Origin of the sequence: Bacillus sp. RZ2MS9 (genome assembly GCF_001816185.2) — a bacterium.
GTDB lineage: Bacteria > Bacillota > Bacilli > Bacillales > Bacillaceae_G > Bacillus_A > Bacillus_A cereus.
On the sequence record NZ_CP049978.1, the window covers coordinates 1,098,530 to 1,213,872 of the forward strand.

Here is a 115,343-nt window from a genome sequence, read left to right on the forward strand (position 1 = left end):
TAATTCAATCTACTGCGCAAATGGGAGTCCTTACATTGTATTTCGGAGTACCTATTATTTTAGGTGGCTGTCTACTTGGTGAGCTATTGTTTAGAGGTATCATTTTACGATTTAAACTAAGCTATATTATATCTTTATTATTATATCTATTTTTAGCTTTTAGTATTGTTTTCGTAACGGTAGGCATTCCAACTACATATGAAGATTCTAATACATTTTTCATGGGGATAACTATGATTTGTGCTGTTACATTCTTTGTGGGTCGGAATATATGGGAAAACAAGTTAATAATGGAGTGACAAAATGAAATACACCTGTCCATGTTGCGGATATAAAGTTTCACTTTATTGGATCAGTTAGAAAACCGACTAGTGAAGATGTGAAGGATGCTAGTTGGCAGCGAATTTGTTAAGTAGAATGTTATTACTCAATTTAATGGGAGTAATAACATTTTTTATTTAGTACTGAAAGAATTAATGCTGTCTTAAAGTAATAAGAAGGAATAAATCGGTAAATTTTATTAATGGATATATTTTCAATAAATACAAAAGTATAGATGTATAGTCAGCTTTGTGTATTTAATGTTATCATATTGAATGATATGGAAATTTTTAATAGAATAAGTAACTAAAAATTCAAAGGTAATGAAGCTTTTGTTGTATAAAGAAAATACTTAGTAGTAATCAACAATATTAAAAATAAGATTCGTATTTATATAAATTTAGTAGAAATGGGGTTTTAAAAAGGAATGAGTATAAGCATAACGCGGCAAAAGATTTTGACGGCCGCTTCTCAAATTGTACAATGTAAAGGGGTTGCTAAATTAACCTTGGAAGCAGTGGCAAAAGAGGCGGGTTTAAGCAAAGGTGGATTATTGTATCACTTTTCAAATAAAGAAGCTTTAATAGAAGGTATGATAGTCCGAGGGGTAGAGGATTATGAAGGGGCCATTTACAATAAAGTAGCGGAAGACTCAGAGAGGAAAGGGAGATGGGTTCGCTCTTTTGTAGAGGAAAGATTAAGTAATGAGAGAAGAACAGAAGAGTTGTCTAGCAGTATGATGGCAGCACTCATGTTAAAACCTGAATTACTTGAGCCATTACAACAATCATTTCAGCAACTGCAAAAAAATATAGAAAATGATGAGATAGATTCAGTTTGTGCAACAATTATTAGATTAGCAGCAGATGGATTATGGTATTCGGAATATTTAGGGGTTGGAAGACTAAGCCCCGAGTTAAGAGAAAAAGTAATTCAAGCTCTTATTAGTAATTCATATAAATAGAATATGCGAACTATATAATTTTAAAATAATTCACCATTGCTTCTTTAATGTAGTGGTGAATTATTTTTTTTATTAGAAAAATAGAACAATTTTATAGAGTATTGAATTATAACCGTCCAGACGGTATAGTAATATTTGGTTTAAGAGGAAAATGAAACAAAAAAAGAATAAAAGATATTTTTAGCACACTATTCGAAAGGATAGGCCGCAAAGCTTAGAGTCTACGGTAATACATATTGGTTACTAAGATCGTCTGGTTGCACATTTTTGATGCAACCGGACGATCTTTTTTTGTTATATAAATATAAAAATTTAGGAGGGAACTATGCAAATGAAAAGTACTAAAAGACATATTTCAATGGTTTCATTAGTTTTTCTAGTATTATTTTCAGTGCTGAATGTGTGGGCTCCAGTTATTCAAGCTGCTGTGATGAAAAGTCCAGTGGACGAAATTAATATTTCCCGTACTGATGGCACGACATCTGAACCATATCAAGCCTCAGATGGTATGAAAGTAGAAGTGAAGTGGTCAGCTAAAGAAAAAATAAAAAGTGGAGATCAATTCACAATTGATATGCCAAAAGAGTTTCGAAAAGACCTTATGAATATGAGTTTTCCTTTAAAAGATGCTGAAGGAAAAACAGTTGGTACATGTGAGATGAAAAAGGGTCTATTAACGTGTACTATGGGTGATTACGTAGAAGGAAAGAACAACATTAAAGGTTCTTTATTCGTAGAATTCTACTTTGGTCTAGAAGCATATGATGGTGTTAAAGAAATTCCATTAGAATTTAACGTTGATGGTCAAATCGTAAATAAAGAAGTAAATGTAAGTAATACGACAGAGAGACCGAAGCCACAACCCAATACGGAAAATCTATTGAAATGGGGTTCTTATAATCAAGAAGATCCGTCTATTGCTGATTGGCTTGTATATGTAAATGCAACTGGAACAGAAATGCAAGATCTTAAATTAACAGATACATTAGGACCTGGGCATGAGTTAATTACAGACAGCGTAGTATTAGAAGAGGCTGTATTTGAAGATGGTTATGCACCAACAAATATTAAGCCAGCAAATTTATCTAACATTAAAATAAATGCAACAAAGACTGGATTTACAATTGAATTTCCAGACAGTTCAAAAGGCTATATTTTAAGATATAAAACAAAGGTTACAAATCCTGCTGCAAAACCTCATAAAAATACTGTGAAATTAGAAGGTAAAAATATTAAAACTGAAGAAAAAGTAGGACAAGTATTTGTGAGTGGTGGGGGAGGATCCGGTTCAGGTGACAATAATCCACCTAGCATTGAAAAAAATATAGTTGATGAGAATGGCAAGCTTGTAGAGAATGAGCAGCTAACACAAATGGATCAAGTTATTCAATACCAAGTTGGTACACATATACCGAACGATCCTCCTAAATACACATCTATGGTAATTAGTGATGATTTAGAAGATGTTTTAGAAGTATTAGAGGCAAAAGTGTATGATAAAAATGGCCAAGATATTACTTCTAAAGGGACGTTAAATATAGATAAACAAAGAAGTGAAGTAACATTTACGTTTGGTGAGAATTTTGATTATAAGTCATATGAAGACCAGATAATTAATCTTAGTATCAAGGCGAAAATTAAAAATAATGCAGACTTATCTTCTTACGTAGATAAGAAGATTCCTAATAAAGCGGAATTACATTTTGATGATAAAACATTAACATCAAAAGAAGTAACTATTACACCGCCTGAAGCTCCAAAAGATGGTACAGTATCGCTTCATAAAATAGATTCTGAGAATCCGAACAAAGGGTTAAAAGGTGCCGAATTTGAAGTTCGAAATAGTGCAAATGAAGTTGTTGCAAAACTGACAACGGACGAAAAAGGTTTTTCAGTACCTCAAACTTTAGCTCCTGGGACGTATAAAGTTTATGAAACAGTAGCACCAGAAGGATATCAAAAATTAACAAGCCCAGTAGAGGTTACACTTCAAGCTGGAGAAACAAAAACAATTGAAATTAAAAATACTGTGCAAAAGGGTCAAATTGAAATAAAGAAAATTGATTCGGAAAATGGTGAAAAACCATTAGCAAATGCAGAGTTTGATATAGTAAAAGACGGTGTAGTAGTCGAACATATTGTTACAGATAAAGATGGTAAGGCAATCTCTAAACCGTTAGCACTAGGAAAATATATTTTAAAAGAAACGAAAGCGCCTGAAGGCTACCAATTAAAAGAAACAGAGTTCGAAGTAAGTGTAACAGGGGACGGCATATTCCCAATACAAGTGGAAAATGCAATGGTAGACAAAGGTAATATAGAAATCACAAAAGTGGACAAAGAAAACGGGGCAGTATTAGCGGGTGTCGAATTTGAAGTCCAAGATGAGAAAGATGGAGTAGTAAGAAAAGTAGTAACAGATAAAGATGGAAAAGCAAACGTTTCAGATCTATCAGTAGGAAAGTACAAATTAGTAGAGACGAAAAGCTTACCAGGTTATAAAAAGCTAACAGAACCAGTACCATTTGAAATTACAAAAGGTATGACAAAAGCTGTATCGATAAAAGTAGAAAATGAGCAGTTAGACAAAGGCTCAGTAGAAATTACAAAAATAGATAAAGATAGCCAAAAAGTATTAGAAGGCGTAGTCTTCGAAGTGCAAGATGAGCAAGGCAAATTAGTAACTGAAGTAAAAACAGATAAAGATGGTAAAGCAAAAATCTCTGATTTATCAGTAGGGAAGTACAAATTAGTAGAGACGAAAAGTTTACCAGGCTACAAAAAGCTAACAGATTCAGTATCATTCGAAATTACAAAAGGTATGACAACAGTCCTATCGTTAAAAGTAGAAAATGAACAGTTAGATAAAGGTTCAGTAGAAATTACAAAAATAGATAAAGACAGCAAAAAAGCATTAAAAGGCGTAGTTTTTGAAGTGCAAGATGAAGCTGGAACAGTAGTAAAGGAAGTAAAAACAGATAAAGATGGTAAAGCAAAAATCTCAGATCTATCAGTAGGAAAGTACAAATTAGTAGAGAAAGAAAGTTTACCAGGCTATAAGAAACTAACAGATCCAGTATCATTTGAAATCAAAAAAGGCATGACCGAAGTTCTATCATTAAAAATAGAAAATGAAATGGTAGATACGGGAAATATAGAGATAACAAAGATAGATAAAGATAATAAAGCACCGTTAGCGGGAGTAACATTCATCGTCCAAGATGAAAAGGGTAATGAAGTTACAAAAGTAACGACAGATAAAGATGGAAAAGCAAATGTTTCAGATTTACTTGTAGGAAAGTATGAATTAGTAGAGGTAGAAAGTTTACCTGGTTATAAAAAATTAGAAAAACCAATATCATTTGAAATCAAAAAAGGCATGACTGAAGTCCTATCATTAAAAGTAGAAAATGAAATGGTGGATACAGGGAATGTCGAGATAACAAAAATAGATAAAGATAGTAAAGCACCATTAGAAAATGTTGTATTTGAAGTACGTGATTTAAAAGGAAAAATAGTTGCGAAAGTAACAACGGATAAAGAAGGAAAAGCAAACGTTTCAGATTTATCTATCGGGAAGTATGAGTTGGTAGAAGTAGAAACACCGGCAGGATACAAACCACTAGAAAAGCCAATTTCATTTGAAATTGAAAAGGGGAGAGTAACAGCGCTAAAGCTAACAGTAGAAAATGAATTAGTGGATACAGGAAATGTAGAAATTACAAAAGTAGATAAAGAAAATAAAGATGCTTTAGCTGATGCAGTCTTTGAAATTCAAGATGAAGCAGGGCAAGTAGTCGCTAAAATAACGACAGATAAAAAAGGACAAGTACAAGTTACTAATTTATCAGTCGGCACATACAAGTTAGTAGAAGTAAAAGCACCAAAAGGATATAAACAATTAGTAGATCCGATTACTTTCCAAATTGAAAAAGGCATGACAAAATCTCTTGCTTTAACAGTAGAAAACGAAATGTTAGACAAGGGAAATGTAGAAATCACAAAAGTAGATAAAGAGAGTCAAAAAGTATTAGAAGGCGTAGTCTTCGAAGTACAAGACGTACAAGGCAAAGTAGTAACAGAAGTAACGACAGATAAAGAAGGGAAAGCAAAAATCTCAGACTTATCTGTAGGAAAGTACAAATTAGTAGAGAAAAAAAGCTTACCAGGTTACAAAAAACTAACAGAGCCAGTATCATTCGAAATCAAAAAAGGTATGACAGAAGTCTTATCATTAAAAGTAGAGAATGAACAGTTAGACAAAGGCTCAGTAGAGATTACAAAAGTAGATAAAGATAGTCAAAAAGCATTAGCAGGTGTAGTCTTCGAAGTACAAGATGAAAAAGGCAAAGTAGTAACAAAAGTAACGACAGATAAAGAAGGAAAAGCAAAGATTGCTGATTTATCAGTAGGAAAATATAAGCTAGTAGAGGTAGAGAGCTTACCAGGATATAAAAAACTAGCGAAACCAGTATCATTTGAAATCAAAAAAGGTATGACAGAAGTCTTATCACTAAAAGTAGAGAATGAACTAGTAGACAAAGGCTCAGTAGAAATCACAAAAGTAGATAAAGATAGTCAAAAAGTATTAGAAGACGTAGTCTTCGAAGTACAAGACGAACAAGGAAAAGTAGTAACGGAAGTAAAGACAGATAAAAATGGTAAAGCAAAAATCTCAGACTTATCTGTAGGAAAGTACAAATTAGTAGAGAAAGAAAGCTTACCAGGCTACAAACAATTAACAGAACCAGTACCGTTTGAAATTAAAAAGGGTATGACAGAAGTTCTATCATTAAAAATAGAAAATGAAATGGTAGATACGGGAAATGTAGAAATTACAAAAATAGATAAAGATAATAAGGCACCGTTAGCAGGTGTAGTCTTTGAAGTTCAAGACGACAAAGGCAAGGGAGTAACGAAAGTAACGACAGATAAAGCTGGAAAAGCAACAGTTGCAGATTTATCAGTAGGAAAGTACAAGTTAGTAGAAGTAGAGAGTTTACCAGGCTACAAAAAATTAGAAAAGCCTGTACTATTTGAAATTACAAAAGGTATGACAAAATCTTTAGCGTTCACTGTAGAAAATGAAATGGTAGATACGGGGAATGTAGAAATCACAAAAATAGATAAAGACAGTAAAGCACCATTAGAAAATGTTGTATTTGAAGTACGTGACTCAAAAGGCAAAGTAGTTGCGAAAGTAACAACGGATAAAGAAGGAAAAGCAGACATTTCAGATTTATCTATTGGAAAGTATGAGTTAGTAGAAGTAGAAACACCAGCAGGCTACAAACCACTAGAAAAGCCAGTTTCATTCGAAATTACAAAAGGTATGACGAAAGTCTTATCATTGCAAGTAGAGAATGAACAGTTAGACAAAGGTTCAGTGGAGATTACAAAAATGGCCGCTGAAAGCAAGGAAGTCTTATCAGGAGCTGTGTTTGAGGTTCATGATGAAAAGGGAAAAGTAGTAGTGAAAGTAACAACAGATAAAGATGGAAAGGCAAAAATCACAGATCTATCTGTAGGTAACTACACACTAGTAGAAGTAGAAGCACCAAAAGGATATGAAAAATTAACTAATCCAATTCCATTTGAAATTACAAATGGAATGATAAATGCAGTTCAATTAGAAGTATTAAACAAATTGAATCATTTAGCGCCACCAGGCCCAGAAACACCAGATCCAGAAAAACCTGGAACACCAGATCCAGAAAAACCTGGAACACCAAATCCAGAAAAGCCTGGAACACCAGATCCAGAAAAGCCTGGAACACCAGATCCAGAAAAGCCTGGAACACCGAATCCAGAGAAACTTGAAAAAGAATTACCGAAGACAGGGCAGAAAATGCCTGTGGAACCATATATGGGAGCACTTCTTGTAATGATGAGTTTTGGATTACTAATATTAGGTAGAAAACAGCAGAGATAATAAAGGTGAAAAGGTATCCTCAAAGTAATTGAGGATACCTTTTTTATGTCAAATAAAAAAGTATTTAGCAAAAGAACTCGATACAAATAAAAACAAAAAGGAATACAAAGTTTGCCCTATTTTCTTAATGTGACTATATCAAAAAAGTTAGCTATATATATTTAATGTGAAAGTAAAAGATTAAAGGTCTTCGTAATGTTTGGATGAAAAAAGAGTTATCTTTGTAATTAATTTGAGTACTTTAGGAAAGAAGTCTATTTCCTAAAGTACTCAAAGGATGATAGTCCAATAACAGGTGGGAGATGAAAATCGTTTTAGCACTGTAGTAGCACCTTAAAATGTAGATAAGGGAAAATAATGTAAAAAAACTATTGTATGTTCAAAATTCTTATGTTACATTTATATTACAGTAATGTTACAAACGGTAACTTATGTTACGGTTTGTTTTCTTTTTTCTTTCGTTATGTTACAAAATGAGGTTCGTATCAATCAACCGAGAATATGTAAAGTTAAAAAAATAGCAACCTAAAAATAGTTTTTCTATGTGTATAAGAGTGTGTGTAGTAAAGAGCCTGGTGAGAGATTTACGCACATTATTAAAACTCCTTTCTGTCTTAAAAGAAGAAGAAAACCAACTATTTAGGAGTTTTAAGTAATGATAGTAAATGAAATATAATTCCTTTCCCACACACAACGTAGTACATATTTACTTTCAGTCTAATTACTACACAGACTTTTATACATATGCTGTTATTATTTTAGGGATATATAGGAGGAGAGAAAATGAAAAAGTTATTAATGGTAATTGGACTTACGTTTTTAATGTTAGCTGGATGTAGTAATGGTAATTTTGAAAAAGCAATGGATGAAGGAAAGACCGCGTTAACGAATAAAGAATATAAAAATGCCTTATCATCATTTGAACAAGCGCTAGATGAGAAAAAAGATGATTCAGATGCAAAAGTTCTTGTAGAACAAACGAAAGCAATGATTGAAGCTGTGAAGTTAAAAGAAGAAACAAAGATAGAAGAATCAATCAAGTCATTTGAAAAAGTAGAGAACATGAAGAATGGAAATACTACGCTTATAAAACAAGCGAAGGAAGAACGGACAGCATTACTAGCCATCTTAGAACAAAAAAAGAAGTATAGCGAGCAACTGACGAAAAGTGAAGAGTTAATAAGTAAGAAAAATTATGCAGAAGCAAGAGAGATATTAAATAAGCTAGTTGCAGAAACAAAAGATAACAAGAAACTTGAAGAATATAATAAAAAAGCGGTAGGATTAGTTACTAAAATTAATGAAGAAGAAAAAAATGCAAAAAGTGAATCACCAACGAAGGCACAAAAAACCACTGCAGTAACGACTCAAAAGGTAGCAACAGAAAAGAATCAAAAAGCAGAGACAGAAAAAAATCAAAAGCTAGCGACTGAAAAGAATCAGAAGGTAGAGGCAGAAAAAAATCAAAAAACTGAGACAGAAAAGAATCAGAAGGTAGAGGCAGAAAAAAATCAAAAAACTGAGACAGAAAAAAAACAAAATGCATTTACTTTTGAGAAAGCTAAAGAATATATTAAAAATGAATATAAAGAAGACTATGATTACACGCTAGAGAATACGCAAGTGGAGAATGGAAAGAAATATTATCAAATTAGAGTGCGTACGACATATAAAATAGAAGGCGCAGCTGGACCAGGATTTACTGGAGTATTCAAAGTATTCGAAGATGGTACAATTATTGAACTGCACTAATTGATGGAAAAGGTATCCTCAAAGTATTTGAGGATACCCTTTTTAGCATAAAAAAAAGCATCTAGCAAAAGTACTAGATGCAAATAAAAACACAAGGGAAGACAAAGTTCTTCCCTTTTCCCGTATGTAATTATATCAAAAAATTTATAAAAAACTAGCTATATTTAAAATATAATTTTTAAAAAAGTTATATACATAAATAATTGCAATACGCGCAGTTTTATCTTTCTGAAAAATCTATTTCTTTATTTTTGAATATTAAGACTAATGTTGATAAATCTTCAGATAATTAGAAAAAATACCCGAAAGGATATATAATGTTGCTTAATAAATAATTTTAATGAATTACGTATATTTCATTTGGTGTATTAATTGAATATCATAATTTTTAATTTTATTAAGCAAGAATCTCGGTTACTTATTGCATTTCTAACATAGGGTGAGATAGAAAAATACAATAGTGTGGAGGTTTTTATAATGACGTTTGTTCTTAGTAAAATGAGTGGCTTTAGCATAGAAGAAAAGGTACATGAATTTGAATCTAAAGGATTCCTTGAGATTTCAAATGAAATCTTTTTACAAGAGGAAGAGAATCATCGTCTATTAACACAAGCACAGTTAGATTATTATAATTTGGAAGATGATGCATACGGTGAATGTCGTGCTAGATCTTATTCAAGGTATATAAAGTATGTTGATTCACCAGATTATATTTTAGATAATAGTAATGATTACTTCCAATCTAAAGAATATAACTATGACGATGGCGGGAAAGTTAGACAGTTCAATAGCATAAATGATAGCTTTTTATGTAATCCTTTAATTCAAAATATCGTGCGCTTCGATACTGAATTTGCATTTAAAACAAATATAATAGATACAAGTAAAGACTTAATTATAGGTTTACATCAAGTAAGATATAAAGCTACTAAAGAAAGACCATCTTTTAGTTCACCTATTTGGTTACATAAAGATGATGAACCAGTAGTGTTTTTACACCTTATGAATTTAAGTAATACAGCTATTGGTGGAGATAATTTAATAGCTAATTCTCCTCGGGAAATTAATCAGTTTATAAGTTTGAAGGAGCCTTTAGAAACTTTAGTATTTGGACAAAAGGTCTTCCATGCCGTAACGCCACTTGGAACAGAATGTAGTACGGAGGCTTTTCGTGATATTTTATTAGTAACATTTTCTTATAAGGAGACAAAATGAGAGAGAATAAAATAATTATGATTTCTGGAGCCAATAGCGGTATAGGTCATGCTTGTATAAAATACTTTTTAGAAAAATCATTTCATGTAATAGCGCTTGATATTAATAATAATAATTTAATAGATTATATGAAAACAGATATGCCTTTGAAAGTAGTGCAAATTGATTTAAGTAATAGCGAAGCGATTCATAATCTTTTTACTCAATTAGATTTAGAAAAGCTTTCTCCTGATATATTAATAAATGCAGCTGGTATTCGAGAGATAACACCTGTTTTACATTTATCCGATGATATGTTTAAAAAAGTAATTGATGTAAATTTAGTAGCCCCATTTATCCTTTCTAGGGAAGTAGCTAAGCGATGGTGTGAATCGAAAATAAAAGGTTGTATTGTGAATATAGCATCGGTTTCTGGATTAATGGCTGAACCAGAGCGAGCTGCTTATGTTGCATCAAAGCATGCTTTAATCGGATTGACTAAACAGATGGCTATGGAATTTGGAAAGCAAAATATAAGGGTGAATAGCATTTCTCCCGGTGTTATTAGAACTGAACTTACAGAAGGATACTTTAGTAATACAGCCTTGATGTCTATGATAAAAAGTAATCAATCTTTAGATACTTGGGGGTTGCCGCAGGATATTGTTTCATGTATTGAGTACTTGATTTCTGATCAGGCCCGCTTTATTACTGGTTCTAATTTTGTAATTGATGGTGGTTGGACTGCTGGGAAAAATTTATAATTGAGTGTTTTTGAGGAAAAGCACCTGTCCTTTTTTAGGCTGGTGTTTTTCTCACTATAAACCGAGTTTTTATTGGAGGGGGATTAATTTGCTTCAAAAAAGTTTTAAGCAAGAGAAAACGGTACCGGCTTTAAAGATGATAGCATCAATGGTTATCTTTGGATCAGTTGGATTTTTTTCAGTTCAAACAAACTTACCTTCGTTTGAATTAGTGTTTGTAAGGTGTATTTTTGCGACAATATTTTTAAGTGTATGCTGGTTGCTTACAGGGCAATATAAACAAGATAAATGGGAACGAAAAGAAGTTATTCAAGTTTTAATATGTGGCTTTTTCTTAGTATTTAATTGGGTTTTCTTATTTAAAGCCTTTGAAAATATGTCAGTTACAATTGCTATCTCGGTTTATCATCTTGCACCAGTAATTGTACTGTTAATTGGAAGTATCGTCTTTAAAGAAAAATTAACATTCATATCTATCATTTCAATAATTGTGTGTTTTGCAGGAGCTTTATTAATTGCTGGTATCGATGGAAGTTTCTCTGTCGGTTCATTAATGTCTTCAGGTATGATATGGGGATTTCTAGCAGCTCTCTTTTATGCATTTACAACTTTATTTGGTAAAGGGATTAACAAAATGAGTGCGTATGCAATGACATTTTTACAAACATTCTTGGGGATATTTCTTTTAATACCATTTATAGATTTAGATGCTTTTAGTGGCCTCACTCAAAGTAATTGGACATATATTATAGCTACTGGTTTTATTCACACAGGGATAGTATATTATCTGTTTTTTGATAGTTTACGCTATTTATCTACAAAAACAATCTCAATATTAGTTTTTTTGGATCCGGCAGTGGCAATATTATTAGATACTGTACTTACTGGATTCCGTCCAACTTTAATGCAAATAACAGGAATTCTTTTTATTTTTATTGGTATGACTTTAACGTTAAAAAAATCTAAAGATAAAAAACTGAGCCAAAAAGAAAAGCGAATTGAAAGCGATGCTAGTATATCTCAACAATAATGAAATATATTGTGTATAAAACGATAAACCTTACATGAATCATGTAAGGTTTATTTTAGTTCAATATAATTCATATTTATAATACATAATTTTCAACACTGAGGTGTGTGTTTCTTTAATATGCTTTTGATTCATATATTTTTATTTGACTATAAATTTACAAAAATGTATATGAAATCTTATTTTTTGATAATATATAAGTAATAAATTTATAGAATTGGAGTGATGAGATGCAGCCGTTAGAAAGGGAGATTCATTCTAATATGCTGAAAGTGTGGCGAATTCACGCTTTAATTGGGACGGCAGTTATACTAACAGTCGTAATTGCGTATTTCTTTTTTATGATTAACTTTAACTGGTGGGGCTGGTTGTTTGGACTATTAGTAACAGGAGCTATTACATTTATTCCACTTGATTATTTTGTGTTTCCAAATTTACGTCAGCGCTATTATAGTTACAGATTAAATGAAGAAGAGATTGAGATTCAAAAGGGAATGTTCGTTGTAAAACGCGTACTTATTCCGATGATCCGTGTGCAGCACGTAACGATTGAGCAAGGGCCGATCATGAGAAAGTATAATTTAGCAGAATTACACATTTCAACAGCCGCAACTTCTCATAGTATTCCAGGTTTAACGAAAGAAGAAGCAGAACAGCTAAAAAGACAAATTGGAGAACTTGCGAAAGTGAGTGATAAGGATGTATAAGAGGCAACATCCGATTACGATATTGTTAGGTATTAGAGTTGCGAGTTTGTTGCCACTTATTATTCTTGTTTTATTTAAACCTGATGAACAAGTGGAACCTTGGTATTTATTTTATCTTTTCCTTCTGGTTGTTTTATTCATCATGGCTATTTTTTCAGCAATTAAATGGTATTTTAAAGTGTACTGGATTGAGAATAATATTTTACATATAAAGCACGGTGTTTTTGTAAAGAAGGAAAGTTATTTAAATAAAGAACGTGTGCAAAATGTTAGTACGTCTTCTAATGTCATTTATCAGATGCTTGGGCTTATGAAGTTAAATATAGAAGTAGCGGGTGGTGGTAGTGAACCAGAAGTGATGTTGGCTGGTATTAAAGAAGACGAGGCAAAACATTTAATCTCTTTATTACATAAGAAAGAAACTACTGTAAAAGAAGAAATAGAAGAGGAAGAAAGCAAGACGGTTTATCAGTTAACAGCGAAAGAGGTTTTAGCAGCAGCGATTACATCTGGTCGGTTCGGACTAGTGTTTTCTGGACTGGTACTTCTTTACACAAAGTTTGATTTTGTTCTTCCTGAAGGATTCACAAGTAAAGTAGAAGCGTATGTGATGGGAAACGGTGTTTATAAACTAATTGTAATAGCATTAATTTTAATGGCAATTTCATGGATTATTTCCACGGCTGGATATGTGTTGAAATATGCAAACTTTAAAATTGAGCGAAAAGGGGAAGAAATTCGTATCGTTCAAGGGTTATTTGAAAAGAAAGAGTTTGTCTTAAAATTGCACCGAATTCAAGCGATTACTGTAAAAGAATGTATGCTTCGCCAGCCATTTGGTTATTGCGCTGTTGAAGTGGAAGCAATTCACAGTATTGGAGCAGCAAGTAATGAAGTGATGCTGCATCCTTTTATGAAGAAAAAAGATGTACAGCACCTGCTCACATATTTAGAGTTACCTTATGAAATTGAAGCGGAGATCGCTCACTTACCAAAAACAGCGTTGCGTCGTTATTTCATTATGGGCTGGTTAATAAGTATCATACTCACAGTTCTAATTGTTAGCGTAAGTATATATTTAAAACAATATATTGCGTTATTTTTTATTTTACCGTTATTTATCGTGTTTTCGTTACTTGCGTATGCTAGATATAAAAGTGGCGGTTATGAATTAAGAGAAAATCAACTAACGGTTGTATATCGTAATTTTTCGAAATATACAGGAATAATGCGAAGAAGACATGTTCAAGCAGTAGGTTATAATCAATCGTATTTTCAAAGAAAGGATGAATTATGTACAACTCTTGTAGCGGTAGCTGGGCGGGGTTATGAAGTAAAGCATATGAGAAAAAAAGATTCACTTCGTATATATAATTGGTACAAAGAAAAAGGAAACACCGGTGTGTAATGGTGTTTCCTTTTTGTCATTAAATTGATATCTTTAGTCGAATCGTTGATATATTTCAAGATATGATAGATATATTCGGAAAATCGTTGATATATTTCAAGATGTGATAGATATATTCGGAAAATCGTTGATATATTTCAAGATGTGATAGATATATTCGGAAAATCGTTAATATAATTTCACGTACTGCTAGTGTTGTATTAATTTTTAATTAAACTAACACATCAAAAGTAGTCACAAAAGAAGGGCGAGAGAAAATACTCTTTTGCTGTTCCGCATGTGGATGCGCTTGAGCCTGAGGTTTTCCTTCTACTTGCGTGGGACGTTTTTTATGAGCGTTTTCGAATGAACGTGATTCTGTCCAGTCTTTAAAGTTTTGCTCTGTTTCCCACATCGTTAAGATGACATATGTATCGTTACTTAATGGGCGTAGAACACGGATCGCTTGGAATCCTGGTTCGTTTTCGATAAGGCCTGCGCGGTTTTTAAAGCGGTTTTCAAATACAGGGCGACCTTCGTCTGTTACAGAAATGTTGTTACAAACGATATAGCCAGGTTGTCCTTTGAATTCGCCGACAGCATCTAGTACGTCATACTGAAGTGAACCTTCTACAGATTCTTCTGTATTTTCTTTATAAAACATATTTTTTTCATCATTTTTTGCAGTGAAATGTGCTTGTTCTAGAGGTGTTTCGTATGAAATAATAGCCTTCATTTTAATGCCCCCTTACTAGTTTGTTTCTATTATATCAACTCTCTTAAAAAACTTCGAAGATTATATACATAAAGATACTTCTTTTTCAAATAATAAATGTACCATCATTTGGAAAGAAGGACGATGTATGAAGAAAGTAAAGTGGACTTTATTAGGCGGCGTCGCAACGTTCGTAGTAGCGATTGTACTCTATAAACTTATCGTGTTAGCTGGTGGCTATATGATGGATGAAAAGCAGCTCGTTTTCCACTCTTCATCACGTATCGTTGACCAGAAAGGGAAAGAAATTACGAAATTATACGTAGAAAATAGAGACCTCGTACCGATCGAGCAAATTCCGAAGTATGTGCAGCAGGCGTTTGTTGCGGTGGAAGATTCTCGTTTTTATGAGCATCAAGGGATTGATTATCCGTCTATATTCCGTGCTCTTTATAAAGATACGTTAGCTAGAGAGAAGGTAGAGGGTGGTAGTACCATTACGCAGCAACTCGCTAAAAACGTCTTTTTAACTCGTGAAAAAACATTTACGCGCAAATTGAAGGAAGTCGCAATTTCTCTTCAATTAGAGCAAAAATATACGAAGCAACAAATTCTTGAAATGTATATGAATCATATTTATTTTGGTCATGGGGCTTACGGTATTCAAGCGGCAGCAAAGTTGTATTTTAATAAAAATGTTGAGGATTTAACAGTAGAGGAAGGGGCAATGCTTGCAGGCCTTCCGAAGTCACCAAACGGATATTCACCGTACTATTCTGCAGAGAAGAGTAAGGAACGCCGCGATCTAGTATTGTCACTTATGCATAAACAAGGCTATTTGACTGCAGAAGAAAGCGTTCGTTATCAAGGGAAGACAATTGCTCTATATAAAAATTTAGATGAGAATGAGCTTGCATATATGCCGTATATTGATATGGTCATAGATGAAGCCGCTCGTTTATACGGGTTGTCTCATCAAGAAGTACTTCGCGGAGGATATACGTTTGTCGTACCTATGGATGAAAAGATTCAAAAGGTAGCATATAACCAGTTTCAAGATGCAAGGAATTTTCCTGGGAAAGAAGAAGGGGCGCAAGGTGCTTTCTTATTAATGGATAATCGTACGGGAGGGATTAAAGCGGCGATTGGGGGAAGAAAGTACGTCCCGAGAGGATTTAATCGTGTTTTTGCCAAAAGGCAGCCCGGATCTGTTTTAAAACCACTTATCGTTTATGCACCAGCACTAGAAACGAAAAAGTATAATCCGTATTCTTTATTAACAAATGAAAGAAATTCTTTTGAAGGGTATGAACCTCGAAATTATAATCATGAGTATTCAAAAGAAATGACGATGTATGATGCGATTTTAGAGTCGGCAAACGTACCGGCAGTTTCTTTATTAAATGAGTTAGGGGTAGAAGAAGGAAAGCAATATTTAGAAAAAGGAAATGTCCATATTGCAGATGCTGGTTTAAGTACAGCGCTTGGGGGACTAAAAAATGGCGTTTCAACATTTGATCTTGTAAAAATGTATCGTTCATTTTTAGCAAATGGAAATATTATTGAGCCGCACGTTATTGATAAAGTATTAAATAGACACGGTGCAGTCATTGGGGAATCTCCAAAAGTAGAGACGAAAATCTTCTCGAAGCAGACAGCATGGTATATGACGAAAATGTTAGAAGGAGTTGTGAAGGAAGGAACAGCGAGAGCTGGTGTATATAACGGTGCGTTAGCTGGAAAAACGGGTACAACTTCATTGCCAAATGACGATAAGGGAGCAAGAGATATGTGGTTCGTCGGCTATACACCTAACTTAGTAGGCGCTGTTTGGATTGGTTATGACCGTACGGATAAGGAGCATCAGTTGCAAGGAGAAAGTGCATCTGCGACAAAATTGTTTAAGAAAATTTTAACGAAGGCTAATGTAGAACATAAAGAGAAGTTTATGAAGCCTGAAGGTGTGGAAACAATCGGCGCTCCGATTCGACTGCGCAAAATTGAAGATGTAAAAATGAAACTATCATTTAGCCCTTTCGGTTTATTTAAAGCAAAATTAAGTTGGAAACCACTTCCAGATAACAGAATTATGTACCGAATTTATAGAGTGGAGAACGGAATTCATACACATGTTAGCACTGTAAATGGTGCTGGGGAATATGAGGAAAAGTTCGTTAACATATTTTCAAAACCGAGCTTTTACGTTGTACCATATAATACACAAACGAATCGTGAAGGAGAAAAGTCAAAAGTAGCTAAACCATAGTTTTTCTCTGTGTTATAATAAGAATGTTGTGAAAATAGTAAGCGTTTTTACGAATGTTTGTGTCAATTTAATGAACAACGTACATAATATTATGCATTTTGTTTTTACAAGCTGTATAGTAAAAAAAGATAAATATCGAACGTATTCGAAGCATTGGTAAGGAAGGGAGCAAGGGTCTTGGTAAGAACTATAAATGAGACATTTTTAAAAGCATGTAGGGGGGAACGTACCGATTATGTACCAGCATGGTATATGCGTCAAGCAGGTCGTTCACAGCCGGAATATAGAAAGATTAAAGAAAAGTATTCTTTATTTGAAATTACACATAATCCAGAGTTATGTGCTTACGTTACAAAATTGCCGGTTGATCAATATAACGTAGACGCAGCAATTCTTTATAAAGATATTATGTCACCACTACCTGCAATTGGTGTGGATGTAGAAATTAAATCAGGTATTGGCCCAGTTATTGATAATCCAATCCGTTCTTTACAAGACGTAGAAAAACTAGGGGAAATCAATCCAGAAGATGACGTACCGTACATACTAGATACAATTCGTTTATTAACGACAGAAATGTTAGACGTACCGTTAATCGGTTTTTCAGGAGCTCCATTTACATTAGCGAGCTATATGATTGAAGGCGGTCCATCTCGTAACTACCATAATACGAAAGCGTTCATGTATGCAGAGCCAAAAGCTTGGTTTGCTTTAATGGATAAACTAGCAGATATGGTTATTACATATTTAAAAGCGCAAATAAACGCAGGAGCAAAAGCAGTTCAAATTTTCGATTCTTGGGTTGGAACAGTAAATGTAGCAGATTATCGCGTATTTATTAAACCAGCAATGGAGCGTATTTTTGCAGAAGTTCGTAAGATGGGTGTACCGATGATTATGCACGGCGTAGGAGCTGCACACTTAGTGAATGAGTGGCACGACTTACCGCTTGATGTAGTCGGCTTAGACTGGCGCTTACCGATTGAAGAAGCACGTGCACGTGGCGTTCATAAGGCGGTACAAGGTAATATGGACCCTTCATTCTTACTTGCACCATGGTCTGTTATTGAAGAACATGTAAAAGGTATTTTAGATCAAGGGATGAAACAGCCGGGTTACATCTTTAACTTAGGTCACGGTGTATTCCCAGAAGTAAATCCGGATACATTAAAACGTTTAACTACATTTATTCATGAATACTCTAAAGGGCAGTTAGCGAAGTAAAGGAGAATTGCTGTATGAAAAAGAAAATTGGTTTGCTTGTAATGGCATACGGAACGCCATATAAAGAAGAAGATATTGAACGTTACTATACACATATTCGCAGAGGAAGAAAGCCAAGTCCTGAAATGCTGGAAGATTTAACAGAGCGTTACCGTGCAATTGGTGGTATTTCTCCTTTAGCTACTATTACATTAGAGCAAGCTAAGAAGTTAGAACAGCGTTTAAATGAAGTACAAGATGAAGTAGAGTACCATATGTATCTTGGCTTAAAACATATTGAACCGTTTATTGAAGATGCGGTGAAAGATATGCATAACGACGGAATACAAGATGCAATCGCACTTGTTCTTGCACCTCACTATTCTACGTTTAGCGTGAAATCATACGTTGGACGAGCACAAGAAGAAGCTGAGAAACTTGGAAACTTAACAATTCACGGCATTGATAGCTGGTATAAAGAGCCAAAATTCATCCAGTACTGGGTTGATGCAGTGAAAGGCATATATAACGGTATGTCAGATGCAGAGCGTGAAAAAGCAGTATTAATCGTATCTGCACATAGCTTACCAGAGAAAATTATTGCAATGGGCGATCCATATCCAGATCAATTAAATGAAACAGCGGATTATATCGCGCGCGGAGCTGAAGTAGCAAACTATGCAGTAGGCTGGCAAAGTGCAGGAAACACACCAGATCCTTGGATTGGTCCAGATGTACAAGATTTAACGAGAGAACTAAATGAAAAGCACGGTTATACTTCATTCGTATATGCACCAGTTGGATTTGTTGCGGAACATTTAGAAGTTTTATATGACAACGACTTTGAGTGTAAAGTTGTAACGGATGAAATTGGTGCGAAATATTATCGTCCAGAAATGCCAAATGCATCGGACGCATTTATTGATTGTTTAACAGATGTTGTATTAAAGAAAAAAGAATCTGTACTGTAAGAAGAAAGGGGGAGCCTGCTTGAGGAAAAAAGTTGTGATCGTCGGCGGAGGTATTACTGGATTAACAGCAATGTATAACTTACAAAAAAATATTCATGAAAAAAACTTGCCGATTGATACATTACTTATAGAAGCATCGGGTAAACTTGGCGGAAAAATTCAAACCGTTCGAAAAGATGGGTTTACAATTGAGCGCGGACCGGATTCTTTCTTAGCACGAAAAGAAAGTGCAGCTAGATTAGTGAAAGAATTGGGTCTCGGCGATGAACTTGTAAATAATCAAGCTGGTCAATCATTTATCCTCGTAAACAATCGGTTACATAAAATGCCGACTGGATCAATGATGGGAATTCCAACGCAAATTACGCCGTTTCTATTTTCCGGGCTGTTCTCCCCAATTGGTAAACTAAGAGCTGGTTTTGATCTATTAATGCCGAGGTCAAAGCCAGTATCTGACCAATCACTCGGACAATTTTTCAGACATCGTCTTGGAAACGAAGTGGTTGAAAACTTAATAGAACCGTTACTATCGGGTATTTATGCAGGGGATATTGATCAAATGAGCTTAATGTCAACATTCCCGCAAATGTATCAGATTGAGCAGGAACATCGCAGTATTTCACTCGGTATGCGTACGCTCGCTCCGAAAGAAGAGAAAGCTGAACCGAAAAAGGGAATGTTCCAAACAGTGAAAACAGGTTTAGAATCTATCGTAAAATCTCTCGAAGTAAAGATGCATGAAGGTACGATAATAAAGGGAACTCGCATTGAAAAAGTTGCAAAACAGGGTGATGGTTATACAATTACTCTTAGTAACGGAAAAGAAATAGAAGCGGACGCCATCGTAGTGGCAACTTCGCATAAAGTATTGCCGTCCATGTTTGCTCAGTACAAGCAGTTTCGTTTCTTCCGTAATATTCCATCCACATCCGTTGCGAATGTGGCACTTGCTTTCCAAAAGTCTGCAATCCAGCGTGATATTAATGGTACAGGATTTGTCGTATCACGAAATAGCGATTACACCATTACAGCATGTACGTGGACGCATAAAAAATGGCCTCATACAACGCCAGAAGGAAAAACACTCCTTCGCTGTTACGTTGGACGTGCTGGTGATGAAGCGGTTGTAGAACAAACTGAAGAAGAACTCGTTCAGCTCGTACTAGAAGATTTACGAAAGACGATGGACATTACAGAGGATCCAGAGTTTACAATCGTAAGTCGCTGGAAAGAAGCGATGCCTCAATATACAGTAGGCCATAACGAGCGAATGAAACAGCTCACAACATTTATGGAGAAAGAGTTGCCAGGTATATACTTGGCAGGTAGCTCCTATGCTGGCGCTGGACTTCCAGACTGTATGAATCAAGGTGAGGAAGCTGCAAAGCGTGTATTATCTCATTTGGAGAAAGTAATAGATGCTGAATTAATCGCACAATAAATTATAAGAAACGCCTTCAATCATATTGAAGGCGTTTCGTTTATTATATAAAATACTTATTCGCCAATAAACATATATAAGTTATTTGGCTTTATAACAGCATCTCCTGCATAAATAACCCACTCTGTTAAGTTATCAAAATCTAAATGATAACTATTTCCTTCACTCATATCTTCTATGAAATATGGTTCATTAATGAGTATTCCTTGAATGAAATCTTCCGTAATGTTTTGCATTTCAAACCACATATGTTCACTTTTTCCTTCTTCGTAGGAGACACCAAACTTAGCAAGGAAACGAAAATCTTCATTTGATTGTTCAATGTGAAAAATGTTGCTGAAATACCCAAAAGTATTTTTCGCATTGTAAGCCATACGATCGGTTTCACTATTTGTTTTATAGAACATGAGCCCTGTAGCTTCCTCGTGTTCTTTGAAAAAACTTTCAATATATTCTTCTGAAGTATTAAATTTGAATAAGAGAACGGATGGAGATTGATGGTATTCATCTCGGGCATCCATTCCGCCTAAGAATGTATTTTGTGCATCTATTGGTTGTAGTTTCACTTCTTCATCCTCGATTGAAGATAATTGGTCCATACTCGTTTTATGCCCTATATAAGATAATCCTTTTTCCCACGGAACAGCGACTGTATGTATAGAACCTTGCTGACTATGCGCGATAACGATAGGCTCATTCATAGGGACTTGTCCATTCTCAACGGCATTATTAGCAAATGTTTGAAAGAGATCGCTAATGCCGTAGTAGGAAGAAATGCGATTTGGAATAATTAACTCTATTTCAGTTACGCCTGCTCTTAAAAGACCATGTGTATGAAACCAATATTGCGTAGGCTCACCGCCTTTATCGTCTTCATAAACGGAATGAATAACGTATAAGTCAGGAATGTCAGGTAATAATTCATTTTCAACGTGATATTCAATATAGCTTCTAGATATCACTTTCATTGCTGCACTTGAATCGATTACAAATAACAAATCTGGGGCGAGATTCCATAAGAACTGTAACTGCTGGAAAAAGCAGTCCAGTACATCGCCTACAAATAGCGTACGAGTGAAAATTTCAGTGCCGAAAGCTGCATCTTCAAAATTACGATCTACGATTGTAGCATCTTGTCTATTGTACATTTTATATCCTTCTGGATCGTTCGGTTCATCAATATGCAGTTCATACGGTATGACTGTTTCACCCATATGTAATTCAACAATAAGGCTTGTCTCATCACTATAAACAATTTTTAAATCATCAACTTTAGTAGCGATCGTTTCTAGTCGCTGTTTTAACTGCTCAATTGTAATTCTAGTTGGTATAACGGCAATCATATCTGAAAAATGACGTTCTAATGTTCCATTCATAGCTGCGCGGTATGTTTCTGTTTGCACTTCCATCCAATCACTCCTATTCAAATGAATCCATTTTACATGCCAATTAAATGTCGATATTTTCTGTTTTCTCTCTCTAACATTATAGAGTGTATTTGTAGAAGGTGTAAAATTATTATTTTGTATTATAGTTTGAAAGCTTGTAAATTAAATAAATCTTTTGTAAAATTTGTCGAAAAATAGTTCTATATAACGAATCATTTGTTATGATAGAAATGCTGAGAAAATATGAAATAGAGAGAGGAAAATGGCTGTGAAGAATTTGTTAAGTGTCTTTTTATCATTCTTGCTATTGCTTTCATTTACTGGAACTTTAGCGCAAGCAGAAGAAACTGCTTCTATGTCAGTAGAAAAAGCAATTCAAGTATTTAAGCAGCAAGGGAAAACGAAGGGGATTGTGGAAGGATATATTGTTGGATATACGCAAAGTTCTTCTAAATATACGAAGGATCCAGCTAAGTTTGATGATACAAACGTAGCAATTGCAGGTTCACCAAACGAAACGAATCCAGACAAAATCATGCCCGTTCAGTTACCGAAAGGTGATGTGAGAACGGCAGTGAATGTAAAAGATCACCCTGAAAATATCGGGAAGAAAGTTAGTTTGACTGGGACTCTTGAATTATATTTTAGTAACCCAGGTCTAAAATCAGTAACAGCTTATAAGTTTCAAGGTGAAGGACAAAACCGTGTTAGCGATGTAGTAGCTTCACCGAACGGCGGAGAAGTTGCTAAAGGAACAGCGGTAACATTAACGACGAATACAGAAGGTGCAACAATTTACTATACGTTAGATGGCTCTAATCCTACTAATAAAAGTGTTCGTTATAATGGACAAATTATAGTGAATGAAAATAGTGTAGTGAAAGCAATCGCAGAAAAAGAAGGACTTACTCCTTCAGCAATTTCGACATTTTCATTTATTATCGTAAATAATGAACAGGTTCGTATTCATGACATTCAAGGGAAATCACATATGTCTCCTTACAACGGGAAGAAAGTAAACAATGTGGAAGGCGTTGTCACAGCGCTTGATAAAAACGGCTTTTATATAGAAGATAATCAGCCAGATAATGATCCAGCTACTTCAGAAGGTATGTACGTATATAAAAAAGATGCGAATGTAGCAGTAGGAGATCTTATTCAAGTTGATGGAGTAGTAGAAGAATATGTTGGACCAGGATATGCAGAACGATTTGAAACAGACTTAACGACGACTGAAATTAAAGCGAGCCGCGTTGCTGTAATCGCAAAAGATCAATCTTTGCCAGCACCGATTGTACTTGGGGAAAACGGTGTGAAAATCCCGGATCAGATTATTGATAATGATGCATTTGGTTTATTTGATCCAAATGAAGATGCAATCGACTTCTATGAAAGTATAGAAGGTATGCGTGTTACGATGCCAACACCAAAAATTATTACACCTCAGAAAAACGGAAATTTATATGTAACAGTAAAAAATGGTGGAGATAAAATAGTAACACAATATGGCACACCTCTATTAGATGAAAATCAATTAAACCCAGAGCGCCTTTCTGTAAAAGTACCTCGCGATTATGTAGCAAAAGTAGGAGATACTTTTACTGGAGATATAACAGGGGTAGTAGGATATGATTACGGTTCTTTCCGTATTTCGCCAATAACAGAACTGCCAGCTGTAGTGGATGGTGGATTTAAGCAAGTAGGGGCAAATATTCAGCCACGTCTTGATAAGTTAACGGTTGCTACATATAACATTGAAAACTTCTCAGCGAATAAAAAAGAAACAACTGATGAAAAAGTAAAAGCGTTAGCGTATTCTATTAAATACAACTTAAAAATGCCAGATATTATCGGTGTAGAGGAAATGCAAGATAATAACGGATCAATTAATGACGGTACAACAGATGCGTCATTAAGCGCAAAACGTATCATTGATGCAGTTCTAGAAATTCGTGGACCGAAGTATGAGTATGTAGAAATCGCTCCAAACAATAATCAAGATGGAGGAGCACCAGGAGCGAATATTCGCGTCGGCTTCTTCTATAATCCATCACGCGTGAAATTAGCGACGGTACCGAAGTTACTTGATAAAAATGTTGTTCGTATTGGAGACGAAAATCCATTGTTTGAAAGTACACGTAAACCGCTAGCGGCAGAATTTACGTTCCAAGGACAAAACATTGTTGTCGTTGCAAATCACTTAAACTCAAAACTAGGAGATGCAACGCCATTTGGAAAAGTGCAGCCGCTCGTATTAAAGAGTGAAGACAAACGAATTCAGTTAGCACAAGAAGTAAATTATTTCGTGCAAGGAATTCAGAAAAAGAATACAAATGCACCAGTTGTTGTGTTAGGTGATATGAACGATTTCGAATTCTCTAAACCACTAAAAACACTAGAGGGAACAATCTTAAAAGATATGTTAAACACAGTGCCGAAAGAGAACCGCTACACGTACATTCATGAAGGAAATGCACAAGTGTTAGATCATATTTTAGTAACAAACAATATCGCACCACACACAATTGTAGACCCAGTACACTTAAACTCAAACATTATGAAAGAACACGGACGTGTAAGTGACCACGACCCAGTACTTGCTCAAATTGATTTGAAGAAGGCTTCTTAAAGTAGGGAACGCTTAGTTGACTAAGCGTTCTTTTTTTGCATCGTTATAGAATAGTATAAAGAGATGATTCCTTTTTTTGTAATCTAATGATAAAATTGATTGAATATTTAGTTTTTAATAAGGGGGACAACAATGCAGTTACAAATAAATGGAAAGGTAATGAATCAGTTTGCAATTTTTTTTAGTACGATCATCATGCTTCAGTTTGTAGCTGATATAACAGGACTTACAAGCAATCTAGATATTACGTATAACTTAATACATACAGCAGCTTCTTATATAACATTTAGTTTGGCGGTTATTTTCACTTTAATAGGTGCAAGAAGAGAATTAAGTAAATATGCAATTGTTTCATTATGTTTAGTTGTAGGTATTAAAGCGATTTACTTTGTAGCGGTCGTTATTTTATGGGGAGTGGCAGGTACGCCATAAGTGAATAGTAAATAAACCCTAATTTCCAATATAGTAAGGAAATTAGGGTTTTATTATACTTGAAACGCTTTTCTACACCGCTCTCTTTTTTGTAGTCTTCTTTTATATTTTTTTCTATCCCGCTTTACTCCTTGTATATACATAAGTAAGCTAACGAAAAGGAAGAAAGCACATTGCGTCATTAAAATATATGGTGACATGCCTTGCAATGGTTGTTTCGGATCATATAAATGAAAAGGTGCTCCGCCTATTGAAGGAAGTATTGTATTTAGCAGGACGTAAGGAATGGAGGCGGCTGCAAATGGAAAGAGAATTGCCATATAGTCTTTTTGTGACCATACAGATGCAGCAAGTCCTAAAAGGGCCATTAAACCTGCAAATAAAAAATTAATTCCGATATATACAGCAATGTAAGTGAGAGGCGCATCAAAATATAGGTTTGCGAACATTCCATCAGCATTTATGATGCCTGAACCAACCGTAGGTGTTCCGTCTGGAATGGTTAATTTGCAAAATAATAACGATAAGATGAATGGAAGTGTATAAAGAAATCCTCCGCAAAAAAACGTAACGATATATTTCGCTACTGAATAAGGAAATATAGAAATCCCCTTACTCACAAACGGTTTAAAACCATCGGACTTATCCGAATTGTAACTTGTACTAAAGGGGAAACTCGCAATAACTGGCATTAATAATAAATAAACATCCATTTCATTGTCGCGAAATCCAATCCATTTTAAATCTGTTGATATAGGACCATTTGCTGCGTTTCCTAAATAACGAATTACATAATAATAGTGATAAATGCAAATAAGAACGAATCCACTAAGCATCATAATTAAAGAAATACGACTACAAAAAGCTTGCTTTATATTTAAACGAAGTGCACGCATCATGACTGAAAAAGCCTCCACTGTTTTGATAAACTTGTCTATTTTCTATATTACTATTAATTGTAAAGATTTTCTTGTTTTTTTATTTGATTATTTGAAAAAGAGGAATTTTGTTGTTGTGAAGTAAGGTTTAGCTGAAATTAATTTTTCTAAAATATGGTTGACAATTAAGTATTACATTTGTAATCTTGATTATAGATTACAAATGTAATACTTAGGAGTGAAACAGACGATGACAAATCAATTACCTAAAATATCTGAAGCGGAATTAGAAATTATGAAAGTACTTTGGTCGAATTCTCCGCAAACAGCTAATGAAATTATAGAAGAACTGGAAGATGCAATGGACTGGAAACCGAAAACAATCCGCACATTAATTAATCGATTAGTGCAAAAGGAAGCCGTTGCTTACCATCAAGATAAAGGGCGTATGTACGCTTATTACCCGTTAGTATCACAAGATAATTATTTGCAAGTGGAAACGAAATCTTTACTAAAACGTTTTTGCGGTGCAGCGTTTAAGCCATTACTTGTTAATTTCTTAAAAGAGGAGAAATTATCTTCAGAAGATATTAATGAATTAAAACGCATTTTAGATGAGAAGACAGAGGAGAATAAGAGGAAGGATCGATAAAAATGATAAACACGCTTATAAATGTATACCTTCCTCATTTTTTTGATTGGCTTATAGAAACGTCACTTATGGCTAGCATATTAGTCGGATTTATTTTATGTATAAAAGTTCTATTTAGAAATAAATTAACCCCCCGGTGGCAATATATGCTGTGGATCGTATTAATGATAAGACTCCTTTTACCGTGGTCGCCAGATAGCTCTTATAGCATTTACTCATTACTTTCTTATAGTTCTAGCGTATCGGAAGTTATTCCAAAAAATATGCCGGCTACTGAGAATATAGTGAACATAGAAAGCGACCGAAAAGTGGAATTGGAATCAAATTCTAAAATGGTGACAAAAACTAGCGAACCGGAAGTAAAAGTCAGTTCGGAAAAACAGACTACATTTTCTTTATACAAACTTGCTTTGTATGTGTGGCTAGCTGGGGTAATCATATTAGCAGCCATCACGTTTCTTACAAATAGACGTTTATATTCTTACATAAAGAAACAACCGGATATTACGGACGAACAGGTCACTACAGTGTTTAATCGCTGTAAGCAGTCTATGAAAATGAAGAAGGCAGTTTCATTACGTCTTGCAGGAAAGATTGCAAGTCCAACGGTTTTTAGTTTCTTTCGCCCGAAAGTATTACTATCAAAAAAACATATGAAAGTATTAAATGAACAACAATTACAATATGTCTTTTACCATGAGTTAGCTCATATTAAGAGAAACGATGTAGCTGTAAATTGGATTATGTACAGTTTAATCCTATTAAATTGGTTCAATCCAATTCTTTGGTACGCCTATTTTTGTATGCGAGAAGATCAAGAATTAGCCTGTGATGCATATGCACTTACTTTTATAGATAAAGAGGAACAAATTGCATACGGTCATACAATTATTACCCTTTTAGAACACTATTCCTATCAAGTACCAAGCCTAGCAAATTTAAGTAGAAATAAACGAGCACTAAAAAGGAGAATCATTATGATTAAAAAATTCCAAAAGAAATCGTATCGTCTTTCTTTACTTGGAGTGATTGCGATAGCAGCTATAGCAGGCGGATTTTTATTAAATGCAAGGATAACCGAGGGAGATGAAAGACAGAAGGAAAAGGTTGTAGAAAATAAGCAATCTAAAGCGGCATTTGAAAAAGCGATAGAAACAGTATATGGTACACCAGAGAATGCAAGTAGAGAATGGGGTATGTCGATAAAGTCATATAAAAGAGATACAGATCTTTTGTATTTGGCAGAAAAGAATTTTACAAAAAAAGAATTTGAGCAATATGTCCAATTATTTAAAGAGGCTAGCGAAATTCAGAAACAAGCAATGGTTAAGAAAAATGTGCCTGAGAATTATGATGGAGATACAAAGGAAATTAATCTTGAACGTTTGAATAAAACTGATCAAGAAAAATTAGCTAGTATTCAGAAGAAATTAAACCCTTTTAATGATAAATTGCAGAAGTCTTTAACATATACTATAGAAGAAGCAAAAGAACATGTACCGTATCAAATTAAGGAGCCAACTTATATACCTGAAGGTTATGAATTAAAGAGAGAATGGGCTGATTCATATTTTGGAAGAGATGTAGAATTAGTTATTAAATCAGAATATACAAAAGGGAAATATGGTTTTACAATTTACCAGTCAAGGATGTATATGGATGGTAATGTTAATGGTGGTAAGGATCCACTACACTACATGATGCCTGGAGAAGAGAATCTAGAAAGTTATAGTTTAGACGGGAAAGAAATGGTATATAATAAATATTCTCAAGGAGAGAGTAAGTTAAAAGGACTCAAAATGTTTGTACCAGCACAAGGTAAGAATAGTGATTATCAAATTGTCATAGTAAATGATATTTTTACAAGAGATACAAAGATATACGAAGAGATAATTGATGATGATCTAACTAAGAAAGAGATGGAGAAAATATTACTTTCTATGTCAAAATAATAGACAGTGTTCTTAAAACTTTGGTTTTAAGAACACTGTCTATTTTATTAAGTTTCTAGTGGGATCTAGTCAGCAATTATTTACGAATATATTCTAGCTTTCCATACAAGTATACTTTTTGATAAACTATGGACAGTATGATATAACTTGACTGAAATTTTTTTATACTGGAAATAATAAAAAGAGAACTTGTATAGAATGTAAGCGTGTGGTAATATCAAAGATGTACTGATTGACTATATTATCCAATTGGTCATTTTTGGAGGTGACAATGTGGCGATAGATCGAAAACGTTCTATTATTGAAGCTGCAACAAAGTCTTTTTCAGCGTTCGGCTATAAAGCAACAACGATGGATCAAGTAGCGAAGTTAGCGAATGTAGGAAAAGGAACGATTTATACTTTTTTCAAAAATAAAGAAGAGCTATTTGGTGAAATTATTTCTAATTTAATTACAGAAATGAAGCAAGTTGCAGAAAGTGCAATTCATTCAGATGTTTCATTTTTTGAAAATGTACATAGAGCATTATATAGCATCTTGGAATTTAGAAAAGAACATCAGCTTATGATTAAATTAATTCAAGAAGAGCGCGATATGGGAACGAAAGAAGTACAAGAAGTTATGCAACAAGTTGATGTGGAAATCGTTTCTGTTATTCAATCGTATTTAAAGATTGCGATTGAAAAAGGTGAAATTAGCAAATGTGATCCAGAAATTACAGCATTTATTATGCTTCGTCTATATGTATCGCTTATTTTTGATTGGGAAAAAAATCATGAACCGCTAGAAAAAGAAAAAATTGCAGAGTTATTTGAACTTTATTTACTAAAAGGATTGTCAAACTAAGATAATCCTTTTAATTTTATAAAAAAATGACCGAATGAACAATGTGGTCATATATTTAAGTTAAGGGGGGATATAGAAAAAATATAATCATAATGAGAAAAAGTTGCATAGTAATAAATTCGGGGATAAGGCATATGTATGAACAAGTATAGCCTTTTTGTTTGGGTAAAAATGACTATATGAACATTTTGGTCATTTTATAAAAGGGGGAGAAATTATGAAAGGGAATCAGTTACTTCGGAAAGAGTTCACGGAAATTATAAAAAGTAAAAAAATATTAATTCCAATTATTGCGGTCTTATTCGTACCGATTTTATATGCAGGGATGTTTTTGTGGGCCTTTTGGGATCCGTATAAACAGTTAGATGACTTACCAGTTGCAGTAGTCAATTTAGATAAAGGCGCAGTATTTGATGGGAAACCAATTGAGGTCGGAAAAGGGCTCGTTGATAATTTAAAAGATAATAAAAGTTTTAAATGGGAGTTCGTAAGTGAAAAAGAAGCAAAGAAAGGAATGGAAGGTAGAAAGTATTACATGTTAGTGCGCATTCCAGATGACTTCTCAAGTAACGCTACAACGTTACTAAAAGACGATCCGAAGCCATTAAACTTAGAATATATTCCAAACGAAAGTTTGAACTTCTTATCCTCACAAATTGGCGGAACAGCCATTGAAAAAATTAAAGGTGAAGTAGCAAGCACGTTAACGAAAACATATGCAGAGAAAATGTTTGATTCCATTCAAGACGTCTCAAAAGGATTAGCAGATGGGGCGGAAGGAGCAAATAAACTACACGACGGATCAAGTGAGCTGCATGATGGTTCAAGTAAAGTGACGGATGGCCTTCATACACTGCAAGGGAAGTCTGGGGAGATACAGACAGGTATAGGGAAACTATTTGATGGGTCAGGGAAAGTAACAGCAGGTTTAAATACGTTAAATAGCAAAACAGGTGAAATGCAAATAGGTATTGGGAAATTAGTAGATGGGTCAGGAAAAGTAACGAACGGTTTAAATACGTTAAATAGTAAAACAAGTGAGATGCAAGCAGGTATCGGAAAATTAGTAGATGGATCAGGAAAAGTAACAGACGGTTTAAATACGTTAAATAGCAAAACGGGTGAAATGCAAAAAGGAATTGGTGAATTGCATGATGGATCTGAGAAACTGACTGGTGGCTTGAACAAACTAGTAAGTAAATCCGGCGAATTACAAACAGGAACAACTGATCTATCAAATGGTATGGAACAACTGGTTGGGGGACAAAACCAATTAGAGGTAGCTTCTCAAAAAATTGAAAAGGGTTTGCAAGATTTAAATAGTAAAGTGAAAAGTTCTGCTGCAGGTTTAGAGGAAATACAGTCGAAAGGCCCTTCTATATTGAATACAGTAAATGAGAAAATAGATGGAGCTGGGGCGAATGTAAATCAGTTAAATGAACTTACACAATCAACGGCAGGAGATGCCAAAAATGCAGAACAAGAGGTAGTGAATTTACAAAAGCAAATTGAAAGTTTACCGAAAGAATATCAAGAACAGTTACAACCATTCATAACAAGTGCTGTAAAAAGTACAGCGACAGTTCAGCAAAAAGCTGCCGGGGTAGCAGGTGGAACAAATAAATTAAATGAAGAAGTAAAACAATTAAAAGGTGAAATAAATCAAAAAACAAGTGATGCACAAAACAAACTACCGAATACAGCGAAATTGGACTCTTTAACAGAGGGTATTGAGAAATTAGCCAGTGCACAAAAAGGATTTGTTGAAAATTTCCAAGGGTTTGGTAAGAATTTAAATGTAGCAAAAGAAGGCGCAAATAAATTTAAAAATGAATCCGGTCAATTAATTGATGCGATAAATCAATTAGCAGATGGCTCGGGTAAAGTAACAGGCGGTTTAGGTGCATTATCTGCAGGAGCAAATCAAATGGCAGGTGGTGTACATCAATTAGCAGATGGCTCAAGTCAAGTAACAGGCGGCCTAGGTCAATTATCTGCAGGAGCAAACCAAATGGCAGGTGGAGTAAATCAATTAGCAGATGGCTCGAGTAAAGTAACAGGCGGTTTAGGTACATTATCTGTAGGAGCAAATCAAATGGCAGGTGGAGTAAATCAATTAGCAGACGGCTCCGGTCAAGTAACAACAGGCTTAGGCACATTATCAACTGGCTCAACCCAGCTAATCGACGGCGTAAATAAACTAGCAGATGGCTCAGGAAAAGTAACAGATGGTCTCGTAAAAGTAAACGACGGTTCAGGTGAACTTGCAGAGAAACTTGGCGAAGGGGCAGAGAAAACTGGGGAAGTAAAAGGAACGGATAAAACGTATGATATGTTTGCAAGTCCTGTAAAAGTGAAGACAGAGAAAATGGCGGAAGTTCCTAACTACGGAACTGGATTTACGCCGTATTTCTTATCACTCGGTTTATTTGTTGGGGCATTATTATTATCTATCGTATACCCATTACGTGATACAGTAGGCGTTCCAAAATCAGGATTTAGTTGGTTTATTAGTAAGTTCGGTGTTTTACTATCAGTTGGTATTATTCAAGCGATAGTAGCAGATGTTATATTACTGTTCGGATTAGGTGTAGAAGTACAAAGTATTCCATACTTCATACTCTTTAGCATCGTTACAAGTTTAGCGTTTATTGCATTAATTCAATGTTTAGTAACAGCATTTGGTGATGCGGGCCGTTTTATCGCCATCATCACATTAATTATGCAGCTTACAACAAGTGCTGGAACATTCCCGTTAGAGTTGATTCCGAAGTTTTTACAACCATTCAATGCTTGGTTACCGATGACATACTCTGTATCAGGATTGAAAGCAGTCGTATCGAGTGGAGACTTTGACTTCATGTGGAAAAACATAGGAATACTCATGATTTTTATCGTTGTATTATCATTTGGAACAATCGTTTCTTTAACTTTGATACACAAACGAAAATTTAAAAATGTGCTTGAAAATCAATCGGTTGAAGCGTAGATAAAAGCACCTTTTTGGTGCTTTTTTTATTAGTTTTGTTTTATCCCGCTTTAATGATGGGCAGTAAGACCCCACCTCAAAATTCAGCGAAAGCAAAGAAGTTAGGTGGGGATCAACTGCCCATTAAAGCCCGATTGGTGAGGGCTAATAATCAGTGGGGGATGAAGAAACCCCCACTGATTAAAGTTTCACTTCATTGGTTGAGAAAGTTCATTTGTTTTTCTGTTTTTACGGAACAAGTATATAACGATACTTATAAGAATAATTGTAGCTACAATCCAAATAAATGGACCATATTTTTCAGCAAAAGTATATAGTTTCATATTACTAGCAATTTCCTCTTTTGTTTTTCCTATTAGAATTTCAGAACCACTATACCCTTCAAGGGTATCCCCCTTTTTTATGCCAAAAATAAGAGTGTCTGATTTGTTTTCTATTCCCGTATATCGGTATCCTTTACTTTTAATTGTTAATTGAGTATCATCCTTTTTTAGTGAGTAATCTTCGATGGAAATATCTTTTCCTGACAGTGTAATTGGTTCCATCGAAAAACGAATTTCTTTTAATGCAGGAAGAACCTCATTATTTAGTAAGAGCTGCTTTGCAATATGTTGCTCTGTATCAATGTTTATCCAATTTGCTTTTCGTCGTTTATACGTATTAATTTCAAGGAGTGCGAATTCTTTATTTTGAAGTTTTTCCTCTGTAATAGGTTGCGCAGTAGTTAATGCTCCTTTTAATAAAATCACACCGTCTTTTGCAGATTGAAATGAAGAGACTTCTTTCGTTTCTTTTAATGTATTGATAGCACTTCTATAATCTTCTTTTCCTAAAAGAACAGCTCCTGTATGTACGGTTAAAATAAGATATAGAATGCTTAATACTATAATAGCTTTTTTCACTATGTACCCTCCAAAGTATGTATAAGTTAATTGTAACATAATTTACCATTTTTAATTTGTTAATTTGAATAATAGGTTGCAAATGTAAAAGTGGTAAGTCAGTTTGAAGAAAGTGTGGGTGAGAGGAGTAAAAATGAAAAGGAATTCCATAATAGGAAACCAGAAGATACAAAGAAAATAGATAGTAGAATATATACGTCTGTCGTAGTAGCTTCATTATCGAATAAGAGAGGAAGCAGTGTTGAAGCACCTATGGTGAAAAATAGCAAAAAAGATAATGAATAAGAAAAATTTATCAATTTTAGAGTGAAATATCATTTATAATCATCCTTCTCCTTAATTTCACCATATCGCATGTGCAGTTTAAACGAAAGAAAAGGATTTACAACAATTTACAGAGAAAACTAGAATAGAGGAGTTGATATGATGAAAGGAAATCTTACTTATCATTTTATCTTAAATCCGCTAATCATCTTTCTTGTTTACGCCCTTTCACCTATCTTGTTTCATAAAGAAAAATATATAAATATGAAAGATGCACTAGGAATACTTGTAGTTTACTATGTGCTTATTAGTGGGTATTACTTTATGGATGTTGTAAGTGAAAGAATGAAGAAGAATAGTAAGGACAAACAATAAAGTTTTGTTGTATAAAAATTAATGGAGGACAATAAAATGACTGAAAGTGAAATGAAATTCCGTGATACGACCATTCGTAACTTTTTCGATAAAGAGGATCGCTTAAAATCGATTCCAGGTCAAAAGAAGAAAAAACTAGTATTGTTAGAGCATTTAATTAGCAAGTTAGATGCTGGAAATCAATATACAGAAAAAGAAATTAATACATTTATAAAACAATATCATGATGATTTTTGTACAATTAGACGTGAATTTATTGTACATAGGTTTATGGATAGAGAGGATAATATGTACCGTATAAACGGGAGAGAAGTTTGGACGAAGTGGGAGGAATTAAAATAATGAATCAGCGAGGGGATCCCCGCTGATTATAAGTCTGTGCTAGTCTTGCTGTTTCTTTGTAGTAAGTCTATGAACGCTTCAACATTCGAACTTGTAATGTATCCAAGCGTTATATATTCATCTTCATAGTAAAATATTATTTTTTTGTCAAAGATTCTTCTCTTCGTTTCTATGGATAGAATTTTTTCATAATCAAATTCGGCAATGAATGTGTTTTTATATTGGCTAAAAAAGAGAAGTCTTTTATTAGTAGCAAGTAACATGCCAGGATATGGGACTTTATGCGTAATCATATAGCCAGTAAGTGAACATTTTAAAGTAGATAAAATCTTTTCTTCTTTATGTAATAGTTGTTTTGCAGCTGTTAAGATTGGATTCATTGCATACATTCCTTTTATTTTGATGTATGAATATTGTATCAAGAGTAAAAAGATTCTCAATATGCAATATTGCATATTGGACGTTTTATAGTTTTAATATTATTTTTTAAAAGAAAAAGTACGAGGTGATTCAATGATACGATTAGCAAAAGAGGCTGATGCAGAAGCAATAATGAATATTAGAAAAGAAATTATATTATCGGAAAATACTACAAAGTTTTTCATAGTATCTCCAAAGAAATTACCGAATGATATTGATGCAGAAAGAGAAAAGATACGGAAAAGTAATGAGAAAGGTAATCTTTATATTGTGTATGAAGTAGATTATAAGGTGGTAGGCTTTTTACTTTTCAACCGATATGAACTAGAACGGTTACAACACGCAGGCACAATGGGAATGGGGATTAAAGAGGCGTATTGTAATCAAGGCATCGGCACGAAATTAATTGAATTTCTTATTAGTTGGGCTAAAGGGCAGAAAGGTTTAGAGAAAATTTGCTTAGGTGTAGTTTCTGTTAATGATCGGGCAATTAAAGTGTACAAACGTATGGGTTTTGTAGAAGAAGGAAGACAACGAAAGCAAATTAAATATGAAGATGGATCATATGGAGATGATGTATTGATGGGCTTTTATATTAAATAAAGAATATATGGTATTAAGAAAAGGAATGTACATAACGTAAATTTCTAAAAGCAGTATATTGCCCATGCATTAACAGACTTTTACCTATGTATAATATTAATATAGTAAAATCATAACAACCGATATTGCAGTTTCCAATAATATACTATATAATCAATTTAAGAAAACGTTTTCATGCAAAGGGGGAGAATTTCGTGTCGACTATAGAGGACGTGGCGAAATTAGCAGGGTTATCAAGGACAACGGTTTCTAGGGTGATTAATAATCATCCATATGTTTCAGATGAGAAGAAAAAAAGGGTTCAATTAGCAATGAAGCATTTAGGCTTCGTTCCTAATTCTGCGGCGAGAAGGCTTCGTAAACAAAAAACGGAAACAATTGCGGTGCTAGTTCCAAGGATTACAAATCCTTTCTTCAGTAGATTTATTGAAGCAATCGAGATTGCTGCTTCTGAACATAAATATAAACTGATTATTTGTCAAACAAGATATTTACCGGAAAAAGAGATGGAGTATTTACAATTATTATCTACGAAACAAGTAGATGGGATTATTCTATGTTCACTAGAAAATCCGTGGGAAGATGTAGAGCCATACTTACAGCACGGTCCAATCGTGTTGTGTAATGAATATATTGAGGAAGCAAATATTCCAACAGTGAAGTTTGATCATGCGCAAGGAGCATACATAGCTGCGAAGCATGTGTTAGATCAAGGATATCGTAATCTTATTTTTTGCCGTGGTAACGAAACCAAAGTCGTTAGCCAGCAGCGAAAAATGGGCTTTTTACGTGCAATAACTGAGAAGAGCCGCCAAGTAGAAGCGATTGACTTTCTTGAAAACGCTTTCTCTTGGGAAGATGGAAAACGAATATTCCATGAAGTATTAAAGGACAAAAAAAATCCTACCGCGATTTTGGCAGGAGGCGATGAGGTAGCAGCTGGAATTATCTCAGAGGCGAAACGCCATAACTGGAGCATTCCAGATGATCTCGCTGTTATCGGTTTTGATAATCAAATATTATCGCAGATTACAGAACCAGGTATTACGACAATTGAACAGCCAATTGATGAAATGGCCAGAAAAGTTGTCGACCTGATGATGGATAAAATCCATACGAAAAATTATCGAAAAAAAGAATTGTATGAGTTTGAACTGGAGCTCTTGGTGAAAGGTTCAACGATGAAGGATAAGATGTTATTAGCCTAGTAGACTATGTCTGCTAGGTTTTTTTATGTTCAAAAACTACTATTCTTCGTGAACGCAATCATCACATTTGTTATGGTATGCTTCGTGTTGCTCATCAATTTCTTTCCCGCAGTGCGCACAAGTTTTCGTCGGTAAATTTCTGAAAAACTCCATTGGTTGATCGATCATGTCAATCCCTCCATTTCCATTTCTTACTATCATTGTATTAGTACAAAAAATAAAAGTCAACAACTGTTTTATAACAAAATTGAAAATTAATGAAAAAGTTTAGGAAATGGATTATAGTTAACAATGTAGGATGTAAGTAAAAAACTTTCTCAAGTACGGAGAAAAACTGCATTCCTACTCGGTTTTAGAAAGGATGGATACATATGAAAATGACTGTTGTCGGCTTTTGGGGCGGCTTTCCAGAAGCGGGAGAAGCAACGTCGGGGTATTTGTTTGAACACGATGGTTTTCGTTTACTTGTAGACTGTGGTAGTGGTGTACTAGCACAGCTTCAAAAATATATAACACCATCTCATATAGATGCAGTTGTACTGTCACACTATCATCACGATCATGTTGCGGACATTGGGGTATTGCAATATGCGAGATTAATTATGAGCGGGGCGAAGGGGCAACTACCGGAATTACCAATATACGGCCATACCTTTGACGAGAATGGATTCCATTCTTTAACGCATGAACCACATACGAAAGGAATCGCGTACAATCCAGAAGAAACACTTCAAGTTGGACCATTCTCGATTTCGTTCTTAAAAACTGTTCATCCTGTTACATGCTTTGCGATGCGTATTACAGCTGGAGATGATGCTGTAGTATACAGCGCTGATTCAAGTTATATTCCTGAATTCATTCCATTCACGAAAGATGCTGATCTTTTCATTTGTGAGTGTAATATGTATGCACATCAAGAGGCTGCAAAAGCAGGGCATATGAATAGTACAGAAGTAGCAAGTATTGCAAAAGATGCGAATGTAAAAGAACTTTTATTAACGCACTTACCGCATACAGGCAACCCATCTGATTTAGTAACAGAAGCAAAACAAATTTTCAGTGGCCATATTACGTTAGCGCATAGTGGTTACGTATGGAACTCATGAGGTGATACGATGTTATTTATTGATAATAAAGGGATTACAGATCCTAGAATAAACTTAGCGATTGAAGAATATTGTGTGAAGAATTTAGATATTAACGAAACATATTTACTGTTTTACATTAATGAGCCTTCGATTATCATTGGTAAAAACCAAAACACAGTAGAAGAAATTAATGCAGATTACGTAAAAGAAAAAGGTATTCATGTCGTTCGTCGTCTATCAGGCGGAGGCGCAGTATATCATGATTTAGGAAACTTAAACTTCAGTTTTATTACAAAAGATGATGGAGACAGTTTCAGCAACTTCAAAAAATTTACTGAGCCTGTAACGAAAGCGCTTAGTAAATTAGGTGTAAATGCAGAACTAAGTGGTCGTAACGACATTTTAGCTGAAGGTAGAAAAATTTCAGGTAACGCGCAGTTCTCAACGAAAGGTCGTATGTTCAGTCACGGTACGTTACTATTTGATTCTGAAATCGATCACGTCGTATCGGCATTAAAAGTAAAAATGGATAAGATTCAATCAAAAGGTATTAAATCAATCCGTAGCCGCGTTGCGAACATTACAGAGTTTCTAAACGAAGAAATGACGACAGAAGAGTTTAGACAACTTCTTCTAGAAACAATTTTTGAAGGAGAAACAGAAATCCCAACGTATGAATTAACAGAAGAGGATTGGAAAGAGATCCATAAACTTTCTGAAGAACGTTACCAAAATTGGGATTGGAACTACGGAAAATCACCGAAGTTCAACTTACAACATTCACACCGCTTCCCAGTTGGACAAGTTGACGTTCGTCTTGAAGTGAAAAAAGGAACAGTAACAGAATGTAAAATTTACGGCGACTTCTTCGGTTCACTAGATGTTCATGATATCGAAGAGCGTCTAACAGGCGTTCAATTCGATAAAGATGCATTCACTGTAGCTTTAGAAGGCGTAGATATCGCACGTTACTTCGGTAACATTACAACAGAAGATTTCTTACATTTATTCTTCTAAAAATGAGGGAGGCTGCCATCACGGGCAGCCTCTTTCTTTTTGCGTAGATTGTCAGGTTTTGTCGGTAAGTCGATATAACTGAAAAATCGCTGATATAAATTGAGTTGCGCTGATATATTTGGAAAATCGCCGATATAAATCGAGCTGCGCTGATATAACTGAAAAATCGCTCATATAATTTCATTTACCACAAAACATAAAATCACAGGACATTTGCCCCTCGTAAAGGAATATATATATTCAAAAGGAGGCTAATCGAAATGAAAAGGGTAATGTACGTTGTATTATTACTCAGCTTCGCCGTCGGAATGACAGCGTGTAACAGTGGATCGCCCTCAAGTCGTACAATTTTGTCTATCGGAAAACCGGCTGAGGATAATGTTATATATTTTACGCATACAGATAACAAACGAAAGATACATGATATACAAGACATGTTTCAAAATAAGAAGTGGAAAAGAAATGAAACATTCAGCACTGTTAATAAAACACCAGATGTCGTCTTATCAATAGATGAAGACAATATAGGGTTACCGGCATTATATGTTACCGTTTATTTTCATGAAGATGGAGCGGATGCTCTTAACTTGCACGGGGAGCATACGACATTAAATAAAGAAGAACTTGATAAACTTAGAGAAAAGATGAGTGCATATTATCCTAAAATGATTTTTGGTCTAGTGTTATAAATTACTTGTAAATAAAATCCCCTTATTTTTCCAAAGTAAACTAAGAGAAGGTGATCTGTCTATATGCAGTTAATAGAATATCACTTGCTACTTTAATTTTCTTTTAATATAATTAATTTAGAATTTTTAAATATTCTAAATTTTATAAAGGTGGGGTTTTTGTGAATCTCGTTCAATCTTTGGCTGAAACGGCAAAAAAGAAGGGGGAAAAACCGGCTTATATATTTATGGATCAGTCGGTCTCATATGACCAATTAAACAAAATGGTCACAAGGTTTTCTAGCAATTTAGCAGAAATGGGCATTGGAAAAGGGGACAATGTCGCATTAATTGTTGGGAACTCACCACATTATTTGGTCGGTTTATACGGAACAATGAAAGCCGGAGCAACTGTTATTCCAGTTAATCCAATTTATACAGCAGACGAAATGCATTATATTTTACAAAATGGAGATGTAAAAACAATCATCGTACTCGACGTCCTTCTACCTGTTATACAATCTCTTACAACAAGACTTCCTTCATTAGAAAACATCATCATATGTGAAACCTCATCAGATTTTAACCATACAGAAACCGAAAAAATGAAAACGTTTACTAGTTTTGTGGGGACTGGAGATACAACTTACGAAGGTCCTGAACTAGATGAAGAAGATGTAGCGGTTATTCTATACACATCGGGCACAACTGGAAAACCGAAAGGCGCTATGTTAACACATAAAAATTTATATAGTAATGCGAACGATGTGGCGTCGTATTTACAATATACGGCTGATGACCGCGTTGTTGCGGCACTGCCTATGTTCCATGTATTCTGTTTAACAGTTGCGGTAAATGCACCGATTGTGAACGGGGCAACGATTTTAATGTTACCGAAATTTAGTCCGAAAGAAGTATTCCGTATTTGTCGTACGTACGAACCAACGATCTTTGCTGGCGTACCGACGATGTACAATTATTTATATTTATTTGAAGAAGCAAGCGCAGAAGATGTGAAGACGCTTCGCCTTTGTATTTCCGGTGGTGCATCGATGCCTGTTGCTCTTCTGCAAAACTTTGAAAAACGTTTTAACGTTATTGTTTCAGAAGGATACGGTTTATCAGAAGCATCACCAGTTACTTGTTTCAATCCGCTAGATCGTCCTCGGAAACCAGGATCAATTGGCACAAATATTTGGCATGTAGAAAATAAAATTGTAAATGAACTTGGGGAAGAAGTACCTGTCGGCGCAGTCGGTGAATTAATTGTTCGCGGACCTAACGTTATGAAAGGATACTATAATGCACCAGAAGATACAGCTGCGACATTGAAAGACGGCTGGCTATATACAGGTGACTTGGCGAAAATGGATGAAGAAGGTTACTTCTATATCGTGGATCGTAAAAAAGATATCGTCTTAGTTGGCGGTTATAACGTATACCCTCGTGAAGTAGAAGAAGTATTATATACGCACGAATCAGTAGCGGAAGTTGTCGTAATCGGTGTTCCTGATGAAAACTTAGGAGAAGCTGTGCGAGCGTACGTCGTTTTGAAGCAAGCAAACGTAACAGAAGAAGAGCTGATGCATTACTGCACGTTACATTTAGCGAAATATAAAGTGCCGAAAAGCATTGAGTTTTTAATAGAATTACCGAAGAATACGACTGGTAAGTTGTTAAGAAGAGCATTGAGAGAGAAAGCGATGCAAGTGTAAAAATGAGGCAACCATCTTTGGAGGTGGTTGCCTCATTTTTTTTTGTATTGATTAAGCGGTGGTGCCATATATTTAAACCTGTATATGACCAACAAGGAGGGGACATACGTAGAACAGAAGAAATTAACGCTTACGTCGGGTGCAATATCTTATTTGTTAAATTATGGATGAACTCTGAAAGTGATAAGAACGGTAATTTTAATCAAAATGGAGTAGTGGACTGTGAATCAATGGCTACGGTGTTAGTAAATGCATATAAATTAGAATGGAATGAAAATAGTAAGTTACCAAAAGAATTTGCTGATTTGAAAAATCATTGGGCTCAACGTATGCCAATATTTTAGTTTAATAAGAAAATTCAAATTCCAAGTTGACACATGTGAATTACAGAATTAAAATGAAAAGAAATCGAATAGAATACATTAGAAGCTAATCAGATAAACTGAAGGCGCACAATGTTCACATTTGTGAATATATTGTGTGCCTTTTTCTATTGTATAAACTAAGGGGGCTTAACGATGAAAAAGTGGGGTAAGACAGCGTTTATGAAAAGTACAGGTGTTTTATTATCAGCAGTTGTACTTTTATCAGGGTGTGGTTCGGCAACATCCACTAGTAATTCTGAAGGAAGTGGAGATAAAAAAACAGTTGAGCTTTTAAATGTTTCTTATGATCCAACGAGGGAGTTATATCAAGATTTCAATAAAGATTTTGCGAAGTATTGGAAAGAGAAGCACGGGCAAACAGTAAATGTAAAACAATCACACGGGGGATCTGGAAGTCAAGCGCGCTCTGTTATTGATGGCTTAGAAGCAGACGTTGTTACACTAGCACTTGCTTATGATATTGATGCGATTAGTAAGAAAAAACAATTAGCAGAAGATTGGCAGAAGCGACTTGCGAATAATTCCACTCCATACACGTCAACAATTGTATTTCTTGTTCGAAAAGGAAACCCGAAAGGTATTAAAGACTGGGCTGATTTAACGAAAAAAGGTGTGTCTGTCATTACACCAAACCCAAAAACATCAGGAGGGGCACGTTGGAACTATTTAGCGGCGTGGGGATACGCACTGAAAAAATATAATAATAGTGAAGATAAGGCGAAAGAGTTTGTTAGCCAAATTTATAAAAACGTAGAAGTATTAGATTCAGGAGCGCGCGGAGCAACGACAACATTTGTTGAAAAAGGAATTGGTGACGTATTAATCGCATGGGAAAATGAAGCGTTATTATCCCAAAAAGAGCTTGGAAAAGATAAATTTGAAATTGTAACCCCTTCTATTAGTGTACTTGCAGAACCACCAGTAGCGGTTGTAGATAAAGTCGTTGATAAAAAAGGAACGAAAAAAGTAGCAGAAGGGTATCTTGAATATTTGTACTCAGAAAAAGGACAGGAAATTGCGGCAAAAAACTTTTATCGTCCGCGTAATGAAAAAGTAGCAGAAAAATATGCATCCCAATTTCCGAAAGTTCAATTATTTACTGTAGATGAACTATTTGGTGGCTGGAAAAAAGCGCAGGAGAAACACTTTAATGACGGCGGCGTATTCGATAAAATTTATCAAAAATAATGCGTACTGCTAAAGGGGGATGAGGTGAAAGAGGATGAGGAAGAAACGTGTTTTACCAGGGTTTGGATTATCGCTTGGATTTACAATGTTGTACATGAGTTTATTCGTACTTATACCACTTTCTATCGTATTTATTCAAACTTCACAGTTAGGTTGGAAGAAGTTCGCTGGGGTTATAACGAACGAGCGTGTGTTGCATTCCTATCAAGTTAGTTTTACAACTTCATTTGCAGCTGCTATTGTAAATGCCATTTTCGGTTTATTAATAGCATGGGTGCTCGTACGCTACAAATTTCCAGGAAAAAGACTATTAGATGGACTCATTGATTTACCATTTGCACTTCCGACAGCTGTAGCTGGTATTACACTTACAACGCTTTATGCGGAAAATGGATGGATTGGGAAAATATTTAGTCTGTTTCATATAAAAGTAGCTTTTACACCACTCGGAATTATCGTTGCGCTTACTTTTATCGGTTTACCATTTGTCGTTCGAATGGTGCAACCAGTGCTGCAAAATATTGATAAAGAAGTAGAAGAGGCAGCTTCGAGTTTAGGTGCATCCCGCTTACAAATATTTGTGAAAATCATTTTACCAGAAATCTTTCCCGCTCTTCTTGCCGGTTTTTCACTCGCATTTGCAAGAGCATTAGGAGAATACGGATCTGTCGTTTTCATCGCAGGTAATATGCCGATGAAAACAGAAATTGCACCACTGATGATTATGACGAAACTAGAACAATATGATTACGCGGGGGCAACAGCTGTAGCGACCGTGATGCTTATTATTTCCCTCCTTTTCCTTCTTCTTATTAATATGATTCAAAGCTGGAGTAGAAGGCATGAACTAAAAAGTGAATAGGAGGAGAGAAAATGGAACCAACATTATTAGAAAAGAAAATAGTAAAAAGCGTATCAGCTAAAAAAGAATCTAAGCTTGTACCAGGCATATTAATTACGATTACAGTTTTATTTTTATCTCTCTTTCTATTACTGCCACTCATAACTATTTTTCTAAAAGCCTTTGAAAGAGGGATGGATGTATACATTGCCGCTATTACAGATCAAGAAGCATTTTCAGCAATTAGGTTAACGCTTCTCGTTACGTTAATCGTTGTACCGCTGAATACGGTATTCGGAATCGCAGCGGCATGGCTTATTACAAAGTTTCAGTTTAAAGGAAAACAAATATTACTCTCTCTTATTGAACTGCCGTTTGCTGTGTCACCAGTTATCGCAGGATTAGTATTCGTCTTACTTTTCACACCGAGGGGTGCTCTTGGCGAATGGTTACTTGAACATGGAGTGAAAATCATTTTCTCTGTACCAGGTATTATTATCGCAACAATCTTTGTAACCTTCCCGTTCGTTGCACGTGAATTAATTCCGGTTATGCAGGCGCAAGGGAAAAGTGAAGAAGAGGCAGCTTTATCACTTGGCGCAAGTGGCTGGAAAATGTTTTGGCGCGTTACGCTTCCAAATATAAAATGGGGTCTTTTATACGGCATGATTCTATGTAATGCCCGTGCTATCGGTGAGTTTGGAGCCGTTTCTGTCGTATCAGGTCACGTGCGCGGTATTACGAACACGATGCCGCTCCATATTGAAATTTTGTACAATGAATATCAATTTTCAGCAGCATTTGCAGTAGCGACGTTAATGTCATTAATTGCAGTGTTTACACTCGTTATAAAAAACTGGATTGAATGGCGAATGGAAAAACGACAATAAGGGGGATTACGGTGAGTATTCAAATTCAAGGTGTATCAAAGCAATATGGTACATTTCAAGCACTAACAGACATTCATTTGGATATTCCAAAAGGCGAACTTGTTGCCTTATTAGGCCCGTCAGGTTCTGGGAAAACGACGTTATTACGCATTATTGCAGGATTAGAAGAAGCGGATGGAGGCTCTATTTCATTTGATGGAGAAGATTTAACAGACATTCACGTGAAAAACAGGCAAGTCGGTTTCGTCTTTCAGCACTATGCGCTCTTTAAGCATATGAATGTATTTGAGAATGTCGCTTTCGGTTTAAAAGTAAGAAAGAAAAGCTTAAGACCGTCAGCAGAAGCGATAGAAGAAAAGGTCACAGAATTATTAAAGCTCGTAAAAATGGATGGCTTTGCTAAACGTTATCCAGCGCAATTATCTGGTGGACAACGTCAACGTATTGCACTAGCCCGGGCACTTGCAGTCGAACCGAAAATTTTATTACTCGATGAACCGTTCGGTGCACTCGATGCGAAGGTGAGAAAAGAATTACGCAGATGGCTCCGAAAATTACATGACGAATTTCAAATTACGAGCGTATTCGTAACACATGATCAAGAAGAGGCGTTAGACGTTGCAGACCGCATCGTTGTAATGAATGAAGGCTGCATTGAACAAATGGGAACACCGGAAGAAGTATATGAAAACCCAGCAAGTCCGTTTGTATATGACTTTTTAGGAAATGTAAATTTATTTCACGGCCGCGTTCATAAAGGAAAGCTAAATGTAGGATCGGTCGAACTAGAAGCACCAGAGCATAAGCACGTTTCCAACGTAGACGGAATAGCCTACGTAAGGCCGCATGACTTATCAATCTCTCGTACGAAACAAAGCATAGATGCAATCCCGGCAAAAGTATCTTATTCTCACGCAGTCGGAAATATCGTATATGTAGAATTAAAACGAGACGGAACAGATGAATATTTAGAAGCAGAAATTACGAAAGAACAGTTCAAGCAGCTGAACATTCAAGCGGGTGATTTCGTATACGTACAGCCGAAAGAAGTGAAAGTGTTTATTCCGGAGGATTTTGTAATTTAAATAAAAACCGAACCACCATCTAAATGGAGGTTCGGTTTTCTTTATTTTTTCTCTACTAATTTCTTATTCTTCCAATCTAGTGTGAACAATTTATTAAATGTTTTTTGATCAACGTCTTTTACGTTGTTTCCAACCCAGTTTGCAGTTCCGAATGTGAAGCCTGGACGAAGTTGGTAGTCATCGGCGTGTTTTGTATAGGCGACTTGTAAGTTAGATTGATCTGTATTTTTTTCAGAGATAACAACAGCAATCATACCAGGAGAGAAACCGCTATTTGTTAGCGCTGGAAGTTGATCCATCGGTATTAAATTACCTTTTGCATCAGATTCATATAGGTATGTGCGAGAGTACATGAAAAGTTGGTTTCCATATAAAGAATGATAGGAGTCACGTGTGTAAATACCCCAGTTTTGATTGTTATATCCGTTAAAGAATACGTTCCATTTTACGTTTTTGTTTGTTTGGTCAATTAAATTTGTTTTATAACTAGTTTGTTTATAGCTTACAGAGTCCGACCAAGTTACTTGACCAGTTGCACCAGCTTCACCGCTAGGGCCATTAGGCGTTACAGAAGCTTTAACAGAGCCACCAAGTTGATAAGATACGCTAGATGTTACAGTCGTTTCTTCTACAGCATTTGTAGGTGCTACGTTAAAGAAACGAGCGCTGTTATCTTGAAGGTTAAATGCAACATCATATTGTGAAGGATAACGTAATGTTGCACTAGCGCCAGGGATTGGGTAGTTATCAATAGGTGCATCACTTATAGTAGGATTTGCTTTTAGAAAACTACCAGTTGTATTAATAACGGCAATCTGTTTATCAGCGCTTGGGTCATCGATAAAAGTTACCTTTAAAGACATTGTCATATTATCAGCTTGATCATTATTAAATGTATTATAGCTCGTATGTGTTTTTGCATTTTGCCCGATATCTGTTACAACTTGCGATGTTGTTTGAGCATAAGCAGCAGGTGTTGAAAGAGTTATAGTACTACTAGCAAAAACAGCGGATAATGCTAAACATTTTAAGTATGTTTTAGAACGTTTCATACAATCACTTCCTTTTATCTTTGTCGATATATGTCGTATTACATTTATATCGTAACATGAAAATAAAACGGAATGGATGGTTATGCATAATTGCATAGATGAGTTTTGGAAGATAGAGATAATAGCATTTTATCAATCCTTATTAAGAAAATTGATGCGGTTTTATTTTATCCCGCTATTTGCTGGGCAGTAAGACCCCCACCTCAAAATGCAGCGAAAGCAAAGAAGTTAGGTGGGGGATGAATAAATCCCCACTGATTAAAGTTTCATTTTATATATTCCTCCTCATCAACTCCCCAACTTGCGTCGCAACAAACGCAACATCACTATCAATTTCATCCAATACGTAAGATTCCAAAATGCCCATGACAGCTGTTCCTAAAAACTTTAAAACGATTTGTTTATCAATGTTTTTATTTACGGATGTATTTGTGTTTAATTTTTTTTCTAGTTCACCCATGATGAACGTTAGGAACTTTTTCTGAAATGATAATGTGCTGTTGCTTCTAAATAACGATGCGAAAAATGGTTTGTGTTCTTTGAAGTATTCAAACCATATGATTGTTCCTTCTATAAATTCTTTGTTTTGCTTCTCGTAGCATATTTCTTTTAATTGGTCTAAATGATCGTCCACAATTTTATCTAATAAATTGTACTTATCTAGATAGTGTAAGTAAAACGTTTTTCTTCCGATATTTGCTTTTTCGGTAATGTTTTTAACTGTAATTTCATCAAATCCATCTGTAATTAACATTTCTATAAATGCCGATTGAATGGCGTTTTGTGATTTTATAATTCTTCTATCGATTTTCTCCATATCGTGTTCCTCCGTTATTGATACACATATTTCTTTATGTGTGTATTATCACCCAAATGCGTAAATGTGGTCATTGAAACAAGGTTCTACTCATTTTATTGTAAATATACACGTGAGTAATAACTCTCGCAAGTGTAAAATTAATAATAAGATAAGGGTGGTTTTATATATGGCAGTTACGAAGGAAAATATAAGATTTTATGCAAGAGGTTTACAAGTTGCAGGTATTTTGAACATTCCTGAAGGTGCTGAGGAAAAGAAACAAAATCCATCGATTGTTTGTGTGCATCCAGGTAGTAGCTGTAAAGATCAAACAGCAGGATTGTATGCCGAGAAGTTAGCGGAACAAGGATATGTAACGCTTGCGTTTGATGCGTCATATCAAGGTGAAAGTGAAGGTACACCGAGATATATTGAAGAGCCAGCTGCGCGAGTTGAGGATATTCGCTCAGCAGTAGATTATTTAACTACTCTTCCTTATATAGATGAAGAACGTATCGGTGTGTTAGGTGTTTGTGCAGGCGGTGGTTATGCGGTAAATGCTGCGATGACAGAGCGCCGCATTAAAGCGGTTGGTACAGTTGTTGGTGCAAATATCGGTCGTTTAAATCGTGAGTCTAACCCGATTGGTGTGTTAGAGGAAATTGGTAAACAACGTACTGCTGAAGCACGCGGAGCAGAGGAAATGATTGCAAATTGGATTCCTAAAAATCAGGAAGAGTTAGTAGCAGCGGGTATGACGGATATAGATATTGTAGAAGCAGTTGAGTATTACACAACGCCGCGAGGTCAAAGTGTGAACTCGCCAAATAAGTTAAACTTTACGAGTATGGGATCGGTAATCGGTTTTGATGCGTTCCATTTAGCAGATACGTTATTAACGCAGCCGCTGCAAATTATTGTCGGCAGTAAGCAAGGTGCATTTGGTTCTTATAAAGATGGTCATGAGCTTTATGAGAAAGCAGCTTCAGAGAAAAAAGATTTACTTGTTGTGGAAGGTGTGAGTCATTACGATTTATACGATCAACCAGAACCAGTAGGAATTGCAGTTGAAAAATTAACAAGTTTTTATAAAGAGCATTTGTAAAAACAATGTTGATATAAATGGTGCCTATAGTTGTTAGATACAAGTCTAACAACTATAGGTTTTTATTATGATGAGCGAAGCGCTTAATATTTACGTTATAAGTGCATAACAAGTTATAATAGAAGAAATCAATAAGGAGGCTGGCTGTGAAGAATCTTCGTTATCTCAATATATTTACCATATTAATTATATACACACTACTTATGTTTTACATCGGCTGGAACGGATGGGTTTGGCTTCATGCGGTATTTGGCTGGGAATCTTGGGGATATTATGCTTTTATAGTTGCATTTATTTCATATGCGTACATTCTCGTGCAAGTGTTTAAGTTTTTGCCATTTCTGCGAACGATAGGTTCGATTTGGTTTGCGGTTATACAATATGCGCTTATGTTGTTGCCATTAGCTAATATTATGGTCTTTCTTTTACAGTTTTCAGTAGAGAAAGAAGCGGCAATTATTTGGACAGGGGCGGCTGTGATAGCTGCATTTATCTTTATCTTTGCGTATGGAGTATTTAATGCGTATAGTCCGGTAGTAAGAAAGTACGAGGTGCACATACCGAAAAAGGTAGAGGGGCGTAAAAGTTTACGCATTGCGATGGCTTCTGATATGCATTTCGGTAAACTGTCTGGCGTTTCGCATTTAAAAAGACTTGTTCGTCATGTAAATGAGATGGAACCTGATATTATTTTACTGCCAGGTGATATTATCGATGATCATCCAGGTGTGTTCATTCAAAAGAATATGGGACCAATCATGAAACAAATGAAAGCACCATTAGGCGTATATGGTGTTTTAGGGAACCATGAATACTACGGTAGAGCGGTTCCAGAGTTTTTACAAGAGATGGATAAGATTGATATTCGTATTCTTTTAGATGAAGTAATTACAATTGAAGATGACTTTTATCTCGTTGGAAGAAGAGATAAAACAGAGCGAGATCGTCAAAGCTTTGAACAATTAATGAGTACGGTAGATAAATCGATGCCTGTTATCGCAATGGATCACCAGCCATTTGAGTTGAAACAAGCAGCAGCGGCAGGTGTAGATTTATTATTATCCGGTCATACACACCGCGGACAAATGGCGCCCAATCATATTGTAACGAGAAGAATGTACGAGCTAGACTGGGGATACGCACAAAAAGGCGCGTTCCACGCAATTGTTTCTTCTGGATTTGGATTTTGGGGACCACCGCTTAGACTTGGAAGTAGGTCGGAGATTGTGCAGGTAGAAGTTACATTTGAATAGGGGTTATGAAATAGAGAGCTGATGGCTCTCTATTTTTTTAAATAAAAACAAATAACAATAAATATTTATGTTGGTGCTAATTTCATAAAAGAGATAAGATTATAAGACTCGATTAAAATAAAGGGGGATTGTAAGTGATCATATCAGATGTACTATACGGAGAATTTGAAGTGGATCAAGTAGTAGAAGAATTAATTTCAAGTAAGTCTATGCAAAGACTAAAGGGAATTCATCAAGCAGGCGCAAGTTACTTAATGAACGAGAAATGGAATGTAACGCGCTTTGATCATTCAGTTGGTGTTATGTTGTTAGTGAAAAAACTAGGTGGTTCAGTAGAAGAACAGATCGCTAGTTTACTGCATGACGTATCGCATACTGCTTTTTCCCACGTGATTGATTACGTTTTTCATAATGAAGATGAAAGTTATCATGAAGAGATATTTAGTTCTGTTGTGAAAAACTCAGAAATTCCAGCGATTCTTGCGAAGTATGGTTATAACTATGAAGATATTTTGTTAGATGATTCGAAATGGACGTTACTCGAAAGGTCAGCACCAGAATTATGCGCAGACAGAGTGGATTATACATTACGAGATATGTATACATATGGGTATGTTTCTTTAGAAGAAGTTCACAGTTTTTTAGAAGATGTCATCGCTGTAGATGGGAAAATGGTTGTTCAAAGTGTCGAAATGGCAGAATGGTTTACAGAAACGTATTACAAGGAAGTAATCGATTTCTTTATGGAACCAATGAATATTTACGGAAATGATATGTTAGCGAAAACGTTAAAGGTAGCTCTTCATAAAAGGATTATTCATGCAGATGATTTTCTTCTTGAAGATGAGGAGCTTATTTCGAAATTGCAGCAATGTAATGACCCCGAAGTAGAAGCTTTATTAAGCAAAGTTCATCGAAATGTAAAAGTAAAAGAAGATAGAAACGATTATGATTTACATCAGAAAAATAAAGTGCGTCTTATTGATCCGCCGTTACTTCGTGAAGGGAAAATCGTTCAGTCGTCTGTTGTGTCAGAAAACATAAGACAGATGAGTGATATTGCTTATGAAAAAGCGGTGAGAGGGATGTATGTGAAAGTGATTTCGAATTAAAAAAGAAGTAGCGCATCGTTTTTAGAGCGCTACTTCTTTTTTATTAATGATCAAACCAATTCCAAATCTCAATATCTCCAAGAGTCGCATAACGTACGTGCGGGGAGTTTTGTAATTTTAATAACTCTTTCGATGGGCCAGTAATAACAATTCCGTATACTTTTACACCGTTATCCTTTACATATTGATAACGTTTATCTAAGTTTAGTTCTTTCTCAGAAAGCGCTGCTATTTTGCTTACTGTTTTTTTATGGATAGAAAGGACGCGCATCATTTCGGTTACTTTGTCTTCTTGCGTTTTCTGCCCGTCAGTTTCATTATCGAGGAATCTTACATGTTCTGGAAATCCTATAGCTTCTCCGCCATGTAGGATATAGTCATCTACATTTTTTCTTTCTTGTCCTGTATCTAAAGCGTACCATACAGGAGTTGGAGGGAGTTTTTGTGCCTCGAATATGCTATATAAAAGCGGTTCTAATTCTTTTAAAGTGTAAGCTTTATCAAAAGAAATTGCTACTTCTGCAACGGTTCCATCATGTACTTTTGCAAGTGTATCCCATACTTTTTTTGATGAATCCTTTAAATAATCACCCTGCTTTGTTTTTGGATGAACAAAGAAGAGTTTTGGTTGATAGAACGGATTCATCCAAGTTTGCTTCGTGATATCTACAGATGATAAGAAGCTTTTTGTTTCTATTGTACCGAGGGGCATTTCTTTTTTACCGACGGTTCTTACTAAATCAAATTGGCTATTCGTACGGAAAAAAGCTTCTACACTTGTTCCGCCTCCCATAACGCGGCTATTTGGAATAGTTGCTTCAAGTGCCAGAGAAGGAACCTCTCTAATTTCTTTTAGCCTTTTATCATTATTAGCTTGAAAATAAAAGGCTGATAATACCCCGCCGATTATATAGATAACGATGCAAATTGATAATATAAAACCAAACGTTTGTAAACGATGTTTCCACTTAATTCTCCAAAAAGGAATTTTAAGATCTTTTGGAGGTAACTTTTTCTTAATTGGTTCTGTTTTTGTTAACAGCTCATCTAAGTAAGCTTCACAAGCTTCACATGACTCAATATGACTTTCTAACAGTTCTTGTTCATCATGCGTGAGCGTTCCATTTTCATACTTCTTCCATAGTTTTTTAAATTCTGCACAGCCCATCTGTATCACTCCTTTATGCTTTTTATTTCTTTTCGTCCCCTGTGTAATTCAATTTTCACTTTCGCTAATGAGAGACCAGTCATTTCTGCTATTTCCTTATAGGAGAATCCATAGTAATCTCGTAGTAGCAGGGCATTTCGTCGTTCGAGCGGAAGAGAAGATAAACTTTCTAACCAACTAGCAATCTCAAATTTTACGAAATATGCATGTTCTGTACTTGGAACGTTTGGTAAATGGAATTCTGCAACTTCTGTTGTTTTATATTTCTTTTCTTTACGATACCAATCGATAAAGGCATTGTAGGCAATTGTAAATAACCACGGCCTAATTTCTTCTCCTTTATAATAGTCAATATGGACGAGCATTCGGTAAAAGGTTTCTTGCATGAGATCTTCCGCATAGTGGGAATCTCCGGTTAGGGAGAGAAGATAGCGAAATAAATCTTGCATATGCTCGGAGTAAATGTCTTCTAATGATTGTTTGCGTTTCACTACATTTCCCTCCCTTCATACATAACAACGAAATACATATAAAAAAGTTACAATTTTTTATGGAATTATAGTAAAAAACGTCAAGAATTGGATAGGATTCTCTTTTATCATAATACATATAAGGCGGGTGAACAGAGATGGAAAGCTATGAAACACAAATTCAAAGGTCAATTGATTATATTGAGGAAGATGTAATGGAAAAACAGACGCTGCGTAATTTAGCACGTATTGCAGGTTTTTCTGAGTCGCATTTTCATCGTGTATTTCAGGCATTAGTAGGTGATACAGTAATGGAGTATGTTCGAAAGCGGAGGTTAGCCCGGGCAGCTTACCAACTTTCTCATACGGATGAAAAAGTTATTGATATCGCATTTGAGCATGGCTTTCAATCTCACGAAACGTTCACGAGAGCCTTTAAGAAATTATTTCAAATGACACCGAGTGAATATCGAAAACAAGAAATTGAAACACCGATGTATTACAGCGTGAATGTAAAGCAAAGAAAATTAAATCCGTATTTAGGAGGCATACAAATGGAATATCGTATTGTAAATAAACCAGAATTTTTAATGGCAGGTTATGAACTGAAGACGACAAGTAAAGAGGGGAAGAACCATCAAGACATCCCAGCATTTTGGCAAGAATATTTACAAAAAGATCTTGGAACAACGATTCCGAATCGTAAAGATACGAGCCAATGGGTAGAGCTTGGATTATGTACTGATTTTAATTTAGAAACAGGGGACTTCACTTATATTATTGGAATGGAAGTTACAGACTTTGAAAATGTACCAAATGAAATTGCAAAGCGTACTTTCCCTGCAGCAACATATGCAGTATTTACAACGCCGAAAGTTCCTCATAAAGAAATGGTATCGTCTATTCACCAAACTTGGAATGCAGTATTCTCAGAATGGTTTCCGCATTCAGGGTATGAACATTGCGGAGTTACAGAGTTTGAACTGTACGATGAGCGTTGCCACGAAGATAAGAGTGAGTTTGCACAAGTAGAGCTTTGGATACCGGTGAAGAAAAAATAATAAGGTAAGAGCGAATCATTGGGAGATGGTTCGCTTTTTCATAAAAGGAGAAATGGGAAAATGTTCAAAAAACTAGAATGTGTATCTATACATACGAAAGATATAGAAAGATCAGTTTCTTTCTATAAAGAAATGGGAATGAAGCAAAACTGGATGATAGAAAGAGAACTAGAAGAAGGAGCTATTTGGACGTTAATAGGATTGAAGTTTCCAGATGAAAAAAGTTCGGAGTTAGTAATAAGCAATCATCCGGATATTAATTTTATGGAAGTCGAAGTATTAGTAGAAGATGTACAACAAACGTATGAGAGTTTAAAAGATAATAAAGATGTAAAGTGGATTCGCGAACCATTTCCAACAGAATCAGGACATGTTGCAGTAATGGAAGCACCTGATGAGAATGTGTTTGTGTTAGTAGGGAAATAGCTGAAATATGGAGTGACCTTTCATAGTGAGTTATGAAGGGTTATTTTTACTTTGTATAGTAGTAGAGGAAGTAGGTTAGTATTGTCGGTTTTTGTCGGTAAGTCGATATATTTAGAAAATCGCTGATATAATTCGAGTTGCGCTGATATATTCAAAAAATCGCTGATATAATTCGAGTTGCGCCGATATATTCAAAAAATCGCCGATATAATTTCATATACCGCTAAAACACCCCAAAAAAACGATCTGCATAATTTCAATTACCGCAAAACTCTCCCAGAAAAGAAAAAAAGACGCCACATAGCGTCTTTCCTACGAACGAAACGGAAACACAAGAATAATCGTCGTTCCTTTTCCGAGTGCACTATCAACGGAAATTGTCCCGTTATGAGCATGAACGAGCTGTTTTGTAATGGCTAGGCCAAGTCCAGTTCCTATGTTGCTTTCTTCTGTGTTTGTTCCGCGGTAATATCGTTCAAATAGAAGTTCTTTCGTTTTTTCATCCATTCCTTTTCCGTCATCTGAAATGGAGAGTGTAAAGGAATTAGCGTTTTGTGATAATTTTACGATGACAGTAGTTGTTTCGTTATTATGTTTTACAGCATTTACTAGTAAGTTTTCGATAATACGCTGGAACCATTTTTCTTCAATGAAATATTGAATTTTATTTGAGCTCGGTACGAATTCAATATTTTGATTTTGAAGTGTTGGATTGTTAATAAATTGCAATAATACTTTTTGGACGAACTGATTGATTTCAACGTTTACGTGTTGGGCAGGAAGGCTGTTATTTTTTAATTGATACGTTAAGCTTAAATCATCAATTAATGTCGTCATATATTGAGATTTCTCTTTCATAACACTACCAAATTGCTGAATATCACGATCAGTCCAGTTATATTGATTCGATTCGAGTAATAATGCGTAGCCATATATAGAGCTAAGTGGTGTTTTTAAGTCGTGTGTTAGACCGGTAATCCATTCTTCTCGTGTTTGCTGGAGGACTTGCCTCATCGCATCATTTTTTTTGAGTGTAATAGAAAGGTGTTCTAGTGAACTTGTTACATCTCTAAACAAACGGAATGACCATTTTTCTTTACCAGATCGCCGGAACCTGACGGGTTTTCCTTTTTTACTAATAGGTTCTTCATACTTTCCACCAGCGATATTTTTAAGCCAGCGCATCGCATGTAATAACGGTTTCCCGAATTTATTACCGTACCAAATAGAAAGAATGACTAAATAAACAAATACGATAAGAAGGATTAATCCGCATCCGATGAGAAACTTCTTAGTAAATACATCTTCAATTTCGTCATCTGGATAGTAGTGCTCATTTTTTGCAGTTACAACGAGAAGGTTGCCACTATTTGCATCGTAAAAGCTAGACGTGTTTTCTTTATGATTCCACGGTTCTTTTTCATTAAGGGCAATTTGTATTGCTGAAAATGTTTTTTTCTTTCCAGTTGGATAGGAAAAAACCTCTTCGCCATTTTGATTAAATATTTGAAGTGTTGCTTTTTCTTTAGACAGTAACTGTTTTTCTTGATCTGTTAATGCGAACGAATCCATCGTTAAAGAGGAATGCTCCTTTTGAATTGCTGTCAGTAACGCATTGCTTTTTAACATACCACCATAAATAACAAGTGCTTTCTTTTCTTCTAATTCAATTTCCCAATATGTAAATTTATAATTGCTTTCGATATGATGCTGTATATATGCGACTAAAGATGTCTTCGTATAAGCATCCGGAACATCATTTGGTGTATTAAAGTGGTAGAGGATTTTTCCGTTTTCATCTACAACTTGGAGCCAATCATTTTTCTCCTTTATTAAATCTTGCACTTCAGATTGTAACGAAATATGCCCATCTTCTGAAGAGATGTATCTTGAAATTGTAAAACTATCAGAATCCGGAATGTTAGGTTCGTATAAAGTACTAGTAAGAAGAAAAATTAAATAAGTAAAAGCAGCAACTACAGCGATAAGTAATGTAACTAAAACAAAAACGTGTTGCATGATAAATTGAATAATAAGTCGTTTATTAAAATTCATATCGTCACCCTACTTTGTAACGAACTTATAACCAAGCCCGCGAACGGTTTTTATATATTCTGGTTTACTTGGATCATGTTCAATTTTTTCACGTAGTTTTCGAATGTGGACCATAACAGTGTTGTCATCGCCATTATAGGCAGGTGCTCCCCAAACTTTTTCATATATTTCCTCTTTCGAAAATACGTAGTTCGGATTCTCGCAAAAGAAGAGTAGTAGTTGAAAGAGTTGAGCGGAGCATTCGACAATGTGCCCATCTACTGTTAGTTCTGCAGAGTGCTGATCAATTTCAAATCTTCCAAATGAAATCGAGTGTGATTTTTGTTCGTGTGGTACGGTTTGTTTCATATGTCTCCGAAGCTGTGCTTTCATACGTGCTACTACTTCTAATGGATTAAATGGTTTCGTAATATAATCATCTGCACCGTATGAAAATCCGGATATTTTATCTAAATCAGATGCTTTTGCTGATAGGAAGAAAATTGGACAATCTGTTTGTTGGCGAATGATTGGACAAATATCAAAACCAGATTGTCCAGGAAGCATTACATCTAAAATAATTAAATCGTAATTGTTTTGCTTAGTTAGAGATAAAGCTATTTCAGCTGATGTTGCAGTTGTAATATGAGAAAAGCCTTCTTTTTCAAGAATGGTAGTTAGTAATTGTAAAATTGCTGTTTCATCATCAACGAGTAAAATATTTGCTTGGTACATAAATATCCCTCCTAATTTTCTCGAATATCATATCATCATTTTGTAACTTATGGAATTTTTAAGGAAATTTTAAGGTTTTCTTTCGCAAAAAATTAAGAATCAAATGATATGATAAAAGTAACATAGGGGAGGAGATGAGTGTGAACCCGTTTCAAGTGATGCGAGCTAGATATTTTTTAATTGTATTTGCACTATTAATTTTAATAGCGAGAAGTAGTGGCGATTTGCTAACAAGTATATTTCATATACAAAATTCTTCTTTTATAAATATCCTTATATTCTATATCCTTCCGATGGTATGGATTTCTTATGAGTATAGAAAGCACCACATTTCATTTTCATTATTTGTTAATAAAAATGAAACATTTAACTTGGTACAAGTTTTATACATTACGGTTATGTTATGCATGTTTAGTTACGGGTATCTTATTTTGTATATGTATAGTTTTGCATGGATTACACCGGACTTTATTATGAACGCCCTGCATGAACCAATTGTAGATAGTACTGGGGGATATGTATCTCAAGTCATTAGGGTCGTATTCATCGCACCAATTATCGGGGAATTTGTTTTTCGCGGATTTTTACTTCAACGTTTTGCAACAAAATGGGGAACGAGCATAGCGACCATCGTTGTAGCAATATTGTTTGCGTTGTTACATGTTGATTTCCTCGGTGCAGCCATATTCAGCATCGTATTGTCAATCGTATATATTCGTACGAAAAGTTTACTCATGCCAATTGCAATACATATGTTAAACAATGCATTTGTAATAGGTGCGTCTTTTCTAATAAGTAGAGAAAAAATTATTAGTTTTGCCGATTTCTCAAATTATACGACATTCTTTCCTGGACTTATTATTTTTATAACAGGATTAAACTTAGTACTTATCTTTTTATTTGTTAATCGCAAATATTGGAGTAAAGAAGTGCCGGTTATATATGCAGAGCAGGAAAAGAGCTTTTCAGATGTAGTCGGGAGTAAATAAGATGAAGAAGACGGTTGAAAAAATATTAAAAGACATTATAGATTCTACGTCTATTACAGATATGTGTGATAAAAGCGTTTGTCATTTGCTTCAACCTGTAGTAGATACGATTGTGTTTCCAGAGTATTACTTATTTTCTAGTACTCATTTAAAAGAAAATATTATTTCTCTTCTTATTGTGTTCGGGGTTTTACTAATATTTGGTCTAATTGTAGAAGAAATGATGAAGCGCATCTTCAAAAAGAATGAAGAGAAGTATATGTGGATTCATAAAGTATTCGAGAAAGTAATGGTGGCTTTCCTTTTGTTTTATGGTATAAAAACAATCATTTACTTTATAGCTTTGAAACATCATTAATTCGAAATTTGAAAGGGATGTATAAAATTATATGAATGAAACGATATCATCAAATAAGTTTTTTTATTTGATTTTACTTAGTCTAGTGTTAATAACGACAGTGAATGTTATTTTGCGCTGGGAGGAAGCTTATTTTTTCATGTATTTAGCGCTCCATTTGCTAGGGATTTTATGTATAAGTGGTGGAGTCGTTACTGAAAAAAAGAATGAAGAAAGCGTTAACTATATGTGTGTGATCGGTCTTGTTTTACTTTTAGCCGTACAGGGTATTATGAAATATAGTTCTTTCTCTTTACAAGATTTTAGTTTATTAATAGATGTACTTCCTTAAAGAGGCTTTTTATTTTATCTAAAAAGGAAGTAGGGTACGTGTTGGTTTGTAAGTGTACGGATTGTGAACCGAAGAAAGTGTTTAAAGATAGGTAAAACTCTTCTTATGTAGAAGAGTTTTTTTATGTAAATAAAAAGATCCAGAGCAATTCACATAATAAGCTTGTTCTAATTTAGCGTGTACGAACTTACAATAATAATAGACAGGCAGCATAGAGGAGGGAATAGCGTGAAGAAGGTTATCGGTTGGTCGCTTTTTTTGTACGTTGGATTTGCGTTACTTATATATTGGTATTTATTTGGATGGAATCATGAACTTATTCCGGACATGTATAAGGGAACGAGTGCAGATCCAGAAACGTTTATGAGTACGAGAGAGCTTACGCTAAGCCAAGATTATTCGCGCGTGAAAAATTTACTATACTTTTTAGCGACGCCTCTTGAATGGATTATTTTATTATTTGTACTTGTGCTAGGTATTTCAAGAAAGTTTGAGAAATGGTCGAAGGAAACGACTAAAATAAGTGTTTTGCAAGTTGCGATTTATTTCTTTTATTTATCATTATTGACAACAGTGCTTGCCTTACCGATGCAATGGATTGGCCGGAAAGTGTCCGTTGATTACGGCATTTCAACACAAAGTACACAAAGCTGGATAAAAGATCATGTTATCGGTTTTTGGGAAAGTTATGCGACTATGTTAATCGTAGTTACCGTTCTATTATGGCTTATCCGTAAATTTCCGAAGAGATGGTGGCTCGCAGGATGGGCGCTCTCTGTTCCATTTACAATCTTTTTAACATTCATACAGCCTGTCGTTATTGATCCACTGTATAACGACTTCTCGACGCTGAAAAATAAAGAATTAGAAACGAAAATTTTAGCGATAGCAGACAAAGCGGACATTCCTGCTAAACACGTATATGAAGTAAATATGTCAGAAAAAACGAATGCATTAAATGCTTACGTAACAGGAATTGGCCCTAACGCCCGTATTGTAATGTGGGATACAACACTTAAGCAGTTAAAAGATAAAGAGATTTTATTTATAATGGCCCATGAAATGGGGCATTATGTTATGAAACATATATATTTTGGCGTTGCAAGTTATGTATTGCTATCGTTTATAGGTATGTTTTTAATTAGTCGTATTATAAATATGTGTATTCGCAAATGGGGAGATACATTGCAAATTTCAAAAGTAGCATGTTTCTCCATTTTACCTTTATTTTTCTTAATTTCTTCTGTCCTCTCTTTTGCAGCACAACCAGCAACAAACTACGTTTCACGTATAGAAGAAAGAGCGGCAGATCAATATGCTTTAAATATGACGAAGGATGGGAAATCTGGTGTGAAAACTTTTCAATATTTATCAAAAACAAGTTTAAGCCAAGTAAATCCGCCTGCGTTAGTAAAATTTTTCTTATACACGCACCCACCAATTTTTGAAAGAATTCATACGTTTGAACAATATGAGAAACAAAGCAAAAAGGAGTAGCATGATAGCTACTTCTTTTTTTATAGAGATATAAGTTTCATATTGGGAATATTTATCATTGCTTTTTATTACGATTTTGTAAATAATAAGCTATAAAATTCTAAAAATCTATATATAAAGGAATAAAGGTGGAAAAATGTATTTTTTACAAAATTTAAAAGTGAAATATAAATTATTAGCGCTTATTTCATTAGCAGTTTTAGGTATGGTAATTATGAGCAGTGTAGCAATTAATTCTATTAATAAGATTAAGCACGATACAGAGGTTGTAGTAGATGATTATCAATATTCTGCAATTTTATTAGAAGGAATGCTTCGTACACAAAATTCATTAGAATATAACTTACTAGAATTAATTACGGCATCACAAAATGAAGTGGCAAATAAAGAGGGGATAATTGATAATATTGAAAAGGATCTTAAAAAATATGATTCTTTATTAAAAGAATATGATGATGGTTTTAATTTAAGTAAGCAAGAGGATGAACTATTTCAGAAGATGAAGAAATCTTTGCCAAGTTATAAAGATACATATAAAAAATTATTTGAAAAGGCGAAGGCAACAAATGAGCCACAAATGGTAAATGAATTTCAGAAGGAATTAAAACCGAAGGGAATAGAGTTAGCTGGTTATGCAGTGGATCTAGAATCGTATGTTTCAAATTTAGCTGACCAAGTATTTAAAGATTCTCAAAAAATGATTGATCGTTCCGTTATTACCTTTATCATTCTTGTAGTATTTACTACAATCGTTATATGTATAGTAAGTTATATTATTAGCAAGCTCATAGTTGCTCCTTTACAAACGGTTAGTCGTATGATGGAAAGAGCGAAAGAAGGAGATTTAACCGTACATGGTGATTATACTGCTAAGGATGAATTAGGTGTATTAGTAAGTAATTTTAACGAGATGATTGCAGGGCTAAGAACAAATATGCAAGAAGTAGAGAATAATATTCAGCTTTTATTCCAACATGCAGACGGAGTAGTATCTGCATCAGAAGTATCTAGTAGTGCAGCGAAGAAAATCACTATGGATATTGAAGAAGTTGCAAATGGTGCAGAGAGTCAAATGCAAGCAATGGAACAAACTGCGGGTGCGATGGAAGAGTTGACGCAAGGAATGCAGAGTATAGTCAATACATCATCCTCTGTAAATGAATTATCTGCTCAATCAGCATTAGATGCAGAGAGTGGTAACAAATTAATGAAACAAATGATTCAACAGATGGATACAATCCAAAATTCGGTACATAGCGGTGTGAAACAAGTAGAGACTATGAAAGAACAATCAGAAGAAATTGTTAAAATCATTGATGTTATGCAAGGTATTACCTCCCAGATTAACTTATTAGCATTAAACGCCGCAATTGAGGCTGCACGTGCTGGTGAAAGTGGTAGAGGATTTGCAATTGTGGCAGATGAAGTGCGGAAATTAGCAGAACAATCTAGTGATTCTGCAAAACAAATTGAGAATCTTATTACTCAAGTTATGGGAACAACGAACCATACGGTACATATGATGGGGAAAGTAGATAATGAGGTACAGGCAGGTACACAAGTAGTAATGCATACAGAAAAAGTATTTGGAACAATTACAGAAAAAGTACAGCAAGTATCTGAGCAAATTCAAACGGTATCTATGTCTACAGATGAAATTGCAGCGAGTAGTGAGGAAATCTCGGCTTCTGCAGAAGACATGGCTCAAATTTCCCAAAGATCATCTGACCGAACTGATAGGGTAAAAGAGTCTATTCAACAGCAAGAAAAATCTGTTCAAGAGATTTCGGTTTCAATTGAACATATGCATAACGCAGCAGGAAAATTAAAACAAATAGTTGCCCAATTTACTCTTCAAAAGTAGTAGCATATTTGAGTGTTAATAAATATAAAAAAATCATCCTCTTTTAAGAAAAAAGGATGATTTTTTTATCCCGTTATTTGCTGGGCAGTAAGACCCCCACCTCAAAATTCAGCGAAAGCGAGTTATCAGTGAAGGGGGATACTACCTCTGAAATATAAACCATGAATATAGTAATCTCCATTAGGCATCTCCTTTAGGTGCCAATAAAGGGAAGTTATAAAGTGAAAAGGAGTTTATAAAGAGATTGTAGAATGTTTTAGTATATAACACCTTAGATGTGACAACTTCCTTTTTGAAAAAGAAAGAAGGGGGTATAAAGCAGAAAGGTAGTGGAAATATTTCTTCTAGAAGATTTGCATTTTATCTTACATTCACAAAAAAAATAGTACTCCTGAAACAATGAAGTTCATTTTATTTGAATGAAATAGGGAGAGAGGATAATGAAGAAAAAAATATTGGGTGTAATGATGATTGCGACAATGGCAGGAGGTATATTTGCAGGGGCGAATGTGACACCTGTAAAAGCGGAAGAGTATCCACAAATGATTGTGTTTGAAGATGTTCCATACGGATTTTGGGCATATGATGCTATTATGGATTTAGCGTATCATAAAATTATATTAGGGTATGGAAACGGGAAGTATGGTGTTGGCGATCTTATAACACGTGAACAAGTAGCTGGGACTATTTACAGAACACTTGAGATAAAAGAAGAAGGGCCAGTAGCGAATCCATATAAAGATGTTTCTGATAGTACAACCACTTTTAAAAAGGAAATTTTAGCGTTAACAAAACGTGGTGTTTTTACAGGGGATGGCCAAGGGGATTTTAGGCCGAAAGCACCAATCTCTAGAGCGGAAATGGCTGTCATTTTAAAACGAGCATTTAATTTTGAAACGAAACAAAAACATACATTTAAAGATATTCCAAAAGGTCACTGGGCAGAAGATGCAATTAGTGCGTTACAATCTAATAATGTTGTGAGAGGAACTGGGAATGGCATGTATGAATTAAATCGCCCTGTACCTAGAGAACAATATGCTCAGTTTATTAATAATGCGATTATTAATTATCATTTGAAAGAGGATTGGAAGTAGAGTGAAATATGAAAGCACAAATAGAAAAATTTGTGCTTTTTTGTTTGTTTAAAAAAGAATTATTATTCGTATTTATGTATTTTTATGGTTATAAACAAGCTTTATAATCAACCCGATGAAAAAGACATGATGTGTAATATGATTCACAAAACCGTCACGAAATGTGTCGGAAAATATATTGTCACTATACCATTTATTCTGTATATTTTTAAAAAAACATATACATATTGGGGAGATAATTTGATGAGCAAAAAATTATTAAAAACAGCTACAGCATTAACAATTATGGGTGGGGTGTTATTCTCAGCAGAGAGTAATAGTGTAAAAGCGGAAAGTGCACCGTTGCAAAAAGCAAATACAATTGTATTTAAAGATGTACCAAAAGGACATTGGGCATATGAGGCAATTCATGAATTAGCGGAACAAGAAATTATTTTGGGATATGGCGATGGAATATTCGGTTTTGGGGATAATGTAACACGTGAGCAAGTTGCAGCTTTAATTTACCGTGTGTTTGATATGGAAGAACAAGATGAATATGAAAACCCATATGGAGATATCGATGAAAATTCAACAAGCTTTATCGAGGAGATATTGGCTCTAACGGAAATCGGAATTTTCCAGGGAGACGAGAATGGAAACTTTAGACCGAAGGCGACGTTAACGCGTGCGGAAATGGCACAAGTTCTTACGAATGCTTTTGACCTACAGGCAAAGGGATCTCATAACTTTAATGATGTTTCAGCAAATTCATGGGCAACGAATGCAATTAGTGCAGTACAAACAAATGGTATTACACTGGGAATCGGAGAAGGTAAATTCGGTCCGTCTATGAAGGTAACGAGAGAACAATACGCACAGTTTTTACATAGAGCAATATTGCATGATATGGAACAAGGGCAGTAATAAAGTTTAACTAGTCAAAGTGAAATTCAAAAATAATACAAAAAGGTCGTTGTTGTATAACAGCGGCCTTTTTTGTATGAAATAAAGCGCGAAAGAATGGCGTTTTGAAAAAAAGCGAAATGAATTTTCAAAAAAAACTTCCTTTTCTGAAGATTTGTTATATAATATAAAACATGAAATCAAATCTGTTATAAAACAGTTTAAGAAGGGGATGCTAATATGTCGACGCAAACTTCACGGGTTACATTGCCCGGAGAAATGTTACCAGCGTACAGCGAAATATTGACACCTGAGGTGCTTAGTTTTTTGAAGGAACTACATGAGAATTTTAATGAGCGCCGCATAGAACTTTTACAAAAACGTGTAGAAAAACAAAAGAGAATTGATGCAGGGGAGTTTCCGAAGTTTCTAGAAGAAACAAAACACATACGTGAAGCGGATTGGACAATTGCCAAGCTGCCAAAAGACTTAGAGGATCGCCGTGTAGAGATTACTGGACCGGTAGATAGAAAGATGGTCATTAACGCTTTAAATTCAGGAGCGCATCTTTTTATGGCGGATTTTGAAGATTCGAATTCACCAACTTGGGAAAATGCAGTGGAAGGTCAAATCAATTTACGAGATGCAGTAAAGGGAACGATTTCACATGAAAATGATAAAGGGAAAGAATATAGATTAAATGAGAAAACAGCTGTACTCATTGTACGTCCAAGAGGATGGCATTTAGAGGAAAAGCATATGCAAGTTGATGGGAAAAATATGTCGGGTAGCTTAGTAGACTTCGGCTTGTACTTTTTCCATAATGCGAAAGCTCTTTTAGCAAAAGGGAGCGGCCCATACTTTTACTTACCGAAAATGGAAAGTTATTTAGAAGCGAGATTATGGAATGATGTATTCGTATTTGCTCAAAAATATATCGGCATTCCAAATGGAACGATTAAAGCAACTGTGTTACTGGAAACGATTCACGCTTCGTTTGAAATGGATGAAATTTTGTATGAGCTAAAAGATCATTCTGCTGGCTTAAACTGCGGAAGATGGGATTATATTTTTAGCTTTTTAAAGAGTTTCCGTAATCATAATAAATTCTTACTACCAGATAGAGCACAAGTCACGATGACGGCGCCATTTATGCGTTCGTATTCTTTGAAAGTAATTCAAACATGTCACCGCCGTAATGCACCAGCAATTGGAGGAATGGCGGCACAAATTCCGATTAAAAATAATCCAGAAGCAAATGAAGCAGCTTTTGAAAAAGTGCGTGCTGATAAGGAACGCGAAGCTTTAGACGGTCATGACGGGACTTGGGTTGCCCACCCTGGACTTGTACCGGTTGCAATGGAAGTGTTTAATCACATTATGAAAACACCAAATCAAATTTTTAGAAAACGTGAAGAAATATGTGTAACAGAAAGCGATTTACTAGAGGTACCGGTGGGAACGATTACAGAAGAGGGCCTTCGCATGAATATTAGCGTAGGTATTCAATATATTGCATCTTGGTTAAGCGGACGGGGAGCAGCACCCATTTATAACTTAATGGAAGATGCGGCAACAGCTGAAATTTCAAGAGCACAAGTATGGCAATGGATTCGTCATGAAGGTGGAAAACTAAATGATGGTCGTAATATTACGCTTGAATTAATGGAAGAATTAAAAGAAGAAGAATTAGCAAAAATAGAAAGAGAGATTGGTAAGGAAGCCTTTAAGAAAGGGAGATTCCAAGAGGCGACAACGTTGTTTACAAATCTCGTTCGAAATGATGAATTCGTACCATTTTTAACATTACCGGGTTATGAAATTTTATAAAAAATGAAAAGGGGATGGAACAAATGAAAAACGAAAGAATCGAGAAGTTACAAGAAAGCTGGGAATTAGATGAGCGTTGGAAAGGGATCGCACGTCCATATTCGGCAGAAGATGTAATTCGCCTGCGCGGGTCAATTGATATTGAACATACGTTAGCGCGTCGTGGTGCTGAGAAGCTTTGGACATCGCTTCATACAGAAGACTATATTAACGCACTTGGCGCATTAACAGGAAACCAAGCGATGCAACAAGTAAAAGCTGGGTTAAAAGCGATTTACTTAAGTGGTTGGCAAGTAGCAGCTGATGCAAACCTTTCTGGGCATATGTATCCAGACCAAAGTTTATATCCAGCGAACAGCGTACCTGCTGTAGTAAAACGAATTAATCAAACGCTTCAACGTGCGGATCAAATTCAGCATATGGAAGGAAGCGATGATACAGACTATTTCGTACCGATTGTAGCAGATGCAGAAGCTGGATTTGGTGGGCAATTAAATGTATTCGAACTGATGAAAGGTATGATTGAAGCAGGTGCATCAGGTGTGCATTTTGAAGATCAATTATCTTCAGAGAAAAAATGTGGCCATTTAGGCGGAAAAGTACTACTACCAACGCAAACAGCAGTACGCAATTTAATTTCTGCACGCCTTGCAGCAGATGTAATGGGAGTGCCGACAATTATCGTTGCAAGAACAGATGCGGATGCAGCTGATTTAATTACGAGCGATATTGATCCTGTTGATAAAGCATTTATTACAGGAGAAAGAACACCAGAAGGGTTTTACCGTACGAATGCAGGTCTTGATCAAGCAATTGCGCGCGGTTTAGCGTATGCACCGTACGCAGACCTCGTTTGGTGTGAAACGTCAGAACCAAATTTAGAAGATGCAAAACGATTTGCGGACGCAATTCATAAGGAGCATCCAGGGAAGCTACTTGCATATAACTGCTCACCTTCATTCAACTGGAAACAAAAACTAGATGAAAAAACAATTGCAAGCTTCCAAAAGGAAATCGCATCTTACGGTTACAAGTTCCAATTCGTAACACTTGCTGGATTCCATTCATTAAATTACGGTATGTTTGAACTAGCACGTGGCTATAAAGAGCGCGGCATGGCAGCATACTCTGAACTACAACAAGCAGAATTCGCAGCTGAAAAACATGGCTACTCTGCAACACGTCATCAACGCGAAGTAGGAACAGGCTACTTTGATGAAGTGGCACAAGTGATTACAGGCGGAACTTCATCAACGACAGCGTTAAAAGGATCTACGGAAGAAGCACAGTTTACGAAATAAAAGGAAGGGGCACCTTTTTGAAAGGTGCCCCTTGTTATTTTCTAAACGATTCGAAAAGAGAGATTGAGTTGTCGGCAAAAAACGATACTAACTTTTCTTTATTACTAAATCAACTCCACTCAGCCCTATGATCACGAATAAACTTCATATCTTTCTCATAATGCTCTAGATGTCCTTCATCGATCATTCTTTGGAAATTCAAGTCGCCTTCTTGAGCTTTTCGTTTCATATATGTACATAACCCTTCTAATCGAAGCAACACCATTCCTAAGTAATCTTCATCCATATTTTTATCATAGGACTGAACGAACAAATTCACTCTCTCTTTAATACGATCTGCATGTTGCGATGAGTCATAATGAACGGCTTCACCGGATTCAGTATAATACACTCTACTTAAAGGCACACAAGTATAGAGTGTATAAGCGATATCCCATAGTCTTGGACCAGGAGCAGCAACATCGAAATCAATAATCCCTACTGGCTTCTCATTATTAAAAATAATGTTATATATGGCAAAATCATTGTGACATAAAACCTCAATGTTATTTGGAGTATGATCCATCGGTTTCCAATCAGCTAATAACGGAAAATCACTTACAGCATCATGGTAAAGGCGGAGCATCTTTGCTATTTTTTTTAATACATCATTAGATCGCATATATTCTTTTAAAGGATAATTGCCAGCTTCTCCTTCAATAAAGGATAAAATCTCTCTATCCTTTTCATCTACACCTAAAAACTTTGGAGCATAATGAAATCCTTTGTTTTCTAAATGTTGCAATAGCTTATGAATCTTTTCACTGTCTGGCTTTAACTCTCGCCGAACAGTATTTTTAGAACGATATACGCTTGAGACGTTTCCCCCTGTTAGCCTTTCTTCTTTAGCGTAGTTTGACATGTGAAAATTCCCCCTGTGATTAAAAAATCCAATTCCAAATAGTGAATAGACCAACAACGGCAGAAAAGAGAAGGGAAGCAAGCAATGCTAGACAGCCAAAAGGAACTAGCTTATCTTTCCATGTTTCTTTATACTCATAAATTAACTCCTCTGCTACTTTCTTCTGCACTGAAGATAAAGGTTGATCTTTATACAAACCTTTTATATGGTTAGAATCGCCTTTAAACTTTAAAGCACGTGCAATATGATGAGGACTATTTCCCATTGATTTTTCAAATAATAAACATGATTCATGCATAATACCTGTTTTATGCTCTTCTAGATACCAGTAACGTCCAGCCATTTCTGGATATTGTAATTTATAATAAATATCTCCGAGTTGTTTTCGAAGATGTAATTCATTTGGGTATGTAAAGATGAGGCCATGCAATCTATCTCTTGCTTTTCCAAGATTATTATTTTCAATATCCTCTTCAATTCTTTTTAATGTTTTTTTAGGAATTTTATTGGTCATAAACTCCTCCTTATTTAGAATAGAGATAATTATATTTTATAAGAAATACTAAAAATTAGAAATTCTATTTTCGAAAAAGATTGTACATTTTATTTTAATGTGCTATGATGATGTCAGTTGAATAGTTAAATTAAGCAATCCATATGTTATCAAGTGCTGAAAACGAACGAGAAAAAGTATGTGAGAACTAGTTTATGTTTCGTATTTGATAATGTGTGGATTCTTTTTTTAGACAGGAAGACTAAAAAATTTAAAATTTGTATTTTCTTAGGAGGAAATAATTATGGCAGTAACAGGACAAGTAAAATGGTTTAACAACGAAAAAGGTTTCGGTTTCATCGAAGTTCCAGGCGAAAACGACGTATTCGTACACTTCTCAGCAATCGAAACTGACGGTTTCAAATCTTTAGAAGAAGGTCAAAAAGTTAGCTTCGAAATCGAAGACGGTAACCGTGGACCTCAAGCTAAAAACGTAATCAAACTATAATTTTATAGTTGATGATGGAAAAAAGGATGGCTAATGCCATCCTTTTTTTGTTGTGGAGAAAGTTTTTTTAGAGCCTGTTTTTATATCTAAATCTCTTTTTCGATGTTACAACTGGTAAAAAATTATCTGGAATGCGTATTAGTTTCTGTAGAAGAATTAGTTCAGCAAGAGCATTTGCTGCGTATGATAGTAAATAACTATAAATTTGTATTCTCTGTTGAAATGGGGAAATCTTTTCCAGATAGACCTTGAGTAACATCTTTTTTGTTAGCGTTGTTGTTGGAATTTTGTACGTTTTGAGATGATGTTTCTAACAGTTGTTCTTGTTCCTTACTAGGGGTATTCAGAGCATCTGAGGGAATGCTATTAACCTGCTGATTTAATGGATTTTCTTTATCCATAGTATACAACTCCTTTTTAGAATTCGATAAAAAGCAATGTAATTATAAATAGCTACTTATATATATTGTGTTTTTGAATGACATTATATACAAAACTTATATTGCAAAGTTAACTAATTAACGAATTGTTAGTGATGGATAAAGATGTACAAATTTGAATTTTTTAATAAAAATTAAAAGCGGGTAACTAGTACAAATACTCTTTCTCATGTTTTATATAAGGATCATATTACAAATCAAAAAAGATGTAGAGAACCTTAGAAGAAAATATAGTTGTTTTTTTAGGGTGAAGAAGAATAAATAAAATGATACTACAAATGTAAAAAGGCATTCCATAAAGGAAGGCCTTTTATTGTTCTTGCCCTGATTTTTTCTTCTCACGTTTTTTACATTCTGGACATTTTGATTTACGAAACGGTTTGGAAAAGAATAGCAGAATGAAAAATAAACCGAATATAATACTAGCTGAGTTTTTCACGATAATGACGCTACTATTTTTCATTTGAATCGATGGTTGGATCTCTTTTTCTTCCATAGTGGCCCTCCATATATTGGATTTACATTTTAATTATAGCAAAGTTAGTTGTTGTAATGATGTGAAATGAGGAATGGATAATAAATATTTATAGGTAGTATAAATGCTGTTTTTATAACTTTAAAATTAATTAATTTCTATATTGTGATTTTATTGTTTAACAAATGTTTAATAAATGATAAAAAATTGTAAAAAAGCGAAACTTGTAAGCTATTTCCTTTTCATAGATGCTAAAATTATATATGCAGCTGCTAATATAAATGGAAAAAAGGAGATAATAGAGTATGGAAAGTAAAGTGGAACGCTATGTCGAAAATTATGTTGTAACGAAAAATACAATGGCCTTACTTCCTGTTATTCTAAGTGAAAAGAAAATTGTTACGCGAGTCGTTGAAATGAATGATTCTTTTTTCGTATTTCAAAAACCTCTAGATATTATAGAAAGAAGTTGCCGCAAGCATGGCTCTAGTTTCTTAGGTAGAAAAGAAGGAACGAAAGAGTTAACTCATATTACACATAAAGCACCGATTGCGATTAGTCCAGCAGATCAACTTTATTTTTTCCCTACCTATTCTTACTCTAGAAAAGAGTGCGCGTGGTTGTCTCATTTTTATATTGAAAGTAATAAAGAATTAGAAGATGGAAATCTTATTATTAGATTTATAAATGGCTTTGCTGTGAAATTAGAAATATCAAAAACTAGTTTTGAAAATCAACAAAATCGTACAGCGAAATTACGTACTGAATATGAAGATCGTAGGAAAAAACAAGGGAATCCTTGTTTTAAAGAGGTCGATAAAAAAGAGGAATCAACATTAAGACCCGCTTATGAGAAGGTGTATTTTGTGAAGGAAGGCGAAGTGTGAAAGGATGGGGGAATCCCCATTCTTTTTTTGTTTGTCAGTCAGTCTTTGTAGATAAGGCGATATATTAGAAAAAACGAGTTGTAATTGAGATATTTAGAAAATCACCAGTATAATTTCATTTACCGATAAAAACCGAAAAACAATCTAAATAACAAAATGAACGACACGTCCTGTCGAATATTGATAGATTATCATAGCTAAATAATGAAGGAATTCTTATGAAAGATATGGAAACTTTAATAAATACATCTCCGTATGTCGTATCTACCATTTCCTCTTTCATATAAGCAATGATACAGTAGGGATAGTATTTAGAGTAAAGGGGTAAAGTGTAGAATGGATTTTCAGACAATCAAAGAGTATTTTTCACCAGAAAATATGGATCATATTGTTGAGAGTTATAAAGCGTTCGGACCACTTCTTGGTATTGGTTTACCGATGATAGAGGCGTTGATTCCAGCATTACCGCTTATTGTATTTGTACTGGCGAATGCTGTTGCATTTGGCTTTTGGCTCGGTTTTCTTTATTCATGGCTTGGATCAGTAATGGGTGCATTACTTGTCTTTTTCATCATCCGCCATTTTGGTCGCAGTCGTTTCTTTTCGTTTGTAAATAAGCATGAGAGAGTACGAAAAGCAATGGGGTGGGTTGAAAGGAAAGGATTCGCACCGATTTTTGTTATATTTTGTTTTCCGTTTACACCGTCAGCGCTAATAAATGTTGTCGCTGGTTTATCCCGAATTAGTGTAAAACAGTTTGGTCTAGCGTTAGCATTCGGAAAACTTGTGATGATTTTTATTTTAACGTATATCGGTCATGATTTAATGTCATTTATTCATAATCCAGTGAAATCAGTTATTGTAGCGATTGGTATTTTTATTTTATGGTATGTCGGTAAGAAAATCGAAGTAAAGTTAGAACTACATTAAGAATAGTCTTCTTTGTAAAGGAAAGCTTCAGTATTAAAGGATAAGGGGAGAAGCAGATGAAGAAAACTTTGAAAAAAGAAGGCATAGAGTGGATACGAACAATTTTAATTGGTGTATTATTAGCTGTATTTTTTCGAACGTTTTTCTTTTCAACGTATGTTGTAGAGGGGAAGTCAATGATGCCGACATTGCAAGATGGCAATATGCTAGTTGTAAATAAGGTGAGTTATCAAGTTGGGGACTTGAACAGATTTGACGTTGTGGTATTTCATGCGAATAAAAAAGAGGACTATGTAAAGCGGGTTATCGGTTTACCTGGAGATCATATTGAATATAAGCAGGATAAGTTATATATAAACGGTCAATTTATTGATGAGCCGTATTTAGAGAAGTATAAGAAAGAGATAAATGGAAGGCAACTAACAGGCGACTTTACATTAGAAGAGTTAACGAAAGAAAAGCTGGTGCCACCCGGGTTTATTTTTGTAGTAGGTGATAACCGGCTCGGGAGCTGGGATAGTAGACACTTTGGCTTTGTAAAAGCTGATACAGTTGTCGGTAAAGTTGATTTGCGATATTGGCCAATTCAAGAGGTGCAAACGAATTTTTCAAAAGGTTGATATAATGAAGTAGAAGTATAGAAAAGACAAACAACTCAGTTTGTCTTTTTTTGTGTACTATAATACAATTATAGTAGCAAACTAACGTTCGTTATGTAAGTGAAAGGTGGGGTTACATGTCACTTCGATTTGTGATTGGTAGAGCGGGAAGTGGAAAAAGTACACTTTGTTTACGCGAAGTGCAAGAAGAGTTAAAACAACGCCCGAGAGGGAAAACAATATTATATCTTGTGCCAGAACAGATGACATTCCAGACGCAGCAGGCGTTAATTGGAAGTGAGGATGTAAGAGGTTCTATTCGGGCACAAGTTTTTAGTTTTTCACGATTAGCGTGGAAGGTACTACAAGAAGTTGGCGGAGCGAGTCGTCTTCATATTGATGAAGCGGGTGTACATATGTTACTCCGTAAAATTGTAGAGTCTCGTAAAGATGGATTATCGGTGTTCCAAAAAGCAGCGGAGCAAAACGGTTTCTTTGAACATCTTGGCAGTATGATTGCAGAGTTTAAACGTTACAATGTAACGCCATCTAACGTATATGAAATGTGGCAACAATTGGATGCGCATAGTAGCAGTGCCGAACAAAAGTTACTAGCGAATAAAGTGTATGATTTACAGCTATTATACGATGATTTTGAACGTGCTTTAATTGGAAAATATTTAGATTCAGAAGACTACCTGCAATTGCTAGTGGAAAAGCTTCCGCAGTCTGAATATGTAAATGGTGCGGAAATTTATATAGATGGATTTCATTCACTCTCCCCGCAAGAGTTAGAGATTGTAAGACAGCTTATGATTTGCGGAGCGAGAGTTACGATCACGTTAACGATAGATGAAAAAACGTTAGCACAGCCAGTAAATGAACTCGATTTATTTTATGAAACGACGTTAACGTATGAAAAAATCAAACAAGTAGCGCGTGAAGAGAAAATAGAAATTGAAAAAACAATTCCACTTATGGAACAGCCGCGTTTTCATTCTCCGGCATTAGCGCATTTAGAAGCTCATTATGAAGCGCGTCCGAATGAAAAATTTAACGGTGAAGCGAGTGTAACGATTAGTACAGCTGCGAATTTACGAGCAGAGGTAGAAGGTGTTGCGCGTGAAATTCGTAAACTTGTGGCGGAGGAAAACTATCGTTACCGAGATATTGCGGTTCTTCTTCGTAATGGGGAAAGTTATTACGATGTGATGCGAACGTTATTTACAGATTACAATATCCCGCACTTCATCGATGAAAAGCGCCCGATGTCACACCACCCATTAGTAGAATGTATTCGTTCTGCACTCGAGATTATTAGTGGGAATTGGCGTTATGATGCGGTGTTCCGCTGCGTGAAAACAGAGCTTTTATATCCATTAGACGTAAGAAAAGAAACGATGCGTGAAGAAATGGATGAATTTGAAAATTACTGTTTAGCGTACGGTGTACAAGGAAAGAGGTGGACTTCAGAGGATCCATGGATGTATCGCCGTTATCGTTCTCTTGATGATACGAACGGGATGATCACAGATAGTGAACGTGAAATGGAAGAGAAAATAAATAGGTTACGTGACGTTGTAAGAACACCTGTTATTCGCATGCAAAAAAGGTTAAAGCGTGCAGGAACAGTTATGCAAATGTGTGAAGCAGTTTACTTATTTCTAGAAGAGCTGGATGTTCCGAAAAAACTAGAAGAATTACGTATACGTGCAGAAGAAAGTGGAGATTTCTTATTTGCGACAGATCATGAACAAGTATGGGAAGAAGTAATGAGCCTTCTTGATACGTTTGTAGAGATGCTTGGTGAAGAGAAAATGTCTCTTTCTATGTTTACGGACGTTATGTCGACAGGTCTTGAGGCGCTTCAATTTGCTAACATTCCACCGTCATTAGACCAAGTGTTAATTGCTAATATTGATCACTCCAGGTTATCTGACGTGAAAGCAACGTTTATTATAGGTGTAAATGAGGGTGTTATTCCAGCAGCACCTATGGACGAAGGTATGCTTTCTGATGAAGAAAGAGAAGTTCTTGGTGCAGCGGGGATTGAATTAGCGCCAACGACGAGACAAACTTTGTTAGAAGAACAGTTCGTTATGTATCAAATGGTAACGAGAGCATCTGAGAAGTTATATATTTCATGCCCGCTTGCAGATGAAGAAGGAAAGACGTTACTTGCGTCTAGCTTTATTAAGAAAATAAAAAGAATGTTCCCTAATGTGAAAGATTCATTTATTACCAATGACGTAAACGATTTATCACGTTCAGAACAAATTTCATACGTAGCAACGCCAGAAGTAACGTTATCTTACGTTATGCAGCAACTACAAACGTGGAAGCGATACGGATTTGAAGGGAATTTAGACTTTTGGTGGGACGTATATAATTTCTACGTAACTTCAGATGAATGGAAACAAAAAAGTAGCCGCGTCTTATCAAGTTTATTCTATCGAAATCGTGCGAAGAAACTAAGTACAGCAGTAAGTAGAGATTTATACGGAGATATAATTAAAGGAAGCGTCTCTCGTATGGAACTATTTAACCGTTGTGCATACGCTCATTTTGCGCAGCACGGTTTATCGCTTAGAGAGCGTGATATTTTCAAGCTTGATGCGCCGGACATCGGCGAATTATTCCATGCGGCATTAAAGAAAATTGCGGACAAGCTATTGCGTGAAAACCGTACTTGGGCGGATTTATCCATAAAAGAGTGTGAGCATCTTTCTGTTTTAGTAATAGAAGAAATCGCACCGTTATTACAACGACAAATTTTATTAAGTTCAAACCGTCACTTCTATTTAAAACAAAAACTACAACAAATCATTTTCCGTACGTCAATCATTCTTCGTGAACATGCGAAGTCAAGCGGATTCGTACCAGTTGATTTAGAAGTGCCGTTCGGTATGGGTGGTACAGGATCACTTCCGCCGATGGAATTCTCATTACCAAATGGTGTGAAGATGGAAGTTGTCGGCCGTATTGACCGTGTTGATAAGGCAGAAGATGAAAACGGGACGTTCTTACGTATTATTGATTATAAATCAAGTTCAAAAGCGTTAGATTTAACGGAAGTGTATTACGGATTAGCACTTCAAATGTTAACGTATTTAGATGTTGTTACTTCGAATGCGCAGACGTGGATGAAAAAAGGTCACGCAGCATCACCAGCTGGTGTATTGTATTTCCATATTCATAACCCAATCGTTGAGATGAAAGGTGACGCATCTGAAGCTGAAATTGAAAAAGAAATTTTAAAGAAATTTAAAATGAAAGGACTCGTATTAGGAGATGCTGACGTTGTTCGTTTAATGGATAACAAACTTTCAACAGGAAGTTCAGATATTATTTCTGCTGGCCTGAAAAAAGACGGTAGCTTTAGTGCGCGTTCAAGTATTGCAAGTGAGCAAGAGTTTAACGTACTGCAAAAATATGTACACCATACGTTTGAAAATATCGGAAAAGATATTACAGAAGGTGTTATCGATATTGCTCCTTATAAAATGGGAAATAAAGCAGCATGTACGTTCTGTAACTTCAAATCTGTTTGTCAATTTGATGAGTCACTTGAAGATAATCAGTTCCGATCGTTAAAAGATATGAAAGATAGCGAAGCGATGGAGAAAATAAGAGAGGAGGTTGGCGGAGAATGATAGAAAATTGGCCTGAAAAACCAGAAGGTAGTCAATGGACAGATGACCAGTGGAAAGCTGTTGTAGCGAATGGACGTGATATTTTAGTTGCGGCAGCAGCTGGGTCAGGGAAAACAGCAGTATTAGTTGAACGTATTATTAAAAAGATTATTAATGAAGAGAATCCAGTCGATGTCGACCGCCTGCTCGTTGTAACATTTACGAATGCAGCGGCGCAAGAGATGAAAAACCGAATCGGGGAAGCGTTAGAAAAGGTATTAATTGATGAACCAGGCTCTCAACACGTAAGAAAGCAGCTGAGCCTATTAAATAAAGCTTCCATTTCAACAATTCACTCATTCTGTTTACAAGTAATTAGAGGATATTACTACATGCTTGATGTTGATCCTCGTTTCCGTATTGCTAATCAAACAGAAAATGAATTGTTAAAAGAAGAAGTGCTAGATGACATATTAGAAGAAGAGTACGGAATCGAAGATAATACAATCTTCTTTGAACTTGTTGATCGTTATACGAGTGACCGTAGTGATGATGACTTACAACGTATGATTTTAGCGCTTCATACAGAGTCAAGAGCGCATCCAAATCCGGAAAAATGGCTTGATAAATTAGTAGAAGCATATGACGTAGAAGGAAAGACAATTGAAGATTTAGTATATGCTTCTTATTTATTAGAAGATGTGAAATTCCAGCTTGAAACAGCGGAACAGCATATTCGTAAGGCAACTGAACTCGCAATGCTTCCTGACGGTCCAGCGCCTCGCATTGAAACCCTGCAAGCAGATCTAGCTTTACTTGGAACGCTATCATCAGCTGCTCATGAGTCGTGGACAAGTTTGTATGAAGCGATGCAAAATGTATCGTGGCAAACGTTAAAGCGTATTAAGAAAAGTGATTACAATGAAGATGTTGTAAAACAAGTAGACTCTCTTCGTAATAAAGCGAAAGATGAAGTGAAGAAATTACAAGAAGAGTTATTTAGCCGAAAACCTGAAAGTTTCTTACGAGATTTTCAAGATATGCACCCAGTATTAGAAAAGCTTGTTCAACTTGTAAAAGTATTTACAGAGCGTTTCCAAGCGATGAAGCGAGATAAAGGAATGGTCGATTTTACAGATTTAGAGCATTTTTGTTTACAAATTTTAAGTGAACAAAGTGAAAATGGTGAAATGAATCCGTCAGCAGTGGCGCTCCAATATCGTAATAAATTTGCTGAAGTATTAGTCGATGAATATCAAGATACGAACTTTGTACAGGAATCTATTATTAAATTCGTAACGAAAGATTCTGAGAGTGAAGGAAACTTGTTCATGGTTGGTGACGTAAAGCAGTCGATTTATCGTTTCCGACTAGCCGAACCAGGACTATTCCTAGGAAAATATAAACGCTTCACACAAGAAGGATTGGGCGGTGGAATGAAGATCGACTTAGCGAAAAACTTCCGTAGTCGTCATGAAGTGTTAGCAGGTACGAACTTTATCTTCAAACAAATTATGGGTGAAGAAGTCGGAGAAATCGACTACGATGCAGACGCTGAATTAAAGTTAGGTGCTACCTATCCAGAAGGTGAAGATGTAGCGGCAGAACTACTGTGCATTCAGCAAACGGAAGAAGAAGTAATAGACGGAGAAGAAGGTGCAGAAGTCGAAAAAGCACAGCTTGAAGCTCGTCTTATGGCGCAGCGCATTAAAGCGATGGTTGATTCAGGTTATGAAGTGTATGACCGTAAAAATGATAGTATGCGCCCAGTACAATACCGCGACTTCGTTATTTTACTTCGCTCCATGCCGTGGGCCCCGCAAATTATGGAAGAGTTAAAATTACAAGGAATTCCAGTGTACGCTGACCTTGCGACTGGTTACTTTGAAGCGACGGAAGTAAATATTATGATGAACGTATTCCGCGTTATTGATAATCCGATGCAAGATATTCCGCTTGCAGCTGTACTTCGTTCTCCAATCGTTGGATTGAGCGATGAAGAACTTGCAACGCTTCGTGCTCATGGAAAGAAAAGCTCGTTTTATGAAGTAATGAGCTCATTCTTAAAAGGGGCACCACTTGAAGAGGAGCAAGAACTTCATGATAAATTAGAGTGGTTTTATAACTTACTGCAAGGATGGCGTGAATTTGCACGTCAACAATCACTTTCTGATTTAATTTGGAAAGTGTACGGTGAGACAGGTTATTACGACTTCGTTGGCGGTTTACCAGCTGGAAAGCAAAGGCAGGCAAACTTACGCGTACTATATGACCGCGCAAGACAATACGAAGCAACATCATTTAGAGGATTATTCCGCTTCTTACGTTTTATTGAACGTATTTTAGAACGCGGTGATGACATGGGTACGGCGAGGGCCCTTGGTGAACAAGAAGACGTTGTTCGCATTATGACGATTCATAAAAGTAAAGGGTTAGAGTTCCCGGTTGTATTTGTAGCTGGACTCGGTCGTCGTTTTAATACACAAGACTTAATGAAACGTTTCTTATTGCATAAAGATTTCGGTTTCGGTTCGCAATTTATCGATCCGCGTAAACGAATTAAATATACAACATTATCACAGCTTGCGATTAAGCGTAAAATGAAAATGGAATTAATTGCGGAAGAAATGCGCGTACTATACGTAGCGTTGACGCGCGCGAAAGAGAAGTTAATTTTAATCGGAACAGTTAAGGATGCAAATAAGGAAATGGAAAAATGGCTTGATGCGAGGGAACATAGTGAATGGTTATTACCAGATCACATACGTGCCGGGGCGTCTTGTTATTTAGACTGGATTGCACCTTCATTATATAGACACCGTGATAGTGAAATGCTTCTTGAATTAGGACAAGGAAGTATTCCAGATAAAATTTACGGGTATGACACTAGCTGGAAAGTAGAAGTTGTGGACGGTAATACGCTACTTGCACCAGAGCCAGTTCAAGAAGAGAAACAAGAATTGTTAGAAGCGCTTCGTGAGAAAAAGGCTGTGCCGTTAGAAAGTGAACGAAAAGATGAAGTGTACGACAGATTAATGTGGAAGTACGGATATGAGGAAGCAACATCTCACCGTGCGAAGCAATCTGTTACAGAAATAAAGAGAAATTACCAATCAGAAGATGGTAGTGATAACGCCTTTATTAAAAAACTACGTGCACCAATTAAAACACGTCCGCGCTTTATGGAGAAAAAAGGGTTAACGTACGCAGAGCGCGGAACAGCAGTCCATGCCGTTATGCAGCATGTTGATTTGAAGAAGCCGATTACGGTTGAAGTTCTTCAAGAGCAAATTGCTGGAATGGTAAATAAGGAATTATTAACATTCGAGCAGGCGGAAGAAATAGCGATTGAAAAAGTAATTTCATTCTTTGACAGTGACTTAGGTAAAAGGGTATTAGCGGCGAAAAGTGTTGAGCGTGAAGTTCCATTTACGATGATGCTTGCAGCAGAAGAAGCATATCAAGATTGGCAAGGGAATAGCGGGGAATCGATTCTTGTCCAAGGGGTTATCGACTGCATGATTGAAGAGGAAGATGGCATTACGTTAATCGACTTCAAAACAGATACGATTGAAGGGAAATTTCCAGGCGGATTCGAACAAGCGAAACCAATTTTAGAAGATCGATATAAAGTGCAGCTTTCGTTATATGCAAAAGCACTGGAGAAAAGCTTACAACATCCTGTAAAAGAGAAATGCTTATACTTCTTTGATGGGAATCACGTTGTAAATATTGAAGAATAGAGGGGCTTGAAAATGGTAACGGAAAAAACGTTAAGAACTTGTGAACAGGGACACGAGTACTATAAAAGTAGCGATTGTCCAACTTGCCCAGTCTGTGAGAAAGAGAGAAAACCAAAAGAAGGTTTTCTCTCTCTTCTTTCAGCGCCAGCAAGAAGGGCATTAGAACACCATGGAATTCAAACTGTAGAAGAACTCTCAAAATATAGTGAAAAAGAAATATTAAAACTGCATGGTATGGGACATGCGTCTTTGCCGAAGCTTAGGAGGGCTTTGGAGGAGAGCGGGTTATCATTTAAATAAAATGAAATAGTGCCTCTTCACTACTTACTTGTTTATACCACTATTTGTGGACAGTAAAGTTCTTGCTTATTAAAATTTTATTTTAATAATTTTGAATTAGATAAAAGAAAAAAGTAGGAGAATATCTCCTACTTTTTTTACGCTGTTCCAATCTGATCTTGATCTGCCACATCAGAATCAAATGTATTCGTTGCACTAACACCGTTAAACGTATTCACGACAAACCCAACATTGGAAGCTCCAGATCCGTTATAGGCTTTCGTGTTTTCTTTCGGAGATACGTTATAAAAATCTCCTAAGTTGAAAGAGCCGTTACTGTTTTGCACGACGAGATTTCCTACAACCGAAGGCATACCATCCACCTACTTTACTAAGCTTTTTAATTACTATATGAATTATTGTGCGGAAGGTTCATCCGTAATATATTGGCGGATTTGTATAATACGAGAGTTATTAAAACCATAATCAACATTTCCAATTTGAAAGCAACCAGAATTTAAAAGTGTGCGTAATTCAACGTTATTAACTTCAATAAAAGGGCATTCATTTACAATGTTTAATTTTACATCTGTCGTTCGTTTTGGAATTGTAATGTGTTCATCTGTAAAGATTTCAAAAGCATCAAAGCGACCTTCTCCCCGTATATAAAAAGGAATTTCACGGTGGACGGCAATAGCTCTACTTTTTAATTCCATTTGGTTTGCATCTCCAACTTGAAATACAGCAGCAATCCCTAAAGAAATAATAGAAACATTTTGGACAATAGACACATGATGCAACATAATTTCTCAGTCTCCTTAACCTGGAGTAGGAGGGACATCTGTTACTAATGGTACAAATGGACCCTCTGTAACTGTTTCAAATGGTGTATCGAGAATAGAAGATAGAATGAGGAGATTTGCATCTCCAATTAAAAAGAGTGCGGACGACGATACACCGTTCATTTTAATCTGTCCGACTTTTAACTCACGGTTTACAACGTTAAGGTTCATACATACTTACTCCTTTCGGAAATTTCCCGGTATGTGCTGAATAAAGGAGAGAAAGGCTTTGTCAATATCTTGTTTCATTGCCTGAATAATGATATCACGTAAATAATCTGGATCTGTTGAAATACCTTCATATGATTGCGCTTGTGATAAATAATAAGGGAGTCGATGCTCCATCTGTTTTTTTATGTCATCCACCATCATTTGTCGATACATTTCATCAAGCGGTGTTCGCTCTTCTTGTTCAAAATGGAGAATACGATTATATGCTTCTTCATCTAAGTATCGATGCATTTCTTGGAGGATACCTTGATAAAAGTCTGGGTTTGTTTCCGTTTCAGGGTTTACCTTCAATGTTTCTGTATCCACTTGAAAATCTTCAATTTGTTGTCCTTTTGCTGAAAATGGGTTTAAACCAATATTTAAAGTACCATTTAAATTTTCGACTTTTAATTGATCGAATTTGTATTCCACTTTTCCTACAGAAGAGGAGGGGCGATTTTTTAATTCGTTAAGCTCTTCTTGGAGTTGGCGCACTTGATCTTCTAAATTCAGGATGGCTGCTTGTTGTGTTTGAAGAGCTTGTTGAAGTTGGTGTAAGTAAGTATATATATCTTGATTCATTTGTGAAACCTCCTTTTCAATAGGGAGGGTAAAAATATTCCTGCTATATATTTATGACAAGGATGTCTTAAGAAGAACTAGTTGATGGTTTGATAGAAATAATTTGTCCTTTCGCCTGTAATGGGCGAAGCGGCTCCGTAAATCCGCCCGTATTTGAAAATTTAGATAGGGCTTTAATACTTCCGGCAGTACCAATTTGGAACACAGAAGAGGTTGTAATGCTATCAATTTTAATACTGTTGATGATGATACTTTGGTTTACATAAAAATTCAATGCAATTGCCTCCTTTAAGTTGAGCCAATTATCGCTTGATCGATTACATCTGAATCGTTGACAGTCGTTGCACTTTGATAATTGTAGACAGAAACATTGTCTCCAACGTTGAAAGAGCCGGCCCCGGCGAAAGCACGTGAGTAACTAATAGGCCTAATCGCAAATACATCTCCAATATGAAAAATACCACTTGATCCAATATTGACGATACGAATATGTCCGACCATAGCTGGCATATAAAACACCCTTCGTTTTTAAAATTTTCTTTTCTACTATTGTATGGGCGTTTTCAATAAAATGTGTGTTTTTTTGAAATAAAAGACACACACACGCTATTGCGTGTGTGTGTCGAGTGTTTGATTTGGGTGAAAATCCGTATGTACATGCCAAATTACATTTAAGAGCCTGTCCAGTTCTTGGCTACAATCCACTGTTTTTTGAGAAGTCATTCCATAGCGTTCAGCAAAATAAATCATTTTTTCACGTTTTTTTTCAATCGCTTGCTCAAACATTGAAATCGGCTCCATCTCTAAATGAAATTTTTAGTATATATGTAGTACATATTATACAAAAACTCCATAAAAAAGAAATACCTTCGCTAAAAAAAGTAAAATTTCTACATTTTATGCCAAATATAAAGGCGTAACGAATAGGGTATGAGAAGAATATTGTAAAAATTAGCGTGTATGAGAAGGTTTTTTTCTTACGGATGCGAATACAATTAAAGGGCATGAGTTTTAGGATGGAGAGTGGAAATATTGCGTTTTGTAACGGCGAAGAAAGAAGAAAAGGTATTTGTAGGTATTGTGGATGAAGAAGAAAAAAAGGTATTACACTTAAGAGAAGCGCAAAGACAAAAAGGGGAAAAGGTTACAATCCCTATTACAATGTTAGAGTGTATTGAAAGAGGAACTGAATGCTTTGAGAAAGTATGTGAAATTGTAAATTGGGCAAAAGAGAACGGGGAAGCGGCGTATTATCCGTTAACAGAGGTGAAAATATTAGCACCGATTCCAAGGCCAAGAAAGAATATTTTGTGCGTTGGAAAAAACTATCGTGAGCATGCCATAGAAATGGGCGGAATAGAGTCTATTCCAGAAAATATAATGATTTTTACGAAAGCACCAACAACAGTTATTGGCATAAATGAGCAAATTAATGGTCACCCTCATGCAACGGACGAACTAGATTACGAAGGAGAATTAGCTATCATTATTGGTAAGCGAGGGAAGCAAATAAAAAAAGAAAAAGCGCTTGAGCATGTTTTTGGTTATACGATTATAAATGATGTAACAGCTCGAGACATTCAAAGAAAACATAAACAGTTTTTCCTTGGGAAAAGCTTCGATACATTTTGTCCGATGGGACCGTATTTAATTCATAAATCGGTGGTTAATGCGCCGAATGCATTACACATTGAAACGGTAGTAAATGGAGAAGTAAGGCAAACTTCCAACACAAATAAAATGATTTTTTCAATAGAAGAAATTATTTCAACGATAAGTAAAGGAATGACTTTAGAACCAGGCGATATTATCGCAACAGGAACCCCGGCTGGTGTCGGAAAAGGTTTCACACCACCGAAGTTTTTACATGCTGGTGATGAAGTGGTTATTACAGTAGAAGGAATTGGTACTTTGCGAAATGTAGTGAAGTGAAGAAAAGAGCTATCTTGTTAAAAGATAGCTCTTTTTTATGGCCTTGGGTTATAGAGGTAATCAATAACGGAAAAAGTGTAAAGACCAATGAATGCAAGTGTACAAATGCCAAATAGTATAACCGTAAGTGCGCTTTTTTCTCGTCCAAAACCAATGATAGTAAGAATAACAGCAGTCCAAAATGATGCTTTCAGTAGTGTGAATGTAGTAGGAGTTGAGTAGTGAGTAAGCCATGTTGTGGAAAGTAGGAAGCCAAAGAATGTAACTAAAATAAAAGATGTAGCTAAATAGTTAATATGTTTACCATATCTTAATAGCATATCGCACCTCCTTTACGATTTAAAAATACAGAAAATTACAAAAAATATTAATGTAAATGAATATAAAAAGAAAGAGGTTGTCCCAACATGTCGGACAACCTCTCTATCATTACGATAATACAGCTTTAATTTTTTGGAATGCCCACTCTAAATCTTCTTCAGAGATTACTAGAGGTGGTGCGATACGAATTACGTTTTCATGTGTTTCTTTACATAGTAGACCAGCTGCTTTTAGTTGTTCACAGTAAGGACGAGCTGGTTCGTTTAATTCGATACCGATGAATAAACCTTTACCGCGAACTTCAGTGATCATTGGGTTATCAATCTCTTTTAATTGCCCAACTAATTTTTCACCTAATTGAAGAGAACGCTCTGTTAATTTTTCTTCTTCTAACACTTCAAGAGCTGCGATAGAAACAGCACATGCAAGTGGGTTACCACCGAATGTAGAACCGTGAGAACCTGGCTCGAATACGCCTAAAATGTCGCGGTTTGCTGCTACGCAAGAGATTGGGAATACGCCGCCGCCAAGTGCTTTACCAAGTATGTACATGTCAGGAGTTACATTGTCCCAGTCACAAGCAAATACTTTACCAGTACGGCCTAAGCCAGTTTGGATTTCATCTGCTACAAATAAAACGTTTTCTTTTTTACATACTTCAAAAGCTTCTTTTAAGTAACCAGCTGGTGGGATGTTAATTCCTGCTTCACCTTGAATTGGCTCTAAAATGAATGCTGCTGTGTTTGGTGTAATTGCGGCTTTTAATGCTTCTAAATCACCGTAAGGAATTACAACGATGCCAGGAAGCATTGGACCGAATCCACGCTTGTACTCTTCGTTTGAAGACATAGAAACAGAACCCATTGTACGTCCGTGGAAGTTATCTTCACAAACGATGATTTCAGCGCGGTTTGCTTCTACTTTCTTCACATCGTAAGCCCAGCGACGAACTGTTTTAATTGCAGTTTCAACAGCTTCAGCACCTGTATTCATTGGAAGTACCATTTCTTTATTAGTTAGTTTCGCAACTTTTTCGTACCAAGGACCTAATTGATCGCTATGGAAAGCACGAGAAGTTAACGTAACACGATTAGCTTGGTCAATTAAAGCGTTAATAATTTTCGGGTGACGATGACCTTGGTTTACTGCAGAATATGCACTTAATAAGTCCATATAGCGGTTTCCTTCAGGATCTTCTACCCAAACACCTTCTGCTTTAGAAATAACGATTGGAAGTGGGTGATAGTTATTTGCTCCGTATGTGTCTGTAAGTTCGATAATATCCTTAGTTTGAATCATGATTGTTCCCCCTTTTGTTATTACAAGAAGTTTGTAAATACTCTAAATATTATAGCATTTAAATGTAAAAAAGCGAAACATTTCCTGAAAATAAATGAACATGTTATCATATAGAGTGAAAAAGTGTGAAAAGAGGAGGTAAGGGATACGATGGTACATATGCATATTACAGCATGGGCGTTAGGTTTAATTTTATTCTTCGTTGCGTATTCACTTTATTCAGCAGGAAGAAAAGGTAAGGGTGTACATATGGGGCTTCGCCTAATGTATATCATCATTATTGTGACAGGCTTCATGTTGTACATGAGTATTGTGAAGACAGCAACAGGTAGCATGCACATGTGGTACGGCCTGAAAATGTTAGCTGGTATTTTAGTTATCGGCGGAATGGAAATGGTTCTTGTGAAAATGAGCAAAAACAAACCAACAGGGGCGGTTTGGGGCTTATTTATTGTTGCGCTAGTAGCAGTATTATACTTAGGACTGAAATTGCCACTTGGCTGGTACGTATTCAAATAAAAATAAAACCACCTTATAATCTCAAAGACTTGGGAGATAAGGTGGTTTTTTATTTTATGTCGCATCGATATGCAACTCTTCTCCATTTACTTTCGTAAAACGGAACATATTTTTATTTGACGTAGTGTGACGGACGAAATGGTGCTGCAGTGTACAGATCATTTCGTCGTTATCAAACAAAAGAATATTTACTCCTTCGCGTGACTCCTCTTTCGGTAAGAAAGATAAATAATTATGACAATACATGCAATCATATAAAGAGTAGTGAAGTGATTGCAATGATTCGGTTAATAATGTGAAGACAGAGTCAGGTAATTCCTCGAGCCATTCATTATAGCTAAGAAGTAACTTTTTTCGAATACGTACCATTTCACCATTTTGCAAATGGTGTTGCTCGTTGGCGATTTGTAATACATCTTGTTCATAGAAACGGGCTGGTAACCAATTGTTATTATACAAAATTTCAAACCCATCTTCGGCAATATCTTCTAATAGAAACGCTTCATCATTTTCATCATCAAAGAATACCCATTCATTGTTTATATATTCTACATTACCGACTGTATGAGCACGGGGCTGGTTATATAAAATATGTTTACGTTGTATCATATACGATTTCTCCTTTATGAAAAGTAGTTATTCCTGTTATAGACAGTTCGTGCGTTCTTTATAACTAGACACATCTAGACATAGGTGGGCATACAATAAAACACGTTTTACTGAGTGAGAATGCTATTCCATATGTGGATAGTAGGTTATCGTCAAGTTTTTCATTTTTTAATCCGCACTCTTAGGGTGGGGATTACTGCACGTTCAAGAAAAGAAATAAGATGGAAGGATGATTTATATGTGCGGGATTACAGGATGGGTGGATTATAAACGCTCATTAGAAGGAGAAAGAGATGTCGTTACGAAGATGGCTGAGACGTTAGCGAAGCGGGGGCCGGATGATAATAAAGTTTGGATTAAAGGAAATGTCGCATTTGGGCATAAACGGTTAATTGTTGTTGATCCTGAGGGGGGGAAACAACCGATGACTTGTTTAAAAGATGAAACGAATTATGCCATTTGCTATAACGGTGAACTTTATAACACAGAAGACATTCGAAAGGAATTATTAAGAAGAGGGTATACGTTCAAAGGTCATTCTGATACAGAAGTATTATTAGCTTCTTATATTGAATGGAAAGAAGAATGTGTCGATCATTTAAACGGTATATATGCGTTTGCAGTATGGGATGAACAGAAAGAACAAGTATTTATTGCGAGAGATCGATTAGGTGTAAAGCCACTTTTTTATAAATATGATAGCGGACGCTTACTATTTGGTTCGGAGTTAAAAGCGATATTGTCGCATCCAGATGTGAAGGCGGAAGTAACATTAGAAGGGTTATCAGAAATATTCGGACTCGGACCGTCAAGAACGCCTGGCCACGGTATTTATGCTGGTATAAAAGAATTACGTCCAGGTCATGCGATGACATTTTCAAAGAACGGTTTGTGTATATGGAGATATTGGAATGTAGAAAGTAAAAAACATGAAGACTCTTTTGAAGAAACAGTAGAGAAAACGCGCTTTTTACTACAAGATGCTATTACAAGACAGCTTGTTTCTGATGTACCACTATGTACTTTTTTATCAGGTGGTGTAGATTCGAGCGCTATTACAGCTATTGCAGCGAAAGAATATGAGAGATTGGGAAAAGGGCAATTACACACGTATTCTATTGATTACGAAGATAATGACAAATACTTTAAAGCAAATGCATTCCAGCCAAATTCAGATGCTCCGTTTATTAATTTAATGACTGAGACATTTCAAACAACCCATCATCGCTGCGTCATTTCGAATGAAAAATTAGCAGAGTATTTAACTGAAGCAGTACTTGTTCGTGATTTGCCTGGTATGGCAGATATCGATTCGTCATTATTATGGTTTTGCCGAGAAATTAAACAAGATTTTGTCGTTGGCTTATCTGGAGAATGTGCAGATGAAATATTTGGTGGATATCCGTGGTTTTATAGAGAAGATGATTTACAATCGAGTGCATTTCCATGGATGCGTTCTACAGAGGCACGTGAACAACTTCTAAAAAAAGAATGGAGAAATAAATTAAATTTACAACAATATGTACAAAGGCGTTATGAAGAGTCGATTCAAGAAGTTCCTATTTTAGAGGGGGAAAGTCCGCTAGAAGCAAAAAGACGCCAATTATTTTATTTAAATATGGTATGGTTTATGACAACATTATTAGACAGAAAAGACCGCATGAGTATGGGGGCAAGTTTAGAAGTACGTGTTCCATTTGCAGATCATCGTCTTGTCGAATATGCGTGGAATATTCCTTGGGAAATGAAAATGTATAAAAACCGCGAAAAAGGTCTATTACGTAAAGCGTTAGAAGATGTACTTCCGCATGACATCTTATATAGAAAGAAGAGTCCGTATCCGAAAACGCACAATCCACACTATACAAACGCAGTAACAGTATGGCTTCAAAATCTATTAACGGATAAAGGTTCAATTTTACACGAACTGTTTGATAAAGAGCAGTTGAGTGGATTGATTCAGTCTGGCGGCAGTGCATTTCAAACACCATGGTTTGGTCAATTGATGACTGGGCCACAGCTTTTAGCTCATTTAGCACAAATTCATGTTTGGTTTAAAGAATATGGGGTAAATATTAAGGAATAAGGGAAAAGCGGCTTACAATTATGTAAGTCGCTTTTTATTAAAGAAATTGTCATATAAAATTCAAAATCACCTTATAAATAATACTTAATTAGAATTATTATTTTGACGTACTTATTATTACTTGTTATAATTGGAAACAAACGTTCTGAAAAAGATTCTCATTTATAAAATTGAGGTGTTATATAGATGACAAAGAAAAGAATAGGTTTACTCGTAATGGCGTATGGAACACCAGAATCATTAGACGATGTAGAGGCATATTATACACATATCCGTCACGGGCGTACGCCATCAGAAGAAGCGCTTGAAGATTTAATTGGGCGCTATAAAGCGATTGGTGGAATTTCACCGCTTGCAAAAATTACGAAAGAACAGGCGCATAAATTAACAGATTCAATGAATAACATATTTACAGAGTATGAATTTACTTGTTACTTAGGTTTAAAACATATTGCACCATTTATAGAAGATGCTGTAGAAGAAATGAAGCGTGATGGGATCGAGCAAGCGATTAGTATCGTATTAGCGCCGCATTACTCTACATTTAGCATTAAAGCGTATAATGACCGTGCTATTCGTCTTTCAAAAGAAATCGGTGGTCCTGTTATTGAACCAATTGAACAATGGTATGATGAACCGAAATTTATTTCGTATTGGGCAGACCAAATAAAAGAGATGTTTACAGAAATTGATAATAAAGAGAAAGCAGTCGTAATTTTTTCAGCGCATAGTTTGCCAGAAAAAATTATTGCAGCAGGAGACCCATATGTAGAACAACTAAAGCATACGGCAGATTTAATTGCAGAAGCTGCAAATATTCAAAACTATACAACGGGTTGGCAAAGTGCTGGGAATACTCCAGATCCGTGGATTGGTCCAGATGTGCAAGATTTAACGAAAGATTTATATGAAGAGCATGGGTACGAATCTTTCGTATATTGCCCAGTTGGTTTTGTAGCGGAGCATTTAGAAGTTTTATATGACAACGATTATGAATGTAAAGTTGTAACGGATGAATTAAATGCCAAATATTTCAGACCAAATATGCCGAATGCACAATCTGCATTTATCGACTGTTTGGCTGAAATTGTTTCCAAAAAAGTGAAGGAAATAGTTGACAAAGATTTAGTTTTGAATAATAATTAATTTATAATAATTTTAAATAAATAATGATTACTACGAAAGAAAGAGGAGGATCCCCCTAGATGAATCCAAATAATCGCTTAACAACAAACCAAGGTGCTCCAGTTGGAGACAACCAAAATTCTCGTACAGCTGGTCGTCGTGGACCAGTATTATTAGAAGACTATCATTTAGTAGAAAAACTTGCGCACTTTGATCGTGAACGTATTCCGGAGCGTGTTGTGCATGCACGTGGTGCAGGTGCTCACGGTGTATTCGTAACGAAAAATAGTATGAAGCAATATACGAAAGCAGCATTTTTACAAAATGAAGGAACTGAAACGCCTGTATTTGTTCGTTTTTCAACGGTTATTCATGGTCAAGGTTCTCCTGAAACAGCACGTGACCCACGTGGGTTTGCTGTTAAATTTTATACAGAAGAAGGAAACTACGATATCGTAGGTAATCATTTACCAGTTTTCTTCATTCGTGATGCAATTAAATTCCCTGATATGGTACATTCCTTAAAACCAGCACCTGATACGAATATTCAAACGCCAGATCGTTATTGGGATTTCATGACGTTAAGTCCAGAATCTACACATATGATGACATGGGTATTTTCTGATTACGGTACACCAGCAAGCTATCGTGAAATGGAAGGTTTCGGCGTCCATTCATTTAAATGGATTAATGAAGAAGGTAAAATTGTTTATATTAAATACCACTGGAAACCACAGCAAGGTGTACGTAACTTAAATGCGAAAGAAGTGCAAGAAGTACAAGGGAAAGACTTCAATCATGCAACTCGTGACTTGTTCGATGCAATCGAAAAAGGAAATTACCCAAAATGGGATTTACACGTACAAGTTATGCAATTAGATGAAATGGACTCTTTAGACTTTGATCCACTAGATCCAACGAAAGTATGGCCAGAAGAACGCTTCCCATTAATGGAAGTAGGGACAATGACGTTAAATCGTAATCCGAAAAACTTCTTTGCAGAAGTAGAGCAAGTAGCGTTCTCTCCAAGTGCAACTGTAAATGGTATTGAGCCATCGGAAGATAAATTATTACAAGGTCGTTTATTCTCTTACCCAGATACACAGCGTTATCGTCTTGGTGCAAATTACTTACAAATTCCTGTAAACTGCCCATACGCAGCTGTTCATAATCAACAACGTGATGGTGCGATGCAAGTGAATCAAAACCCATCTACAATCAACTACGAACCGAGTCGTCATGCAGAGAATCCAGTTGAAGACAAAGCTTACCGCGATTCAACTATGAAAGTAGAAGGCTATGTATCTCGTGAAAAAATTGAGAAACCAAATGACTTCAAACAAGCAGGTGAGCGTTACCGTTCATTCTCTAAAGAAGAGCAAGATAACTTAATTGCAAACTTAACAAATGATCTAAAAGACGTAAATGAACGCACAAAATTATTAGCTGTTTGTAACTTCTTCCGTGCAGATCAAGAATACGGTATGCGTTTAGCGCAGGCATTAAATGTTGATATTACGCAATATGTAGGAAATGCTCCGAAATAAATAGGAAAAGACGACCGGGCTTCGGTCGTCTTTTTTGTATAAAGTTATGTGGGGTATTTCGCATGTAAAACATGTCGGAATTTGTTGGTAAATCGATATGTTGTGTCGAACCGTTGATATATTGAAAGAAACAATCGATATATTTGAAAAATCGTTGATATATCCAAAAAACCGTTAATATATTTCCGGTTATACTAGGTGGGGTATGTTGCCCGGTGCGCAAAAAAGAGATGCAATCTATTACTAATAGATTGCATCTCTTTTTTAGTTTGCTCGCTCTGCATGTTCATAAGCTTTCTCACCATGCATCGAAATATCAAGTCCCATATGTTCCTCGTGCTCATCTACCCGGACAGGGAGGAAGAAGTTGATTGCTTTAATAATGGCATACGTCATTATAATTGTGAACGCATATGTTGCGCCGATCGCTACAAGTTGTTTCAACAGCAGCGAGGCGTTTCCGTAAAATAATCCGTTAGCGCCATCGCCGTTTACGGCAGTAGTTGCAAATAGTCCTGTTGCAATACCGCCCCAAGTTCCTCCGATGCCGTGGCATCCAAAGGCATCAAGTGTATCGTCATACCCAAATTTTGTTTTTAAGAAGAAAACGGCGCCAAAGCATAATATGCCACCAATTGCTCCGATAAGAAGGGCGGAGAAAGGTGTAACGAACCCGCAAGCTGGTGCAATAGCGACTAGACCAGAAACAACTCCGCAAGCAGCTCCCATTGCGGTCGGTTTTGATTGGAAGAACCATTCAGAAAGCATCCAAGTTAGAGCGGAGGCAGCGGCGGCTATATTTGTATTAATAAATGCAGTTAACGCTACGTCGTTTAAGGATAATGCGCTGCCGACGTTAAAACCGAACCAGCCAAACCATAATAAGCCTGCACCTAACATTGTAAATGGCAAATGGTGAGGAGAAGAACCATTTATGTTTTTTCGTTTTCCAAGGAAAATAGCTAATACAAGACCAGCAACTCCGGAAGTGATGTGAACGACGTTTCCGCCAGCGAAGTCTAGGGCGCCAAGTTCCCTTAGCCACCCACCGACGCCCCATACCCAATGAGCGACAGGATTGTAAACGATTGTTGTCCATAGAAGGATAAAAATAAGAAAGGCAGAAAATCGCATTCTTTCAGCAAATGCACCTGAAATTAAAGCTGGAGTTAAAATGGCGAACATGAGTTGAAACATCATGAATAAATTGTGAGGAATAGTAGATGAGTAGTCTGGATTTGGTGCGTAGGTAACTCCGTTTAGACCGAACCAATCAAGTGTGCCGATAAGCCCGTGCCAATCTGGTCCGAATGATAAAGAATAGCCGATAACAATCCATTGAATCGAAACGATAGCCATTGCGCTATAACTATGCATCGTTGTACTGAGTACGTTTTTGCTGCGAACCATACCTCCATAAAAAAGTGCCAATCCTGGTGTCATCAACATGACCATTACTGTCGTCATAAACATAAAAACTGTATCTCCCATATCCATGATCTCTCCTCCTGTAATGTTAGAAAAAATAACATCGTTTTGTTATGTTTCATATCATATTCGAAAAGGAATTAAAAAACAACTAAAAATTCAGAAAAATATATACATGATGTTAGAAAATGTAACATGGATTATTTTGTGAGGATTGAAATCGACATATGCGTTTCACTTGGATAATTGGTATAATATTCTTACAATTAAAAACTTGGGGGATGCGTGTGGGAAAAATACGGACTAGGAAACTATTCATTTGTTTTTGCTTAGCTTTTGTTTTGTTTGTACCAATACATACTTTTGCAGACGAAAAAAGAGAGTGGAAAGATGAAGTTATATACTCCATTATGATTGATCGCTTCAATAATGGAGAACCGAAAAATGACAAGCAGTTAGAAGTTGGTAATTTAGAAGGGTATCAAGGCGGGGATATAAGAGGAATTATAAAAAGGTTGGATTACATAAAAGAAATGGGTTTTACTACCATTATGCTTTCGCCGCTTTTTGAAAGTGGAAAGTACGATGGATTAGACGTGCGAAATTTTAAAAAGGTAAATGAACATTTCGGGACAGACAATGATGTGAAAGAACTTGTAAAAGAAGCTCATGCAAAAGGAATGAAAGTTGTATTTCAATTTCCACTTGGAGAAAACGAACAACAGGTAATTGATGCAACGAAATGGTGGATAAAAGAAGTTGATTTAGACGGAAGTTATGTTATACATAGTGAAAAAAAGCCGCGTTCCTTTTGGGATAACGCGCAAAAAGATATGCAAGTGATAAAGAAAGATTTTCGTATTATGACAAAGGAGGATAGCGAATACAACGAAAAAATAGTAGAATCGTTTTCCAAAGCGGATGTATCGGTGAAATCGTTATACGATGTGAGTAAAAAAGAAGGGGAATTTGTTACGTTTTTAGATGATCAAGAAACAAAAAGATATGCGCGTATTGCAAAAGAAAATATGTATTATCCGCCATCACGTTTAAAACTGGCGCTTACATATTTGTTAACATCACCTGGGATTCCGAATTTTTATTACGGAACTGAAATTGCATTAGATGGAGGAAGTGTACCCGATAATAGACGATTAATGGATTTTAAGTCAGACGAAAAATTTATGCAGCACATAACAAAACTAGGTGAACTTAGGCAGGCGAGACCGTCTTTACGACGCGGTACGTTTGAGCTTCTGTATGATAAGAGTGGGATGAGCATACTAAAACGAAAATATAAAGATGAAGTAACTTTAGTAGCAATTAATAATACGAAAGAAACACAAAAAGTCTCCTTACCTGCAAGTGCAATTGGTGAAAAACAAGAGTTAAGAGGATTGTTGCAGGATGAAATTATAAGAGAGGAAAACGGAAAATTTTATCTCGTTTTAAAGCGTGAAGAATCAAACGTGTATAAAGTTAACGGAGAAACAGGTGTGAATTGGTTATTTATCTCCTTAATCGTTGGTGTGAATGTATTATTTATTGCGTTTTTAATTGTAGTTAAAAGGAAACGTAGATGAGATGAGAAGTTACTCACTCTACGTTCATGTCTTCTTATTGGATTTGTAAGTTTGTTCGGTGGCGCGATAGTATTTATTCTGTTGATATGAAATTTCTTAAGAGAAACGATGTGAGAATGAAAACGTCCCTAGTGAGAGGAGGGCCAGGTTAGGAAGGGGATGTTCTTCCTAACTTGTTTTTTGTGTTAGCACCGATAGGGAAGAATCTTTGAAACAATCAATAATTGTAACTATATTGATTTTACATTACATTAAAAGTTAGAGAATACTCTTATACTAATACAGTGCTAAATAGTAGGTGGAAAAATGGAGTTTTACGATTTGGGTATTACCATTAAAGAGCTTAGAATTAAAAAAAATATATCACAATCCGAATTATGTCATGGAATATGTTCACAAAGTCAAATTAGCTATTAATCTAAATACTTTATACTTATTAGGTGAACTTTACTATTTAAAGGGATGGAATTTATTAAGATTTAAACAACAGAATGAAGAAGATATTGCAAATAACATGAAAAAAGCATTATTTATATTTGAACTAACAGAAAAAGAAAATCTGATAAAAATGGTTAAAGAAAAATATTTTGAAAACCAAAATGAAAAAAGCTACTCATAATTCATTTGGGTATTACTTGAAATATAATAGAACCTACAGGGAAAATCCCTGTAGGTTTTAAACTTATAAACTTTCTTCTAAAATATTAGTGCTTAATATAAATCTTTGAATAAGAGTTTACTTAGTGTACTTTTTATTTTGAAGTCTGCATCTTTATTAACGATGTATGCTTCTTTTTAAATCCATCCGAATATTATTGGTTCAAGTCGGAGGAAGGCGCTTTGAGGTTTCTTTTTTTATGACTTTTATCATTAACTATTTAATGTTTTTTAAATGATTACATGACATAGTTTTTTTGTACCAAGCTTTGTTGATACAGTTAGACTTATCCGTTAGTGAATTCGCATTATTAGAACATCCTACAGTATTTAGGGAGAATGTGGCCAATAAAAACCATAGTATTAATTTCTTCATATAACCACTTCTAACTCTTTTTTAATTAACATTTTTTAAGTTCCTTATTAATTTTACATTATATTAAAGGTTGGGAAATATTCTTATACTCATAAATTGTTACGTTTTGACGGGGAGAGGGATTATGAGTTACAGCGATTTTTAAGATGATTTTGGTCTAGGATGTAGTTATTAAGAAAAGTAATTCAAATCGAAGGGGGAACGTCTTGAGGTGTCTTTTTCTTATTTTCAATAAGGTCTGCTAAATGCATGTATAAAACAAATTCTACAATAAGGCCTAGTTTAATCATACGGTCACTTGTAAAGTCTTCGTATGGTTAGACTCTGTTCACTTAGCAATTTTCACCGCATATACCTTTTTATATAGTTTGTTCTCGTAATATTGTCTCTACAAGACAAAAAAGAAAACTCCTCTAATTAAGAGGAGTTTTCTTTTTAGCGGTAGTTAATGAACTGTACGTCGATTGGTAAATCAGCGCTACGAACAGCTGCGATTACTGCTTGTAAGTCATCACGGCTTTTTGCTGTAACACGTACTTGATCATCTTGTACTTGTGTTTTTACTTTTAATTTCATTTCTTTAATGATGTTGTTAATTTTTTTGGCGTTATCTTTATCGATACCTTGTTGAAGTGTTGCGCGTTGGCGAACAGTGTTGCCAGTTGCAGCTTCAACTTTTCCGTAATCTAAGTTCTTAATTGGAACGTTACGTTTTACAAGTTTAGAGATAAGAACGTCTTTTACTTGCTCTAATTTAAACTCGTCATCAGAAGTTAAAACAAGTACTTCTTTTTCTAATTTAATATCACTTTTACTTCCTTTAAAGTCATATCGGTTTTGGATTTCTTTTAATGCGATATTAATTGCGTTTGTTACTTCAGGTAATTCTACTTTCGAAACGATGTCAAAAGAACTATCTTTTGCCATAGTTAGCACCTCCAAATAAATTTCTAATCTTGTTATGTACTGTACATACTAAAGTATAGCTGAAAACGAGTCTAGACTTAAGTGTTTTCGTACTTATATTCATGTAACCTCATTTTATTATAGTGAATTTTGGGCAGTTGGACAAATACAGGAAAAATCATGTTATAATTAACTTTTGTTTGGAATGATAAAAAAGATAATTTTATATATATAGAAGGGAATTAAAAAATATGTATTTGCAAATAGGATCGATTGAACAGGTAACTGTTTTACGCGAAACGGAAATCGGATATATGGTTGGGAATGAAGAAGAAGAAATTTTCCTACATAAAAACGAAGTGGCTGGAGAAATTGAAGAAGGCGATACGATTGATGTATTCTTATACCTTGATCACCAAAATCGTATTTCAGCAACAATGAAGGAACCGATTATTACAACTTATGATTGGAACTGGGTAAAGGTTGTAGAAGTTATTCCTAGTTTAGGTGTGTTTGTTGATATTGGTGTGTCAAAAGATATACTAATTCCAGCTGATGAGTTCCCGATTTATATGCCGGTATGGCCAGAAGTAGGCGATGAATTATATTGTACGTTAAAATTAACGAATCGTGATCGTTTAATTGCTCTTCCGGCAAGAGACAGTGATATGCAAGAAATTATCGTAGATGCAACGCCATCTATGCGTAATAAAAACGTAAACGGACGTGTATATCGTTCACTTCAAGTTGGTTCATTCATACTAACGGATGAGCATTTCCGTGCTTTCCTACACCATACAGAAAGAAAAGAACAAGTCCGCATCGGTCAGCGTGTAACGGGCCGTATTATTGACGTAAAAGATGACGGTACAATTAACATTTCACTTCTTCCTCGTAAAGAAGAAGGAATGGAAGATGATGCTGCAGTAATTTATGCATATATGGAAGAACGAGGCGGAGCAATGCCGTTTTGGGATAAGAGCCATCCAGAAGATATTAAAGAACGCTTTAACATGAGTAAAGCTGCATTTAAGCGCGCACTTGGTAAGTTGATGAAAGAAGAAAAGGTTTACCAAGAAGAAGGTTGGACTTACTTTAAGAAATAAGGTGTATGAAAAAGAACTATTCTTTCTCTGAATTTTTTAGAGAAGAGATAGTTCTTTTTTATTATAAAGTAGATAAAAAGTAAATAAGGTGTAATAAAACGTTTAATCTACAAATATTTTACTGTATTTATAAGGAAAAAGGAATATAAAATGGTAAATCGTCAGAAAATATACATTTTTAGAAAAAATGTCATAGTATTGTCATTTTTATGTTGAAGCCCCTCGGAGAATTCTTTAAATTGTTAATTGTAAGAATAAAACTGATGCGAATTAGGGGTGAATGTATGGAAAAGAGGCAAGTTAAGAAAAAATGGTATAGGCAATTAATCCAACTTATCGTAGTTGCACTAATTGTTACTTCTATACCACTGAATGGGTTGGCAGAAACGGCACCACCGTTTACACCATCTCCAAATTCAGAACAAACTCCAGAAGTGGAAAAGAAAGAGGAGCAGGAATTACCAGCTCCACATCCAGATCAATTAAAGAAGGATAAGGCTAAAACACAGGCGAGTCCGACTGAGATTGTAGAAGAAAGAACGGAAACCGAAAAGGTTTTTGATAACAATGATGGTACTTTTACAAAGAGGGTATATACGGAACCGATTCATGCAGAGAAAGATGGAAAGCTAGAAGAGGTTTCGCCAAAATTAGTAGAAGCACCAAATGAAAAAATTGTAACGGAAAATACAACATTAGAACCAGAGTTTGAGAAAGCGACAAAAGATGGAAAGTACGTTCAATTTAAAGTGAAAGATCATACTATTCAGTATAAACTAATAAGTGCAAATGGTGAAAAAGGTGAAATGAAGCCATCACCAGTAACCGCAACACATGAAAATAATACAGTATGGTATAAAGGGGTCTTCCCAAATATTGATTTAAAGAGTACGACATTCAATGAAAATGTAAAAGAAGATTTTGTATTACGTGAGTATACAGGACACCACATTTTTACATTTGCATTAGAAACAGATTTAACACCTAGCTTACAGGAAGATGGTTCAATTGACTTCCAAGATGAGAAAAAAGAAAAAGTATTCACATTGCCGAAACCATATATGAATGATTCCAATGTGGATCAGCAATCAGGTGAGGCTGTAACGTCAGATGCGGTTCGCTACAATATTGAGAAGAAAGATGAAAAAACATATACATTAACTGTTACTGCCGACCCGCAGTGGCTACAAGCACCAGAGCGAAAATATCCGGTATATGTAGATCCTTCAATTGAATTGGATAACTTTGAAAATGCTTATGCTTCAAGTGTATTCGCTAATGTTAATTATTCAGGAGGAAAACTTTGGGATTCAGGCCAAAATGCTTACACGTTAAAAGTTGGGTATTATGACGCATCGATTGGCACCAACTTTTCATTTATTAAACCAGATGTTTCAAACTTAAAGGGTGCAAAGATTGAAAGTGCAACATTCCATGCCTATGCAGTTTGGCATTATTATGCGAATCAACCAAATGGTGTTTGGTTAGATGAAGTAACAAGTGGATGGAATGTTGGAAGTGTAAACTGGAATAACAAACCAGGTTCTAACAACATTGCACACGCTGATGTGGGCCGCGGAAAATGGGCCCAGTTCAATGTAACGAATACAGTGAAAGCATGGGTAGAAGGCGCGAGACCAAACAATGGCTTTAAGCTACATGCAAATGGTAATGGTCAAAACCATTGGAAGAAATTCATTGCAGCTGAAAATGGAACGAATGCACCATTCTTGGAAGTGAAATATTCCTACGCAAAACCAAATAAGCCAAGAGTACAAGCTTACTCAAATGGGAGTGGGAGTGGTTCAGGTCACTTCAATGTACAATGGGACGCAGTTCCAGGAGCAACAGGTTATAAAGTTGCCATTTTTAATGGATATGACTATGAATATATTCCTGTTGGGAATGTGACAAGCTGGACGACGAAAGATAAAAAAATATTCCCGACGCCAGAAGAAATTGCACAAGGGCGTTACTGGATACATGATGATGGAAAAGGTGCAGAAGCGCCTACTAACCCAGGACAAATATATAAAAATGCTTACGAGTCAGGAGGTCCGTACGGGGATTATAGCGGAAGAAGTAGCTACTGGATTCGTATTGTAGCAGAGTATCCGTTTGGGGATAGTCCACTTTCAGATGAAATAGTTCCATTTATTCCATTAGAACAAGTGAAAAAGCCAGATGGATCGGCCTATATTAATGCGACAGATAAAGAAACAGGATATGTCACATTAAAGTGGGATGCAGTTCCAGCGGCTGCAGGCTATAAAGTTTGGATTTATAACGGAAAAGATTACGAAGCGTTCGATGTAGGGAATAAAACAAATTGGACAACGCAAAATGAGAAAATTTGGCCAACGAAAGATGAAATTGCAAAAGGCCAATATTTACTTCATCATGATAAAAAAGGTGCAGAATTAGCAGTTGATCCATCACCTGTGTATAAGAATTCTGGCGGAATTTATGCTGGCTTTAAAAATTATTGGTTCCGTGTAACAGCGTATAGTAAAGCCGGACATGCTGAAAGTGAAATTTCGCATGAATTTGTACCTAAATTTGCTCAAGACTTTGGGTTTATAGGGATGTTTGATTACTGGGCATCAGTTCCGGTACTAAATGGTAAAGTAAATGCTACAAATGGTAACTTTATCATGAGTGAAAAAGATATTACGTTATCAGGGCGCGGACCGGATGTATCAGTGGAAAGAACGTATAATAGCCAAAGTAAAAAAGTAGGTTTATTTGGTACAGGTTGGTCTAGTGGATTAGAAGAAAGAATTTTGGCTGAAGGAAATGGAAACTTACTATTAATTTCTGCCGATGGCGCAAATATTACTTTTACTAGAACGGGAGATAATACGTATCAAGCCCCTACTGGTATATATTTAGAAATTAAACAAGTATCAGGCGGATATGAAATAAAAGATAAAGACCAAACGGTTACTTTCTATAAATCTGGAGATGCACAAGGTCGTATCCAGTATACAAAAGATAAATACGGAAATACGACGACATATGAGTATGATGGTGAATCACGTTTATCAAAAGTGAAAAATGCTTCTGGCAAAGAGTTAGTCGTACAATATGATGGAAATAATAAAAAAGCAGCAAGAGTAATCGGCCCAGATAGCAAAACGATTACATTTAAATATGATGGAGATCTACTCGTTTCTTCTACAACTCCAGAAGGAAAAGTATACAAATATGGATATGATAATGGGGTACTGACATCTATTTATGACCCACAACATACAGATGCAAAACCATATAAAACATCGTATGCATATGAGAATGATAGATTAGTAAAAGTAACGGACCCATTAGGGAAAGCTACGACATTAGCATATAATACAGGTTCGAAGGAAGTTACATTAACGAATCCAAAAGGACGTAAGACTGTTTATACGTATAACGATGCTGGAAATCCAGTGAAAACAGTTGAAGATGTGGGACGTCTTAATTTAACGACATCGTATGAATATAATGCAAACAATTTAGTAAAAACAACAACTCCTAAAAATCAAACGGAAACAGCGACCTATGACGGTAATGGGAATGTAACCTCTGTTACTGATGAAATGGGAACAGAAAAGTTTGAGTACAATAAAGACAACGGACTTATAAAAGCGACAGATAATGAAAATCGTGAAACAACAGTTGCTTATAAAGCAGCAAATACAGAAGTGTCACAAACAGATCAATCGGCCCATACGTCTTCTTTCACACAGCATGATAAATACGGTAATCCGATTGAAACAAGTAAAGAATTAGGGACAGGGGAAAACTTAGTTCAAAACCCAAGCTTCGAGATAAATGGCACAGATAAATGGGTAACAGTAAATCACAATAATTCCGGTTCCATCACAAAAGATGCAGCACCAGCTCCAGGTGGTCTTGGAGGAGAGTCGTCACTTAAGATTACAACGAAAGCAACAAGTAATGAGTGGGGCTATATCGCAGCAATTCAAGAAGTAACACTAGAACCAAATACAACTTACACATTAAGTGGTATGGTGAAAACGGATTTATCTAACGGCGCTGCTTTCTTCAATGTACAGTCATTAAATGAAAACGGTGCTGGTATAGATGATGGTTGGAACGATAATCGTCACAGTAAAGTTGAAGGAACTAGGGATTGGGTTAACCGTCAAGTTACTTTTAAAACAACAGAGAAAACGAGAAAAGTAAAAATCTATTTACAAGTAGAAAATGGTGGTTCTTCTACGAGTGGTTCTGCATGGTTTGACAAGATACAATTGGAAAAGGGAGACGTTTCTTCTAGTTTTAATCCAATTACAAATAGTAGTTTAGAGAATATGACAGAGAAAGGTTGTATTCCAGGGTGGATTCGCGGAGATGGAACAAGTTGTGATCCAAAAGATACTTCCCATGAGCAAAGCTTTACAGGGGATTCATCTATTGTAATAGAGCGCAGTCAATATGGCGGATCCGATGTTGGGTATGCTACATGGGTGAATTTAAATCAGAAAACAGCAGCCCCTCTAACGGTAACAGGGATGTCTAAATCTGAAAATGTAGAAAATGATGCACCTGACAAGCTTTCGAAAGATTACTCTATTTGGGCAGATATATACTATCAAGACGGTAGTGGAGAGAATTATCAAGCGAAATTCCCAAGTGGTACAAATGATTGGAATCGTAGTGCTGTAATGATTCCAGCGAAAAAACCGATTAAAAACGTAGCGGTGTATGTTCTCTTTAGAAAAAATAATAAAGGAAAAGTCTGGTTCGATAATATTCGTTTACTAGAAGGTAACGCTCTTATTAAAAACGAGTATGACAACGACGGAAATGTTGTTGCCACGTATGATGAAGAAGGACAGAAGAACAGCTTCACATACGACGCGTCAGGAAATAAAAAGAGCGAAACAGATGAAAAAGGAAATACAAAATTATATGATTACAACAAAGATAATCTATTAACGAAGGTTACATTAAAAAATGGTACTTCTGTAAATTATCTGTATGATCATAATGGAAATACAACAGAGAAATCTGTCATGTTTGGTGGGAAAACGCAAACACACAAATATGAATATGATGTAGATAATAAAAATACAGTCTATATCGATGCATTAAACCGTCGTATTGAAAATACGTACGATGAAAATGCAAACAAGATTAAAACAACAATGCCAAATGGTTCGATTTTAGAATCTGTATATGATACAGCAGATCGTGTCATTGGTGAAAAGCGCAACGGAAAAGATTCATTTACTTTTGAACGTGATCAAAATGGACAAGTTACGAAAGTGAAAGACCATGTCAATGGTGTAGAACGCACGAAAACATACGATAAGGCTGACCGTGTCACAAGCGCAACAGATAGCCGAGGCGGAAAAGTTGACTGGGCATATCACGACAAAGCAAACAGTAAGACAGAGAAATTAAAAGAACAAACAGTAACACAAGGTGGATACACAAATAAAGTATCGTATGACTACAACACGTTAGATCAAAACATTCGTGTGACAGATGGCTCGCAAACGTATCGATTTGATTATGACGATCAAGGAAATGTTCGTACGTATACAGCCGGAAATGGTTCAGGTTCGACGTTTAACTATGACCATGCGAACAAAATTAAAGATTTAGTAGTAGGTACATCAAACAGTATTCTACTTTCTGAACGATATGAATATGACCAATCAGGTAACCGTACGAAAATTAAACATGAAGGTGCGGGCGGGAAAGTAACAGAAACAAACTTTGTATATGACCCAATCAACCAACTATTAAACGAGGCATTACCAAACGGAACAAGTAAATCTTACACATATGATGGATTTGGAAACCGTACAAGTGTGAAAGTTGTAGAGAATGGAAAAGAAACAAAATCTATAGCGGCAACATTCAATGAAGGAAATCAACTTGTAAAATTCGGGAACGAATCGTTAACGTATGATGCGAATGGAAATCGTACGTCTGACGGAAAGTACAAGTATACATGGAATGAAAATGACCAAATTGTAGCGATTACAAAACAAGGTGAAAGCAATGCATTCGCAACGTATAAATATGATGAAAATAATCGTCGTATTGAAAAGAGTGTAAATGGTCAAGTAACACGCTACTTCTATGATGGAGACAGCATTAACCCATTATATGAGACAGATGGTAGTGGAACTGTACTTCGTCAATATGTATATTCCACAAGTGGTACACGCTTAGCTATGAAATCAAAAGGGCAAACGCTATACTATCACTACAACCCACGTGGTGATGTAGTTGCGATGACAGATCAAAATAGAGAAGTTGTAGCAACGTATGAATATGATTCGTGGGGTAATGTAGTAAAGAGTGATACGAAAGGTATCGCAGCAGACAATCCATTCGGATATGCGGGATACATGTATGATAAAGAAATTGGGATGTATTATCTGATTGCGCGTTATTATAATCCGGAGCATGGTGTGTTCTTATCAGTGGATCCTGATCCGGGTGATGAGGATGATCCGGTTACCATGAATGGGTATACGTATGGTGACAATAATCCGGTGATGATGACAGATCCGGATGGGCATTTAGCATGGATGGTATTAAACGCAGGATTCGCAGCTTATGATGGGTATCAAGCGTATAAAAAGAATGGTTGGAAAGCAGCTGCAGTAGCTGTTGGTGTCGGATTAGTTGGTGGAGCAGCTTATAAAGGTGCGAAATTAGCATATAATACATTTAAATATGGCAAAAAGCTTAATTTTACTAATACTACAGTTGGAAATTCTGTATCAAATTTTAGGGTTAATATAAGTCTGCGCCAATTACACAATAGATTAGGAAAAGCAGGATGGAATCAAGACATAACTTACCGAAATGGTTTGCAAATTAGGAATTTTACTAAAAACGGAAGGAAAATAACTACTCGCAATGGATCGAGTAATGGTGAGAATACTGCTGAGTATTATGGAAGAGGGAAGAAAAAAAAGAAAGATGTTATTAAATTTAGGTTAAAGGGAAAGGGGAAAAAGGTTGAGAAAAATAGATAGCTTATTTCAACTTACCGAGGAAGAGTATAGTTTTGTTTATAAAAGAATTGCCGAGATGGTAGATATGGAAAAAAGTTTACCAGAGTATGTAGTCAGAGGTGACCTTGATAAATATGTATTGTTATTTAGTTGTTATGATTTTGGTGCTGAGGGATTTATTGATTCGTTAAAACAAATAGGCGAAGTTTTAGGAGAGCGTACGGCATATATATGTACAAAACAAACTTTTCGATATCGAACTTTTCTATTTTGGACTAAGAGCGGATATTATGATGAAGATATAAAAAAGGCAGCAAAGTTTGATGTGAATATATCATCAGAAGACTATTGGGATATTATCACATGGCGGGAAGAAAAGGATGGAAAAGAGTTTGGATGCTCACTTCGTGATCATTTTGTACTTTATATACTATTTTCTTCTGGAAAGGTATTGTTGGTGATTGATGTTCGTGACGACGTAGCGTTGCTAATTAGTGAAAAAGATATTTATAGGGATCAGATGATTGATACAACGATATGGCAGCCTCTTTCTGATTTTCTTATTGAAACGGAGGAGTACCATAAAGAAATTTTTCGCGATGGAGGAAAAAGGTATAGGAAAGCTTTAATTGAAAACTATGCTGGTCTGCAATAAAGGAATGACAATACAAGTATTGAAAGTAGTAATATTTTATACATGTCGTTCTAGGATTATAAAATTAATTCATTGCTAATATTCTTTTTAATGATGAGTGGAATATAAAGTTTTATAGATTCAGTGCATCTCGAAAATTAAACAGGTAATTTTTGAGATGCATTTTTTATTTTAAATAACCTATTACTCCTAAGGCAGAAAGTATCACTCTGTTATATGGGATAGGTGGAAATGGGACTGCCCTTCGTCAATATATGCATTTAATAAATGGTGTACGTTGAGCAATGAAATCAAGAAGACAAACAGTATACTACAACTTCTTCATGGTAATGTCGTTGCGATGACGAATCAAGATAGAGAAGTTGTAGCAACGTATGAATATGATTCGTGGGGTAATGTAGTAAAGAGTGATACGAAAGGTATCGCAGCAGACAATCCATTCGGATATGCGGGATACATGTATGATAAAGAAATTGGGATGTATTATCTGATTGCGCGTTATTATAATCCGGAGCATGGTGTGTTCTTATCAGTGGATCCTGATCCGGGTGATGAGGATGATCCGGTTACCATGAATGGGTATACGTATGGTGACAATAATCCGGTGATGAATGTGGATCCGGATGGGCATTGGGCATATCGTCCTTGGGGAACGACACAATTGTGGGTTTATGATAAGAGAACGGCTTATGCCAATGATAGAGCAGTACGAGCCGGAATAAAAGGTTGGGCAGAGAGCTATAGTTTTAATCTTATGGGTGGAGGGAATTTTGTTAGTAAATTGGGACCATTTATAACGGGAGCATCTAAAGGGTGGAAACAATCTAAAACAAAATCAAAGGTAAAGGCATCTCAAGTAAAAGTTGGAAATCGAAAAGGGATGCAAAGTGTGTTGAAAGGTGCAGGTAAACAAGCAATAAAGGCTGCTATAGTAAGAGGTAGTAAAGCTGTAGGAGTATATGGGTTTGCTGCGGACGCAGGCATCTTCTTGTATGAATATCAAAAAGAGTATAAAAAAGCCTATATAAATTATAGGCCTAAGAAGAAAAAAAGAAGATAGGAGATGGTTTTTATTGAAGGTGGAGCAATTATTACATGGAGTATAGGGATAGGTTGGATTTTATATTTGTCAATAATGTTCTTAAAATCAAGAGAATACATTCCGTTTACTATTACAGTAATATGGCTCGTATATATAATAGTTATAATCTTCACTCCATATTTTAACTTTTTAAGTTGGGGTATTAAAATTTTGATTTTATTCTTTTTTGCGCTGGCTGTTTGTTGCTCATTTGTGTTTTATAAAACTAGGTGATTTCTTTTATTAATAGAAATTGTGTAGTTGATTGGAAGTACGATGATAGTAAGTAGGGACATAACTTTATGTCCTTACTTATATAGGACGAGATAGATCAACTTGTTGCTTTAACGAGAAAAGGTGAAAAGAACGTAAACGGACAAGTAACCCGTTACTTCTACGACGGTGACAGCATTAACCCGCTATACGAAACAGACGGGAACGGAAAAGTCCTCCGACAATACGTTTACAACAAAGACGGCGTCCGCCTAGCAATGAAAATACAAGATCAATCGGTATACTACCATTACAACCCGCGCGGTGACGTAATAGCAATGACCGACAAGGACGGACAAATAGTCGCAAGCTATGAATACGATGCATGGGGGAACGTCTTAAAGAGTGAAGCAAAAGGAATCGCAGCGGACAATCCATTTGGATATGCGGGATACATGTATGATAAAGAAATTGGGATGTATTACTTGATTGCAAGATACTATAACCCAGAGCATGGTGTGTTCTTATCGGTGGATCCAGATCCGGGTGATAGTGATGATCCGGTTACAATGAATGGGTATACGTATGCGGATAATAACCCGGTAATGAACATTGACCCAGATGGGCATTGGGCAATGGCTGCGGGCATATATTTCGTACCAGGTTTGAGACAAGCGGCATTATTAGCAACTATAGCGGTTGGTGGTGCAGTGCATATGCGGCTTGGCGTATTGGTGCAAAAAGCAGAGTCATGCAGGCCTGTAGTAAACCATCAGGACCAGACCCGAAGGCAAAGGGAAGTCCACATACAAGATATAAAACTAAAAATGGAAAAGTGACGAATACGCAACTTATGGACAAGGAGGAGTGTTGAGGAAACAATTTCGTGGAGAAGGAAAACCGCATGGTGATGTTCCTCGACCAAATGTTAAAACTAAAAATCAATACAATAGAAAACCTATAACTAAGAAGAAGTATCCGAAAGAAAAAGTGAGAAAACCATTTAAAAAGGAATATCCAAGAGGGTATTAAAATGAATATAGTTATTGAAGAATGCTTGTATTCATAACAGGAAGGAGGGATGGGCATGAAATATTATAACGGTGGATTTATGATAATTTCATATGAAAAAGAGCTTATTTATCAAACTTGCATAATTGAGGGGCTGTCCTCGACTATTTTAACAATAAGTAATAGCGTACGGCCAACATTCCCTGATTATTGGTTTTTCCCTTGGTCCAATACAAATGAAAATAAATCGATTACTAAGCTAATAAACTCAAGATTAAGGATCAGTAAAGAGGAGCATGAACAGGCGCGATGTTTTTTAGATACATTGATAGAGGAAAAAAGGTTCTCCTGGCCCAATGTTTTTAGGGATTTAGAGGATGCTAGATTTTTTAAGAAAAACTATTTAAAGGGTATAGAAGATTTAGAAATTGTTAGTTTAAATCTTTCAGAAGAGTATCGGGCGGATTTTTTATTGAATGAGCGAGAAGAGAATGATTTTGATTGTTCTATATATCATTTTATGGAAGATGCATTGCCATTCTGTATCAATAACGATGAAATGTTAGGTTTTGATATATGTGGCTATAGTAACAATAATTTTTATTCGTTTATTCATAATAATTTACAGACGGATTTTAGAAAGTATGGTAAGAATTTGAATGAATTATCACTTATCGCTAATTATGAGGATGCACAATATGTTATTCATTTAATTGATAATCAAAAGATAGAGGCAGAAGAGATATTGTGGTATCCGTGGCTAATGTTGAAGTGTTCATAATTTATAAATTGGAAACGAAACAAAGTCTATAGCGGCAACGTTTAATGAAGGAAATTAACTTGTAAAATTCGGAAACGAATCGTTACTATATGATGTGAATGGAAATCGTACATCGGATGGAAAGTACAAGTATACGTGGAACGAAGATGACCCAATTACCATGAATGGGTATACGTATGCAGACAATAATCCGGTGATGATGACAAATCCGGATGGGCATTTAGCATGGATGGTATTAAACACAGGATTCGCAGCTTATGATGGGTATCAAGCGTATAAAAAGAATGGCTGGAAAGCAGCTGCAGTAGCTGTTGGTGCTGGATTAGTTGGTGGGGCAGCTTATAAAGGTGCAAAATTAGCATATAACACATTTAAATATGGTACAAAGCTTAAGTTTACTAATATTACGACAAAGAAATCCAAGCCTAATTTTCAGGCGAATATAAGTCTATGCCAATTACACAATAGATTGGGAAAAGCAGGATGGAATCAAGAAACATTTTACAAAAATGGTTTGCAAATTAGGAATTTCACTAAAAATGGAAGGAAAATAACTACTCGCGATGGATCTAGTGGTGGTTTTAATACTGCTGATTATTATCCAAGAGGGAAGAAGAAAAAGAATAATGTTATTAAGTTTAGGTTAAAGGGAAAGGGGAAAAAGGTTGAAAAAAATAGATAGCTTCTTTCAGCTTACCGAGAACGAGTATAGTTCTGTTTATACAAGGATTGCCGAGATAGTAGATATGGAAAAAAGTCTACCAGAGTATGTAGTAAGAGGTGATCTTGATAAATATGTATTGTTATTTAGTGACTATGAATTTGATGAAGATGAATTTCTTGATTCGTTAAAACAAATAGGCGAAGTTTTAGGAGAGCGTACGGCATATATATGTACAAAACAAACCTTTCAATATCGAACCTTTCTATTTTTTACTAAGAGTGGATATTATGATGAAGATGTAAAAAAGGCAGCAAAGTTTGATGTAAATATATCATCAGAAGACTATTGGGACATAATCACATGGCGGGAAGAAAAGGATGGAAAAGAGTTCGGATTATCACTGCGTGATCATTATGTACTGTATATACTATTTTCTTCTGGAAAGGTGTTATTGGTGATCGATGTTCATAATGAAGTGGCATTGTTAATTAGTGAAAAAGATATTTATAGAGAGCAGATGATTGATTCCATGATATGGAAGACTCTTTCTGATTTTCTTATTGAAACGGAGGAGTACCATAAAGAAATTTTTCGCGATGGAGGAAAAAGGTATAGGAAAGCTTTAGTTGAAAACTATGCTGGTCTGCAATAAAGGAATGACAATGCAAATATTGAAAGTAGTAATATTTTATACATGTCGTTCTAGGATTATAAAATTAATTCATTGATAATATTCATTTTTAATGATGAGTGGAATATAAAGTTTTGTAGATTCAGTGCATCTCGAAAATTAAACAGGTAATTTTTGAGATGCACTTTTTATTTTAAATAATCTATTATTCTTAAGGCAGAGGTAGTATCCCACCGTTATATGGGATAGATGGAAATGGGACTGCCCTTCGTCAATATATGCATTTAATAAATGGTGTACGTTGAGCAATGAAATCACGAAGACAAATAGTATACTACAACTTCTTCATGGTAATGTCGTTGCGATGACAGATCAAAATAGAGAAGTTGTAGCAACGTATGAATATGATTCGTGGGGTAACGTACTAAAGAGCGACGTAAAAGGTATCGCCGCAGACAATCCATTTGGATATGCGGGATACATGTATGATAAAGAAATCGGGATGTATTACTTGATTGCAAGATATTATCAACCAGATCATGGTGTGTTCTTATCGGTGGATCCGGATCTGGGTGATGAAGATGATCCGATTACAATGAATGGAAATCATCTAGAAGTAACTCGAAAAAAGAAATCGCAAATTTATCGCCGGGACAGCGCGTTCAAAAGCAGCAAATACTAAAAAATGCAGTGAAGTCAGGGGCTAAAGGAGCGTTATTCACTGGTAGTAAAGCTGTTGGAGGGATAGGGCTGATTCCGGACGCGGCGGTTTTTGTAGATGGATATTATAAGGGATATAAAAAGGATATAAAGATTATAAGCCGAAAAAAACTAATTCTAAGAAAAGAAGGAGATAGATTAGTAAAATGGAGACGATACATACAATGATTGGTATATATAATGTTGTTTTTATTGTAGCATTATTGGTGATTATGTTAAAAAGGAAAAACTATCGAGCTACCATGGTGTTAGTAGTAGGTCTCATATATACAATTCTAGTAAGTTTTACCTCGTATATGTCGTTCTTGGGTTATACAATTAACTTGATAATTGTAATTTTTCTGGGGATTAGTTTTATCTTGGCTGGTATTTTTGAAAAAGAAAAGTAAAGTCTATTCGGTGTATTTCACAACCTAAACAAATAGTTTGATTTCGAGATACACTTTTTTATTTTAAATTAATTATTCTTCTATGACGGTAATAGAAGCAATCCATGAGGAAAAGGGAGTTATGATAATGCAAGATAATGTACTAGAAAAATTAATAAAACGACTTTCCGTATTATCCACTGAAAAAGAACGTGAAATATTAGCGGTGGATTTAAATGATATATATGAAAGTAGTAAAAGTTTTGAAAAATTGCTTGAAAATATTATAAACTCTCAGCAATCTAAAGAAGACTTAATAGATGCGCTAATTGAAGTGGAGATAGAATTAGATCACATCAATTGGCATTATAAAAGCTTGAAGAAAAAGTTGAAAATATTGATGAAAGATTAAAAAGCACGCCCTTATCTAAAAAGATAAGGGTGTGCTTTTTTTAATTTCCTTGCGGAGAAACAAGAGTAAATGTATCTTTCAAATCACTATCATTTATTTTAATATTTGCCTTTTTTAATTCCTCTTGTAACAATTTTTTGCTGAATACAGGATCAGCAGTACGTTCTTCCTCTAAGTTTTTGCGAATAGAGTTTTTTACTTCATCGTAAGGTTTTAAATCTTTTTTATCAGTTAATTTAATAACGTGATAACCGTTTGATGATTTTACGGGGTTGCTAATTTGTCCAACACTTAGTTTGTAGGCAGCCGTTTCGAATTCAGGAGCCATTGTACCTGAATTGAAGTATCCAAGGTCTCCGCCTTTATCTTTTGATAGTAGATCTTGTGATTCTTGTTTTGCTAATTCTTCAAATGAAGCACCAGCATCTAGTTTACTCTTTATTTCTTTCGCTTCATTTTCGTCACTTACTAAAATGTGACTCGCTTTAATTTCTGGCTTATAGTGGTCTTTTACGTCTTTCTCTGTAATGCTTTTCTTAATCGCTTCATTCATAGCAAGTTTGAACTTAATTTGATTTTTGAAATCCTCTTCATCTTTTAAACCATAATTTTCTAATACTTTTTTGAATTGATCTCCATATTGTTTTTTTACTTTTTCTACTTCTTTATTTACCTCTTCATCAGGTACTTTATATTTTTTTGTGATGACGTCTTGTGCCATCATTTCGTATAGCATGTCTTTTCCGTAACGATCTTTCAATTGTTTTTCGAAGTTATCCTTTGTAATGGTCGAGTCTGTTGCTGTAGCGACTGTAGCTGAGCCATTCTTTTGTTCGCAAGCAGATAGCATCAATATACTTATTAGTGCAGTAATAATGAAAATATGTTTCCCTCTCATGCCAACACCTCATCCGAATATGTTATCGCTATTGTAGAATATAGAAGTGAACATGAAGTGAATTTTTAATGTTTTTTTCCTTTAAAATGTAAAAAAGTACATCAACATAATTGTTGATGTACGATGGAATCAAAGGTGATCGGTCTTTTTAGAGTATGCACGTTTACCTTGCTGAATATTTTTTTGCTCTTGCTCATTTTTTTGTGTGCGTTTTGCGTTATTATCGCGTGCTTTTTTGTCGTTATCACTCGTATGTGGCATATGTATCAACTCCATTTCTAAACGTTGTACGTTTATCATTTCCTTTTTCGTAAAGACTATGTATAGCGGTGCATTTATGAAGGGTAAAGGTGGATTCGAAATGGATTTGAAGTTGAATTATACTGAACTTATAAAGAAGTTAATCGTTGTAATCATCGCAGGTTTATTAAACGCGATTGGGATGAATTTATTTTTAACGCCAGCAAAAGTGTATGCGAGCGGCTTTGCTGGATTGTCTCAATTATTATCACAAATATTAGGTGATTTTTTATCGATTCACATATCTACGGGAGTATTGTTTAGCTTATTTAATATTCCTGTCGTTATTTTAGCGTGGAAAAAGGTTGGAAAGGCCTTCACCTTTTTTAGTTTTCTTTGTGTTATATTTATGACTCTGTTTCTAGAAATCATCCCTGTTAGAGCGGTTTCGAATGATATCATATTAAATGCGATTTTTGGCGGGATTATTTCGGCAATTGGAGTAGGGATTGCTTTAAAGTGGGGTGCTTCTACAGGTGGATTAGATATTATCGCCATGATTTTATCAAAAATAAAAGATAAGCCTGTCGGTACATACTTTTTCTTTTTTAATGCAATTATCATTATCGCTGCTGGCTATGTATATGGATGGGAAAAAGCGTTGTATACGCTAGTGACTTTATATGTATCAACGAGAATTATTGATGCAATTCATACTCGTCATGTAAAGATTACAGCATTAATTGTTACGAAGAATGGGGCAGACGTAAGAAAGGCGATTCACTCGCGATTAGTAAGAGGGATTACAACGATACCAGCAACAGGTGCTTATACGAATGAAAATAAAGAAATGTTAATGATGGTTATTACCCGTTACGAGTTATACGAATTAGAGAGGATTATTAGACAAGTGGACCCAGGTGCATTTACAAATATACTGCAAACAGTTGGGGTGTTCGGATTGTTTCGGAAAGATTAAAGAGGACCAAAGTTGGTCCTCTTTTTTAATGTAAATTCGTAATGTTTTGCAATTGCTCTTGCATTTCACGGAGCTGAACTTTTTCAGCAGTTGAAGAGTTTGCGTAAGCGGATTGCAAAGCATTTTTTGCTCTATACACGAGATCTTGTTGCTCAGTACCGCTTGAACAAGATACGGCATTTTCAACAGCATCTCTAGCTTGTTGGAATAGTAAGTTCCCCATTTAAACCCCTCCAAAAGAAGAGTTACTTCTTGCTTTTTCTGCCTCAGCTAATGTACCTCTGTACGGGAATCTTGCATCATGCTTCATAACAGCATCGGCTCCTTGTTGGATAAAACGTTTTGATTTGTTCTTTTTACCCATTCGAAAAACCCCCTTTATTTAGCTGAAAACAATCGACGCAATGTCTCATGCGTCTACTTATAGTATGGACATTTGGCAGGAAACTATAAGTAGGGAATTTTTAGATTACAACCCAAGAACCTCTTCTAAATATAAAGCAATACCATCTTCTTCGTTCGTTAACGTCGTATGGTTTGCGAGTGATTTTAATTCAGGGATGGCATTTCCCATTGCGATGCCATGACCAGCAAATTCAATCATTTCAAAATCATTATCTTCATCACCGAAAGCGATAATGCGCTCTTGTGGAATGTTGTAATGACTAGAAATTTTTTGTAATCCAACTGCTTTATTTAATCCGCTTTTCACAATTTCAATAATCGGCCAAGGTGCGCCCCATTTTCTATGGTCGATTACTTCCGCATGCATATCCGTTAAATGTTGACGAATTGCAGTAGAATGCTCGTCATGTGCGTCAATTAATAAGCAAGTTGGATGATCGTTTAAAATATTTAATAAGTCTCCGGTAAAAATCTTAGGAGAGCCGAATTCGAAAATATGTTTTTTATCTTCATCAATTTCACGAACATACACATCGTCCATTACTTCCGCGTATATATTTTTTACGCCAAAATCAAAGCAAGCTCGGACAATTTCTTGCGCTGTTGCTAGCTCAAGAGGAGAGTGATGTGTTCCCCAGTTTGAATCAAGAGGATGATGTACGTAAGCGCCGTTAAAGTTTACGATAGGTGTGTTAAGATCAAGTTCTTTATAGTAATCGTAACTAGCACGGAATGGACGTCCTGTTGAAATAACAACAATATGTCCCTGTTCCTTTGCTTTTGCAATTGTATGTTTCGTTCGAGTGGAAATTATTTTGTTGTCTGTTAATAAAGTGCCGTCTAAGTCTAATGCGATTAAATGTTGTTTGTTCATAATTTCACCTCTTATAATAATTTTTTTGTATCTATCTGTATTTCCGTTTTTAATATGCAGAAATAAGAGGTTAGGCTCGGTGAAATCACCATAGATGGAAATTTCACTATATATCCATCTTACGTCTCAAAGTGCTGTGGTGTCTACTATTTATCGTTGGAAATTAAGAAAAGTCAACATCTTTTTAGAAAGTTCAAACAATGTTTCTTTCATTATGTACAAATTGTGAAAAGGGTTACATTGCTCGTGTGGTGAGGCATATAATGAACATGTAATCTTCTCGTATATGTTTGACTCTCCTTTGAAACTAGCCTAGAGTAGGTTGGTTTCTTTTTTTTTCTACAAGTAGGAAAGAAATCCCTGCTTACGCTTGTGTCATTCATATATATGTACAAGAATGAGATGTAGTACTGTTTCCTAAACATGACAGAAAAGCTTTCTTTTAAAATGGATATACTAATGAGGCAAGACGTCATGGAAGGAGAATGAAGATGGGACAAAATCGCAGGTTTCGTTCTGGACAAAAAGCGCCGAATGATGGCATTTACGTAGAAATTGGTGAAACGGGAAGTATGGTGAAAGATCCGCAAATGGTGAAATTAACTGCCGGTGAAAAGTTTCCGGATAACACGAATCATAACCGCCAGTGGACATATAAAAGAAAACCGTAACAGAAGCCGCAATCATTATTGCGGCTTTTTTGTCGTTACACATTGTAATTTCATTTACCGTATTTTTTAGCAGTATAATGAATGCTCTCTTTTTCTTTTTCAAATAATAAGTTTGAAAATACATAGGCAAAATTATTGTATAAAAAAGTCAGTTGGCGTATAATCAAATCAAAGGTCAAAGAAAGTCAAACTTTTGGAGGGCTGTAAAGATGGACTTAAATCAAATGACAACAAAAACACAAGAGGCGATTATGAGTGCCCAATCTTTAGCGGTATCTCATCATCACCAAGAGGTGGATACTGTTCATCTATTACTTGCATTATTAGAAGAGCAAGATGGATTAGCAGTACGTATATTTCAAAAAATGAATGTTGATATAGAAGCATTAAAGCAAGGTGCTGAAAGTTTAATTAAAAAGAAACCTTCTGTAACGGGGAGCGGTGCAGAAGTTGGAAAATTGTATGTAACGAGCGCTCTGCAACAACTGCTTGTAAGAGCAGGGAAAGAAGCAGAAAAACTGCAGGATGATTACATTTCAGTAGAACATGTGTTGCTTGCTTTTTCTGAAGAAAAAGGCGATATAAATCAATTATTTACAAGATTGCATATTACGAAAGATAACTTATTACAGTCTTTAATGACAGTTCGGGGGAATCAAAGAGTGACGAGTCAAAATCCAGAAGCAACTTATGAAGCGTTAGAAAAATATGGTCGTGATTTAGTGGCGGAAGTGAGAGCAGGGAAAATCGATCCTGTAATCGGCCGTGATAGTGAAATACGACGTGTAATCCGTATTCTTTCACGTAAAACGAAAAACAATCCGGTTTTAATTGGGGAGCCAGGTGTTGGTAAAACAGCAATCGTTGAAGGGCTAGCCCAGCGTATTGTGAAAAAGGATGTACCTGAAGGATTGAAAGATAGAACGATTTTTGCGTTAGATATGAGTGCACTCGTAGCTGGTGC

105 protein-coding genes, 4 pseudogenes and 1 riboswitch (2 of these 110 running past the window's edge) are annotated in these 115,343 nt (G+C 35.6%); of the genes and pseudogenes, 76 read left to right on the forward strand and 33 right to left on the reverse strand.

Annotation, left to right across the window (positions count from 1 at the left end):
* From BHV55_RS05710 to BHV55_RS05750, 9 genes are all read left to right on the forward strand, one after another.
* Positions 1-299 carry the 3' portion of a hypothetical protein gene (locus BHV55_RS05710; protein WP_070757237.1) on the forward strand. Its footprint begins 127 nt before the window's first position, so the window shows 299 of its 426 coding nt (coding positions 128-426); the start codon falls outside the window, past its left edge; it ends in the stop codon at positions 297-299.
* 449 nt (positions 300-748) lie between these two features.
* Positions 749-1,285: a TetR/AcrR family transcriptional regulator gene (locus BHV55_RS05715; protein WP_009327226.1), complete on the forward strand. Its 537-nt coding sequence runs from the start codon at positions 749-751 to the stop codon at positions 1,283-1,285.
* 172 nt (positions 1,286-1,457) lie between these two features.
* Positions 1,458-1,550: riboswitch (cyclic di-GMP riboswitch) on the forward strand.
* A gap of 60 nt (positions 1,551-1,610) precedes the next feature.
* Positions 1,611-7,217, forward strand: a complete 5,607-nt coding sequence (locus BHV55_RS05720) for a SpaA isopeptide-forming pilin-related protein (RefSeq protein WP_070757236.1) — start codon at positions 1,611-1,613, stop codon at positions 7,215-7,217.
* Between the two features lie 783 nt (positions 7,218-8,000).
* On the forward strand, positions 8,001-8,969 hold the full coding sequence (locus tag BHV55_RS05725) for a hypothetical protein (protein ID WP_044584211.1): 969 nt from the start codon (positions 8,001-8,003) through the stop codon (positions 8,967-8,969).
* A gap of 477 nt (positions 8,970-9,446) precedes the next feature.
* Positions 9,447-10,184 (forward strand): 2OG-Fe dioxygenase family protein, encoded by a 738-nt coding sequence (locus BHV55_RS05730; protein WP_000144819.1) that lies wholly within the window; start codon positions 9,447-9,449, stop codon positions 10,182-10,184.
* On the forward strand, positions 10,181-10,927 hold the full coding sequence (locus tag BHV55_RS05735) for an SDR family NAD(P)-dependent oxidoreductase (protein ID WP_070757235.1): 747 nt from the start codon (positions 10,181-10,183) through the stop codon (positions 10,925-10,927). Before BHV55_RS05730 ends, BHV55_RS05735 begins: the two co-directional genes overlap by 4 nt.
* Positions 10,928-11,015: 88 nt before the next feature.
* Entirely contained in the window at positions 11,016-11,957 is a 942-nt protein-coding gene (locus BHV55_RS05740; RefSeq protein ID WP_000939625.1) for a DMT family transporter, read from the forward strand.
* Between the two features lie 230 nt (positions 11,958-12,187).
* Entirely contained in the window at positions 12,188-12,664 is a 477-nt protein-coding gene (locus BHV55_RS05745; RefSeq protein WP_001182725.1) for a PH domain-containing protein, read from the forward strand.
* Complete coding sequence (locus BHV55_RS05750; protein WP_048568199.1) at positions 12,657-14,072, forward strand: PH domain-containing protein; 1,416 nt, start codon at positions 12,657-12,659, stop codon at positions 14,070-14,072. The genes BHV55_RS05745 and BHV55_RS05750 overlap by 8 nt, the downstream gene beginning before the upstream one ends.
* A 211-nt stretch (positions 14,073-14,283) precedes the next feature.
* Here the strand turns inward: BHV55_RS05750 and hmoB are convergent, their stop codons facing one another.
* A complete protein-coding gene (hmoB, locus tag BHV55_RS05755; protein WP_016109457.1) occupies positions 14,284-14,787 on the reverse strand; it encodes a heme-degrading monooxygenase HmoB in 504 nt (167 codons plus the stop codon).
* A 127-nt stretch (positions 14,788-14,914) separates the two neighbouring features.
* On the opposite strand from hmoB, the gene BHV55_RS05760 reads away from it, so the two are divergent.
* The 4 genes from BHV55_RS05760 to hemY all read left to right on the forward strand — a co-directional run bounded on the left by BHV55_RS05760 (position 14,915) and on the right by hemY (position 20,647).
* On the forward strand, positions 14,915-17,032 hold the full coding sequence (locus tag BHV55_RS05760; protein ID WP_048568197.1) for a transglycosylase domain-containing protein: 2,118 nt from the start codon (positions 14,915-14,917) through the stop codon (positions 17,030-17,032).
* Positions 17,033-17,209: 177 nt separating this feature from the next.
* Positions 17,210-18,256: a uroporphyrinogen decarboxylase gene (hemE, locus tag BHV55_RS05765; protein ID WP_000252605.1), complete on the forward strand. Its 1,047-nt coding sequence runs from the start codon at positions 17,210-17,212 to the stop codon at positions 18,254-18,256.
* A gap of 14 nt (positions 18,257-18,270) precedes the next feature.
* A complete protein-coding gene (gene hemH / locus BHV55_RS05770) occupies positions 18,271-19,206 on the forward strand; it encodes a ferrochelatase (RefSeq protein ID WP_000726800.1) in 936 nt (311 codons plus the stop codon).
* A gap of 19 nt (positions 19,207-19,225) precedes the next feature.
* Positions 19,226-20,647, forward strand: coding sequence for a protoporphyrinogen oxidase (hemY, locus tag BHV55_RS05775; RefSeq protein ID WP_048568196.1), 1,422 nt, complete (start codon positions 19,226-19,228; stop codon positions 20,645-20,647).
* Positions 20,648-20,703: 56 nt separating this feature from the next.
* On the opposite strand, the gene BHV55_RS05780 is transcribed toward hemY, so the two are convergent.
* Entirely contained in the window at positions 20,704-22,056 is a 1,353-nt protein-coding gene (locus BHV55_RS05780) for a DUF4026 domain-containing protein (RefSeq protein WP_070757234.1), read from the reverse strand.
* A 241-nt stretch (positions 22,057-22,297) separates the two neighbouring features.
* Here BHV55_RS05780 and BHV55_RS05785 point away from each other — a divergent pair, with 241 nt between their 5' ends.
* Positions 22,298-24,664, forward strand: coding sequence for a DUF6359 domain-containing protein (locus BHV55_RS05785; RefSeq protein ID WP_070757233.1), 2,367 nt, complete (start codon positions 22,298-22,300; stop codon positions 24,662-24,664).
* A gap of 132 nt (positions 24,665-24,796) precedes the next feature.
* Positions 24,797-25,096 (forward strand): hypothetical protein, encoded by a 300-nt coding sequence (locus tag BHV55_RS05790; protein ID WP_001176845.1) that lies wholly within the window; start codon positions 24,797-24,799, stop codon positions 25,094-25,096.
* 53 nt (positions 25,097-25,149) lie between these two features.
* On the opposite strand, the gene BHV55_RS05795 is transcribed toward BHV55_RS05790, so the two are convergent.
* Positions 25,150-25,995, reverse strand: coding sequence for a hypothetical protein (locus BHV55_RS05795; RefSeq protein WP_000984174.1), 846 nt, complete (start codon positions 25,993-25,995; stop codon positions 25,150-25,152).
* 229 nt (positions 25,996-26,224) lie between these two features.
* Between BHV55_RS05795 and BHV55_RS05800 the strand changes: the two genes are divergently transcribed.
* The 4 genes from BHV55_RS05800 (at position 26,225) to BHV55_RS05815 (ending at position 32,413) form a co-directional block, all read left to right on the forward strand.
* The gene (locus BHV55_RS05800) at positions 26,225-26,626 is read left to right on the forward strand and encodes a BlaI/MecI/CopY family transcriptional regulator (protein ID WP_048568194.1); all 402 of its coding nucleotides are present in this window, start codon (positions 26,225-26,227) and stop codon (positions 26,624-26,626) included.
* Between the two features lie 2 nt (positions 26,627-26,628).
* Positions 26,629-28,578 (forward strand): M56 family metallopeptidase, encoded by a 1,950-nt coding sequence (locus BHV55_RS05805; RefSeq protein ID WP_070757232.1) that lies wholly within the window; start codon positions 26,629-26,631, stop codon positions 28,576-28,578.
* A 273-nt stretch (positions 28,579-28,851) separates the two neighbouring features.
* Positions 28,852-29,424 carry a TetR/AcrR family transcriptional regulator gene (locus tag BHV55_RS05810; RefSeq protein ID WP_069604994.1) on the forward strand — a complete coding sequence of 191 codons (573 nt, stop codon included), beginning with the start codon at positions 28,852-28,854 and terminating at the stop codon, positions 29,422-29,424.
* A gap of 217 nt (positions 29,425-29,641) precedes the next feature.
* Complete coding sequence (locus BHV55_RS05815) at positions 29,642-32,413, forward strand: YhgE/Pip domain-containing protein (protein ID WP_070757231.1); 2,772 nt, start codon at positions 29,642-29,644, stop codon at positions 32,411-32,413.
* A 188-nt stretch (positions 32,414-32,601) separates the two neighbouring features.
* Here BHV55_RS05815 and BHV55_RS05820 read toward each other — a convergent pair whose 3' ends face one another.
* Positions 32,602-33,354 carry a hypothetical protein gene (locus BHV55_RS05820; RefSeq protein ID WP_003283506.1) on the reverse strand — a complete coding sequence of 251 codons (753 nt, stop codon included), beginning with the start codon at positions 33,352-33,354 and terminating at the stop codon, positions 32,602-32,604.
* 51 nt (positions 33,355-33,405) lie between these two features.
* On the opposite strand from BHV55_RS05820, the gene BHV55_RS05825 reads away from it, so the two are divergent.
* The 3 genes from BHV55_RS05825 to BHV55_RS05835 all read left to right on the forward strand — a co-directional run bounded on the left by BHV55_RS05825 (position 33,406) and on the right by BHV55_RS05835 (position 34,296).
* Positions 33,406-33,600: a hypothetical protein gene (locus tag BHV55_RS05825; protein WP_042890589.1), complete on the forward strand. Its 195-nt coding sequence runs from the start codon at positions 33,406-33,408 to the stop codon at positions 33,598-33,600.
* A gap of 138 nt (positions 33,601-33,738) precedes the next feature.
* Positions 33,739-33,954, forward strand: coding sequence for a hypothetical protein (locus BHV55_RS05830; protein ID WP_070757230.1), 216 nt, complete (start codon positions 33,739-33,741; stop codon positions 33,952-33,954).
* Between the two features lie 36 nt (positions 33,955-33,990).
* The gene (locus BHV55_RS05835; protein ID WP_000140286.1) at positions 33,991-34,296 is read left to right on the forward strand and encodes a DUF2087 domain-containing protein; all 306 of its coding nucleotides are present in this window, start codon (positions 33,991-33,993) and stop codon (positions 34,294-34,296) included.
* A 26-nt stretch (positions 34,297-34,322) separates the two neighbouring features.
* Here BHV55_RS05835 and BHV55_RS05840 read toward each other — a convergent pair whose 3' ends face one another.
* Entirely contained in the window at positions 34,323-34,676 is a 354-nt protein-coding gene (locus tag BHV55_RS05840; protein ID WP_070757229.1) for a PH domain-containing protein, read from the reverse strand.
* 133 nt (positions 34,677-34,809) lie between these two features.
* On the opposite strand from BHV55_RS05840, the gene BHV55_RS05845 reads away from it, so the two are divergent.
* Entirely contained in the window at positions 34,810-35,319 is a 510-nt protein-coding gene (locus BHV55_RS05845; RefSeq protein ID WP_000620018.1) for a GNAT family N-acetyltransferase, read from the forward strand.
* Between the two features lie 194 nt (positions 35,320-35,513).
* Entirely contained in the window at positions 35,514-36,527 is a 1,014-nt protein-coding gene (locus BHV55_RS05850; RefSeq protein ID WP_000103715.1) for a LacI family DNA-binding transcriptional regulator, read from the forward strand.
* A 39-nt stretch (positions 36,528-36,566) separates the two neighbouring features.
* On the opposite strand, the gene yhfH is transcribed toward BHV55_RS05850, so the two are convergent.
* Entirely contained in the window at positions 36,567-36,695 is a 129-nt protein-coding gene (gene yhfH / locus BHV55_RS05855) for a protein YhfH (RefSeq protein ID WP_000567010.1), read from the reverse strand.
* 203 nt (positions 36,696-36,898) lie between these two features.
* Between yhfH and BHV55_RS05860 the strand changes: the two genes are divergently transcribed.
* The 9 genes from BHV55_RS05860 (at position 36,899) to BHV55_RS05900 (ending at position 45,405) form a co-directional block, all read left to right on the forward strand.
* Positions 36,899-37,633, forward strand: a complete 735-nt coding sequence (locus BHV55_RS05860; protein WP_000784680.1) for an MBL fold metallo-hydrolase — start codon at positions 36,899-36,901, stop codon at positions 37,631-37,633.
* A gap of 9 nt (positions 37,634-37,642) precedes the next feature.
* Positions 37,643-38,632 (forward strand): lipoate--protein ligase, encoded by a 990-nt coding sequence (gene lplA, locus BHV55_RS05865; RefSeq protein ID WP_000897281.1) that lies wholly within the window; start codon positions 37,643-37,645, stop codon positions 38,630-38,632.
* A gap of 260 nt (positions 38,633-38,892) precedes the next feature.
* A complete protein-coding gene (locus BHV55_RS05870) occupies positions 38,893-39,321 on the forward strand; it encodes a hypothetical protein (RefSeq protein ID WP_000832615.1) in 429 nt (142 codons plus the stop codon).
* A 161-nt stretch (positions 39,322-39,482) separates the two neighbouring features.
* Positions 39,483-41,015 carry a fatty acid--CoA ligase family protein gene (locus BHV55_RS05875; protein WP_070757228.1) on the forward strand — a complete coding sequence of 511 codons (1,533 nt, stop codon included), beginning with the start codon at positions 39,483-39,485 and terminating at the stop codon, positions 41,013-41,015.
* A gap of 167 nt (positions 41,016-41,182) precedes the next feature.
* A complete protein-coding gene (locus tag BHV55_RS27725) occupies positions 41,183-41,359 on the forward strand; it encodes a hypothetical protein (protein ID WP_001999272.1) in 177 nt (58 codons plus the stop codon).
* A 174-nt stretch (positions 41,360-41,533) separates the two neighbouring features.
* A complete protein-coding gene (locus BHV55_RS05885) occupies positions 41,534-42,589 on the forward strand; it encodes a sulfate ABC transporter substrate-binding protein (protein ID WP_070757227.1) in 1,056 nt (351 codons plus the stop codon).
* 34 nt (positions 42,590-42,623) lie between these two features.
* Positions 42,624-43,451, forward strand: coding sequence for a sulfate ABC transporter permease subunit CysT (gene cysT, locus BHV55_RS05890; protein ID WP_001227879.1), 828 nt, complete (start codon positions 42,624-42,626; stop codon positions 43,449-43,451).
* 11 nt (positions 43,452-43,462) lie between these two features.
* Entirely contained in the window at positions 43,463-44,320 is an 858-nt protein-coding gene (cysW, locus tag BHV55_RS05895; protein WP_070757226.1) for a sulfate ABC transporter permease subunit CysW, read from the forward strand.
* Between the two features lie 11 nt (positions 44,321-44,331).
* On the forward strand, positions 44,332-45,405 hold the full coding sequence (locus tag BHV55_RS05900) for a sulfate/molybdate ABC transporter ATP-binding protein (RefSeq protein ID WP_000027093.1): 1,074 nt from the start codon (positions 44,332-44,334) through the stop codon (positions 45,403-45,405).
* A 41-nt stretch (positions 45,406-45,446) separates the two neighbouring features.
* On the opposite strand, the gene cytK2 is transcribed toward BHV55_RS05900, so the two are convergent.
* Both cytK2 and BHV55_RS05910 read right to left on the reverse strand, forming a co-directional pair.
* A complete protein-coding gene (gene cytK2, locus BHV55_RS05905) occupies positions 45,447-46,457 on the reverse strand; it encodes a beta-channel forming cytolysin CytK2 (protein WP_070757225.1) in 1,011 nt (336 codons plus the stop codon).
* Between the two features lie 271 nt (positions 46,458-46,728).
* The gene (locus BHV55_RS05910) at positions 46,729-47,274 is read right to left on the reverse strand and encodes a TetR/AcrR family transcriptional regulator (protein WP_070757224.1); all 546 of its coding nucleotides are present in this window, start codon (positions 47,272-47,274) and stop codon (positions 46,729-46,731) included.
* A gap of 169 nt (positions 47,275-47,443) precedes the next feature.
* Here BHV55_RS05910 and BHV55_RS05915 point away from each other — a divergent pair, with 169 nt between their 5' ends.
* From BHV55_RS05915 to BHV55_RS05925, 3 genes are all read left to right on the forward strand, one after another.
* Positions 47,444-48,361, forward strand: coding sequence for an alpha/beta hydrolase (locus BHV55_RS05915; protein WP_070757223.1), 918 nt, complete (start codon positions 47,444-47,446; stop codon positions 48,359-48,361).
* Positions 48,362-48,507: 146 nt separating this feature from the next.
* Positions 48,508-49,614, forward strand: coding sequence for a metallophosphoesterase (locus BHV55_RS05920; RefSeq protein WP_000793735.1), 1,107 nt, complete (start codon positions 48,508-48,510; stop codon positions 49,612-49,614).
* 134 nt (positions 49,615-49,748) lie between these two features.
* On the forward strand, positions 49,749-50,726 hold the full coding sequence (locus BHV55_RS05925) for an HD domain-containing protein (protein ID WP_058839349.1): 978 nt from the start codon (positions 49,749-49,751) through the stop codon (positions 50,724-50,726).
* Positions 50,727-50,769: 43 nt separating this feature from the next.
* Here BHV55_RS05925 and BHV55_RS05930 read toward each other — a convergent pair whose 3' ends face one another.
* Entirely contained in the window at positions 50,770-51,894 is a 1,125-nt protein-coding gene (locus BHV55_RS05930) for an anti-sigma factor (RefSeq protein WP_000501653.1), read from the reverse strand.
* A 5-nt stretch (positions 51,895-51,899) separates the two neighbouring features.
* Complete coding sequence (locus tag BHV55_RS05935; protein ID WP_048568235.1) at positions 51,900-52,385, reverse strand: RNA polymerase sigma factor; 486 nt, start codon at positions 52,383-52,385, stop codon at positions 51,900-51,902.
* A gap of 137 nt (positions 52,386-52,522) precedes the next feature.
* Here BHV55_RS05935 and BHV55_RS05940 point away from each other — a divergent pair, with 137 nt between their 5' ends.
* Both BHV55_RS05940 and BHV55_RS05945 read left to right on the forward strand, forming a co-directional pair.
* Entirely contained in the window at positions 52,523-53,425 is a 903-nt protein-coding gene (locus BHV55_RS05940; RefSeq protein ID WP_000446844.1) for an AraC family transcriptional regulator, read from the forward strand.
* Positions 53,426-53,485: 60 nt separating this feature from the next.
* Complete coding sequence (locus tag BHV55_RS05945) at positions 53,486-53,851, forward strand: VOC family protein (protein WP_000473642.1); 366 nt, start codon at positions 53,486-53,488, stop codon at positions 53,849-53,851.
* 312 nt (positions 53,852-54,163) lie between these two features.
* On the opposite strand, the gene BHV55_RS05950 is transcribed toward BHV55_RS05945, so the two are convergent.
* Both BHV55_RS05950 and BHV55_RS05955 read right to left on the reverse strand, forming a co-directional pair.
* Positions 54,164-55,906: a sensor histidine kinase gene (locus BHV55_RS05950; RefSeq protein WP_001010440.1), complete on the reverse strand. Its 1,743-nt coding sequence runs from the start codon at positions 55,904-55,906 to the stop codon at positions 54,164-54,166.
* Between the two features lie 9 nt (positions 55,907-55,915).
* A complete protein-coding gene (locus BHV55_RS05955; RefSeq protein ID WP_029442109.1) occupies positions 55,916-56,620 on the reverse strand; it encodes a response regulator transcription factor in 705 nt (234 codons plus the stop codon).
* Between the two features lie 140 nt (positions 56,621-56,760).
* On the opposite strand from BHV55_RS05955, the gene BHV55_RS05960 reads away from it, so the two are divergent.
* From BHV55_RS05960 to aceA, 10 genes and pseudogenes are all read left to right on the forward strand, one after another.
* On the forward strand, positions 56,761-57,609 hold the full coding sequence (locus tag BHV55_RS05960) for a CPBP family intramembrane glutamic endopeptidase (RefSeq protein WP_001067984.1): 849 nt from the start codon (positions 56,761-56,763) through the stop codon (positions 57,607-57,609).
* 1 nt (position 57,610) lies between these two features.
* On the forward strand, positions 57,611-57,967 hold the full coding sequence (locus BHV55_RS05965) for a hypothetical protein (protein ID WP_025967000.1): 357 nt from the start codon (positions 57,611-57,613) through the stop codon (positions 57,965-57,967).
* A 31-nt stretch (positions 57,968-57,998) separates the two neighbouring features.
* Positions 57,999-58,298, forward strand: a complete 300-nt coding sequence (locus tag BHV55_RS05970) for a DUF2101 family protein (RefSeq protein WP_001006050.1) — start codon at positions 57,999-58,001, stop codon at positions 58,296-58,298.
* Between the two features lie 228 nt (positions 58,299-58,526).
* Positions 58,527-59,795: a M48 family metallopeptidase gene (locus BHV55_RS05975; protein WP_000755729.1), complete on the forward strand. Its 1,269-nt coding sequence runs from the start codon at positions 58,527-58,529 to the stop codon at positions 59,793-59,795.
* 136 nt (positions 59,796-59,931) lie between these two features.
* Positions 59,932-60,711 (forward strand): annotated as a pseudogene (locus tag BHV55_RS27845) (MCP four helix bundle domain-containing protein); the annotation flags it as partial.
* A 156-nt stretch (positions 60,712-60,867) separates the two neighbouring features.
* Positions 60,868-61,659, forward strand: coding sequence for a methyl-accepting chemotaxis protein (locus tag BHV55_RS27850; RefSeq protein ID WP_404978265.1), 792 nt, complete (start codon positions 60,868-60,870; stop codon positions 61,657-61,659).
* Positions 61,660-62,099: 440 nt separating this feature from the next.
* On the forward strand, positions 62,100-62,756 hold the full coding sequence (locus tag BHV55_RS05985) for an S-layer homology domain-containing protein (protein WP_000727094.1): 657 nt from the start codon (positions 62,100-62,102) through the stop codon (positions 62,754-62,756).
* A 138-nt stretch (positions 62,757-62,894) separates the two neighbouring features.
* Positions 62,895-63,662: an S-layer homology domain-containing protein gene (locus BHV55_RS05990; protein WP_113710744.1), complete on the forward strand. Its 768-nt coding sequence runs from the start codon at positions 62,895-62,897 to the stop codon at positions 63,660-63,662.
* A gap of 219 nt (positions 63,663-63,881) precedes the next feature.
* Entirely contained in the window at positions 63,882-65,471 is a 1,590-nt protein-coding gene (gene aceB, locus BHV55_RS05995; protein WP_048568233.1) for a malate synthase A, read from the forward strand.
* 23 nt (positions 65,472-65,494) lie between these two features.
* Entirely contained in the window at positions 65,495-66,772 is a 1,278-nt protein-coding gene (aceA, locus tag BHV55_RS06000; RefSeq protein ID WP_070757221.1) for an isocitrate lyase, read from the forward strand.
* Positions 66,773-66,881: 109 nt separating this feature from the next.
* Here aceA and BHV55_RS06005 read toward each other — a convergent pair whose 3' ends face one another.
* The gene (locus tag BHV55_RS06005) at positions 66,882-67,673 is read right to left on the reverse strand and encodes a phosphotransferase (protein ID WP_048568232.1); all 792 of its coding nucleotides are present in this window, start codon (positions 67,671-67,673) and stop codon (positions 66,882-66,884) included.
* A gap of 19 nt (positions 67,674-67,692) precedes the next feature.
* The gene (locus tag BHV55_RS06010; protein ID WP_000182386.1) at positions 67,693-68,187 is read right to left on the reverse strand and encodes a DUF6584 family protein; all 495 of its coding nucleotides are present in this window, start codon (positions 68,185-68,187) and stop codon (positions 67,693-67,695) included.
* A 283-nt stretch (positions 68,188-68,470) separates the two neighbouring features.
* Between BHV55_RS06010 and cspA the strand changes: the two genes are divergently transcribed.
* Positions 68,471-68,674, forward strand: coding sequence for an RNA chaperone/antiterminator CspA (cspA, locus tag BHV55_RS06015; protein ID WP_000301518.1), 204 nt, complete (start codon positions 68,471-68,473; stop codon positions 68,672-68,674).
* Between the two features lie 197 nt (positions 68,675-68,871).
* Here cspA and BHV55_RS06020 read toward each other — a convergent pair whose 3' ends face one another.
* Both BHV55_RS06020 and BHV55_RS06025 read right to left on the reverse strand, forming a co-directional pair.
* Entirely contained in the window at positions 68,872-69,075 is a 204-nt protein-coding gene (locus BHV55_RS06020) for a hypothetical protein (protein WP_000356922.1), read from the reverse strand.
* Positions 69,076-69,424: 349 nt separating this feature from the next.
* Complete coding sequence (locus BHV55_RS06025; protein ID WP_048568231.1) at positions 69,425-69,610, reverse strand: hypothetical protein; 186 nt, start codon at positions 69,608-69,610, stop codon at positions 69,425-69,427.
* Between the two features lie 284 nt (positions 69,611-69,894).
* On the opposite strand from BHV55_RS06025, the gene BHV55_RS06030 reads away from it, so the two are divergent.
* The 6 genes from BHV55_RS06030 (at position 69,895) to BHV55_RS06055 (ending at position 79,680) form a co-directional block, all read left to right on the forward strand.
* Entirely contained in the window at positions 69,895-70,476 is a 582-nt protein-coding gene (locus BHV55_RS06030) for a competence protein ComK (RefSeq protein WP_000444439.1), read from the forward strand.
* A gap of 336 nt (positions 70,477-70,812) precedes the next feature.
* The gene (locus BHV55_RS06035) at positions 70,813-71,406 is read left to right on the forward strand and encodes a TVP38/TMEM64 family protein (RefSeq protein ID WP_000347518.1); all 594 of its coding nucleotides are present in this window, start codon (positions 70,813-70,815) and stop codon (positions 71,404-71,406) included.
* 56 nt (positions 71,407-71,462) lie between these two features.
* On the forward strand, positions 71,463-72,026 hold the full coding sequence (gene lepB / locus BHV55_RS06040; protein ID WP_000751910.1) for a signal peptidase I: 564 nt from the start codon (positions 71,463-71,465) through the stop codon (positions 72,024-72,026).
* A gap of 116 nt (positions 72,027-72,142) precedes the next feature.
* The gene (gene addB, locus BHV55_RS06045) at positions 72,143-75,658 is read left to right on the forward strand and encodes a helicase-exonuclease AddAB subunit AddB (protein WP_000058607.1); all 3,516 of its coding nucleotides are present in this window, start codon (positions 72,143-72,145) and stop codon (positions 75,656-75,658) included.
* Positions 75,655-79,380, forward strand: coding sequence for a helicase-exonuclease AddAB subunit AddA (gene addA, locus BHV55_RS06050; RefSeq protein ID WP_070757220.1), 3,726 nt, complete (start codon positions 75,655-75,657; stop codon positions 79,378-79,380). The genes addB and addA overlap by 4 nt, the downstream gene beginning before the upstream one ends.
* 12 nt (positions 79,381-79,392) lie before the next feature.
* A complete protein-coding gene (locus BHV55_RS06055; RefSeq protein WP_000255725.1) occupies positions 79,393-79,680 on the forward strand; it encodes an RNA polymerase alpha subunit C-terminal domain-containing protein in 288 nt (95 codons plus the stop codon).
* A 137-nt stretch (positions 79,681-79,817) separates the two neighbouring features.
* Here BHV55_RS06055 and gerPF read toward each other — a convergent pair whose 3' ends face one another.
* From gerPF to BHV55_RS06090, 7 genes are all read right to left on the reverse strand, one after another.
* Positions 79,818-80,033: a spore germination protein GerPF gene (gene gerPF / locus BHV55_RS06060; RefSeq protein ID WP_001141566.1), complete on the reverse strand. Its 216-nt coding sequence runs from the start codon at positions 80,031-80,033 to the stop codon at positions 79,818-79,820.
* A gap of 42 nt (positions 80,034-80,075) precedes the next feature.
* Entirely contained in the window at positions 80,076-80,462 is a 387-nt protein-coding gene (locus BHV55_RS06065) for a spore germination protein GerPE (protein WP_000902319.1), read from the reverse strand.
* 15 nt (positions 80,463-80,477) lie between these two features.
* Positions 80,478-80,672 (reverse strand): spore germination protein GerPD, encoded by a 195-nt coding sequence (gene gerPD, locus BHV55_RS06070; RefSeq protein WP_001052807.1) that lies wholly within the window; start codon positions 80,670-80,672, stop codon positions 80,478-80,480.
* A 6-nt stretch (positions 80,673-80,678) separates the two neighbouring features.
* Positions 80,679-81,293, reverse strand: a complete 615-nt coding sequence (gene gerPC, locus BHV55_RS06075; RefSeq protein WP_001070760.1) for a spore germination protein GerPC — start codon at positions 81,291-81,293, stop codon at positions 80,679-80,681.
* 67 nt (positions 81,294-81,360) lie between these two features.
* A complete protein-coding gene (gerPB, locus tag BHV55_RS06080) occupies positions 81,361-81,567 on the reverse strand; it encodes a spore germination protein GerPB (protein WP_001012508.1) in 207 nt (68 codons plus the stop codon).
* 14 nt (positions 81,568-81,581) lie between these two features.
* Positions 81,582-81,803, reverse strand: a complete 222-nt coding sequence (gene gerPA / locus BHV55_RS06085) for a spore germination protein GerPA (protein ID WP_001111187.1) — start codon at positions 81,801-81,803, stop codon at positions 81,582-81,584.
* A gap of 96 nt (positions 81,804-81,899) precedes the next feature.
* A complete protein-coding gene (locus BHV55_RS06090) occupies positions 81,900-82,079 on the reverse strand; it encodes an aspartyl-phosphate phosphatase Spo0E family protein (RefSeq protein WP_000462845.1) in 180 nt (59 codons plus the stop codon).
* Between the two features lie 246 nt (positions 82,080-82,325).
* Here BHV55_RS06090 and BHV55_RS06095 point away from each other — a divergent pair, with 246 nt between their 5' ends.
* A complete protein-coding gene (locus tag BHV55_RS06095; protein ID WP_001213086.1) occupies positions 82,326-83,225 on the forward strand; it encodes a fumarylacetoacetate hydrolase family protein in 900 nt (299 codons plus the stop codon).
* A 35-nt stretch (positions 83,226-83,260) separates the two neighbouring features.
* On the opposite strand, the gene BHV55_RS06100 is transcribed toward BHV55_RS06095, so the two are convergent.
* Together BHV55_RS06100 and rocD are read right to left on the reverse strand one after the other, a co-directional pair.
* Positions 83,261-83,545, reverse strand: coding sequence for a hypothetical protein (locus BHV55_RS06100; RefSeq protein ID WP_000926864.1), 285 nt, complete (start codon positions 83,543-83,545; stop codon positions 83,261-83,263).
* 109 nt (positions 83,546-83,654) lie between these two features.
* Entirely contained in the window at positions 83,655-84,845 is a 1,191-nt protein-coding gene (rocD, locus tag BHV55_RS06105; protein ID WP_000616658.1) for an ornithine aminotransferase, read from the reverse strand.
* A gap of 150 nt (positions 84,846-84,995) precedes the next feature.
* On the opposite strand from rocD, the gene BHV55_RS06110 reads away from it, so the two are divergent.
* Positions 84,996-85,364 carry a YisL family protein gene (locus BHV55_RS06110; RefSeq protein ID WP_000233495.1) on the forward strand — a complete coding sequence of 123 codons (369 nt, stop codon included), beginning with the start codon at positions 84,996-84,998 and terminating at the stop codon, positions 85,362-85,364.
* Between the two features lie 54 nt (positions 85,365-85,418).
* Here the strand turns inward: BHV55_RS06110 and BHV55_RS06115 are convergent, their stop codons facing one another.
* Positions 85,419-85,973 carry a DUF2777 domain-containing protein gene (locus BHV55_RS06115; protein WP_000616049.1) on the reverse strand — a complete coding sequence of 185 codons (555 nt, stop codon included), beginning with the start codon at positions 85,971-85,973 and terminating at the stop codon, positions 85,419-85,421.
* A gap of 238 nt (positions 85,974-86,211) precedes the next feature.
* Between BHV55_RS06115 and asnB the strand changes: the two genes are divergently transcribed.
* The 3 genes from asnB (at position 86,212) to katB (ending at position 90,731) form a co-directional block, all read left to right on the forward strand.
* On the forward strand, positions 86,212-88,059 hold the full coding sequence (gene asnB, locus BHV55_RS06120) for an asparagine synthase (glutamine-hydrolyzing) (RefSeq protein WP_070757219.1): 1,848 nt from the start codon (positions 86,212-86,214) through the stop codon (positions 88,057-88,059).
* A gap of 186 nt (positions 88,060-88,245) precedes the next feature.
* Complete coding sequence (gene hemH / locus BHV55_RS06125) at positions 88,246-89,205, forward strand: ferrochelatase (RefSeq protein WP_048568226.1); 960 nt, start codon at positions 88,246-88,248, stop codon at positions 89,203-89,205.
* A 59-nt stretch (positions 89,206-89,264) separates the two neighbouring features.
* A complete protein-coding gene (gene katB, locus BHV55_RS06130) occupies positions 89,265-90,731 on the forward strand; it encodes a catalase KatB (protein ID WP_048568225.1) in 1,467 nt (488 codons plus the stop codon).
* Positions 90,732-90,995: 264 nt separating this feature from the next.
* Here katB and BHV55_RS06135 read toward each other — a convergent pair whose 3' ends face one another.
* Complete coding sequence (locus tag BHV55_RS06135) at positions 90,996-92,228, reverse strand: ammonium transporter (RefSeq protein WP_070757218.1); 1,233 nt, start codon at positions 92,226-92,228, stop codon at positions 90,996-90,998.
* Between the two features lie 158 nt (positions 92,229-92,386).
* Here BHV55_RS06135 and BHV55_RS06140 point away from each other — a divergent pair, with 158 nt between their 5' ends.
* Together BHV55_RS06140 and BHV55_RS06145 are read left to right on the forward strand one after the other, a co-directional pair.
* Complete coding sequence (locus BHV55_RS06140) at positions 92,387-93,742, forward strand: alpha-amylase family glycosyl hydrolase (protein WP_070757217.1); 1,356 nt, start codon at positions 92,387-92,389, stop codon at positions 93,740-93,742.
* 397 nt (positions 93,743-94,139) lie between these two features.
* Positions 94,140-94,361, forward strand: a pseudogene (locus BHV55_RS06145) (hypothetical protein); the annotation flags it as partial.
* A gap of 849 nt (positions 94,362-95,210) precedes the next feature.
* Here the strand turns inward: BHV55_RS06145 and BHV55_RS06150 are convergent.
* Entirely contained in the window at positions 95,211-95,702 is a 492-nt protein-coding gene (locus BHV55_RS06150; RefSeq protein ID WP_001040149.1) for a YajQ family cyclic di-GMP-binding protein, read from the reverse strand.
* A 230-nt stretch (positions 95,703-95,932) separates the two neighbouring features.
* Here BHV55_RS06150 and BHV55_RS06155 point away from each other — a divergent pair, with 230 nt between their 5' ends.
* From BHV55_RS06155 to BHV55_RS06200, 11 genes and pseudogenes are all read left to right on the forward strand, one after another.
* The gene (locus BHV55_RS06155) at positions 95,933-96,787 is read left to right on the forward strand and encodes a CvfB family protein (protein ID WP_000281260.1); all 855 of its coding nucleotides are present in this window, start codon (positions 95,933-95,935) and stop codon (positions 96,785-96,787) included.
* Between the two features lie 284 nt (positions 96,788-97,071).
* On the forward strand, positions 97,072-103,797 hold the full coding sequence (locus tag BHV55_RS06160) for a DNRLRE domain-containing protein (protein ID WP_168369334.1): 6,726 nt from the start codon (positions 97,072-97,074) through the stop codon (positions 103,795-103,797).
* Complete coding sequence (locus tag BHV55_RS06165) at positions 103,781-104,431, forward strand: hypothetical protein (protein WP_048568754.1); 651 nt, start codon at positions 103,781-103,783, stop codon at positions 104,429-104,431. The genes BHV55_RS06160 and BHV55_RS06165 overlap by 17 nt, the downstream gene beginning before the upstream one ends.
* Positions 104,432-104,771: 340 nt before the next feature.
* The gene (locus BHV55_RS06170) at positions 104,772-105,491 is read left to right on the forward strand and encodes an RHS repeat-associated core domain-containing protein (RefSeq protein ID WP_095209634.1); all 720 of its coding nucleotides are present in this window, start codon (positions 104,772-104,774) and stop codon (positions 105,489-105,491) included.
* A gap of 341 nt (positions 105,492-105,832) precedes the next feature.
* Positions 105,833-106,405: pseudogene (locus BHV55_RS27855) on the forward strand (RHS repeat-associated core domain-containing protein); the annotation flags it as partial.
* Between the two features lie 190 nt (positions 106,406-106,595).
* On the forward strand, positions 106,596-106,757 hold the full coding sequence (locus tag BHV55_RS27860; RefSeq protein WP_237470916.1) for a polymorphic toxin type 24 domain-containing protein: 162 nt from the start codon (positions 106,596-106,598) through the stop codon (positions 106,755-106,757).
* A gap of 55 nt (positions 106,758-106,812) precedes the next feature.
* Positions 106,813-107,517: a hypothetical protein gene (locus tag BHV55_RS06180; protein WP_048568756.1), complete on the forward strand. Its 705-nt coding sequence runs from the start codon at positions 106,813-106,815 to the stop codon at positions 107,515-107,517.
* Positions 107,518-107,611: 94 nt separating this feature from the next.
* On the forward strand, positions 107,612-108,199 hold the full coding sequence (locus BHV55_RS06185; protein ID WP_070757216.1) for an RHS repeat-associated core domain-containing protein: 588 nt from the start codon (positions 107,612-107,614) through the stop codon (positions 108,197-108,199).
* Positions 108,183-108,833 carry a hypothetical protein gene (locus BHV55_RS06190; protein WP_070757215.1) on the forward strand — a complete coding sequence of 217 codons (651 nt, stop codon included), beginning with the start codon at positions 108,183-108,185 and terminating at the stop codon, positions 108,831-108,833. Before BHV55_RS06185 ends, BHV55_RS06190 begins: the two co-directional genes overlap by 17 nt.
* Positions 108,834-109,036: 203 nt before the next feature.
* Positions 109,037-109,416: pseudogene (locus BHV55_RS27415) on the forward strand (RHS repeat domain-containing protein); the annotation flags it as partial.
* A 632-nt stretch (positions 109,417-110,048) separates the two neighbouring features.
* The gene (locus tag BHV55_RS06200) at positions 110,049-110,312 is read left to right on the forward strand and encodes a hypothetical protein (RefSeq protein ID WP_001153796.1); all 264 of its coding nucleotides are present in this window, start codon (positions 110,049-110,051) and stop codon (positions 110,310-110,312) included.
* A gap of 40 nt (positions 110,313-110,352) precedes the next feature.
* Here the strand turns inward: BHV55_RS06200 and prsA are convergent, their stop codons facing one another.
* Together prsA and BHV55_RS06210 are read right to left on the reverse strand one after the other, a co-directional pair.
* On the reverse strand, positions 110,353-111,210 hold the full coding sequence (gene prsA, locus BHV55_RS06205) for a peptidylprolyl isomerase PrsA (protein ID WP_070757212.1): 858 nt from the start codon (positions 111,208-111,210) through the stop codon (positions 110,353-110,355).
* Between the two features lie 129 nt (positions 111,211-111,339).
* Positions 111,340-111,471 (reverse strand): DUF3941 domain-containing protein, encoded by a 132-nt coding sequence (locus tag BHV55_RS06210; RefSeq protein WP_001120851.1) that lies wholly within the window; start codon positions 111,469-111,471, stop codon positions 111,340-111,342.
* A gap of 100 nt (positions 111,472-111,571) precedes the next feature.
* On the opposite strand from BHV55_RS06210, the gene BHV55_RS06215 reads away from it, so the two are divergent.
* Positions 111,572-112,429 carry a YitT family protein gene (locus BHV55_RS06215; RefSeq protein WP_000364432.1) on the forward strand — a complete coding sequence of 286 codons (858 nt, stop codon included), beginning with the start codon at positions 111,572-111,574 and terminating at the stop codon, positions 112,427-112,429.
* Between the two features lie 25 nt (positions 112,430-112,454).
* Here BHV55_RS06215 and BHV55_RS06220 read toward each other — a convergent pair whose 3' ends face one another.
* From BHV55_RS06220 to BHV55_RS06230, 3 genes are all read right to left on the reverse strand, one after another.
* Positions 112,455-112,652: a DUF3813 domain-containing protein gene (locus tag BHV55_RS06220; protein WP_000527407.1), complete on the reverse strand. Its 198-nt coding sequence runs from the start codon at positions 112,650-112,652 to the stop codon at positions 112,455-112,457.
* Entirely contained in the window at positions 112,653-112,793 is a 141-nt protein-coding gene (locus BHV55_RS06225) for a hypothetical protein (protein WP_000516816.1), read from the reverse strand. It lies immediately after the preceding gene.
* A gap of 105 nt (positions 112,794-112,898) precedes the next feature.
* Positions 112,899-113,708 carry a Cof-type HAD-IIB family hydrolase gene (locus tag BHV55_RS06230; RefSeq protein ID WP_001041232.1) on the reverse strand — a complete coding sequence of 270 codons (810 nt, stop codon included), beginning with the start codon at positions 113,706-113,708 and terminating at the stop codon, positions 112,899-112,901.
* Positions 113,709-114,199: 491 nt separating this feature from the next.
* Here BHV55_RS06230 and BHV55_RS06235 point away from each other — a divergent pair, with 491 nt between their 5' ends.
* Positions 114,200-114,379 (forward strand): YjzC family protein, encoded by a 180-nt coding sequence (locus tag BHV55_RS06235; RefSeq protein WP_000531421.1) that lies wholly within the window; start codon positions 114,200-114,202, stop codon positions 114,377-114,379.
* Between the two features lie 209 nt (positions 114,380-114,588).
* Positions 114,589-115,343: the beginning of an ATP-dependent chaperone ClpB gene (clpB, locus tag BHV55_RS06240; RefSeq protein ID WP_000365401.1), read on the forward strand. 1,846 nt of this gene lie beyond the right edge of the window; the window shows 755 of its 2,601 coding nt (coding positions 1-755); it begins with the start codon at positions 114,589-114,591; its stop codon lies beyond the right edge, outside the window.

Coding starts and splice junctions, on each gene's coding strand:
- BHV55_RS05715 (WP_009327226.1), top strand. CDS start 749: ATGAGTATAAGCATAACGCGGCAAAAGATTTTGACGGCCGCTTCTCAA.
- BHV55_RS05720 (WP_070757236.1), top strand. CDS start 1,611: ATGCAAATGAAAAGTACTAAAAGACATATTTCAATGGTTTCATTAGTT.
- BHV55_RS05725 (WP_044584211.1), top strand. CDS start 8,001: ATGAAAAAGTTATTAATGGTAATTGGACTTACGTTTTTAATGTTAGCT.
- BHV55_RS05730 (WP_000144819.1), top strand. CDS start 9,447: ATGACGTTTGTTCTTAGTAAAATGAGTGGCTTTAGCATAGAAGAAAAG.
- BHV55_RS05735 (WP_070757235.1), top strand. CDS start 10,181: ATGAGAGAGAATAAAATAATTATGATTTCTGGAGCCAATAGCGGTATA.
- BHV55_RS05745 (WP_001182725.1), top strand. CDS start 12,188: ATGCAGCCGTTAGAAAGGGAGATTCATTCTAATATGCTGAAAGTGTGG.
- BHV55_RS05750 (WP_048568199.1), top strand. CDS start 12,657: ATGTATAAGAGGCAACATCCGATTACGATATTGTTAGGTATTAGAGTT.
- hmoB (WP_016109457.1), bottom strand. CDS start 14,787: ATGAAGGCTATTATTTCATACGAAACACCTCTAGAACAAGCACATTTC.
- BHV55_RS05760 (WP_048568197.1), top strand. CDS start 14,915: ATGAAGAAAGTAAAGTGGACTTTATTAGGCGGCGTCGCAACGTTCGTA.
- hemH (WP_000726800.1), top strand. CDS start 18,271: ATGAAAAAGAAAATTGGTTTGCTTGTAATGGCATACGGAACGCCATAT.
- BHV55_RS05780 (WP_070757234.1), bottom strand. CDS start 22,056: ATGGAAGTGCAAACAGAAACATACCGCGCAGCTATGAATGGAACATTA.
- BHV55_RS05785 (WP_070757233.1), top strand. CDS start 22,298: ATGGCTGTGAAGAATTTGTTAAGTGTCTTTTTATCATTCTTGCTATTG.
- BHV55_RS05790 (WP_001176845.1), top strand. CDS start 24,797: ATGCAGTTACAAATAAATGGAAAGGTAATGAATCAGTTTGCAATTTTT.
- BHV55_RS05795 (WP_000984174.1), bottom strand. CDS start 25,995: ATGATGCGTGCACTTCGTTTAAATATAAAGCAAGCTTTTTGTAGTCGT.
- BHV55_RS05800 (WP_048568194.1), top strand. CDS start 26,225: ATGACAAATCAATTACCTAAAATATCTGAAGCGGAATTAGAAATTATG.
- BHV55_RS05805 (WP_070757232.1), top strand. CDS start 26,629: ATGATAAACACGCTTATAAATGTATACCTTCCTCATTTTTTTGATTGG.
- BHV55_RS05815 (WP_070757231.1), top strand. CDS start 29,642: ATGAAAGGGAATCAGTTACTTCGGAAAGAGTTCACGGAAATTATAAAA.
- BHV55_RS05820 (WP_003283506.1), bottom strand. CDS start 33,354: ATGTTACAATTAACTTATACATACTTTGGAGGGTACATAGTGAAAAAA.
- BHV55_RS05830 (WP_070757230.1), top strand. CDS start 33,739: ATGATGAAAGGAAATCTTACTTATCATTTTATCTTAAATCCGCTAATC.
- BHV55_RS05835 (WP_000140286.1), top strand. CDS start 33,991: ATGACTGAAAGTGAAATGAAATTCCGTGATACGACCATTCGTAACTTT.
- BHV55_RS05840 (WP_070757229.1), bottom strand. CDS start 34,676: ATGAATCCAATCTTAACAGCTGCAAAACAACTATTACATAAAGAAGAA.
- BHV55_RS05845 (WP_000620018.1), top strand. CDS start 34,810: ATGATACGATTAGCAAAAGAGGCTGATGCAGAAGCAATAATGAATATT.
- yhfH (WP_000567010.1), bottom strand. CDS start 36,695: ATGATCGATCAACCAATGGAGTTTTTCAGAAATTTACCGACGAAAACT.
- BHV55_RS05860 (WP_000784680.1), top strand. CDS start 36,899: ATGAAAATGACTGTTGTCGGCTTTTGGGGCGGCTTTCCAGAAGCGGGA.
- lplA (WP_000897281.1), top strand. CDS start 37,643: ATGTTATTTATTGATAATAAAGGGATTACAGATCCTAGAATAAACTTA.
- BHV55_RS05870 (WP_000832615.1), top strand. CDS start 38,893: ATGAAAAGGGTAATGTACGTTGTATTATTACTCAGCTTCGCCGTCGGA.
- BHV55_RS27725 (WP_001999272.1), top strand. CDS start 41,183: ATGAACTCTGAAAGTGATAAGAACGGTAATTTTAATCAAAATGGAGTA.
- BHV55_RS05885 (WP_070757227.1), top strand. CDS start 41,534: ATGAAAAAGTGGGGTAAGACAGCGTTTATGAAAAGTACAGGTGTTTTA.
- cysT (WP_001227879.1), top strand. CDS start 42,624: ATGAGGAAGAAACGTGTTTTACCAGGGTTTGGATTATCGCTTGGATTT.
- cysW (WP_070757226.1), top strand. CDS start 43,463: ATGGAACCAACATTATTAGAAAAGAAAATAGTAAAAAGCGTATCAGCT.
- cytK2 (WP_070757225.1), bottom strand. CDS start 46,457: ATGAAACGTTCTAAAACATACTTAAAATGTTTAGCATTATCCGCTGTT.
- BHV55_RS05910 (WP_070757224.1), bottom strand. CDS start 47,274: ATGGAGAAAATCGATAGAAGAATTATAAAATCACAAAACGCCATTCAA.
- BHV55_RS05915 (WP_070757223.1), top strand. CDS start 47,444: ATGGCAGTTACGAAGGAAAATATAAGATTTTATGCAAGAGGTTTACAA.
- BHV55_RS05930 (WP_000501653.1), bottom strand. CDS start 51,894: ATGGGCTGTGCAGAATTTAAAAAACTATGGAAGAAGTATGAAAATGGA.
- BHV55_RS05940 (WP_000446844.1), top strand. CDS start 52,523: ATGGAAAGCTATGAAACACAAATTCAAAGGTCAATTGATTATATTGAG.
- BHV55_RS05945 (WP_000473642.1), top strand. CDS start 53,486: ATGTTCAAAAAACTAGAATGTGTATCTATACATACGAAAGATATAGAA.
- BHV55_RS05950 (WP_001010440.1), bottom strand. CDS start 55,906: ATGAATTTTAATAAACGACTTATTATTCAATTTATCATGCAACACGTT.
- BHV55_RS05955 (WP_029442109.1), bottom strand. CDS start 56,620: ATGTACCAAGCAAATATTTTACTCGTTGATGATGAAACAGCAATTTTA.
- BHV55_RS05965 (WP_025967000.1), top strand. CDS start 57,611: ATGAAGAAGACGGTTGAAAAAATATTAAAAGACATTATAGATTCTACG.
- BHV55_RS05970 (WP_001006050.1), top strand. CDS start 57,999: ATGAATGAAACGATATCATCAAATAAGTTTTTTTATTTGATTTTACTT.
- BHV55_RS27850 (WP_404978265.1), top strand. CDS start 60,868: ATGCAAGCAATGGAACAAACTGCGGGTGCGATGGAAGAGTTGACGCAA.
- BHV55_RS05985 (WP_000727094.1), top strand. CDS start 62,100: ATGAAGAAAAAAATATTGGGTGTAATGATGATTGCGACAATGGCAGGA.
- BHV55_RS05990 (WP_113710744.1), top strand. CDS start 62,895: ATGATTCACAAAACCGTCACGAAATGTGTCGGAAAATATATTGTCACT.
- aceB (WP_048568233.1), top strand. CDS start 63,882: ATGTCGACGCAAACTTCACGGGTTACATTGCCCGGAGAAATGTTACCA.
- aceA (WP_070757221.1), top strand. CDS start 65,495: ATGAAAAACGAAAGAATCGAGAAGTTACAAGAAAGCTGGGAATTAGAT.
- BHV55_RS06005 (WP_048568232.1), bottom strand. CDS start 67,673: ATGTCAAACTACGCTAAAGAAGAAAGGCTAACAGGGGGAAACGTCTCA.
- BHV55_RS06010 (WP_000182386.1), bottom strand. CDS start 68,187: ATGACCAATAAAATTCCTAAAAAAACATTAAAAAGAATTGAAGAGGAT.
- cspA (WP_000301518.1), top strand. CDS start 68,471: ATGGCAGTAACAGGACAAGTAAAATGGTTTAACAACGAAAAAGGTTTC.
- BHV55_RS06020 (WP_000356922.1), bottom strand. CDS start 69,075: ATGGATAAAGAAAATCCATTAAATCAGCAGGTTAATAGCATTCCCTCA.
- BHV55_RS06025 (WP_048568231.1), bottom strand. CDS start 69,610: ATGGAAGAAAAAGAGATCCAACCATCGATTCAAATGAAAAATAGTAGC.
- BHV55_RS06030 (WP_000444439.1), top strand. CDS start 69,895: ATGGAAAGTAAAGTGGAACGCTATGTCGAAAATTATGTTGTAACGAAA.
- BHV55_RS06035 (WP_000347518.1), top strand. CDS start 70,813: ATGGATTTTCAGACAATCAAAGAGTATTTTTCACCAGAAAATATGGAT.
- lepB (WP_000751910.1), top strand. CDS start 71,463: ATGAAGAAAACTTTGAAAAAAGAAGGCATAGAGTGGATACGAACAATT.
- addB (WP_000058607.1), top strand. CDS start 72,143: ATGTCACTTCGATTTGTGATTGGTAGAGCGGGAAGTGGAAAAAGTACA.
- addA (WP_070757220.1), top strand. CDS start 75,655: ATGATAGAAAATTGGCCTGAAAAACCAGAAGGTAGTCAATGGACAGAT.
- BHV55_RS06055 (WP_000255725.1), top strand. CDS start 79,393: ATGGTAACGGAAAAAACGTTAAGAACTTGTGAACAGGGACACGAGTAC.
- gerPF (WP_001141566.1), bottom strand. CDS start 80,033: ATGCCTTCGGTTGTAGGAAATCTCGTCGTGCAAAACAGTAACGGCTCT.
- BHV55_RS06065 (WP_000902319.1), bottom strand. CDS start 80,462: ATGTTGCATCATGTGTCTATTGTCCAAAATGTTTCTATTATTTCTTTA.
- gerPD (WP_001052807.1), bottom strand. CDS start 80,672: ATGAACCTTAACGTTGTAAACCGTGAGTTAAAAGTCGGACAGATTAAA.
- gerPC (WP_001070760.1), bottom strand. CDS start 81,293: ATGAATCAAGATATATATACTTACTTACACCAACTTCAACAAGCTCTT.
- gerPA (WP_001111187.1), bottom strand. CDS start 81,803: ATGCCAGCTATGGTCGGACATATTCGTATCGTCAATATTGGATCAAGT.
- BHV55_RS06090 (WP_000462845.1), bottom strand. CDS start 82,079: ATGTTTGAGCAAGCGATTGAAAAAAAACGTGAAAAAATGATTTATTTT.
- BHV55_RS06100 (WP_000926864.1), bottom strand. CDS start 83,545: ATGCTATTAAGATATGGTAAACATATTAACTATTTAGCTACATCTTTT.
- rocD (WP_000616658.1), bottom strand. CDS start 84,845: ATGATTCAAACTAAGGATATTATCGAACTTACAGACACATACGGAGCA.
- BHV55_RS06110 (WP_000233495.1), top strand. CDS start 84,996: ATGGTACATATGCATATTACAGCATGGGCGTTAGGTTTAATTTTATTC.
- BHV55_RS06115 (WP_000616049.1), bottom strand. CDS start 85,973: ATGATACAACGTAAACATATTTTATATAACCAGCCCCGTGCTCATACA.
- asnB (WP_070757219.1), top strand. CDS start 86,212: ATGTGCGGGATTACAGGATGGGTGGATTATAAACGCTCATTAGAAGGA.
- hemH (WP_048568226.1), top strand. CDS start 88,246: ATGACAAAGAAAAGAATAGGTTTACTCGTAATGGCGTATGGAACACCA.
- katB (WP_048568225.1), top strand. CDS start 89,265: ATGAATCCAAATAATCGCTTAACAACAAACCAAGGTGCTCCAGTTGGA.
- BHV55_RS06135 (WP_070757218.1), bottom strand. CDS start 92,228: ATGGATATGGGAGATACAGTTTTTATGTTTATGACGACAGTAATGGTC.
- BHV55_RS06140 (WP_070757217.1), top strand. CDS start 92,387: ATGCGTTTCACTTGGATAATTGGTATAATATTCTTACAATTAAAAACT.
- BHV55_RS06150 (WP_001040149.1), bottom strand. CDS start 95,702: ATGGCAAAAGATAGTTCTTTTGACATCGTTTCGAAAGTAGAATTACCT.
- BHV55_RS06155 (WP_000281260.1), top strand. CDS start 95,933: ATGTATTTGCAAATAGGATCGATTGAACAGGTAACTGTTTTACGCGAA.
- BHV55_RS06160 (WP_168369334.1), top strand. CDS start 97,072: ATGGAAAAGAGGCAAGTTAAGAAAAAATGGTATAGGCAATTAATCCAA.
- BHV55_RS06170 (WP_095209634.1), top strand. CDS start 104,772: ATGACGAATCAAGATAGAGAAGTTGTAGCAACGTATGAATATGATTCG.
- BHV55_RS06180 (WP_048568756.1), top strand. CDS start 106,813: ATGAAATATTATAACGGTGGATTTATGATAATTTCATATGAAAAAGAG.
- BHV55_RS06200 (WP_001153796.1), top strand. CDS start 110,049: ATGCAAGATAATGTACTAGAAAAATTAATAAAACGACTTTCCGTATTA.
- prsA (WP_070757212.1), bottom strand. CDS start 111,210: ATGAGAGGGAAACATATTTTCATTATTACTGCACTAATAAGTATATTG.
- BHV55_RS06210 (WP_001120851.1), bottom strand. CDS start 111,471: ATGCCACATACGAGTGATAACGACAAAAAAGCACGCGATAATAACGCA.
- BHV55_RS06215 (WP_000364432.1), top strand. CDS start 111,572: ATGGATTTGAAGTTGAATTATACTGAACTTATAAAGAAGTTAATCGTT.
- BHV55_RS06220 (WP_000527407.1), bottom strand. CDS start 112,652: ATGGGGAACTTACTATTCCAACAAGCTAGAGATGCTGTTGAAAATGCC.
- BHV55_RS06225 (WP_000516816.1), bottom strand. CDS start 112,793: ATGGGTAAAAAGAACAAATCAAAACGTTTTATCCAACAAGGAGCCGAT.
- BHV55_RS06230 (WP_001041232.1), bottom strand. CDS start 113,708: ATGAACAAACAACATTTAATCGCATTAGACTTAGACGGCACTTTATTA.
- BHV55_RS06235 (WP_000531421.1), top strand. CDS start 114,200: ATGGGACAAAATCGCAGGTTTCGTTCTGGACAAAAAGCGCCGAATGAT.